Here is a 115,343-nt window from a genome sequence, read left to right as displayed (position 1 = left end):
GTTACTGGACCTCTTGCACTCCGGAAAACGCTATACTTTGTTGGTGCTAGCAGTAACAACAGCATCAATGGTGCCCAAACCCAATGTGGCATCACAGGCCAGAAGCTGGCAGACACAACTGTCGCAGCAAATGAAATCAAGAACCAAGTGTTAAACAAGAGAGTAGCTTCCTCCTATGCCAAGAAAGTTTATCAAACGATTTATGCCTGACCATGATCTAATCAAGCGTCAGAAAGCATTGAAAGTTTTTGGCAATGTTTTGTACAACCCCAACTTATGGTGCCTTAATCGTCGCTCTGCGGCTGGCGCGTTTGCTGTTGGGTTATTCATGGCGTTTGTCCCTCTACCAAGTCAAATGATTATGTCTGCAGGCCTTGCTGTCGCATGTGGCGTTAACCTGCCTTTAGCTGTCGCACTTGTTTGGATCAGTAACCCGGTTACCATGCCTGTTCTCTTCTACTTTGCTTATAAAGTCGGGGCGTTTGTTATGCATGTGCCACCGCAAGCCTTCCATTTCGAATTGTCTTGGGACTTCATATTGGCGCAAATGAGCACTATAGGGCCTCCGTTCTTATTGGGTTGTCTGATTTGTGGCGTGGTTTCAGCAATGATTGGCTACTTTGGTATTCGCGGTTTATGGCGCTACTCAGTAGTAAGAAGTTGGAAGAAGCGACAAGCAAGGCACTGAACGCCATTTCTTGTTATTCAATCTAACCTTGTATGCGCTTCACTTAAAACGTACACAAGTTAAAATCGGATGAGCTACTTACCTCTGCAAGATTGGCATGTAACGAAAGTCGTAAAGAACACGAATTGAATTCAATAAAAAAGGATCCCACTGGGATCCTTTTTTTGTATCGACTGAAAACTGACGGCCTGTTATTTAGGCGAATGCTATTTAGAACTCAGCACTGAGGCTGGATTCAACTTCGCCGCGCGTGATGCTGGGTACCATGTCGCCAGTAAACTCAGCACAATCGCAGTGCCGGAAACCACAACAACATCCGTCATATCAAGTTGTGATGGCAAGAAGTCGACAAAATAGATATCACCGGACAAGAACTGGTGATCGACCAACTTTTCAAGTCCTTTGATTAGTGTCGTGAGATTAAGAGCGACTAGCACACCTATTGCACTGCCCACTAAACTGCCTAACACGCCTGAGAATACGCCCTGCCAAACAAAGATGCGCTTCACAAGGCCGTCTGATGCACCCATGGTTCTTAAAATCGCGATCTCTGATGCTCTGTCTTTTACTGCCATCATTAGCGTCGAGACAATATTGAAACAAGCCACACCAATAACCAGTACCATCACCAGATACATGATGGTACGAACGAGTTGGATATCTCGATACAAGAAACCAAACTTCTGCTGCCAGCTTCGTAGATACACATACACATCAAGCTGATTGCCCACTTCACGCACAATAGAGTTCGCGTTCAGCACATCGGTCACTTTTAAAGAGACTCCAGTTACCGCCTCACCTAAGTTGGCGTAGACCTGAGCATCACCAATCGGAATCAGAGCCAAGCTGTGGTCAATCTGGCCATTAAGCGTCAGCAAGCCAACCACTTTCACTCGAACACGCTTTGGCGCCTGAACCTTCACAGAACCGTTTACCGCTGGAATCATCAAAGTCAGATAATCACCGACTTTCGCACCCAGCACATTCGCTACACCAGAACCTAAGATGATTTGTTGTTGCCCTGCTTTAAACTCACTCCAAGCTTGCTTATCGATAAAACTCGACAGGCTCGATACTTGTTGCTCAAGTTGTGGGTCAACGCCGCGAACTTCAATTGCTTTGAGTTCTTTGCCCTTTTCAGCAAGCGCTGTAATTTTTACATAAGGCGCAGCAGCAACGACTTTATCGTGCTTAACCGACTCCTCAATCACGTGCTCCCAACGAGTCACAGGCTCATTCACGCCTTCAAATTCACCATGAGGAATGACAGAAAGTACTCGTGATTGAAGCTCTCGCTCAAAGCCATTCATCGCAGATAAGCCGATAATGATCACCGCGACACCAACCGCAATACCAATGGTCGAAGACAATGAGATGAACGACACCATCTTGTCTCGTTGTTTCGCACGGCTAAATCGGCCGCCTATCAATAGAGATAAAGAGGAAAACACTTAGCTCTCCTCTTTTTCTACGTTGACCAGTAAACCATCTTGCATGTGAAGTTGGCGATCCATCTTACCGGCAAGTTCACCATCGTGAGTCACGACCAAAAAGGCAGTATCGTATTCACGGTTCAGTTCACGCATTAAGTCGTAAATAGACAGTGCGGTGTTATGGTCAAGGTTACCGGTTGGTTCATCCGCCAACACTAGCGCAGGCTTATTCACCAATGCACGAGCAATCGCCACACGTTGCCTCTCGCCACCAGAAAGCTCTGAAGGTCGGTGGTCCACGCGGTGACTCAATCCAACTTTGTCCAACAAACGTTGTGCTTCTTGCTTTGCTTTAGCGGGCTTTTCGCCGCCAATCAATAACGGCATCGCCACGTTTTCTAAAGCTGAAAAGTCAGATAGAAGATGATGGAACTGATACACAAAGCCAAGATGCTGGTTGCGAAGCTTCGCCTGCTTATTCGAACTCAAAGATGCTAAATCTTGACCAAGAAAACTCACACTGCCCGCAGAAGCATCGTCTAATGCGCCTAAGATATGCAGTAAGGTACTTTTGCCCGAGCCAGAGGTACCGATGATTGCTACTAGCTCACCCTTTTCGATGTCAAAGCTGACTCCCTTGAGCACCTCAGTATCTAACGAGCCTTCACGGTACGTTTTACGGATATCATTACATTGAAGAAAATTACTCATAACGAAGGGCCTCAGCAGGTTTCACAGACGATGCACGATAAGAAGGGAATACAGTGGCAATCAGGCTAAGTGCAATAGCCAGAACCACAACAACAGCGATTTGAATTGGGTTAATCAAAATTGGTAACTGTCCACCAAAGGAGAATAGAGCAACGCCCATCGCCTCTAAAATAGTATTAAGGTTCATCGCTAGAGCAACGCCTAACACACCACCAGAGAGCGCACCAATCACGCCACTACTTGCGCCTTGAACCATGAAGATCCCCATGACTTGACCATCAGTCATGCCTTGGGTCTTAAGAATCGCGACTTCAGACTGCTTCTCCATCACCACCATGATAAGTGCTGAGATAATATTGAAAGCAGCAACACCGATGATAAGCCCAAGCATTAAACCCATCATGTTTTTTTCCATACGAACGGCTTGGAATAGCTCACCTCGTTGGTCTCGCCAGTCGCTCCACAACCAACCTTCCGGTAATGGCTGAGTTGATAACTCTGCGACTTCAAACGGGTCTTCAAAAAATAGTCGCCAGCCTGAAATAGTGTCTGATTTATAACGCATCAAACGCCCAGCGTCTTGGATGTCTGTCACCATCAGTTGAGCGTCGATATCAGAACCTGTATTGAAAATACCGGCAACGGTGAAATTTCGTTGGCTTGGAATACGACCTAATGGGGTGTATTGGCTAGCGCTGGTCACCATCAAGCGAACTTTGTCACCCATAGATACCTTCAAATTTCTCGCCAAAGTATGACCGAGGAACAACTGATATTGACCCGCTTTAAGTGAAGACAATCTGCCCGCAATCAAGTGGTTCTGAAGAGGGTCATCTGAATTGGGTTCAATGCCAATTAACAAACCCGCAGATAATTGAGCCGGACTCTGAATCACTGCCTCACTGCGGACAATCGGTTCAACGTGACCATTAAGCGAGATTTGCTCTGCAAAATTAGGCGCTTGGGCAGAAAGAGAGGTAGTGCCACCTTGCTCATAAACCACCGCTTGAGGAAGAACACCAAGAATTCGGTCTTTTAACTGCGCTTCGAATCCATTCATTACCGATAAAACAGTAACCAAAGACAGCACACCAATGGTGATACCTGCCGTCGACATATAAGAAACAAAACGGCTAAAGCGATCACCTGAACGGCCTTTCAAATAGCGTAGGCCAACAAACAACGAAATAGGATGAAACATACTTTGAACCATCTAAAGGGGATGCGGGTTAATGTAACGGGTATTGCTGTTACTGTGTAGGGGTTAATTGAAAATATAGAGTGAATTAACTCAATTAGTTAGGCTTGAAAAACAGAACCTTGTCAAATAGCCAAATTTCAAACAACTATTTGAGACTTTCAATTAACTGACCTTGATTACTGCGGCCACATAGCGATAATCAATAGATCACTTCAAGGAACTAACGCATGACAGAACAAGAGTTTTTCACCGTTCACCATAGCCTTACCGCTAATATTGAACCAATGGACAGCGGCTTCACTTTACCTTCTCAAATTCAATTCGAATCTGAGATCCCAGCACCATTTGTGGTGGCAAGTGAATTTAGCCAATTGGATCTGTTAGCTGACAGCGCTCGAGCGGAACTGAAAAACAGCGACTTGAAGAATGTCACCAGTTTATTGGATGCACAAAACTCAAAATTAAACCTCTTGTTGAGCTTTATGTTATCGCAGCAAGATGATGAGAAATTTCGCACTCACACCTATTCATTTGGTGCGAGTCAGTTTTCCTGCTTTTCAAAAGCAGACATCGAACCGGGTCGCTTAGTAAAAGCCAAACTTTTTCTAGAGCACCCAGCTGCAGCCATATACTGCTACGCGGAAGTGTTTGCAAGCCAGCCTAAAGATTCCGGTTTCGAAATTAACTTCAAATACGCTCATCTTCGCGATACTGACCAAGACCTGCTGATCAAAGCGGCACTTCATCAACAACAGAAACTTTTGCGTCAACGCTCTCTAGACCGAGATAACAAGTAAATTAACATGACCAAACAATCTATTTTTACACTACCTACACTCAAAGGAGCCGGTGACAAAAAGCACATCGGTAACCTAGTCGGTTCGTCTCTCGCTCTGGCCATCGCTAAACTCGCAGAGCAGCACAACAGCCATACAGTACTAGCAGTGCCAGACCCACAAGTCGCTCTTAAGCTGCAATCTGAAATTGAACAGTTTACGGCACATGAAGTCGCATTATTCCCTGACTGGGAAACGCTGCCATACGATAGCTTCTCGCCGCACCAAGAGATCATCTCAGATCGTATCGCACGCCTTTACGCACTGCCAACACTAAAAGATGGCATCACGATCGTTCCGATCAGCACGTTATTGCAACGCCAGTCACCGCGTGACTTTTTGCTACAACACACGTTAATGGTGAAAACGGGCGATCTCTACTCTTTAGAGAAACTGCGTCTACAGCTTGAAAAGTCAGGCTATCGTTACGTTGACCAAGTGTTTGGCCCCGGTGAATACGCAAGCCGTGGCTCTATTCTCGATCTGTTCCCAATGGGCAGTAAAGACCCGTATCGAATCGATTTTTTCGATGACGAAATCGACACTATTCGTACTTTCGATCCTGAAAACCAGCGTTCTATTGAAGACATCTCTGAGATCCGCCTGTTACCAGCGCACGAATTCCCAACCTCGGAAACGGCGATTGAAGACTTCCGTATTCGCTGGCGCCAACAGTTTGATGCCCGCCGTGAACCAGAGTCAGTTTACATGCAGGTATCTAAAGGCACATGGCCTGCGGGTATTGAGTACTGGCAGCCTCTATTCTTCGATCACACAGAAACACTGTTTGACTATGTTGCCGATGAAGCGCAACTCTTGGTTCTGGGTGACGTAGAAACCGCGGTTGATTCGTTCCTTACTGATGTCGCTCACCGATACGAACAGCGCGGTGTTGACCCATTACGGCCACTTCTCACGCCTGAACAACTGTGGTTGAAGAAAGACGAGCTGTTCGCACACTTCAAACAGAAGCCACAAGTCAATCTGAGCTTAGATTCAATTGAAGAGAAAGCTGGACGTACCAACCTTCCGGTTGTGTCTCTTCCTGATCTCAGTGTTCAGCATCAGAATAAAGAGCCACTCGCAAACCTAAGAAAGTTCACTGAAGCCTTCGAAGGAAAAGTGGTCTTTTCAGTTGAGTCTGAAGGTCGTCGTGAAGCTCTGAGTGAATTACTGCGAGGCATTAAAGTTCGTCCAAGCGAAGTTGAAAACCTCGATGCGGCGATTAAAGGTATAGATAAGTTCAGCCTGATCTTAGGGTCAGCGGAACATGGCTTTATCCACGAAGAGCAAAACATCGCCCTTATCTGTGAAAGCGACCTGTTGGGTGATCGCGTTGTTCAGCGCCGTAAGAAAGACAAAAAAAGTGTTAACAGCGACACTGTCATTCGTCACTTAGCCGAACTTAAACCAGGTCAGCCTGTTGTACACATTGACCATGGTATAGGTCGCTACATCGGCCTACAGACTCTCGAAGCCGGTGGTATGAAAACCGAATACGTAACCCTTGAGTATCAAAACGATGCCAAGCTCTACGTACCTGTTGCTTCTCTGAACTTAATCGGACGTTACTCGGGTGGCGCTGAAGATTCAGCACCACTACATAAACTCGGTGGCGAAGCGTGGCAAAAAGCTCGTAAACGCGCCGCGGAGAAAGTCCGTGACGTTGCAGCAGAGCTACTTGATGTTTACGCCAAGCGAGAGCTAAAACCTGGCTACAAATTTGTGCTCGACCGTGGCCAATACGCGACTTTCAAATCTGGCTTCCCGTTTGAAGAAACCGATGACCAAGCGATGGCCATCAATGCTGTTATGTCTGATATGTGCCAAGCCAAAGCCATGGACCGTTTGGTGTGTGGTGATGTTGGCTTTGGTAAAACCGAAGTCGCGATGCGTGCAGCATTCGTTTGTACCGACAACAGCAAACAAGTAGCGGTTTTAGTTCCTACTACTCTACTTGCTCAGCAACACTTCGAAAACTTCCGTGACCGTTTCGCCAACTTGCCGATTCGTGTTGAGGTTCTATCCCGATTCAAATCAGCTAAAGAGCAAAAACTAATCATGCAAGATGTCGCCGACGGTAAAGTGGATATCCTAGTCGGGACTCACAAGCTGCTTTCGAGCGATATTAAGTTTAAAGACCTAGGCCTGCTGGTTGTCGATGAAGAACACAGATTTGGTGTACGTCAGAAAGAGAAAGTGAAAGCGATGCGTGCGGATGTCGATATTCTAACGCTTACTGCGACACCGATCCCGCGAACGCTGAACATGGCAATGAGTGGCATGCGTGACCTTTCGATCATCGCTACACCACCCGCACGACGCTTGGCAATTAAAACCTTCGTTCGCGAGAGTGATGATGCCATCGTCAGAGAAGCGGTGCTGCGTGAAATCATGCGTGGTGGCCAGGTTTACTTCCTACACAACCAAGTCGACACGATTGAGAAAACAGCAGAGTCATTGCAAAAGCTGATTCCAGAGGCGCGCGTGACTGTAGCTCATGGCCAGATGCGAGAGCGCGAACTGGAACGCATCATGAATGACTTCTACCACCAGCGCTTCAACTTACTGGTGTGTACAACCATCATTGAAACCGGTATCGACGTACCAACGGCAAATACCATCTTGATGGACAGAGCCGATAACCTTGGTTTAGCACAGCTGCACCAATTACGTGGTCGTGTAGGTCGTTCGCACCACCAAGCTTATGCTTACTTGTTAACGCCACACCCTAAAGCAATGACCAAAGATGCGATCAAGCGATTGGATGCGATTGCTTCGCTCGAAGACTTGGGCGCAGGCTTTACCTTAGCAACTCACGATTTAGAGATTCGTGGTGCGGGTGAGCTGTTAGGTGATGAACAGAGTGGTCAAATCCAGTCAGTTGGTTTCACCTTGTACATGGAGATGCTTGAACAAGCGGTTGAAGCATTGAAGGAAGGTCGAGAGCCATCGCTTGATGACCTACTGCGTGAACAAACTGAAATTGAGATGCGTTTGCCAGCACTATTACCAGATGACTACATCCCAGACATCAATACACGTTTGTCTACCTATAAGCGTATTGCGAGTGTGAGTGACTCCGACGAATTGGCAGAGTTGAAAGTCGAGCTGATTGATCGCTTCGGCCTTCTGCCTGATGCAACCAAGAACTTGTTATCAGTTTCTGAGCTAAAATTAGCCGCAGCGTCTATCAAAGCGAAGAAAATTGAAGCCCACGATAAGGGTGGATTCTTAGAATTCTACCCGGATGCTGACATAAACCCGACCTACCTTGTTAAACTGTTGCAATCTCAACCGCAAAAGTTTTCAATGGAAGGACCAACAAAGTTCAAGTTTACGATACCATTGGTCGACAGACGGAAACGAATTCAATTTGTTAGTGATTTATTGGGCGAATTCAGACAAAACTTGCTGCCTTCAGCATAAGACCCAATCCACTTGCACATATAAATTATCCAGCCGGTAGTTCGGCTGGAAGACGGAGTAAAAATGAAAAGACTGATCCCACTGCTACTATTGTTCGTCTCACTGCCAAGTTTGGCGCAGAGACAATTTGATATAGAAGTGATCATTTTTAAGCGCGCTGTTGATGCAGAGAAGGTGAACGAATCTTGGCCAAATACACAGCCTAAGATTTCACTTGAGCGTGTTGGTTCATTTCAAGATACCCAATACCGAGCAAAGAAAGGCGTTCAAATGCTTCCTTACTCGGAATATAAGTTAACGCCTCAAAAAGACAAGCTACGTAAACACGCTGGCTTTGAAGTTCTGATGCATACCGCTTGGCGTCAAGGCGACCAAGGTAAGAGCTCTGCACCTGTTTTCCACATTCAAGCAGGTAAAGATTTCTCTAAACAATTTAATGCTGATGGCTCTGAAAAAGGCGCAATCACTGCAGGCAGCGCTGATGGGTTCCAAGAAGAGACCATTGATAAGCCACTCTACGAATTAGACGGCAAGCTGCAAATCTACGTTCAGCACTACCTATACGCTGAAACGACATTAGATTTAAAAGCGCCAAGCGTTCGTGAAGTGACTCTACAAGAGCAACAAATCGAGCTAGATTCACCAGTAAGTGGCGCAGAAAGCAACGTCCAAGTGGGCAACCTAACTGAGATTTCTCCGACGGTTGAAGTCCAAGAGTTCCTTAAGAGCTACCGCATGGACCAAAAACGTCGTATGCGCAGTACAGAAACTCACTACCTTGACCACCCACTTCTTGGAATGGTGATTCAAGTTAGACGTGTAGCGCAGTAAATTACTTGCCGATTCGGCTATAATTATATAAATAATTCAATCCGCCCTCCTAGTGAGGGCGTTTTATTAAGTGCTATCTATCTTTATTCTGTACTGACTTTCTTTGCTCAGTACTTACACGTTACTTGGTACGCTCTATGAGCCCTGAATTTCAGATCAACACACAAAATCTTAGCCTTAAAATCATTGAGGCCTCAGATGCTCAAGAATTTTCTCAGCTGGTTAAGTCCTCCCCTAGCTTGCTGCCATGGGTCGACTGGTGTCATAAAGAGTTTTCTATCGTCGAGGCCGAGAAATTTATTCTGGCAACTCGCCTGAACTGGGTGAAAGCCGATGCGTTTGGCTTTGGCATCTTTGAACGAAAAAGCGATAAGTTAGTCGGTATGGTTGCCATTAATGAGCTTTACCACACCTTTAATATGGCGAGTTTAGGTTATTGGGTCGGTGATGACTTTCAAAGGAGAGGGATCGCCAAAGAAGCGATGTTCGCCCTATTTGAATTTTGTTTCGCGCAACTCAAGTTAACGCGTTTGGAGATTGTCTGCGATACCGAGAACCTACCCAGCCAAAAGTTGATCGAGAAGTGTGGCGCTGAGCGAGAAACCATTGCCCAGAATCGATTTCTGTTTAACGGTAAGCCGAAAGATGGCGTGGTTTATTCTGTGCTACCTCCAACGTCTTAACAGCAGAAATCAGTTCAACACCTGCGATAATCCATAATCGACACGATCAAAAAAGAGCTCCGAAGAGCTCTTTTTTATTATCAGCGTAATGCTCTGAGAAGGCTTACCTGATTAGTGAAGCTTTAGGTTTGGACGAAGTACACGGTTAATACGACCAACCAGCATCATCAGTGATGTTTTGATTAAGCCGTGAAGCGCCATCTGGTGCATGCGGTACAAAGAGATGTAAACCACACGCGCAATACGACCTTCGACCATCATCGAGCCTTTCGTCAGGTTACCCATCAAGCTACCTACCGTAGAGAAACGGCTAAGTGAAACTAGCGAGCCTTTGTCTTTGTAGATGTAGTCTTTCAGGTCACGACCGTTCAACTTAGCAATGATGTTGCTGAATGCACAGCTTGCCATTTGGTGAGCCGCTTGTGCACGTGGCGGAACGAATGAACCGTCTGCTTGTGTACATTGCGCCAAGTCACCGATTGCAAAGATGTTGTCATCCAGTGTTGTTTGCAGCGTGTTCTTCACAACCAACTGGTTGATACGGTTGGTTTCAAGACCACCGATATCTTTCATGAAATCTGGTGCTTTGATACCTGCTGCCCATACCATGATTTGAGCTGGGATCTTGTCACCATCTTTGGTTGTTAGGCCGTCAGAATCCGCCTGAGTCACCATCGTATTCGTACGAACGTTCACACCAAGCTTGGTTAGCTCAGAGTGTGCTGCACTTGAAATACGAGGAGGTAGAGCTGGAAGAATACGCTCACCCGCTTCAACTAGGTTTACGTTCAGCTTGCTTGAATCTAGGTCGCCGAAGCCGTAAGTACGAAGTTCTTTAACGGCGTTGTGTAGCTCTGCAGAAAGCTCTACACCAGTTGCACCAGCACCAACAATCGCGATGTCTACCGTGCCTTGACCGTTCTTAGCGTGAAGCTTTAAGAACTGATTGTTCATTTCTGTACGGAAACGGTGTGCTTGCTCTGGGCTATCAAGGAAAATACAGTTGTCACGAACGCCTGGAGTGTTGAAGTCGTTTGACGTTGAGCCTAGCGCCATCACTAGAATATCGTATTCAAGTTCACGGCTTGGCATCAGCAGTTCACCGTGCTCGTCTGTAAGCTCGCTTAGTGCAATCACTTTACGCTCACGATCGATGTCGTTCAGGCTGCCCATTTGGAAATCGAAGTAATGGTTTTTTGCGTGCGCACGGTAGCTTAATGCATCAACACCTTCATCCAGTGAGCCCGTTGCTACTTCATGAAGTAATGGTTTCCATAGGTGGCTTGCTTTACGGTCTACCAGAGTAATCTGGGCACGTTTCTTACGACCTAAAGTGCGGCCTAGCTTAGTGGCTAGTTCTAAACCACCAGCACCGCCGCCTACTACGATAATTTTTGTCACAATGACAATCCTCTACAAAATGAATAAATGGGGTTCGGCTCGATTACTCCAACCGATAAATTCTATGTATCTACTCGGCCTTGAATGCGAAGGCTGTTACAAATTGGGTTACCGCGAAAAAGAATAACGACAGCTCACCGAGTAGTTAGAGGGGTTACAAACAACAAATAATGGTTTGTTGCTTTGCTCACGTGGATATAAAAGGTGACTACCTGAGAGGCAGAACACAAATTATGGGCAAGTTTTTTCACTCGCTCTCAATTTTTTTTGATATTTGTCAAAATATTTTGCTTGGGAACATTATATATAGCAAAAAGATGACCGCAACAAAAAAATCCTTACCCTCAATGAGGATTCGCGACTAATTAGTTAACGTTTGCGCAAACTGATCTATAAATGCACAAACCGACCGATAAAACATATACAACTACTTTATCAATACCAATCTCTAAGATTCAGATGTGAAAAAGCAGCACTCATTGAGCACTGCTTTTATAAAACATCTGGATTGATTAAGCGTTTTTGAACGCTTTCATTGCTTGAAGATGTTGAGAGATCTTTTTGAATTTATGACTCTCTTTCTCATCCCAGATTACATCATAGTAATCTTCTAGCGCGGCAGCTGTTTTGGTATTGTCGTGAATTTCATCTTCACGAGAAAGCACCACTAAACAGCGTCCTTTGTTTTTCATACGGTACTGAGCAACACATTTAGTTGCGATGTCTTCGTACTCTTCTGGACGGTCAATTCGACCTACCATGTTGTTCTCAGGGTGCAGATTAGGGTTGAACACCACCTGCTTAATCCCACATAAGAAACCAATACGCTCAGACCAAAAACCACCTAAACCTACACCACAAATAATGGGATGCGGATCATCGGATTGCTCTATCACCTTATGCACTTCTTTTAGCAGATGCTGCATATCGTGTTTTGGATGCAAAGTACTGTAGTTGATGAAACGAACGTCATCATCAATGAATTGCAACTGCAGTATTTTTTCGTGATTGCCCGGGCTTGTTGAGTCGAAGCCATGTAGATAGATAATCATTGTACCTCCCCCGTTGAATATTGGTACGTTTTGATCAATCTAACACGAAAAACAAGGTTTTAAAGGTAACAGCTGAGAAATTATATTTTTCACTTCCTAAACGTGATCCTAGCTACATAAAGTGTGACTCAGAGCCTCCGCTTCACGCAGATAACTTTCATCGCCCCAAAGCTGATGAGCAAGTAAATACCATAGCATCGCCATCATCTGGCTTCTTGGTAACCATGCTTCTACACCATCAAGCCAAGGCTGAACATCATGGATTCCTCGCAGCTGACAGTACTTCTCAACCGCTTCTGTGACTGGCGCGCCAGCAACCGCAATGGTTAATGTTAAATCGAGCCTAGGGTCTGCGAGCGCAGCGTATTCCCAATCAATAATCTTAATGCAGTCACTGTTTCTCACTAGGTTATAACCACCTAAGTCAAAATGGCACAAAGACAGGTCAACATTGGTAATACTCGGAGCCACGCGCCACTCTTGATAAATCTTAGTGCAGGCTTCGGTCTTATGAATCGCATCAAGCTGCAGCCAGTAATGGTCGACTCGCGCCGTGAAACTGAATGGTTGCAGTGGTAATCGCGCAGTATTAACCAGATGAACAGAGATCAGCGTTTTCAACAGGTCATCGAGTTCTAGATCTTCGTAAAGTGTCTCACCCGCAATCCACTCAACCAGTAACCCCTGCTCATTCACTACCATTGGGCTTGGCCCGATACCGAGTCGCTCAATGGCAGACAGCACTTGGTACTCTTCATGGCGAGAAATGAAGAACGCTTTGGTGATAGGTGTGGTTGGCCGCCAAACATACGCAGTACCATCGGCATCGACCAACTTCCAACATCGATTGGTCAAACCGCCTGTTAATGTCTGTGCTCTAACTGGAGGCTCAGAAAAGTAACCGTCAAGCGAACTCAAACTGGTATCAAGAAGCTTAGCCTCAGGCCAAGAAAAAATTGCCATATTTACTCCCTATAAACGTCTTCATTCCCTACAAAAAAGACACTGACCAAAAGCCAGTGTCTCTTCATAAACAGCACATCATGCACTGCATTGGCGTGTGACCAAGCTATACGCTGTCAAGATTAAGCGCTGCCAATACTAGACATTGTCAAATCCGGCTGCGCATAGTTGGCAAGTAAGCGAAATTAAAGGCCTAGTAGGCTCTTAGATTGTTGCTTACGGATTTCAGTCTCGTCAGCCCATTCAATCAAGCCAGACTCAAGATCCATTAGACGCATCGTCATTTTGTAGTATACGTCTTCATCGCTACCCGCTTTCTTAACGATGCTTGATAGGTTGCCGTACAGCATGTACTGAGCACCAACCATTTTACCGAATTGAATCGCTGAACTTTGGTTTACAAGCTCATCGTTGTTTTGGAAGTTCAATTGGTCACGAACAGACTCTACACGGTCCATATCAACGAAACGGAACTTACCAGAGTTCAGCATCTTAGTACTGATAGTGTCAGTGATTGACTCAGTATCGATGTGCTCACTTGTTTTGTTCTTGATTCGCTCTACAAACACGATTGGACGCTGTTCACGAGTAATGTAAGACACAGAACCAGACGCCATCATGCTATCGACCATTTCACCCGCAATCGTTTGAAGGTCAGTTGAACCGAAATCGATTGTCGTGGTTTCTACTGCTTGTGCATCACCGTAGCTTACCTTGTTTGAACAACCGCCTAAAATAACCGCTAAACCTAGTAGCGCAATGACACTCTTTTTCATTTTGTTTCCTCAACTTATCACTGAGCGGGGTTACCCACACTCTTAAATTCTTGTATTTACGAATCATGAGACCCGTTTAATCTAACTTACTGCTCTCGGAACTGGACTCTGAACTGAGTCGCTTTCGGGTTTACCGACACTTCCGACAACGAAATACTTTCAAAACCACGAACAATCGCTTGCTTCCAAGGACCTTGTTTAAGGTTGACCTCAAGCCCGGCATCGTCGTACCAGTAAAAACGATAAAGAATATGTTGATCGCCTTTATAGTTACTGTTTAAACGAACGATTCCTCGCGTATGACCGTCGACCAGATCGGTGCGAATATCTTCAACCTGTAAACGGCTGCCCAATACCTTGTCACCAAAGAAAACGTTCTGAGTCAGACTATCGACCCTTACGCCAGCTGTATTATCAGCACAACCAGCCAGAGCCATAACCGCTGCTAAGCTCACTAACCACTTTTTCATTACAGCCTCCCTAGCTGTTTATGCCACATTGTTGCATTGTTTCCTTGTCGAGAAATCCACACCAAGGTGGTCTGCCCTTCTCGAATATCAAAGTCGTACGTTTTAGCGCCCGCTTCCAACGTATATTGACCGCTATTTGCTACAAACGTACTGCTCTTAATCTCTGCAGGTAATGATTGCCAACTGCGAGTGTCTGGTTGCTCTGTCAGTGTGTTCCACACGTTGAACAGAATATTACCGACATCATCGCCTTTGGTTGCTTCTTTTCGAATGCGATCTTTCGCGACTACACGTAGCGCTTGGCGAATAACAATGCTTGTCATACGTTCCGATAGATCGTTCTGCGCCATCGCGTTTACATCAGTGATCAAATGTTCTTGTAGCGGCTGTCCGCTGATTCGCAAGGCAGAAAAACGCTCTACGTTTTGACTTGGGTAATATGGCAGCGCAAGAGAGTATATTGCCCCCTGATCGCGACTGTCATAAACAGGCAAATCCAGTCGCCAACTGTCCATAGCTTGCACAGCGCTCTGCTCTTGAAGAACAATCACTCGCCCTTCACCTGCACTAAGTTTAGAAGATTGCTTATAGCGTTTTTCTAATGTTGCTAAATCTTGTCGCATCCCTAAACGAGCGGCTGTTGCCATGGTTCTATCGATGATTTCTTGGTTATCTGGCATCACAGCCAAAGCACGACGATAGTCAACGTAGGCGCTGTTTAAATCATTTGACGCTTCATAAAGCAGACCAGACAAGAACATCAGATACGCGTTCTGTACTGACTGCAGTTTCTTACCCGCATCAGGGTAATTGGCAAGGATGCTACCCACATTGGCAGACAAGCGTTGCTTCTTCGCATCGCTGGCTGCTTTGTCTAACTCAGCCTCGCGTTGCTTCTTCGCTTGTTCTTGAACTTGGTTGGCGCGACGCATTTCGATCACCGCACCTTCTAAATCGTTTTTCTTGAGGTAATTTAAACCGAGATACAGATGAAGAAAGCCCAACTCGTAATCGGCTGGCACATACTCGGTAATATTGTCATTCACAGCCAACGCACCCACACTGGTTGCACTGTCTGAGATTGAGATCACGGCTTTGCGTTGCTGCTCAGTAACCGCCTGATCAGCCACTTCAAACGAAGCCTTACTCTCAGGGTATTTTTGATCCAGCAGATTAATTCTGCCTCTTTCAAAGTTATCAAGGATGTCGCCTGCCGCGTAATCTGGTAGCTCTTGCTGAGCCTCTGAATAATCTCCAGATTTAACGGCTTGGTAGATCGCTTTGTTCTGTGCGCTGTAATGGCTGAACAGGCTTCCTGCAGACATACTCGCACAACCTACGGTCAACGCCGATAACAGGGCAATGGAAGCGAATCTAAACTGTTGCTTCACTTATCGTCTCCGTGCATGTTTAAAATGCCTACTTTATTAGGGTCTGCTGACCTTTAATGGTCTCATTATCAAAACGAAACGCGTTGTAAAAAGGATCTCAAGCCAGTTGAAACCCTACTGATTTAGCCTCTGCCTAGGCGATGCCGATGTTCAGACAACAGATAGAACTTAAAGTTGGCATACAAACTACAAATTTTCCAACTAACTACTTGTGTTAACCCACTAATGAGCGCGTTTAAACTAGCTCATTAATAGGGGGCCAAGTGGACGGCCGCCAACCAAGTGCATGTGAATATGATAAACCTCTTGGCCACCGTGAGAGTTACAGTTCACGATAAGACGATAGCCATCTTCTGCAATGCCCTCTTCTTTTGCTAACTTGCGAGCAACAGTAAACATGCGCCCCATCATCGCTTCATCTTGGACTTCAACATCGTTAGTTGTCGGAATCAGCTTGTTTGGGATGATTAGGATATGGCTTGGCGCGCGAGGGTTAATATCGCGAAATGCGGTTACTAAATCGTCTTGGTATAGTAGATCTGCTGGGATTTCTTTGTTGATGATCTTAGTAAAAATGGTTTCTTCAGCCATGTTTCTCTCCGATAAAACATTTATTTTTTAATGCTTTGAGTATGCGCTATGCCGCATCAAACCACAATAAATCTGCTTTAAAGCATAATAAAAAACACCGTTCAAATCAAAGAAAACGAGCCTTAGCTCTCAAGAATGGCATGTTGGTTATAACTGAGCGCTATTTTTGACGTGTGCGTCATAAAATGCGTAAGCCGAGCTCAATAGAATGCTGATAATTTTGTTAGTTTTACTTTGACCTGACATTAGGTCTGCATTTTTATTTAGGGAGAAAGCCATGAAGGGATCTGTGATCAAGCGTATGTACGCTGGTTTCGCACTGATCATCATCATGTTCGCAGTCACGATAACCATCATGATGAACAGCATGAATCAGATACACAGCAATTTTGAGAGTGTCTCAGAAACCTCATTACCACTTGTCGCGCTTTCAAATCAAACGAGTGTTCAATTGCTTTCTGCTGATAAGTCATTCAAAGATTTCTTAACCACACAAAACGCTGAACGCATGTCTGCAATGCGTACAGAATTTGCTGCATCACAAAACTCGTTTTCAGAAGTTCTCGGTAGTTTAGAAGCGGCAAGCCAAAACAATGCTTCACTTGTTGAACGTATCGCGCAATTAAGAGCAATGGAAGAACGCTACTTCGCCGAAGCTGACGAAGCGATGAACAACTACGTCGCGATGTTCGAAGCACAAGAACAAGTACAAAAAGCGTCTCGTGACTTCCAACGCTTACATTCAGAATTAACCGTTGGTATGAAAGAGTACGTTGCCGACCAAAAAAGCATCTCTGTAAAAGTGATGGCAAAGAGCTACTTCATCAAACTGCAAGACGCAGAAGTTATTACCTCTGATGCACTTGCTAGCTCTGATGTTGCCTTCGTTCAAAAAGCCCTTAACCAAAACAAAAAGGCCGTTACTCATCTTAACTACGCTTATCGAGGTCTATCAACACAACTACCAGCACTTAAAAATGTCTTCGATGAGTCGGTTCAGAAGTTCACCAAAGACGTTGGTCAGAAAGGTGGCGTACTAGACAAACACAACAACTACCTACAAGCCAAACAAGCGTTGTACGTGAACATCGCTAACCTAGCTCTAGAAGTTGACCAAGCGATGGCTGTTTTGGACTCATTCAACGTGACCGCTGAAGAGCAACTTAACTCATCACTCGCTGACGCAAGCAGCATCTACGACAAAGGCCTATTCAACGCGATTGCCATTGGCATTGTTGTGACTGTGTTCGCTGCTGCGATTGGTTACCACATTGCACACAGCGTACGAGAGCCATTAACTCGCATCCTCGGTACATTAGAAGGTCTAACTGAAGGTGATATGACTCAGCGTATCGATATTCGCTACGACAACGAATTCAGCCGCGTGAGCCGTCACATCAACACCTTGGCTGACAACCTGCACAATATCCTTGTGAAGTTGAATGATGCTTCAGATGACTTAACTAAGACTGCAAGCGTCAACCAGAAGACGTCATCTGAAACGCAGGCTCAATTGAACAGCCAACGTGAGCAAACCGCGACTGTTGCGACCGCAATGACAGAGATGTCTCATTCTGTACAAGAAGTGGCGAACAGCGCGCAAAGCTCACTCACCATGGTTCAACAAGTAGAATCGGCTTCTGAGTCTGGTCGTCAGATCATGAACACCAACATCAGCACCATTAATCAGCTTGAAGTTCGCCTTACTGAATCAGTGGGCGCTGTAGGCGAGCTACAACAGATGAGTAGCCAGATTGGTTCAATCCTTGACGTTATTCGTGGTATTGCTGAACAGACCAACCTACTTGCACTTAATGCGGCAATCGAAGCAGCGCGTGCAGGTGAACAAGGTCGTGGTTTTGCAGTCGTTGCCGATGAAGTACGAGTGCTAGCACAGAAGACCACTCAATCAACCTCTGAAATCGAGACTATGATCAGCAATCTGCAATCAAGCTCGAAAACTGCAAGTAACGTAATTGAAAGCTGTATGAGCGATATGGACATGTCGGTTCAACAAGCTTCAAGTGCAAACAGTGCGATGGAAGAGATCCAAGCCTTGATTCTAGAGATCAGCCACATGAGTACACACATCTCTCAAGCAGCCGCTGAGCAGAGTGAAACGTCTGGTGATATTGCACGCAACATCGAAGACATCAACCACATCGCAGATAAGAGTTACCAAGCGATGTCTTCAATTGCGGAGGCAAGCCAAAACCTAACAATTTTGGCGAATCAGCAAGGTGATTTAGTACATCAATTCAAACTATAGATAAATGAAGAATCGATAGATATTTAGTGAGATTGTTGAGACTTCTTACCCAATAGTGGTGACTAATTGAGCTAGGGCAACTTTTATCAAGGGTTGCCCTTGTTTTTTATGAGCTTTGTCATTATATGATTATTAAGGCTTGCTGCTTCCCGTTTTTTCTTTCACCTTTATGAGCGAGCCGCTATTAAGGAATTTATATGGCTGTTCATGTTGGCATTATCGATCAAGACCCCATTCGCTTGCTCACCCCATTACTTGATAACCGAACGGTCAGCACTCACATCGTGTTTATCGGTGACAAAAATCAAGTCAGTATGTACAAACGTTTAGACAGCGTTTTGCACAAGCGCGACATTACGAGTGAGTTTTTCGAAATTCCGACCATCGTAAATACATCTGTCATTAAAGAATCTATCCAAACCCTTGCCGAAGACCTCAAAGCACGCGGTCAAGAAGTGAAGCTCAACGCAAGTTGTGGCCTCCGTCACCGCCTACTTTCTGTGTACGAAGTATTCCGTACTTACCACTGGCCAATCTTCGTGGTTGAACCAAATAGCGACAAGCTTTGCTGGTTGTACCCTAATGGTAAAGAAGACGCACAAGTTCAAGACCGCATCACTATCGACGACTACCTAACTGTGTTCGGTGCTCGCGGTGAATTCAGCGATGTTCAGCTGTCTCCGCAACTGGATCAGAAACTTTATGAACTGGGTGAACGTTGGGCAAGTAACGCACTCGAACTAGGCCCTGGCCTTGCGACATTGAACTACCTAGCAACGACCTGCCGTAAAGAACAAAAACTTGATGTAGGCCTATCTGAGAAGCAACAAGGCTATCGCGAGCTCAACATGCTGTTGAGCGATTTGGTTGAAGCTAAAATTGCGACTTACGACAATGGTATTTTGACCTTTGCCAACGAAGACGCGCGCCGCTTCTCAAACGGTGAATGGCTTGAAACATTGGTTCACAGCACAGTTAAGCAGATCCAAGATGACATGCCGACCATTCAAGACCGTTCTTTGAATGTTCAGGTATACCGTCAACTGGGTGAACGTGAGGTTCGTAACGAGCTTGATGTTGCCTCTGTGGTGAACAATAAGCTGCACATCATCGAATGTAAGACCAAAGGCATGCGTGATGATGGTGATGACACCTTGTACAAACTGGAATCGCTTAGAGACCTGCTAGGTGGCCTACAAGCACGTGCAATGTTAGTGAGCTTCCGCCCTCTTCGCCATAACGACATCACACGAGCTGAAGATCTTGGCCTTGCATTGATTGGCCCTGACGAATTGAAAGATCTTAAAACACACCTAACGGCATGGTTTACAGCTGCGGGTGGCAGTGAAGATCTAGAGTGCTAAAAACCAATAAGCTCATGAGAGCTCAATGCTCTTAAGCAGATTGTTAAAAAGGCGAATGACGATTAAATCACTCGCCTTTTTTGTTGTCTGTTTTCTCTATTGATTACTTTCAGACGGCACAAAAAAATGGCCGCATCATACGATGCGGCCATTTTCAAAATTTAATGTCACTTGAAGACTTAATGCTCTCTAAAACTCAGAGCACTTTAAGACTTAAAGCATTTTACGAGCGGCTTCTACAACCACTTTGATTGAACGTGCTTCTGTTACTTTTAGAGTGTCGTGATCAGGCGTCTCTTTTTGAGTACGGTTGATGATTACACCAGCAACACAACCTGCTTTCAGACCAGAACTTGCACACATAGTTAGCAGTGTTGCAGATTCCATCTCGAAGTTTAGAACGCCCATGTCTTGCCATTCTTGCATAGAGCCTTGGAAGCGCTTAACAACGCGACCAGAGAACGTGTCGTAACGCTCTTGACCTGGGTAGAACGTATCGCTTGATGCCGTTACGCCCATGTGAACTGTTGCACCTGATTCATCAACTGCCGCTTTCATTGCTGTTGCAACTTCAAAGTCAGCCACTGCTGGGAACTCCATAGGAGCAAAGTGTAGGCTAGCGCCGTCTAGACGAACAGAACCTGTAGAAACAATCATGTCACCCACGTTTACGTGAGGTTGGATAGCACCAGTCGTACCAACACGTAGGAAAGTGCGAACACCAAGTTGAGCAAGCTCTTCAACTGCGATAGAAGTCGATGGACCACCAATACCTGTTGAACATACAACAACTGGTTTGCCGTCTAGCTCTGCGCGGTAAAGCGTGTATTCACGGTGACTAGCAAGGAATACTGGGTTCTCCATCTCTTCTGCAATTTTTTGCACACGAGCAGGATCACCAGGGATGATCGCAAGAGTAGCACCGTTAAGATCTGCTTCAGTAACACCTAAGTGGAAAACAGCTTGAGACATAGTTCGCTCCTTTTGGCTTATTGGGCTTTTTACCCTTATTTAAGCTCATAGTAAATTCGTGGGGTACGAACACACTCTAACCAAGCTCATTACAAAATGAAGTGACACATGTCACATGAATGATCGCAACAATAATTCAAGTTTCACAAAAAACCGATTGGCATCACAAAAATAAGCAATCCGCACGCCTATGTTGCATACTAATGAGACAAAAAGCGCCTTTAACGTATTACCGCTAAAGGCGCTTTTATATTAAGAATGCTCTATGTCGGTGAGCTCGATTTAGTCCGCTTTAGATTTAAATCGAAGCAGACGCAATGCGTTCAATGTCACCAATGCAGTTGCACCACTATCCGCTAAAACTGCCACCCACAAACCGGTAATACCTAACAAGCTTGTCACCAAGAATACGACCTTCAAACCAAGCGCAAGGGCTACGTTTTGACGGATGTTGTTCATGGTCGCTTGCGACAGTTCAATCATCGCTGGCAGCTCAGTTAAACGGTTATGAGTCAGTGCTGAATCCGCCGTTTCCAAAGCGACATCCGTACCACCACCCATTGCGATGCCGACATTCGCCGTTTTCATTGCTGGTGCATCATTAATGCCATCACCGACCATCGCCACGTGCGACTGTTGAGATAACTCCTCAACGTAAGATACCTTGTCGCTTGGCAATAGGCTTGCCTTGTACTGCATACCAATCTTGCTACTGATCGCTGCTGCACTGCGCGGATTATCGCCGGTCAACATGATAGATTGAATACCTAATTCATTAAGTCGTTCAATCGCAAGCTTAGCGTCACTGCGTAACGTATCTTGCCAAGCAATCAGACCAATCACCGTCGTAGCTTGCTCTGTTGATTCTTCTTGATCTTTAACCTCAAGAGCAACCACAACCGTCTTGCCCTCACCTTCTAATGCTTCTACCTGAGAAACCACATCGGCACCAAGTTCGAACGTGACTTTAGACGGTGACAGAACCTGATACTTAACACCATCAACATCCCCTTCAACACCACTACCAATCAACGCTTTCTTGTTGTGTGATTCAGGAATCTCAATATTCAGGTCTTTTACTTTAGCGACAAGTGACTGCGCCAACGGGTGAGTAGAGCCAACTTCAATCGCCCCAACCACACGCAGCATCGCGTCTTGTTGCCACCCCGATAGAGGTTGAATATCCGTAACCTGAGGCTTACCTTCGGTCAGTGTGCCTGTCTTATCGAAGGCGATGGTTTGGATTTTACCAAGCTGCTCTAGCGCTGCGCCGCCTTTAATGAGCGCGCCACGTTTCGCTGCTGCTGCTAAGCCAGAGGTAATCGCTGCAGGAGTCGAGATAACCAAGGCACACGGACAAGCAATCAACAATAGCGCTAGGCCACGGTAAACCCATGTTTCCCATGGCTGCGCAAACAACAATGGTGGTGTGATGATGACCAACAGAGCCACTACCATCATTAACGGTGTGTACCAACGGCTGAACTTATCGAGGAATCGCTCTAGTGGTGCTTTACGAGACTCTGCTTCTTCAATCAGATGAAGAATGCGATCGATCGCGTTCTCACCCTGTTTTGAAGTGATGGTGATACGAACCACTTTATCGACCACCACAGCGCCAGCCATGATGCTATTGCCTTCGATGTGTTCAACAGGAACAGATTCACCGGTTAACGCACTTTCATCAAAGCTTGCCGCGTCTGTAATCAATTGGCCGTCAGCAGGTAAACGAGAGCCCGCGGCCACTTCAATCACATCACCTGGAACCAGTTCACTGACTGCTACTTCTACACGCTCGCCGTTGATGATCTTAGTCGAGTTTTCTGGTACCAATGCCATTAGCGCTTGAACGCCACTTCTTGCTCTTGATGAAGCAAACGCTTCTAAGCGCTCACCAATCAAGAACAACAATAGAACCATCGCTGCTTCCGCAGTTTCGCCAAGGTACAAAGCACCCAGCGCGGCAACACTCATTAAGGTTTCAATAGCAAACGGTGTACCTGAACGCGCCAGCTGAACCGCTTTCTTCACCACCGGATATAAACCAAGCAGACAAGTTACCGTAAACAAGCCTTCACTTAATTGAGGTGAGGTGATTTTTACAAGCGCCGCAAACAGCATTGCCGCTGCAATCGTGATAATCTGTAAATTAGGTTGGATATAAGCTTGCCAAAAAGTCTCAGGTTGTTGTTTTTCTTTCTTTGAACCGACTTCCGTAAGAGGGAAACCCGTTTTGATAGAGACCTGTTCAATGGTGTCAGCAAGGCTTTCATTATCGAATTTCACAACCAGCTTTTCGGTAGCAAAGAGAACCTTCGCTTGAATAACACCGTCAATATTGCTGATCGCGTTTTCTATTTTTCTTGCACAAGCTGGGCAGTCCATTCCGGCAACCAGCCAACTTTTCGAAAATTTGGCATCGAGAGATAAAGTTGAGGACTGACTGTCTTCTTCTCCACTATCCGACGAACTACAACAATCATCTCCAGACGATGACGAAGCAGCAGAAGAGCTACAACAACCAGATGAAGTACCTGCTGCTGTGATGCTTGAAATTTTAGGGCTAGAGCAACTTGCTCCTGCCGCTTGAGGTTGAACGTCCACTTTTGCTGAGCGGCACGCTGCATGTTTTGCGCACATAATGTATATCCTTAATACTCAAAAGCCTTGAGGTTGTTGCTAACTTACGAGCAACAGAACCTTAAGTTCATCAAAAGTATAAACCTTGGAGGCTACTCCAAGGTCAAGAAGAAGTTTTCAAGAAAACAAAAATATTATGCCAGCGCCGATGGCTTACTGAGATTTAAGCTCCGCACACTCTTCACGGTTAGCGGATACATCATCAATAAGAACCGCATCGTGTGAACAGAATGGCTGAGTGTTCAAGCTGACAATCGACACATCATCTTCCACTGGATCAACTTGAGATCCTTGCATCAGTTCAGCGATATGATGTCGAAGCACCAAGATACCTAAAATTCCGAACAAAACATTACCCAAAGCTTGACCATAGAGAACACCCAAAGCGCCATACCATTGCGAACCTAGATATACGAACGGCAGAGTACCTAACGTCGCTTTACCCAAATTCAATGCTGTCGAGTAAAGCGGTTTACCTAGGTTATTAAAAGAGGTGTTGGCAACAAATAGTGCACCGTTAAAGGTGAAGGTTAACGCCACATAGGTACAGAAAGCCGCCACAATGATTGCTGCATCACCTTGTAAGCTAAAGCCTTGAATGACATAACCTTGAACGAAGTACAACAGAATACAAACAGCGATGGTGTATGCCGTAGTAACCAGCAATGAGTTATTGAGTGTTTCTTTTACTCGGTCCATGCGTTCAGCACCAAAGTTCTGACCAATGATTGGCCCCACAGCGCCAGACAAGGCAAAGATAACCGCAAAACAAACTGGCGTCAGACGACCTATCACGGCAAAGCCCGCGACAAAATCCTCACCATATTGTGCGATACCCGTTGTTACAATCGCATTACCGATAGGCGTTGCGGTATTGGTGATAATCGCAGGCAGCGCAATCGCCAATATTGGTCGAATATTAATGCGCCATTGCACAAAAGAAGGCGGAGCTACCAGCTGATGGCTGCGAATAAGAGGATAAAGCGAAAAGAATAGCACCGAGAAACGAGCGACAACCGAAGCGATAGCCGCCCCTTCGATGTTCCAACCAAAACCAAAAATAAACAGAGGATCGAGAATCGCGTTAACAATGCCGCCAGACAAAGTTGCCCACATCGAACGCTTAGCATCACCTGCCGCTCTTAAGCCCGCACCCGCTGCCATCGCTAACGCCAAAAATGGACCACTAGGTAGCAAAATCTGTAGGTAAGCTTGAGCGCGTTCGGCTGCAATGCCTTTGGCGCCTATCGCGGCTAGCAGCTCTGGAATATAAGCGAACATGATTGCAGTTATGGTTGAACTGATAACAAACGCAGTCAGCATGATACTGGTGCTTAGGTTTCGAGCGTGCTCTTGATTCTTAGAGCCGATGGCTTTGGACACTAATGCGCCCATGGCAATGGAAGTACCGATAGAAACGGAGGTAGAAAAGAAAGTCAGCGTACCTGCAAAGCCTACCGCAGCAGCCAATTCAACCTGTCCGAGCATACTGATAAACAGCATGTCGAGCAGATCGACCACAAATAACGCCATCAAACCGACAGAGCCAGCCCCCGACATCACCAATATGTGGCGCATCGTTGAACCTTCAACAAACTTTGCCGTTTGATTTGACATGAAACCTCCAAAAGTTGGAATACCCAAGAGCTAAAGCCTAATCAGCTGTTCAACTGGCTAGGGATCCAAAAAGAAAGGATCGACCAAGAAAAGCGCTATACAGAAAAAAGGCGCTAGTGCGCCTTTTTTCAATTGAGAGTATTGAGAAAAATAATCGTTCTTAACACGCTACTATACCTGATGTTTGAAGCATTCTTCCAAGTTCTTGCCAATTGCTCTCAAAACATCAGTTCTGGTGATAATACCCACCAGTTTTCGATTATCGATCACAGGGTATGCTTTAGGTTTTCCAACCTGCATCATGTCCGCCAATTCAATAATGGATAAGTCAGGTGACACCGACAGCACTTCTTGGTACATACAGTCACCCACAAGGTGTGTGTCTTGGCAGAAGTAACTGACCTTCACAAGTTTCTCGAGTAAATCCTGCTCTGAAAGGAAGCCAATCACTTGTTCGTTATCATCGATTACGGGCCCACCCATATGGTGGCTACGCATCACTTTGTCTAACGCTAGACTTAACGGCATATCAGGAGTAAATGTCACAACCTGCTGCGTCATGTAATCTTTCACTTTAATAGAATGCATTGCGTTCTCCCTAAATACTTTGCGTCATATATTTTCTATCTTGTTAAGTTAATTGTTGTCTAAAATCTTGATTTTACTAAATGGATTTCAACAATTTTATTGATAGGCAAAACCTAACAAGACAAAAAAGTGAGACAAACAAAGGGTTGAGCACGTTTTCGAACGCCAGAAAAAAGAAAAAAAAGAGCCCTTACAAAGCCTTACTTTCCCTTGCTTAACCTTACTTAGCCGAGCTAGCCTGCGTAAATAAACCCTGTAATCTTCACCTCACTAATAATTAGAAATCCCGTTTTAGGAAGTTTATGCAACACTACAACAACATGTACGCGTATATTTACGCAGGTAACGACGGCACAGAAAACACACTCATCGCCACTATCGATAATCAAGAAAAACCGCTGATATCAAGCTGCGTTGATGAGATAAAACGCATGTCATGCTTAGCCATTGATTTAGCAGCAAAACACGACCTAAAAGTGAAGCTAGTGAAGTATCAAAGAGAACAAGAGATCGACTTCGGCCTATTCGTTAAATAGTGAATCCGACACTGATTTGGTTAATCACGAACTGGCAGCCACATTAGCAATAGCAAAGCATTAGCGTGAATGGCTGCCGAATTCGACCTGACAAGCCTAACGGGTAAAGGCTATAATGATCAGACGGCGCCCTTGCCGATTTTCATTGTCCAAATACGGTTTACTATGTCTTCTCAAACCTCACCTAAAACGTATCTAACTAATTCCTTATCTAAGTTAAAAAGCTACTTTAGCGAGTTATTGGATTTCCAATCACGAATTTGGGTGGTTCATATCTTTGAAGACTCCATTACCGATCAGTCGTTTGTGATTAATGAAGATGGCTTTAAAGAACCGCTAGAGTGGATGAAAAAACGTGATTACCAAGCGAGAATGCTTGATCGTGTTGATAAGATGAAAATCTCACAGGTGATTGAGATTCAGTTCGAAGACAAAATGCATCGCTTGATGCGAGTGAAGTAGCTTTATTGTTTGGGCGTTCACGAAAAGCCCTTGCTAGAAATCAAGTATAAAAAGGCCAGCGCTCGCTGACCTTCTCTCATTGATTACAAACCACCATCTAACGCGCACAATACTCATGCCACAGGCGCACCGCTTTCTGGTATACCTCAGTTTTATCGTGCGTTTCTGCAAAGAGAATGGCTGTCATGCTGTCGACAACGGTATTCGCCATTAGCGCCATATCTTCAGCCGATGTGCCAAGTACACATTGACTAGGAAGTGGCAGCTCTAGGTTCATCATCTCTTCCCAGTAGAACGATTCGACTTTGTCAGGAGAGCTCATCCATACCGTTTGGCTAACTTTAGGATTATATTCCGACTCACCGTTCATCCCTTTGAATGAAATCACCGAGTGGGATTTATTTCCGATAACATGCTCAACTTCCGCATGAAGTTGTGGAAAGCCAGGATGGAAACTGCCACGCAGACCTAAACGGCCACCACCAGGATTCAATGCTCGAACTACCGTGTTAATTGGTGTTCTCAAACCGTAGCGGTGTTTCCAACCAATCATGGTTTGTGCTTCGGGCGCAAAGTTAGCTAGCGGTAAATAAGCAATGCCGTCTTGTTCAAGAATCGACTTAGCATGTTCAGGGCTCTCAGCACTTTGCACACCGACATCTTGCAAATGGCTTTCAACGTGCGTCCTACCGCTCGGCTTATCCATATAGCCATGCATTAACACTTTATAGCCATTGTCAGCTAAGATTTTTGCCGCCAACAAGTTCCAAGGCTTGCCACTGGCGTTATCGTTACGCTTACCTGCATAACACGGCCAATCAATATCAGCGCCTAAATCTGGCACTCGAGATTGAAACGCTTTTACAAAGCCAGCGATCTCTTCATTGGTTTCATTCTGCACACGAATCAACATCAGTAGCATAGCCATTTGGTCGTCACCGACTTCTCCGCTTAAATACTCATCCATGATGCGGTAGGCTTGTTCGAACGATAAAGGCTTACGCCCTCTTTCTCCTCGTCCAACTGTACGAATACACTCTAAAATACTACTCATTGATTGTTTATTCTCTTCCGTTGATATCAATAAAATTCGAATACACTTTCGATTCTATGATACCCACCGTGCATTGCAAAGCGATTCAGTTGCTCTCGACCGAATTACCAATACGCGGATTGGTGTTCTAAAAGTAAACTTACTGGTGTAAAATTAGCGTATGTAATGCTAACCGCGACATATTGAGTAGTATCCCGATGACTGTAAAAAAAACGCTGAGCCAAAGAAAACGTGAATCGATCGTTGCCGCTGCTATCGCAGAGTTTACTGAGCATGGCTACAAGGCCACCAGCATGGATAAAATATCGAGTCGCGCAGAAGTATCAAAGCGCACCGTATACAATCACTTTGCCAGCAAAGAACTGCTTTTAGATGAGATTCTAGACAGCATTTGGAGCAAAACTCTGGCCGCAACGCATTTCCCATATCAAGCAGAACTGCCACTTGAAGAACAGCTTTCCTCGATAGCCAATCAAGAGCTTGAGTTACTTGAGTCTGAAGGCTTCATCGACCTGTCACGCGTTTTGTTCTCAGAGTATTTCCATAACGCAGAACTGGCGCATCAAGCGATGGAAAAATATTCCCAAGCAGAAAGTGGACTTACAACCTGGATTAAAGCCGCGTTGGCAGACGGTCGTTTAGTAGAACTAGACCCACAATTCGCCTCCACGCAGTTCATTGGTCTGCTTAAGTCTTTTGCGTTTTGGCCGCAAATCATTGGTCATGTGCCGTCACCGGATGCTGCACACAAGCAAGTGCTCATTACTTCAAGTGTCGAGATGTTCCTTAAACAATATCAGGCGTGATTTTGGTGGTTGACGAGAATTCAACCACAATAAAACCATCACTGGTATCCGCTGTTATTTTCCCTATACTGCAACCCACTTTCGTCATTACGACTCAGTAAAACTTCAACTTTAGGTAGCCCTATGATTACTTTCACCACCAACTTTGGCGATATCGAGATTGAACTGAACCTTGAAAAAGCGCCAGTAACGTCGAAAAACTTCCTTAAATACTGCCAAGACGGTTTCTACGAAGGCACGACATTTCACCGTGTTATTGAAGGTTTCATGATTCAAGGTGGTGGTCACACTATCGACATGACAGAAAAACCAACTCGCGCCCCAATCGTCAACGAAGCAAACCGTGGTTTGAAGAATGTGATTGGTTCTGTGGCAATGGCTCGGACTGATGCACCACATTCTGCAACGGCGCAGTTCTTCATCAACCTTGATGACAACGATTTCCTAGATCACACCTCAACAACCAATGCTGGCTGGGGTTACGCGGTATTCGGTAAGGTTTCAGCAGGTATGGATGTGGTAAACAAAATTGCGAAAGCACCAACAACCATTCGCTGGGGACACGAAGATGTGCCTTGCGAAGATATTGTGATTACAAAAGTCACTATTCGCGACTAATTCATTCACGTCCTTTCCCGCCCCTAGTGCATTCGAATTGATGGCATAAAGAAAAGAAGGCTGTGCGATAGGACTATGGTGGTAAGGGTTCGACTTTACCACCTGTATTTAAAGCTCGTTGTTAGAATAGTTACCAGCGAGAACGATAAGTACGGTGACACCCTTTGCACGTCTTATTCGCAGAATTTAACCCTTGCTCTGCACTCGACAAGTCTTGTTCAACACTCGCCTGATAAGGCTCAGAAAAGCACTTGAAGAACAACTCGTTCCTATCCCCGTTCGTTTAAACAAAGAGTTGATGAACGAGTTAGATGCTGAAGAGCAACAACAAATGCTCAAGCTACTTCAGAAAGTAGTCGCGGCAATCTGATCTTACCGCGTTCACTGCTTAGCAAGCTTAGTGCTTAGAAATTATTACACTCTGAACGTGTATTGAAAAACAACCCACACTCGGCCTTGCGCCGAGTGTTTTATTTTCGTCTCGACCATTTGATATGGCAAAATAGTGAAGCAATGATCACCGCCCCACCGAGCAGCTTCTGCATCTCTACACTTTCGCCAAGCACACTCACACTTAACAGCAGCGTCCACACAGGCTCAAGAATCATGATCAATGCCGCCACTTCCATGTTCACGGAGTGCTGACCGACCGTTTGTAGCAAGTAACGAATAGACGTTGCGATCACCGCAGAGACAATAAACCAGAAGACTAAGGTTTTGGTGATTTCGAACTCCGGCTGAGCTGTCATAGAAGCAAAGGCTAAACCACTCACACCCACCACAAACAGTTGCACACAGATTGATGCGATAGGCTTGATATTGGTAATCACACGCTTGTTCATCACAAAGTGAACAGACAACAACATCGATGCTAACAAGAAGTAAATCTGACTCTGCTCAACATGCCAGCCGTTGCCCAAAGTCAGCAACAGCATGCCAATAATCGCGATCGGGAAAGACATCCAAAACGCACGATTAGGCTTAACTCGAAACAAAATCCAAGACACAAACGGTGCAATGATCATGGCTAAGCTCATGATGAATGCCCCTTCCGACAAGCTTTCTGTTACAGAAACCGCAAACACCCATACCTGCAATGAAGCAGACAACAACAAACCCACGCCGCAAAGAGATAGAATCTGCTTAAGCGAAAGCTTACGAATATGGTGAATACAAAATGGCAGAAGAATAAGACTCGCGACGAGGAATCGCACACCAATAAACACTGGCCCAGGCATTTCTAATACCACCAGCTTAGATGCAATCCATCCCACCCCAGCTAGCAGGGTGGCAAATAGAAGGTAAAGCTCTCCGCGCATCGCTTTCACGTTCATCATTTTACTTGGTCCAATAACAAAAAAAGCAACCCGACTCTGCAAGGTTGCTTTTTATAAACATTCAACAGGATCGAGATACTATCTCAATACTCTGCTTCAGGCAGCTGTTTTTAGCCTGCGTATTCAGGGTAATCCGTTAAACCTTTTTCAGCACCACCGAACAATGTGTTTGGATCGTGCACCGCAAGTGGGTAACCATTTTGAATACGAGCTGGTAAATCTGGGTTCGCAACGAATGGACGACCAAAGCCAACCATGTCAGTTACGCCTTCAGCAACGGCTTTTTCGCCACGCTCGCTATCGTATTTACCCGCATAAATAAGGACGCCATCGTAAGCTTCACGAACTGCCGCTTTAAATGCTTTTGGCGTTTCAGGTGCATCGTCCCAATCAACTTCTGCAATGTGCAGGTAAACAATTTTGTAAAGGTTAAGTAGTGCTGCCGCCGCTGTGTAAGTCTCGACTGGCGTAGCGTCAACGGTACCATTCAACGATGTGAATGGAGCAAGGCGTACACCAACACGGCCAGCACCAATCGCTTCAACCATAGCTTCAACCACTTCGCCTAGGAAACGTAAACGGTTTTCAATTGAACCACCGTATTCGTCAGTGCGGTTGTTTGCTTCAGAATCGATAAATTGGTTGATTAAGTAACCATTCGCGGCGTGAAGTTCAATACCGTCAAAGCCTGCTTCAACTGCATTCAAAGCCGCTTGGCGATACTGTTCAACCACTTCTTTGATGTCTTCTTTCGTCATTTCACGAGGTTCAACCACATCAACAAAGCCCGGTTCATCAGTGCCGTTATCGATGAATACTTTTACGTTTTCGGCTTTAAGTGCAGAAGACGAGATTGGCTGTTCACCGCCAATGTTGTCTGGGTGTGTTACACGGCCTACATGCCAAAGTTGAGCGAAGATAACGCCCTCTTTTTCATGTACGGCATCAGTCACTTTTTTCCAACCAGCAATCTGCTCGTCAGAATAGATACCTGGAGTCCAAGCATAGCCTTGACCCATAGGTGAGATTTGTGTGCCTTCCGCAATAATCAAACCTGCAGAAGCGCGTTGAGCGTAGTAAGCCGCCATCATGTCGTTTGCTGAATTACCAGGTTGCGTTGCGCGAGAACGCGTCATCGGTGGCATAACAATACGGTTTTTAAGCTCGATATTACCAAGTTGAATTGGTTGAAATAGTGCGTTTGTCATTGTTATATCCTCGATTAACCTAGTTGAATCAGTTCGATTTGGTAGCCGTCTGGGTCAGTAATAAAAGCGATATGAGTTGAGCCGCCTTTCACTGGACCCGCTTCGCGAGTGACGTTGCCACCTAGCGATTTGATCTTGTCGCATGCTGCGTAAATATCTTCTACACCCAATGCCAGATGACCAAACGCGCTGCCCATCTCGTACTCGTTAGTATCCCAGTTGTACGTTAGCTCGATAGTCGTGCCGCCTTGCTCGTAGCCAACAAAAACCAATGTGTAGCGGTAGTCTTTGTTTTCATGGCGTTCAAGTTCCTTCATTCCCAATACCTTGGTATAGAACTCGATAGACTTGTCTAAATCAGTAACTCGGATCATTGTGTGTAGGAATTTCATATTTCGCCCTTGATACTTTAATCTCAGCCTCGTTCAGAAGCTAAGTAATGTTCGTTTAGGTTGACCTTGAGGCCACCTACTTCTCTGTTGCTAGGTATATTACTGAACACACACAAATCAGTGAAATTATTAAATATTCTCATTTTAATAATTTTTTGTTATTAACATATTGTCTAGTACCAACTAAGCGACACAAAAAAGGGAAGCCAATACTCCCCTTAGATTTAGACTCTCAATTAAAATCGCAACCGCCTATCTTTAAGCGCCTTCGACATTGAATCTGATGTATTGATGACTTGTTCTCTGAACCATTTATGAGCGGGGTCGCTGTTCTGCTTCTTCAACCAAATCAGGTAATGAGATATCGGCTGATATTCAAAGGGCGGCTTGAACAGCTGCAAACTTAACTTTTCTTGGAACTGCACGGCCATAGATAAAGGCACGACAGTGATGTAATCGGATTGGCTACACAGCAAAATATTACTGAACAGCGAGCGCCCGTGAAACACGATTTTACGCTGGGACAGATCCAAAGAAGTGTAGTGATTCAAACTGCGAACTTTACGTCGTGTTCTGTCTAATACAGCATGCTTTTCACTTAGGAACTGAGCTTCGCTGATTTCACCTTGAATCCGTGGATGATCAGCTCGACACACGATCACAAACTCGCCTTCATAAAGTGTTTCACTGACGATACTTGGGTGTTCAGGCACCACAATATCGATCATCGCATCGAACTCTTGAGTCAAAAGATCTTCATAAATGCGCTCATCACTGTCTGGTTGATCAAAGACTTCCAGCGACAAGTTTTGATTAGGAAGCGCCGCGAAACTATTGAGAAGTACCCACTGTAAGTGCTCAGGTGCAGAAATAACAAACTTACGCTCAGAGGATTGCTCATCAAAATTAGCCATCGACTGAAACACGCCATTGAGTTCATTGATCGGCGCTTTAATTTGTTCATACAAGCTTTGCGCATAAGACGTAGGCGCAACACCTCTTCCTTTGCGAACAAAAAGCTCTTGGCCAATCTCTTTCTTTAGACGAGTTAACGCGGTGCTGATGGTCGATTGATTGGTACTGAGTTGATCCGCAGCTTTACTCAAACTGCCCTGCTCCATCACCGCTGAAAACACAGCCAATAAGTTAAAATTCGGAATGTCATTACTCATGATTCAGTGCTCATTTGGCGATAGATTTAATTATCTTATCGTAAAAGCGATAGAATGAAACAACGGATGCTCATTGAGAAAACAAAACTGAGAAGGAAGCATCATATGGTAAAGAGCAAAAATGTCAGAACAACTCACTCTTTCGAATAGCTGCCACATTCGCCAGATTGGAATCTAAATCTCTTCGCTGTGCCAGTAACGCTTAATCCACCCAAACTCACCCTAGACTGGTCGGAGTATTCAATATTTCCGTCCTGCCTTATTGATACTTTTATAGCCACTTCTATGATCCAGGCTAATTAAATAGACATATTTTATAAGCCGAGTTTGAGCCTGTTCAAATAAACCCACCTCACGTTTAAGCAACCACTCAATTCATCGTAATTACGATAATTCAATATCGCAATAATGCGTAGATAGCACCAGTTACACTTCCTATTATTTCGCCAACAAATCAATTCTTAACCTAAACAGAAAACCTAAAAATGTGTAGATGATGGTGTTGCACACATCACGGAAGACGGCCTTAAAACCCAATGCAGCAAACGAACCTATCAATGGTAGACGTTACTTAAGAATGATTTCGCCAGGTGTTTTTAACACTCTATTCGCGAGAATGCGTTGTCTACGTGGTCAAAGCGATTTTTAATTGTCATCTAGTACTTTTGACTCAGTAGGTCTATACGGTTACGTGAGTTCAACACCTCTTTCAGATGTCTTCTAAAAGTCTTGTACCAAGGCTGCACTTTCTCTCTCCTTATTTAGGTTGAGATATGAACTTTATAAAAATCGTTTTCCAGAAAATCTGGGCCGTTGTGATGGTCTTGATTAAATTCTGCCTGTTTATGGCAGTGATGTTTGCGGGAGCATGGGCTCTTGCACCATTAGGCACAATCCATTCTAAAGACATCGACATGTCTCAATTCAACAATCATCCCAATGAAATGATGATGAACTTCTTCCAGATGGAGTCCTTCTCTGGTTACTTGTTCTCAGTGACCATTGCTGTGGTATTAGCCGGTGTTTACGGCATGTGGCAGTTGCATGAACTGGGTGTGCATAAAGCAAAAGAGCACAAAAGCGCTCACGTTCAGATCGTGTTTGCACTGTCACTTTGCGGACTCTTCATCAGTAAAACATTCTGGGTTATCGCCTTGGTTATCGCATTGGCGAACTGGAAACATATTGGTCAATCACTGAGTGATGTGATTCGCCGTGGTGTTCAGCCTAAACAAGACGCGACCAATACAGAGACAGCCGCAGTCCACGTATCACCTGAACAACCGGTAACAGAGCCGTCTTCAGTAGAGCAATCTTCAAAAGAACAGGCTTCAGAAGAAAAGACTCCAACAACACCATCCGCTACAGAAAAAGAGGTCGCATAATGAAAGAGATGATGATTCCATACATCCTAATTGTATGGTCACTGTTTGCGACAGGCGCACTTAAGAAGAACTTCAAGAACTACACATGGGCTGCCATTGGTGGCGTAACGATTCTTGCGGTATTAGCGGTAATCTCTCGCTTGTGGGCACCCGTTGATCTAACCAACTCAACCACAGTGAAAGCACCACACGCGGTAATGTCACCGATCTTTGGCCAGCAGATCGACCAAGTGCTTGTTGAACACAACCAAATGGTTAAAGAAGGCGACGTAATTTACACACTCGTCGACATTGACTCAGCCGCAGACAAAGCAAAGATCGAATCTTCAATTGTTCAGAAAGAAGAAGAGATCAAGCAAATGAATCGCGACTTAGAGCGTGCTGAAACGTCACCTGAAATTTTCAATATGCGTGACGTAGAAAAGTACGACTCTGATCTTCGAGTGCTGCATGCTGAACTGGTGTCGTTAAAAGCCGATTTACAAAAAGTAAATTGGGCGCAAGAGAAAAAGACCATTAGAGCTGAGTTTGATGGTCAGGTATCGATAGTGAATATTGCTGAAGGTTCTGTCATGGGTAACATGCACCTCTACAACACCAGCAAAAAGTTTCTTGAGATGCGTATTTCAGACCAAACTTATGGCTATGTTCAAGTAGGAGACTTCGCTGAGTTCTTCGTTGATGCATACCCAGGCCACGTGTTCCGAGCAAAAGTACACAGCTTTAATGCCGGTACCGGTGAGTCGAGTATTTCTCCACTTCAGGGGCCACAAAGCGTCGGTCAACACGTGGTAAGAAACGGCAATGGTTTAGGTCGTACTATCGTACTTGAGATCATTGAACCAGAAGGTTACAACATCCCTATTGGTTCAACTGGCGCGGCTTGGATCTCAGCTGAGAAGCCACATCCGTTCTGGGGCTTCATCGATGTAATCGGTGCAGCAACGGTTCGCCTACAATCTTACAAGTCATACTTAGGTGCTTGGTAAACGATTAGCTCTTGATAAGCAATTAAATATTCAATGATTTGGCTGTTATTCACTCGTATCACAGCCACTCATGAACTAGCGACTAATTGTAAAACAAATGCCCTGAATTTCAGGGCATTTTTGTATCTGTTGCAAGCTCATTTACTAATTGATTTAGATCAAAATTAATCGCCAATACAATCGTTTATCAAACAAATCATCGAAAAAACGATAGATTGAAATATTATTAGCGCGTAGATAGCGACCTCCCCCACCTCTATCATTTGGCTCAAGAAATCCAATTCCTGTATCCAAATATAAGGTCACTACCATGACTAATACATTCAAAAAAATGGCGCTTCCTGTTGCTATTGCGAGCACTCTACTTGCTTCTGGTTTTGCATCTGCAACACCGATTGTCGAAGCGACATCGAAAATAGGCCAAGAACTTCAGACATCAAATGCTGCGCAATACCAAAACATTGATCTTGATGCTCGCTACAAGAGCGAGGTTCTATTCGAACACAAATCAAACATGTTCTGGGGAAAAGGCGAACGTATTCAAGTTGTTTCTAAAACAGGCGATTCTCTAGCTTACACTGCTGAGTCTGACCATGTTCACCCAATCCTCACCAAGCATGGTCGTAAAATGGACCAAGCAATCATCAAAGTAGATGACAACGTATATCTTGGTTACGGTTTCGGTCTAGATACACCCGTCATGATTGAAGGTACGGACGGCATCATCATTGTTGATCCAGGCGAGTCGGTAGAAATGGCTCAATCGGTTAAAGAGCAATTCCGTCAAATCACCGACAAGCCGGTTAAAGCAATCATTTATTCTCACAACCACATCGACCACATCTCTGGTGTGCGTGGGTGACTGACGAAGAAGTGGCATCAGGTGAAGTAAAAATCATCGCTGAAGAAGGCCTAACCGCTGCAGTGGCTAACTGGTCTTCAAACCTAGGTACTCTATTTGGTCACCGTACTTCTTACACAGGTGCTAAGCACGTAGAAGAAGGCGAGCACGGCACAGTAAACGACGGCCTTGGTCCACGCTTCATGCAAGGTGCTATCTCGTTCATCGAACCAAACCTGCTTGTACCAAGCCAAAGCCACATCGAAATCGAAATTTCTGGCGTGAAAATGCACATCGAGAACGTGCCATCTGAAACTAAAGATGAGTTAGTGGTTTACTTCCCAGACCAGAAAATCCTGCACGCGGCTGAAGTACTTCAAGGTGAGAACTTCCCTAACCTTCACACCATCCGTGGTACTAAATTCCGTGACCCATCAATGTGGTTCAAGGGCATCGACGTAATGCGTAAGTTCGACACTGAGATCATGATTAACTCTCACGGTCGTCCTGTTGAAGGTAAAGAAGCAGTAGCTGACGTACTAACGGCTTACCGTGATGCGATTCAATACACTCATGATCAAACTATCCGTTACATGAACAAAGGTATGACGCCAGACGAGCTAGTTGAAGTAGTTAAACTTCCTAAGCACCTTGCAGAACACCCTTGGTTAGGTGAACACTACGGTACTGTTGCACACGCCGTGCGTCAGATTTACGTAGGTTACAACGGTTTCTTCGAAGCGGATCCATGGCAGCTAGAGCCAATGGCTTACGAGCAACGCGCTAAAGCATTCGTAGAGATCATGGGCGGTCGTGACAACATCCTTACGACTGCACAAGCAGCAATTAAGGCTGAGAACTACACATTTGCAGCAGAAATTCTTTCTTACCCAATCACGGTAAACAAGCAAGATATGGAAGCTCGTGAGATGAAAGCACAAGCTTACAAAGCATGGGCTGCAGACCAAGTGAACATCAACTGGCGTAACTGGGCGCTCAACGCGGCGGCTGAACTAGAGAACAAACGTGACTTCTCTAACATGATCAGCTTCGCTTCTGTTGACGTTCTTACTGCACTACCAAGCAAGCAGATCTTCGACATGATGACTTCAACGCTTATCGCAGAAAACTCGTTAGACGTGAACATGATGCTAACGTACAACTTCTCTGATACGAACGAAGCATTCACTATCGAAATTCGCAACGGTATTGCTCAGTTACACGAAGAAGCAGTGAAAGGCGCAGACGTTCAAATCGACACCACTCGTGCCGTACTGAACCAAATCTTGATTGCAGGTCCAAACGCTCAACAAGTGATTGGTACCAACCTACAGTCTGGTGCATTCACGTTCTCGAATGGCGACATCAAAGGCTTCGGTCAATTCATGAGCTACTTCGATAAGGCAATGACTCCAGAAGAGATCATGCTCATCGTTCGCTAATAGCGAGCTCGAACGGTCGCTCTTTGGCGATAGATCTTCGACGATGGCTCTTTGACGAAAGCTACTTAGCAAACAATCTCGCTAAATAGCTATCAATCGATTCGCTGACCGTTACATGGACGACAAACAAATACAGGGACCCTTTGTGGTCCCTTTTTTATCGTCAGGTTCGGCTGCTGCCGTCAGATTCTTAATCCTTTTACAGGTCTCGATAACCATTATGTTAAAACGATTTGCTTTGATTCTTTCACTCACCTCTTCACTCACGTTTGCCTGTGGCCTTCACCAAGATACCGGGTTTAGTTTGGTGACAGAGCCCGGTTCACTAGAGGTGTTTGGCAACGTAATCACAGCCAGACAAGACAATGAATTCAACAACCTCAATAAGCCAGATCACTTTCGACTCTTTGCCATCAAGGCTGCGCTTGCGAAACCCCACCCAAGCAAAATTGAGTTCAATTTATTCGAAGCAATTAAAGGTCATTACAGCCAAGTGAAGTTTGAGAAAGGTGTCGATGTGTCAGGCAGAGATACTTTGCCTACCGAGGAAGATCTCTTACTGATTACGGAACTCGATGTGTTCGATGCGCTAGCAACTGGCACCATCTCTTGGGATCACGCGATACTAAACGGCTTAGTGATCATCAACGGCCCACAAGATAAACGAGAACAGCTTGAAGATTGGCTTGGTGATATTTTTGAAGGGTAATAGCTTAAAGCAGAACAGATAAAATAAAGCGGAACAGATAAAAGGTCGTCAAACCCTCGGACTTCAGAACATTGAGGGTTCAACGACAAACTTAAGTCAAAAAAGCGTAGGCAACGGAATCAACTCCAGCCCCAGCACACCACTGATGCTCATTACCACCAGCAGAGAGACCTTGAAGACGGTCTTTGACCACTGGAGGTAGTTGAGGCAATCAACCTTACGAAACGTCACTTTGGTCCACATAAAACAGACTGCTGCCGACACCGCTAGGTATTCATAACCTGCTTCCCCGAGTAGGAACAGCGCCAACGAGACTGCGCCAAACGCTACCACATAGGCTTTCATGTGCTGATGCGCTTTGTCGACGCCCTCTTTCACCGGTAACACAGGAATGCCTGCATCTCGATAATCTTGAAGGCGGAACATCGCGATCGCGTACGAGTGTGGCATTTGCCATAAACAGAACATCGCGAACAACAAAACCGCTTCCAAACTAATGTAATTCGTCACCGCCAAGTAACCCACCAATGGTGGAACTGCGCCCGAAATACTGCCGACTAAAGTGCCGTAAACCGATGTACGCTTGTACCACATGGTGTAGAAAAAGACGTAAAACACATAGCCAAGCAACACCATGACCGCAGAGATCGGATTAGCGAACTGAAACAGCAGCGCTGTGCCTGCTAGCAGTAAAACCAAGGCATAGACGAAAGCGACGTCTGTATTGATGTTGCCCTGAACCAATTCTCGATTTTGTGTGCGCTTCATCTTCTGGTCGATGTCTCGATCAAAGATGTTGTTCACAACACAACCTGATGCAATCACAAGTCCCACACCCGCTAATGTTGTCAGTAACAACATCGCACTGGCTGGTTCTGTTTTTGCGGCGAGGAAGAACCCCGCCGCAACAGAAATCAGGTTGCCGAAAATGATGCCCGGTTTAGTGATAGACAGATATCTTTTCAGCATACCCTAGCCTACAACTTCATGTTGACGTTCATGTTGTAGATGATCCATACCGAGCCAGCGATAAGAATCAATACAACAATGGCGGTAAACATCAGTGACACCAAGTTCCAACGCCCATCGGAAGATTTCGCTTCCATATGCAAGAAGTACTTAAAGTGCACAAAGATTTGCACCAGCGCACAACCGAACAAGATCACGTAAGTTTCCGTGCTTGGTAGCGCATGTGACCACACAATGTAGAACGGAATAATGGTCAGAATTAGTGACGCAATAAAACCTTTCACATAATCCGTTGCACCGCTGTCTAGATGCTGTTCCATTACATCACCCCCATTAAGTACACGATGGTAAATACGCAAATCCAAACGATATCAAGGAAATGCCAGAACAGGCTTAAGCACTGGAAACGCATCGACATGTTGTCGTTCAAGCCTTTGGTTGAAAGCTGGTGATACGCCACCGCCATCCAAATCAGACCGAACGTTACGTGCAATCCGTGTGTGCCAACCAAGGTAAAGAACGCAGAAAGAAACGCACTCTCTTGAGGACCATAGCCTTCTTCAATCAAGTGATGAAACTCGTACACTTCCATACAGATAAAGGCTAAGCCCAATACGAAAGTGACTTTTATCCATCGCTTCAGTCCGGTAACGTCTTTGCGCTTCATTGCAATCATGCCAAAGCCAAAGGTGATACTACTGAACAGCAGCATCATGGTTTCGACAAACACGAACGGCAGTTCAAAGATGTCCTTGCCTGTCGGCCCTGCGATTGATCCACTCTCAAGCACGGCATAAGTCGCGAAAAGCGTGGCAAACAGGACACAGTCACTCATCAAGTAAACCCAGAAGCCAAACAACTTGTTGCCCGCCGCTTCGTGGTGATGATCATGCGAGTGTGCAAGATCATAAGTGTGTGACGGAGTATTAGCTTGCATACGTCGTCTCCAAATCATCTTTATTTTCGTTGTTGTCACCGTCGTCAGCGCTGTTACCACGACCAGAGTTGTCGCCTTTCACTGACTGTTTCTTTGCTTCTTCAAGTTGTGCACGTCGAGCCGCTTCAATCGCTTTGATCTCTTCAACTTCCACGTAGTAGTCCACATCGTCGTTGTAACTGTGTTGAATACACGTCACCACGATGCCCACTAGGCTTGCAGCTGCTAGCCACCAGATGTACCAGATCATTGCGAAGCCAAATGCCAACGCCCATGCAGACACATAAATGCCTGTCGGTGTGTTCTTCGGCATGTGAATACGTTCGTATTCTTCTTCCTGAGTTGGATCAAACTCACCACTTTGCTTTTGATACCAGAACGAATCGATCTCATCGCCCTTAGGCAATTTTGCAAAGTTATAGAACGGTGGTGGTGACGATGTCGCCCATTCGAATGTACGTCCGCCCCAAGGGTCACCCGTTAGATCTCGGTTTTGGTCGCGGTCACGAACACTCACGTAAATCTGAACGAACTGACACACCACACCCATCGCAATCACGCCCGTACCTGCAGCCGCAACCGCCAATAGTGGGAAGAACTCAGGGTTAATGTCTTGGCTCAAACGACGCGTCATGCCCATAAAACCTAGAGCGTAAAGCGGCAAGAACGCCATCAAGAAGCCGATGATCCAGCAGTAGAATGCGCGTTTGCCCCAAAGCTCGTTCAGAGTGAAGCCGGTCGCTTTCGGGAACCAGTAACCAATCGCAGCGAAACAACCGAACACTACGCCACCGATGATTACGTTGTGGAAATGCGCAATCAGGAATACTGAGTTATGCAGAATGAAGTCTGCACCCGGTACTGCCATTAACACGCCCGTCATACCACCAACGGTGAAGGTGATAAGGAAGCCAACTGTCCACAACATAGGTGTTGTGAAACGGATACGACCTTTGTACATGGTGAACAGCCAGTTGAAGATCTTAACCCCGGTCGGGATAGAGATAATCATGGTTGCGATGCCAAAGAAGGCATTCACATTGGCGCCTGAACCCATGGTAAAGAAGTGATGCAGCCAAACCACAAACGCTAAAATAGTGATAGCCACCGTCGCCCATACCAGTGAGGTATAACCAAACAGTTTTTTGCGAGAGAAGGTTGCAGTCACTTCAGAGAACACACCGAAGATAGGCAAGATTAGGATGTACACCTCAGGGTGTCCCCATGCCCAAATCAGATTCACATACATCATCACGTTGCCACCAAGGTCGTTGGTGAAGAAGTGCGTGCCGATGTATCTATCCAACGTCAGAAGCGCGATGGTTACCGTTAGGATTGGGAAAGAGATGATGATCAGGATGTTGGCACACAGAGATGCCCAAGTGAATACTGGCATCTTCATCATTGGCATAGAGGGAGTACGCATGCGCAAAATGGTCGCAAAGAAGTTCACACCCGTTAGCGTAGTACCCACACCGGATATTTGCAGCGCCCATATCCAATAATCGACACCCACACCCGGGCTTGCCTCAATGCCGGAAAGCGGCGGATACGCCAACCAACCCGTACGGCCAAACTCACCTAAGCCCAGTGACATATTGGTTAGGATAATACCCACCACAAACAGCCAGAAGCTCAGGTTATTCAAGTAAGGGAATGCAACATCACGAGCACCGATTTGCAACGGCACGATGATGTTCATCAAACCGATAACCAGAGGCATCGCTACGAAGAAAATCATGATCACGCCGTGAGCCGTGAAGATTTGGTCGTAGTGATGTGGCGGCAAATAGCCCGTTTCACCGGCTGCAGAAAGCAATTGCTGGCTACGCATCATGACCGCATCAGCAAAGCCACGAACTAACATCACCATCGCAACAGCAATGTACATGAAGCCCAATTTTTTGTGGTCTACCGACGTAAACCATTCATTCCAAAGATATTGCCACTTACCGGCTTTGGTTACCGCGTACACCACTAAACTGCCCACTAGAGCGATCATGGTTAACGTGACCAAAATAATGGGTTCGTGGTAGGGAATTGAGTCTAGAGTTAATCTTCCAAACATGACGATTATCCTTGGGTTTCCGGCAAACAGTTCATTGAACCAGGGTGCTGGGTCACAACATCAGTGAATAAAAATGGTGGGATACTGGAGAACAGAGTCACAGGTTCAGCCACACTTGGCGCTGCCAATGAACGGAACTGCTCCCAATCTTCAATGCGATCAGGGCTTGCTTTCACTTTTTCCACCCAGTTTAGAAATGCCACTTGATCAGGCAGAGCTGATGCGGTGAATTTCATCTGTGAGAACCCTTTGCCACTGTAGTTCGATGCAAAGCCTTTGAAGTCACCTTCGTGGTTTGCAATCAAATTCAACTTGGTCACCATTCCCGGCATCGCGTAGATCTGCGAACCAAGACGCGGGATAAAGAATGCGTTCATGATGTTGTCTGAAGTCAGCTTAAACGTCACCGGAACATCTTTCGGGAACGCAACATAGTTAACCGTCGCAATGTTTTGCTCCGGATAGATGAACAGCCATTTCCAGTCCAGAGAGACCACTTCGATCACCATAGGCTTAACGTCACTCACCAGAGGCTTTGATGGCTCTAATTCGTGTGTTGTTCGCCAAGTGATGGTGGCTAGAATCGCGATGATGATGATTGGAATCGTCCATACCACCACTTCAATCTTGGTTGAGTGTGCCCAGTCAGGTGCATACTCTTCCGTGGTATTGCTCTCGCGGTATCGGTAAGCAAAGTAGATGGTCATCAGAATCACTGGGATGACGACAATCAACATCAGCAACAGAGCCGTGATAATCAGCTCTTTTTCCTGAACGCCAACGCTACCTTTTGGGTCGAGCAATGCGGAGTTACATCCTTCGAGCATCAGAACGGTTCCCAGCAAACCAATCTTCGACAAATTTGTCCTCGATAAAATGCGTTTATATCTTGAAGCTTCCATTAACTTTCTCGATGGTTATCCAGCCTCAGAACGAACGTCTGAGTACTGGTTGTCATGATCATTAGAATATTTATGTGTTGAGCATGTGAAACGCCGCATCTCAAAAAGCAATGCAATAAGGTTCGTTACTGCTGGGTTAAAACCACACAGAAAACATGACTTAATTGTTACACTTTGAAATACATTGTTACATTCGGCGCATTATGAAGAGTTGAAATTGAAAGCTCACCAAACAAACTTGGAAACTAACCTTCCATTTATGAAGACGAAAACTAAGAAGCAGTAAGCGATTAAGACACACATCAATAGCGTGCTACACAGATGGAGCCAGTACTGACAAGGGATTTAGAAAAAGTAGATAAACACTCGCGCGTCACCACTGCTCAGGGCAAGTTCAAGGTACATTAGAAAGAGCGAATAAATAGAAGTGTGACGCCCATCAAAATTGTGAATTCACATATCATTTACAAGGTATTCACTGGTTAGATTATTCAAAACACCCACTCATTCACCAACAAGATAATCAAGCATTCATCTATGCACTAATGTGACGAATTGAAAGAATATAATGACTAACAGAAAGGATAATTTGACTAATTGAGGGCGTAATAGCGGTGAAAAGCACAACAAAAAGGTAGGAATTGGGATGAATTTATCGAGAATAACCACACCATAATCGAGCCAGATACGGCTCGATTATGGGCAATTAAAGAGTAGCCAAATTGAAGAGACGTTAAATTGAAAAACAGTTATGCCGCTTGAGTAGTCATGGATTTTCGCTGATTTCGAGTCATCAAATGATAAACCACAGGTACAAAGTAGAACGAGATAAGGGTGGTTAATACGGTACCGCCCACAATCGCGACCGCAAATGGAGGCCAGAAGCCACCACCAGCAATGATCAGTGGCATAAAGCCGCCCACGGTTGTAATCGTGGTTGAGCTGATATGACGAGTACACGACATAACAGCCTCAACGACTGCATCAACATTCCCAGAGGAAGCCTCCTTGTCTAACTTCAATTCGGTCAGAATGACAATGGCAGCGTTAATCGCTAAGCCCGCAATCCCGAGCATCGCGATGATCACCGTAAAACCAAATGGGTAACCGAAAATCCACACCGACAACAACCCTAACCCACCAGCCAATCCTGCTACCATGAAGATGATGCTACTCATTCGGAACGAGTTGAATGACATCACCACCACCAGCACCATCAATACCACCACGACTGCGACATTCGAGATGAGGCTGTTGACTGAATTGTCTCGCTCCGCTGATTCGCCACCAAAACCAATGGTGTAACCCGATGGCATCTCATAGCTTGCTAAGCGTTTTTGGAATTCATTAAGTACGGTTTGAGGTAAGACACCCGCTTCAATGTAACCCTCGATGGTATTCACACGCTGCCCGTTACGACGAGTAATCGCACCGCGACTGGTCGTCAATTCCAGTTCTGCCAGCGTCGAAACATTGATCCCTGTTGAGTAGACATCAGAACTGATTGGCAGACGAATATTGCTTAAGTGAACCAAGTTTTCACGCGCCTCATCTGCCACACGAACACGGATTGGTACCGACTCACTGCCTTCAATCACAGAGCCACTTTCACGACCTGTCAGAGTAGTTTGCAGCATACCTGCGAACTGGTTCAATGAAATACCATTCAGCTTTGCGGTGTCTTCATCAACCTTCAACCACACCTTCGGAGTACCTGGTTGCAGGGTTTCCCTTGTGTGCGTCACATGAGGAACACCCGCCAAAATCAATCGCACATCCTCACCAATCGCTTTCAACGTATCGAGGTTTTCACCATACACTCGCAGTTCAACGGGCGCGGTAAATGGAGGCCCTTGGTTAAGCTTACGTACCAAGATTTGTGCTTCCGGCACCTCTTCATCCAACACCTTTTGCAACTGTGGAATTAGCGTATTGGCTTGGTCAAAGTTCTCTGTTTTCACCATGGCTTGCGAGAAGTATGGCGCATTATTTTGCCTTGCTTGCAGGTTGTAATAGAAGGATGGGAAGTTTGCACCCACGAGCCAATCGATACGCTCCACTTCAGGGTAACGATGAATGATATCGTCGATTTTTTCAGAGGTGTTTTTAGTGGCATAAATGCTCGCTTGCGGCGGCATGTACACCTGGATCTCAAACATGTCTCGGTCTGATGGCGGGAAGAATTGCTCAGTCAGCTGAGACATACTCCAGTAACCGGTAAACGGAACCAACAACACCAAAGCAATCGTGATAATTGGATGCGTGACACCAAAGCGGACAGAAGACGAGAACCAGCGCGTCAAAGCCGGGATTCTTAAGCCGGTCATGTACCAATGGTACTGTCCTTTCTTGTCGACATCACTGAGTTGTTTCGGCAGTAGCTTAGTCGCTAAGCCTGCGATTAAGGTGTGCGAGATGATGTAAGAGCCGATCAATGAGAAAGAAACGGTAATCGCAATACCACCGACGAACTCACCCGATGCACCCGGCATCAAGATAATCGGGGCAAACGCCAACACGGTAGTTAAAGTTGAGCCTAATAACGGCACCCATAAATGCTTCAATGCATTCATGGTCGCTTCTGCTCGTTGTTGCCCTTTCAAACGATAAGCTTGAATGGTATCGACCATCACCACCGCGTTATCAACCATGATCCCGAGCGCCACAATTAGGCCTGTCACCGACATTTGGTTAATCGGTACACCGGTCATTTTCATGATCGACAAGGTCAATAATGAGGTTAACGGCAGAGAAATGGCGACTAAGATCGCGGCACGCACGCCTAAAGTGACAAACAGCACAATCAAAATCAGACCGAAACCGATCATCAAGCTTTTGCCTAAATCGTCTAAGCGAGTTTCGGTATAACCTTGCTGATTAAAGAGCACGGTCACCTTAACGTTACTTGGTAACTCTTGCTCAAATTTACCAATCAGAGCATTAGCTCGCGACGTCCAATTATCAACTCGCAGATCAGGATGCATTCTTGCCGCGACAATCACACCCGGCTCACCATCAATAATGGCAATCTGGTCTTGTGGGGTTTTCTCACCACGTTTCACAGAAGCAATGTCTTCCATGCGGATGATGTGACCGTTGCTGTCGGTGGCTATTAGCACCTGTTTAATACGTTCAATGGAATCAAGCTCAGACTTAATCTCTAAGCCAAAGCGAGAATAAGCACTGACCAATTCACCGGCAGAGTTTTTGGCGTCCGCCCCTTCTAGCGACTCAGCAATATTGGCACTTGAGCGCCCTAGAGCAGCGGCATCGGCCGTACGCAAACTGATTTGAATCTCTTCTTGTGGCATCCCATATTCATCAACGAACTCGGTACCCGACAAAGTTCTTAGTCGCTTAGCGAGTTCTTTGGCATAACGCCCGAGTGTTAATCGGTCAGGCTCGCCTGAACCAGACCAGGTTAGAGATGCGATGGTTGTGAAAGCATAGGTGTGGTCACTGTCGAGATCGGGAGAATGAGAGCCCGCAGGCAAAATGGATTCGATGTCAGATAGCTTGTCGCGAGCTTGAGACCAAACCGGCTCAGGCTCGGTGATGGTGTCATTCAATTCTAAGGTGACAATAGACACGCCCGGCCTTGAGGTTGAGCTCACTAACTTAACTTCACTCAGCTCTCGCAGCTTGTTCTCGATAACTTCTGTTACCAAGGTTTCAACACGCTCGGCACTGGCGCCGGGGAAACTGGTAGTAATGTTCGCGTAACGGTTGATGATCACCGGATCTTCTGCACGTGGCAACGTCATGAACGCAGAAATACCACTCACCATCAGCAGTGCGGTCATTAAGATAAGCAGCCGAGTGTTGGAAATAGTCTCTATGATTTTCATGCTATTCCCTATTCAGCAGTAACGCTTGCTGGCTTCACGGTTTGTCCGGGAACTAAACGATGTAAACCACTGGCAATCACTTGTTCACCGTCTTCAATCGCCCCACTTACGTACGCTTGTTGATTGTTAGCAAACAACACTTGAACACTTCGGCGCTCAACTTTGTTGTCTTCACCAATCACAAAGATGTTCCACACACCGCGTAGGCCGTCAATCAAACCCGTTAATGGCACCCAGTAGCCTTGGTCGTCAATCTGCTCATCAAATTTAAGGTAGGCAAGTTGCCCTTCCAATACCGATGATTGTTCAGGGAATAGGTAACGCAAACCAACACTGCGAGATTGGGTGTCGACCATTGCGCCGGGATTCAATAGCTCCACGGCATAATCTGTTCTCCCAACTCGGATGTTAGGCGAAGAAAGTGAAGTAACCTTTTTCATTTGGTGAGCAGGAATACCGATGAAGGCCTCTTTGCCCTCAGAAGCGAGCAGTGTAAGAGTTGGATTACCCACATTCACCACATCTCCGAGCGAAACAAAGCGCGTCGCGATGGTTCCAGAATAAGGCGCAAGCACTGTCGACTTCACCAATTTCAGTTCATTGCCTTTTACCGATGCATCGATGCGCAACAAGTTCGCCTGCAATACGCGTTGCTCACTGGTGAGAGAATCAATCTCCGCTTCGGCACTGAAGCCTTTCGCTTTCAATGAACGTTGACGTTTAAGGTTCGCTGCCACCAAACTCAATTGAGCTTTGACTTCTTCAGCCTGCGCTTTCAGTTGGCTAGACTCGGTTTCCAAAAGTTGAGTATCCAATCGGATCAATGGCTGACCCGTTGTGACTGTGTCACCGACATCCACCAGAATCTCATTGACCTTACCCGCCAATTCAAAACCCAAATTCGCCTGCTGCCCGGCCTTTACCACACCGACATATTCACGCTGTACCGCATACGATGGAGAGCGTTCCAAAGCGACAGTTTCTACTGTTAAGACTGTCGACGCTGCACTACTCGATTCCACTGCAGCATTATCTGCATCGGATGCTGTCTCGGCTTGTGTATTTTCACCACACCCGACAAGAAGAGTCGACAACGCCACTGCTACTGCGCTTCCCTTCATCAATTTATACATACTTCCTGTTCCTATGCGGTACTCAATTATGTTCTTTTTTTAGACTAACCAAACCAAACTAGACTGTCTAGTTTGATTATGTTAAAAATAAGTTTCATGGTTAGTGTTTGATAAAACCATCACAAAAAGCATAATGCTTAGCGCCAAATGAGACACCTATAGCGGAGTATCAATAGGCACTAAGCAAAGAGACAAGCTAGGTAACGACCCAACACCAAGTAACGAGAAGCAAGCACGTGACAAAAATCATCAAGAGTGAACAGAAGAGATCGCAGATCTTAACCGCAGCCAGCCAACTTTTCTCTGAACATGGCTTCAAGATCAATATGGACCAGATAGCCAAAGCAGCGAACGTTTCTAAGCAAACGGTCTACTCTCACTTTAAAAACAAAGACGAACTTTTCGAAACCTGCATGCAAACCAAGTGTGCGGAGCGAGAACTCAGTCCTGCTGCCTTTGATATGGATGCTGCGGTGGGTGATGAGTTGGTGAAATTTGGTGTGAAGTTTCAGGATTTATTACTTGATGAACAATCTAGACAAACCTTTCAAAATGCCATTAGCCAAGCGAATACGCATCCAGAGATCGCCTCTATCTATTTAGAAACTGGGCCTCAGAAAACCACCAAGTTACTTGCTGATTATTTGCAGTCGAAAATAGACTCTGGTGATCTCACACTGTCGACATCAAGCTCGCCAGTCATTGCAGCACGCCAACTGTTGCTGATGTTTCACGGCAAATCGGCGTATTGGGGATTCTTCGGACACGATAGCGGAGAATCTGAAGAAGAAAGACTTCACTACACTCGCGAATGTGTCGCGCTATTCTTGAACGGCAACCAGCCTCGTTAATTGTAGCTCTATCTTTGAATAAAAAAGGCACAGAGAAATTCATCCTCTGTGCCTTATCAATCATCAGTCACTCTCAGCAATAACAGCGATCGGTTTATTGGGTATGTTCCACAACGATCAGCTCATCGGTATTGAAGCCACGCTCTTTCGACATGGCTTTAAACTTCTCCATCACTTCTGGTGCGACTTCAGGCGTTCTTGCGAGTAGCCATAAGTAATCAGTGTCGGGCCCAGAAACAAACGCGTATTGGTAGCCCTCTTTGTCTAATTCAAACACGACATAAGCGCCGTAGAAAGGGCCAAAGAAAGACACTTTCAAATAGCCTTGTTCAGAGCCCTCAACGAAGTACGCTTTTCCTTCCGCTTCGTTCCACTCACCTTCTTCCGCCGAATAACCACGGTTAATCACCTTCACGCCGCCATCATCACGAAGGCTGTATTCAGCGCTGATGTTGTCTAAGCCACGCTCAAACGAGTGATCCAAACGAGCCACTTCGTACCATTTCCCTAGGTATCGTTCCAACTCAAACTGTTGAACAGGCTTTACCGTTTCGGGCATGCCAACACAACCACCCAATAAGATCACGCTAAGCAGCAATAATATTTTTTTCATCCTAACCTCGACTTGTTTTTATTAGTAATGCGAGTAAGTCTCTTGAAAACATAAACTTACATCCTTGGTAATACGTTAAATCCATTTTTATAGCTCACTTAACTGTAATTTATTCAGAACCTTATGTGAATTGTTTAGTCTGCGAATGGATTCGCAATCCTTTATTGACGAGCTGTATTCCCACAACCACCTCAAAAGGCACTGGAATTACATTCAAACAAGAGAGCAACCAAGGACACTTTATTATTAAAAATTCACGATATGATTCTCGCCACTCGCTTTCTATACTTACTAAACCGTGGAACATGGAAGACATAATAATGAATAACAAGCTCACTCTGCCACGTACTGCATGGATAGCATTACTCACAAGCTTATCGGCCGTAGCGCCGGTGCTTGCACAAGCCAACACTATTGTTCAAACACAAACACCAGTTCAAGCGCAAACATCTGTTCATAACCAAAGTGCTGACCAGATCTTTATCAATGCTGATATATACGGGCATCGTGAGTCGGACTCGATCGTTACCCACAAAGGCAAGATCATCTTCATTGGTAACCAATCACAGGCGCAAACTTTTCAAGGGCAAAGCACTGATGTCATTGATTTAGACAATGCCTTTGTCCTTCCGGGATTTATTGATAACCATAACCATGTGTTTGAAGCCGCCTCAGAGCTGGGTGGCAATTGTGAACTCGACTCTGAAGCAACGTTAGAAGAGCAAATCCCCTACTTAGAAGCGTGTAAGATCAATGCTGATACCGATGGCAGAGGTTGGCTTATAGGCTATGGTTTTTCTTTGGAAGCGACGCTCGATAGCGACTCTGACTACACGCCACTAGAGATCATCGACAGTGTCTTCCCTAATCGCCCCGTGGTGCTTATGGAGCAGACTTCACACTCGATGTGGGTCAACTCAAAAGCACTAAAAATCGCTCGAATCAGCCAACAATCTCCAGACCCACAAGGCGGTGTTTATTTAAAAGACCAAGACAGCAGCAAGCTCAATGGCATCTTGCTAGACAATGCTGGCGATCAAGTGATGGAGATGGCTTGGAATAGCCAAAGTGAACTGTTTGAGCAAAGCTACCAAGGCTTAATGTTCGGGCTTGAGGAAGCGGCAACCCACGGCATCACCACCATTGGCGACGGTCGCATGTATTGGAAACGAGGTTGGTATGACGTTTGGCTAGAGGCCGAGCAAAATCAAGACTTAACGGCGCGAGTATCGCTACGCCCTTGGGTGTACCCATCGATGGTGATGTCTTCTCAATTAGAAGTCTTTGAGAAAATGCATTCCGACGATAAAAGCCATCTGTTACTTGTCGATCAGGTGAAAATGTACAGTGATGGCATCTTTATCAATGGCACCGCCAAAACACTCGCGCCCTACTTAGATACTTATCTACCCCAGTCTCCTAATGGCTTGAACTATATTCCGCCAGAACAAATGAAAGAATGGTTAACTGCGCTCGAGAAAATCGGCTTTAGCGCCCACATTCATGCGATTGGTGATGGAGCGGTTCGTGAATCTCTTGATGCGATAGAAAGTATTCGCAAACAAGGTTCATCCAAACCCTACACCCTAACCCATGTCGAATTAATCAATGATGAAGATGTGCCACGCTTTCGCCAGTTAGATGTAACTGCAGATTTCCAAGTTGGCTCTGATTACGTTGCAAGGCATCAACACCAATGGGCCGAAGCTTTCCTTGGTGCTCGCCGTGCCAAAGCCATGATGAACTTAGACGCGATACTTAAGACTGATGCCAATATCACCTTAAGCAGTGACTGGAACGTACACGACATCAACCCATTGGTTGGCATCGCGAACAGCTTAATCATGGGTAAAACAGGCCTAACTGATATCTACACGGCTATCGACGCTTACACGATTAATGCCGCTTCTAGCTTGGGCATCGACGACATCACTGGATCTATTGAGGTAGGAAAATCAGCGGACTTCGCCATTCTCGACCGAGACATCACGACCATATCGGCAAGACAAATAGCCAAGACTCAGGTGTTGATAACGGTGTTGCGCGGGGATGTGGTTTACGAAAAATAGAACCAACAAGCGCATCGAATTGGTTATCGCAACTCAAACGAAAACGAAAACGAAAACGAAAACGAGCCAGCTTAATCAGCTGGCTCGTCTGTTATTCACATCTGTATTTTATGTTGTGTTACGCGTTGGTGTCTTTAAGCGCGTTCACATTTGAATCTTGCTTTTCATCCAGAGCAAAGTAGATCTTCGATACAATCACTTCAGCAACCAGAATCGTAAATACCACAGCGAAGAACGCTACCACACCGCCCCAAGGGCCTGTGAAGCTCACCTTGTCACCGAACATAAGGTTTATCGCTTCTAGCATGACGAATTTTGAGCCAACAAGAATAATGTATGTCGACAGCGCTCGATACACCTTAGGTGCTGTGCCTGGCTTGCTTTTGAAGTGCTCAGCAATTTTATGTTCTAAACCAATAGAGAGCTTCAGTAATAGCTGCAACAACAACGCTGCAATCAAAGAGATCGTGAAAGACTCAATGTTCACAAAGTCCCAGTACTCATCGAAGAAGTTAAGTACGACCAAGTCCACCAGCACGGCTAATGTGTAACCTACGAATAGACGTTGTGGTGTGTTGAATCCGTAAACTTTGTCTGATTTAGTCATTCTGTCTCTCTCTAATCTAATTTGATAAGTCGCCTTGATTTGAAATACATCTTAGCGTTCGAATCAAAGCAAAACTTACCATTTCATGACATCGCCAACATTCATTCCTCAAATTAATAATTCGACAGAAATCCCCCTTGCCTTTCTTATAGCAATCGCAAAAACACACCCAATTCATCACTGTCACCAAATGGCCATTCATTAAATGCTGCGCCCCATAAGATGACTCCATCAGCAACACACACTCATTTCCAAAAGGTGCAGACTATGAAAAAGCTAATCACTAACGCGAACGTATTTAACGGTGTTGAGAGCAACTTAATCGAGAACGTATCGATCCTCATCGAAGATAACTTGATCACTCAGATTGGAGAGATTGACCCAACGATTGCCGATGAAACGATTGATGCTCAAGGTGGCACGGTCATGTCAGGCCTGATTGATGCGCACGTTCATATCACTTTATCTGCACCATTCAATGTCATTGATACCATGACGCGTGAAGAAGTGGCGATTCGCTCAGCAAAGATTTCTGAAGAGATGTTAATGCGTGGCTTTACCACCATTCGTGATGTAGCAGGTAACACGCTTGGCCTTAAAAACCAGTATCGACAACGGCTATGCCACTGGCCCACGTATTCTGCCTTCAATGGCAGCTATCTCACAAACCTGTGGTCACTCCGATTACCGTCAAAACCAAGCACAAGAGCGTTTAGCAAACGGCCATGAAGACTCACCTATGAGGAAGCTTGGCGCAATGAAAGTGGCAGATGGTCGTTCAGAAGTCTTAAAAGCGGTTCGCGAACAGCTATTTATGGGCGCATCCCAAATCAAGATCATGGCGGGTGGTGGCGCATCTTCAACGTTTGATCCGCTAGACACATTGCAGTTCACATCTGAAGAGATGAAAGCTGCGGTTGATGCCGCTTCAGATTACGGCACTTATGTCGCTGCGCCGAGCCGCTGAAGCGGGCGTGATGTCTTTCGAACACGCCACCATCATGGACGACGACATTGCCGAGATAATTAAAGAGAAAGGCATTTGGGTGATTCCTTCTTACTTTACCTCTTCATTGATTGCAGAGCGTAAGATCCCGCTGCCGAATGAGGAGACATACCGCAAGACAGAACGTGTAGGTAAAGCCATGTTCAAATCGGCAGAACTGATTAAGAAATACGACATTCAGAACATTGCTTTTGGTACTGACTGTGTGGGCGAAACCAACGTTCATGCGACACAATTAAATGAACTTGGTGCGATTGAGCAAGTATTCGATACCATCACCGCGCTTCGCATGGCGACATCAAACTGTGGACGTTTGTTCGAGATGTCGACTTATCAACACCCGTACCAAGAAGGCAAACTTGGTCAAGTGGTTGAAGGCGCGTATGCCGACCTATTGATCATCGATGGCAACCCACTGGACAGTGTTGCTTGTGTGGCAAACACAGAGACACAAAAACTGATCATGAAAGACGGCAAGGTATATAAAAACACGCTTTAGTGTTCAATATACTCACTAAGTAATGAAACCTCTCAGGCAAGCAAGCGAACTTTATAGTCGTTTGCTTGCCTTTTTATTAAGCGCTGTTTTATTGCTACTATTAAACTCAGGTTATTGATTTATGGATAAATCGGGGTGGGATAAGGATGAAATTAGAATGAAGCTATTACTTGCTGCACGCTTAATCAGCACAGTGCTATTACTCAGTTCACTGCTGTCAGGGTGCGGTAACTTTAGAAATCTATCTAATGAGATACAAGCCATCGACTCCATAACCAATCAATACATGGTTACCTTGAATCAACATGCCTCCGGTTCTGCCGTGGTGATTGAACAAATCAAAGACATTAACAAAGGCGAGGTTGATGGCTACGATGGCATCATAGACAGTGACAGTATTCACTTACATGTATCGAATAACAACCACTACCTACTTATCTTTGAAGATAAGAATCAAGACCTTACCCTACAAGCCGATGAAGCTTTCAGTGTAATCAACCTACGTGATCACCAAGACAGATCAACAATAGAAGTCTCACTAACGGTTAATGAGAGTGAAGCCCCAAGAGCGTTTGTTGATCGTTCACTATCTTCACTGTTAAAAATCGAATTGGATTTGATCGACATAGGCACAGTCGTGAGCTTGGAAGCTCCACCTTTTGACAGAAAAAATGGCAAACTCGGCATGTGGCAGCCGCTGACCTTTTTGCTCGAAGATAACGCTGGGCTCTACTTTCTGTCAGAGTTCGACCCAAACAAAATCCCGATCTTGTTTGTGCATGGCATCAACGCCACTGCGTTAGATTTTGCCCCACTGATTGAAAAAGTCGACCAATCTAAATATCAGATCTGGGTCTTTAACTATCCTTCAGGCTTGTCTCTGGCTTTGAACTCCAAAGGCCTGAATAACCTCATGCACACGGTGTTAACGGAATACAAAATCCAACAATTACATGTTGTGGCACATAGTATGGGCGGGCTTGTCGCCACCAACAGTCTTCGCCAGTGCCGTATTGGGCAGCTATGCGATTTTGTAAGCAGCGTAGCCACCATATCTTCGCCGTTTGGTGGTGTCGAGTCTGCTAAGTACTCTCCCGTAGTAATGCCGGCATGGGTTGATTTAAATCCAGACGGGAAATTTATCGCTGACTTATTAATTGACAGCAGTAAGATTCACATTCCCCACTTTTTAGCCTTTGGTTATAACTCGGGCGACCTATTTAATACCAACAGCAACGATGGTGTGATCAATTTATCAAGCCAATTGTCGCGCCCAGCCCAACTCCACGCGTCACAAATCCTCGGCTACAACGAAACCCATTTGAGCATCTTAGATAACGATGACCTTTTTGAAGACCTGTCCGAGTTTTGGTTAAGAGCTGAAGAAGCACATTGATTTATGATTCGGTGCACTAGGCGGCGTAGGTCAATCAGATATTAAAATTGGAACGCTTAGGCATTCCAATCTTTTGGGTGAAGCGTAATGTTTTTCTGAATTGAGAGCATTGATATCCTGTGCGTTCGGGCTGATTTCGAACACCCACCCCCTCTAACTCCCCCTCCAATTAAGTTTATCCCCCCTCTAGATTGACGACCGAGGGGGAGAACCTTCTTTAGCGCTGAATGTGTAACTGCACATGTAACGATCTGTATTCAGTTCCTCCCCTTTCTACGAACCACAATGGATTGTAGATACTGATTAAGGGGAGGCTAGGAGGGGATTTTTAGTAGGACTAACACGGATTTGCCCCATTCTCACTTAGAGTAATTGCTCTTCGTTAAGCGAGTCTGCTGAGATTATCCAAAATTTTCTAATGTTAGAAACGGATAAACACTCTGGGTATTGAACCTAAACATGTTGGCAGAAATAGTAAGATTATCTCCCAACAGCATTAACTGTTGGGGAGGATATAAAGGTGAATGTTGTCTTTCGGATGTTAGTTAACAGAATTCGAAACTATGTTCTTCGAGGTCCTAAAATGCCGAATTAGCTACTTTTGTTAGGTAAGCTATAAATATCATTAATGGCAAAGTACCTCCCCAACGATGAAGAGTGTAAGTGGCTTGTTTGTTACTCGATGATTGTGATTTAAGCAAGGGAACAGCAAGCATTACACCTAATACCCCTGTTAAAATAATCATGTAAGGAATATCTCGGCTTACGACTTGCTCTGGAATGATCAACTCTTGACCTACTATCGAAGGTATAGCGATTACTCCCAATAAATTGAAAATATTCGAGCCTATTACAGTGGCAAATACAATGTCGTACATTCCTCTGCGCACTCCAGCAATCGCAGCCGCCAGTTCGGGTAAGCTTGTCCCAAATGCAATTATAGTCAATCCAATGGTAAGCTCGCTCAAACCAGCTAGTTGAGCCAAGTTAACCGCTCCCCAGACCATTAACCGCGATGAGGTTAACAGCAGTAACAACATCACTAAACTTTCCCACCCGGCTCGTTTTTTAGTTAATGGCAAGAACTCGAGATCATCTTCAGAAACCTCACCTTGTCTTACGGACTTAGCTAAATAGAAACAGTATACGGCTAGAAAAATCACCAATAATAGACCGTCTGTAATATTTAGCTTTCCTGTGGACATCAGTGCGCTACAGATCAGCATTGATCCTGCCAATATCGGAAACTCTTTTTTGATAAAGCGCTTGTTAGCTTGGATGGGAGCCATTAACACAGCAATGGAAAGCACAAGACCAATATTAATAATATTAGAACCAATACCATTGCCTACAGCCAACTCTCCTGCATTATTTAAAGCAGCAACGGCGGATACGAGTAATTCGGGGGCCGATGTTCCAAACGCAACAACAGTCATACCTATAAAAATCAATGATATGTTGCAATGCTTGGCATAGGTTGCAGATGCAGAAATAAGCCGATCTGCACTGAATGCCACTAAAACTAAGCCGATTGATAACGCTAACGATGGGAGTAAAAAAACAGTCATAGAATAAGTATTCAGAGGGCTTATAACAAACACGAACAACCCCACACTTAGCCCTCGCATAAAGTGTGTAAGTTGTTCGAGTCTCGCTGGGTAGGTACTAAAAACTACTGGTTGCACCATGACGTCTGGTCAAATATGTTGACACAACCTTTTGCAATGCTAGCAAAGCAAAATAGCTACTCCCTCAAACTGGTGAAGACTATAAACGCATAGAGCTAGAAAAGCAATTTGCAGTACGTAGACTAATCCGTAATTTGCTAATTTAGCAAAACCGTTGACACACTTTTGTCCAAAAGCTTCTCAGGTAGATTTTTTATCCGTGGCACTTCCTAGCTCGAAAATGCCCCAAACTCAGCTAGACCAAATACTCTACAAGATCTGTGTCGTTCATTTTACTCTACAAAAAGTTATCCAATATAATGCAACTCAAAACGATTTGGCCTTCATTATGATTATTTGACCTGTCAGGTTGCCTATTTAATTGGTTAAATCATAAGATCCTCTTGTTGAGGATAATAAACCACTGAAAATATTGTTATTATCCTTTTTATTTATCAGTGAAGTCGACTCCCATGAGATATGAATCCGCTCCTGTAGCTCTAGAAGAAAGACAAGAAACCACAACAGAACGTGCAGTACGTCAACATCGAGAACGTCAGGAAGAGCTGAGATATACCGCGAGCGATGAGAAACGATGGGCTGAAAATAGAGAGCGTGTTCTTGCTGAACGCGAAGCTGCCCAACAAGCTTATGACCCAGCAGATGGTTGGAACAAAAATAAAACTATTGATGGTCGTAGCCGAGAAAAACAGGAAACCAATGCCACGGAAGCCACGACAGAACAGGAAAACCATATTCACGTGGGCGAAGATCGTGAGTTTCCTGATGCAATTCTTTCACCGATGCCAGCATCAAGAAAGGAACTGATCGAGGCGACCGGAACACGTATGTTGCCGTCAGACCTGCTAGGTTCTAGCTTTAATAACCAATGTGTCAGCGCAGAGATCGTTGCTCATCAGATGATATCTCTCAGCCCTGCGACTAAGAGAGAAGTAGAAGAAAGTGGTGAGCTTGTTTTCAGTGGCATGCAATACAAACACGCTCATGGAACAGTAGGCACTATTGAAGTCATTGATACATTCGCGGGTCAACAACCCGATAAAAAAACATCACAGATGGCCTACTGGGTCGCGCAAGGCAAATATCTCGATATACCTAAACACCCTGATCCTCATCGCGATCATTTGTATGTTTTCACACCAAACTTCAGCGGTTGCTCTTTCGTTGTTGATGATTGGAGTGATGATCTAATCAGGGTGTATCACGTGGAAGGCAGCAAAGAAGATCAGCAATACAATGACGTGAAAGACCATCGCAACGGATTAATCAATTACATGAGTTTTCGCGACTACGGCTTCTACCAAAAAGGGAACACCACCATCAAGAGTGTGAATGGCTTTGCGTTTATGCGCTACAACATTCAAGCCCGTCATTGGGAAATTCATTATCAAAAGCAAGAGCATGCACCTGCACTTGGGCGACCAAATACTTCGGCTAAAACACTATTCTCTTCAGAAAGACATTCTGTAAAAGTCATGGTTTCGAAGGAATCTTGCGTGATTGAAACTGGAACCATCGCAATAAAACGCTGAGGCTGAAGTAATAGAACATAAGTGGTTGCTGCAGAAAAACCGAATGAATACCTAAAAACTGGTTTGGGTTGCTGTAGTCGGCCTTATAGATCTACTTTTCATCACAATGTCCCCACCCTTTCTTTAATCATTGAGGTGTTAAAAATTAAGCCAATGTGTAGTCGATTTAACGTAAGTTCACTTAGTCTGCACCCAGCCAATACTTTTTCTGGTGCGATGTTACTCATCGCACTAGCTCTTCAAAAGTAAACTTGCTATACCTGTAGTTATTGATGGCTTACTAATTTAGCAAAGTCGCTGACAAGCTTTTGTCCAAATCCCATTTAGACGCCCAATAATTAAAAAAGGGATTGGTATTTCTACCAATCCCCTCCAAACTCTCTTTCTACTTACAAGCTCTCAATTGCCTTTTGAACCGCAGGGCCAATCTGGCGCTTACGTGAAGTGACACCTTCCAAAGTCAGCATGTCACTTGTTGGTTCAGCGTTGAAAGCCGATTTGATGACTTGATAGTCGCTTTCATCCACCCACAATAAGTTCGCTTCTTTGTTCTTGGTATCTGTGATTGAAAAGAACAGATGGTCTAGCCCGTTCTCTTTTTTGTAAGTCTTCATTGCTGCTAGAAGATCGTCTTTACGGTCAATCAGTTGTTGAGCCATTAGTGTTTCAGCAACACCGATACCCACCTGTTTGCCACCGTACTTAAAGTTTTTGTAATCCAGCGTCAGAATGGTTTCAGATGAAAGGTGGCTAAGATCTGACTTAGCAACCAACATCTGTTGACCGAAGTCTTCGATATCTGAAATGCCTGCAACCTTCGCCAGCTTCTCTGCGTATTCACGATCATGATCTGTTGTAGTTGTTGATTGGAATACCACTGTGTCAGAAAGAATCGCACCCAAGCCAACACAAGCGAGGTGTTTAGGTAATGTCACATCGAGCTTTTCAGCATTGTCAGCCAGTATAGTTGCAGCTGAACCCCAACCTCGGATATCCATCTCGACAATCTGCGGGGTGTTAATTGGAGAGCCACCAATCGCATGATGATCGACCACTGCCACAATGGATGCTTGATCAATAGTTGGTGCTAATTGAGTCACTTGGTTGAAGTCAACCAGCCCCACTCGGTATGAAGAGTAATCTGTCTCTACACGTGGAGATTCTGCATTACAGTAGTTCAAGATAAACGTCGATTCAGGATTAATCGGCTCAGGCACTGTCGCCGTACCACCATAAATATGAGCCGCGAGCATCGCAGACATTACCGTGTCGCTGTCTGGGCTTAGGTGCCCTGTCCATACGAGATCTTCACTGTTTTCATTGGCAGATTGTTGCAAGCTAAAAGCAAAACTTGCTGAACTGAAAGACATAATTACGGCTGCAACGACAGGGGTTAGCTTCACGGGTATTTCCTTATTTAAATGCGATATAGAAGCCCATAAGCTAAACACCAAAAATTTCAGAACCGTGTAACTAATATTTCAGTTTTACTTCAGTAAGTAACTAAATGTAATTGCCCTTAGGCTTTCACTGTTAATCACACCAAAGCTCAACTTGGATTAGGTTAGCTTTTCATTATTTCACAATGAATTTCAATGAACCCTAATGATAAGAAAGCTAAGACACTGATTTATTGACCACATAACATCATCAACCCACATACTGAAAATAAGATAATCTTATTAAAAATGGATTATCGAAAGGCACAAAAAAGGCTGCAAAAGCAGCCTTATCGAGTAAGCATAAATATGCTATTCAATCATCGAGATCGAGGTTTTTTTCCTCCCCTTCCCGTTGCTGGTAAGGGATCGTAGATGTCAACCAAGGGAAGGTTATGAGGGGATTCTAGTGCTTGTATCGAAAGGTGTTACTGTCATCAATGATCTCAATTTTGACTTTTACTACGCCTTTCTTAACGTCACCAATTTGAGAAAATGCTTTGTGGGAAAGGTCAATCACTCGGCCTTTTACATAAGGGCCTCGATCATTAATTTTCACATCAACAGACTTGTTATTAGTTGTATTGGTCACCCTCACGATAGTGCCGAATGGCAAGGTTTTATGAGCCGCAGTATTCGCATTCATACTATACGTCTCACCGCTTGCTGTGAGCCTTCCATGGAACTTATCGCCATACCAAGAAGCCACTCCCACAAGCGCATGTGAATTGGCATAGCCCTTTGTTTTTGAAGTATCGACGGCCGCATGTGACGAGCATCCGGCAAGCAAAGTAATAAGAAAAGCGGCAAAGATAAGGTTTAGTTTTTTCATGCTATTTCAGTAGATCTTCTTCATGTAATGTTTATCTATTTTCATTGTAGTGCGGTTCGGCAGTATTGAACTGAGTATTGTGAGTTCTCAGCGAGGGCTATCACCAGTGTGATTGCGCAATGTTTTCATGAAGCACGCTCGCTTCAGTCATATTCATGAAAGGTTTTATCTTCAAAACGTCAACTTTAACAATGTCTTAAAGCTGTTGCTTTATTAACCGCACCATATGATGGAGCACTTAAAAAGCACACAAACAAAAAAAGGATTGGTATCTCTACCAATCCTCTTTAGGGGATGTTTCGGTTTTTCTACCTTATGACAAGTAGATAACGCGATTACTCGTAGTCAGTCGCGTACGTGTCTTCGTATGTGTGCGAGTAGAATTCGAACAGGTTGCCAAACGGGTCTTCTAGGTAAACCATTTGTGCTTGTTTTAGTTCGTCTTCTGGGTGGTAACGCATGATGTCCATACGAACCTTACCGCCAAACTCTTCAACACGCTTAATCGCTGAATGAAACTGCTCTTTTGGAAGTTGCAGACAGAAGTGGAAGATACCTAAGCGAGAGAAATCAACTTCGTGACGCTCTTGACGCTCTTTCATTTCGAACAGCTCAACACCGATGCCATCAGATGTTACTAGGTGAGCAATGTTGAAACCTTTAAAGCCTTCACCAAATACTGCAATACACATGCGGCCGATTGCTGATTCGCGCTCTTCCATCACTTTAGTGTTGTTCATTACGACTCTTAGACCTAGCGCTTTTGTGTAAAACTCGACTGCTTTGTCCATGTCGCCAACCATGATGCCTACGTGATTCATTTTCATAACTTTCTCCAAATTCTCTTTAATTCTGTATTTTTCGAAGACTCGCTTCGGTGTTTCGTTTCGATGGAGAGAGTATATGGAGATACGACGATTAACTGAAATTATCATAATTTATATTAATGATAATTTTATGTTATTTACCAAGTTAAGTGAGATGCCAACACGTCACACAATAAGTTAAAGTTCAGAGCCACATATGTCATGTGGCTCTAGTTAAACATCCTTAGTTCAGCACGAAGAAGCCCGTTACGCTTTACTGGTCTGTACGACGTTCGAAATCTGCTTGGCTTTTGTTTCAGGCACCAAAGACATCAACCCGGTAATCACAAGCGCGGCAATACCAGACATGGTTACAGGTGAGCCAAATATGCTTTGCACTAGCTTGGGCGCTTCTTTCAATAAATCCGGCACTAGCATCACCCCAAGCCCTAAGCCTAGTGAGATGGCAGTCGTCATAATTCTGCGGCGATCCAGTTTTTCATTGGCGATGATTTTGATGCCCGCCGCAGCAACCGTACCGAACATCACTAATGTCGCCCCGCCCAATACTGGCTTTGGAATCGTCATTAAAACCGCACCTAAGATGGGAAATAACCCTAACAGAAAAAGAATCGCGGCAATGAAGTAGCCAATGTAGCGGCTCGCGACTCCGGTAAAATGAATCACACCATTGTTCTGGCTGAAGGTCGTATTTGGAAAAGTGTTAAATACTGCTGCGATAAGCGAGTTCACGCCATCACCTAGCACGCCAGCTTTGAGTCGATTGATGTATTTTGGCCCCTTAACTGGCTGCCCTGAGAACATACTGTTGGCGGTAAGGTCACCCGTGGTTTCAATAACGGTAATCAAGTAAATAAAAGCGATAGGCAGGAAGGCTTGCCAATCAAAAGCGAAGCCATATTTAAATGGGACAGGAATACTCAATAGCGGTTGAGAAGCAAAAGAAACCATAGACGCTTTGCCCATCAAAATGGCAACGCCCCAGCCAACTACCAACCCAACTAAAATCGACGACAACCTAACCATATTATTGTTGCTCAGGTTAAGCGCGACTATGGTTCCGAGGACGATGGCACCCAACATCAGATTGCTTCCAGAGCCAAAATCTTCTGCGCCAACGCCACCAGCAATATCTGTGACGCCAACTTTAATCAAAGAGATACCAATCGTGGTGATAACGATTCCGGTTACAACTGGGGTGATCACCACTTTCAACTTTTCGATAAAACGCGATAGGACAATTTCGACAAACGCACCGAAGAAACAAACGCCAAAAATGGTCGCCAGCATTTCATCTGGCCCACCTCCATTCGCTTTAACCAGAAAACCTGCACCTAATACAGATCCCAAGAACGCAAAGCTGGTTCCTTGGACACAGATCATCCCTGCGCCAACTGGCCCTATTTTTCTCGCTTGAATGAAGGTACCGACCCCAGACACCATGAGTGCCATGCTGATCAGATAAGGAATGTGCTCACCCAACCCAAGCACACCGCCAATAATGAGTGTGGGCGTGATAATACCAACGAAACTGGCTAATACATGCTGCAACGCTGCGTAACTGGCAGCTCTGACTGATGGTCGATCGTCTAATCCGTAGATCAATTCACTGTTCTGTTCCATGTGACTTCCTTTATGTATTTTTTATTGTATACAATTTACATAAAGACAATAGAGCAACATATATGCCAATGGTTTAACATCATACTTATCAATCAGTTAAGTTTCATCTTTAGCCAGTGCTGCACTATAGAGCAACACTGTCGGCTTGTTTTAGTGCAACGAAGAGCACAAAGCACTCCTTTGACCAGGTTTATCCGTAACCTTCCACTCAATATCGCAGACACAAAAAAAGGATTGGTATCTCTACCAATCCTCTTTAGGGGGTGTTTCGGTTTTCTACCTTATGACAGGTAGATAACACTATTACTCGTAGTCAGTCGCGTAAGTGTCTTCGTATGTGTGCGAGTAGAATTCGAACAGGTTGCCAAACGGGTCTTCTAGGTAAACCATTTGTGCTTGTTTTAGTTCGTCTTCTGGGTGGTAACGCATGATGTCCATACGGACCTTACCGCCAAACTCTTCAACACGTTTAATCGCTGAATGAAACTGCTCTTTTGGAAGCTGTAGACAGAAGTGGAAAATACCTAGACGTGAGAAATCAACTTCGTGACGCTCTTGGCGCTCTTTCATTTCGAACAGCTCAACACCGATACCATCAGATGTTACTAGGTGTGCAATGTTGAAGCCTTTAAAGCCTTCACCGAACACAGCGATACACATGCGGCCGATTGCTGATTCGCGCTCTTCCATCACTTTGGTGTTGTTCATTACGATTCTTAGACCTAGAGCTTTCGTGTAAAACTCGACTGCTTGGTCCATGTCACCCACCATGATGCCTACGTGATTCATTTTCATAACTTGCTCCAAATTCGTTTTAAATTCTGTGCTTTTCGAAGTCTAGCTTCGGTGTTTCGTTTCGATGGAGAGAGTATAGGTACATGCGTTAATTAACTGAAATTATCATAATTTATATTAATGATAATTTTTTGTTATTTACAGTTTGATATAACAACTCAACTCACGCAAAGAAACCATACCGAACCCTACCTACATAGACACATAGATACACACACCAATAGAGATAAGCCCAATGTAGAGAACAACCTAAAGAGCATAGCTACTTAAATTGGGAGTTGTTGATGTTTGATGGCTTTTGTTAATTGTTTTTGTTGATAGCTTTTACCGATAGCCTTTTCCTTTCGAAGATAGGATTCGCCTATTGAATCTATAGAAATGTCCGATTTCACTAATTTTCGGTGCCAATGCAATATATCTACATCGACGCGGGATAGCGTTAAACACTACAAATTAGAAAGAGAGTCAAATCATGATCAACACAGAAATCAAACCATTCAACGCAACAGCATTCAAAAACGGCGAATTCGTAGAAATCACTGAGCAAGACGTTAAAGGCAAGTGGGCTGTATTCTTCTTCTACCCAGCAGACTTCACATTTGTATGTCCAACTGAGCTAGTTGACCTACAAGACAAATACGCAGAGCTTCAATCTCGCGGCGTAGAAGTTTACTCAGTATCAACTGACACTCACTTCTCTCACAAAGCATGGCACGATACTTCTGACAAAATCGGCACTATCGAATACTTCATGGTAGGTGACCAAACGGGCAACATCACAAATAACTTCAACGTTATGCGTGAAGGTCAAGGCCTTGCAGACCGTGCAACGTTCCTAATCGACCCTGAAGGCGTTATCCAAGCAATGGAAATCACAGCTGAAGGCATCGGCCGTGACGCAGAAGACCTACTACGCAAGGTTAAAGCAGCACAATACGTAGCCGCTAACCCAGGTGAAGTTTGCCCAGCTAAATGGAAAGAAGGCGAAGAGACTCTAACTCCATCTCTAGACCTAGTAGGCAAGATTTAATCTAAGCCTAGCTAACAAGAATAGCTAAACGGTTCTACAGGCGCGCTTCGGCCCCCCTCCTAAAGGGCAGTCGCGCGCCACCCTTTCAAAACATCAACACCACAATATTTGCCGACTTGCGCCCCTTTTTATTTTCCTTTTTCAGCAAGAAGGTATTGGTCAATACCAAGACACAGAATTTAAGAGCAGGCACGATTATGTTAGATCAAGCAATGAAGCAGCAGCTAAAAGCATACCTAGAAAACCTAAAAACCAATGTTCAGTTAGTGCTTAGCCTGGATGGCAGCGACACCGCGAACAAACTTCAAGATCTGGCGAATGACATCTCGTCTTTAACCGATAAAATTGAAGTGACTCGCGATGACAGCGCAAGCACTCGCAGCCCTATCATGCAGGTCGTGAACCAAGAGAAAGGCACCGCGATCGGTTTTGCCGGTTTGCCAATGGGTCACGAATTTACGTCACTGGTTCTAGCACTGCTTCATAGTGGTGGTCACCCTATCAAGCTTGAAGCGGACGTAATCGAGCAAATTAAAGAACTCGATCAAGAGCTTAATGTAGAGATTTTTATCTCGCTCTCATGCCAAAACTGTCCAGAAGTGGTTCAAGCCTTCAATATGATGTCGGCGATTAATCCTCTGGTTAAGACAACGATGATCGACGGCGCAGCATTCCAAGATGAAGTGAAGTCTCGCGACATCATGGCAGTACCAAGTGTATTCGTTAATGGTGAGCTATTTGGTCAAGGCCGTATGTCACTGGCTGAAATCCTTAACAAGGTTGATTCAGGCGCAGCGGAAAAGAAAGCAGCAAACCTAAACCAACAAGCACCGTTTGATGTATTGGTTGTCGGCGGCGGCCCTGCAGGTTCTTCAGCGGCAATTTATGCTGCACGTAAAGGCATTCGTACTGGTGTGGTTGCTGACCGATTCGGCGGCCAAGTGATGGACACCATGGCGATTGAGAACTTTATCTCAGTAAAAGCGACAACTGGCCCTAAATTAGTGGCAAGCCTTGAAGAGCACGTAAAAGAGTACGGTGTTGAAGTGATGACTGAGCAGCGCGCTGCAAACATCATTGCAGCAGAAGACACTGAAGACGGCTACATCCACGTTGAGCTAGAGAGCGGCGCAACACTACGAGCTCGCACGGTTATCACAAGTACCGGTGCTCGCTGGCGTGAAATGAACGTTCCGGGTGAGCAAGAGTACCGCAATAAAGGCGTCGCTTACTGCCCACACTGTGACGGTCCTTTATTCAAAGGTAAGAAAACAGCGGTTATTGGTGGTGGTAACTCAGGCATCGAAGCGGCAATTGATTTAGCGGGTATCGTTGAACACGTAACCGTACTTGAATTTGCAGACACATTGCGTGCCGACCAAGTGCTTATCGACAAAGCGAACGCAACACCAAACATCGAAATCATCAAGATGGCACAAACAACGCAAGTGATTGGTGATGGCAACCGTGTAACCGGTCTGGAATACAAAGACCGCAACACCGATGAACTTAAACAGATTGAACTCGCAGGTATCTTTGTTCAAATCGGCCTGATGCCAAACAGCGAATGGTTGAAGGGTTCGAAAGTTGAGCTCTCACCACGCGGTGAAATTGAAATTAACGCTCATGGCGCAACATCAATGAAAGGTGTGTTCGCAGCGGGTGACGTAACAACCGTACCTTACAAACAGATCATCATTGCGATGGGTGAAGGTGCGAAAGCAAGCTTAGGTGCATTTGACCACCTAATCCGTAACTCAGCTCCAGTTAAAGAGGCTGAAACCGCTTAACCTTTACACTGAAAAGCTTAAAGCTTTTAACTCAAGTTCCTTAAATATTTGTTAACTTAATTTCTTACTGTTAACGACTTAGTCGACATTTAGACGCCACTCCTATGGATTTAGGAGTGGTTTTTTTCTTTGTGATTTATGCAGGTTGATAAAGCATGAAGGCAACCACCATCGCTAAGCTTCCACCCAAGCAACGGTTCACAAACATCATCTGTTTTGGTGATTGCAGCAACTTTTTAAGCATGGTGCCGCAATACGCCCACACCAACATGCACGGCACACCGGTAATCACAATACCCGCGATAATGGTCACGACTTGAATCAAGTAATCTGCATTCGGAGTGATGAACTGCGAAAACACGGTTAATGACGCTATCCAACCTTTAGGATTTAACACCTGCACCAACACACCCGACACAAAGCCTGAACGATTGTCGGTGGTGCTTTCTTCGATTTGCATATTCGCAATCGACCACGCCATGAACAGCAAATAAGCCGCACCCGCGTATTTCAAAATGCTGTATAGCTCTGGGTAAAGGGTAAATAGGCTCACCAAACCGACACTAGAACCCGCCAGTACGATGATGATGCCAACAGCGTTCCCAGAGATAAAAGGTAAAGTCGCAGCAAATCCATAACGACTTGAAATCCCAAGTAATGCGATATTGCCTGCCCCAGGGGTAATTGCAATTGATGTTGAAAATAGCAAGAACGCCAGCATTAATTGAGAGCTCATTTCCTCTCACTCCTAATAAGTAAAGTATTTATAGGGAGAGAGTTTACAGATTCGACTAGGAATTAAATTGCTATATAGGCTAATATTAATCCAAATTTGAGCAAGAATTTTCCAAAATAGCCATGAAACAGAAAGAATCCACCAAAGAAGTATTGGATGACACAGATATCGCCATCTTAGAGCATATCCAGCAAGACGGACGCATGAGCAACAGCAAGCTCGCAGAGAAGGTCAACCTCAGCGAAACCCCATGCTGGCGTCGTTGGAAACGCATGGAGGAAACTGGCTATATCGATGGTTACGCCGCTAAGCTGAATCGTAAGAAATTAGGCTTTCATGTGGCTGGTTTTACTCTTGTGACCTTGGGTAACCATGAAGTTGAAAACACAGAACCATTCGAAGAATTTGTCGCGGTAACCGATTGGATTCCAATGTGTCACTGCATTGCAGGCGGCGCCGATTACATGGTGCAAGTGTTGGCGAAAGATTTAGAAGAGTACTTTGAGCGTATTAGCTCGATCAGACGAGTCAAAGGCGTGAGTGCGATTCAGTCGAACATCTCAGTAAAAGAGTTGAAAAACAGCTATCGATTACCGCTTTCAGATTAGCTCCCTAAAACACATAAAACAAAAAGCCCAGCCGCGATAGATTTCTAAAGTCTAAGGCTCTGGGCTTAACGTTATTATTTACTGGGTTAACTGGCTTAGCTATTCACAAGGATGAGCTAGATGGATCAAGGCTAAACCACCGAGTGATGTTTCACGATATTTCTTGTTCATGTCTTTACCGGTTTGGTACATGGTTGCGATGACCTTATCGAGTGAGATCAAAGACTTGCTGTTTCGCTTCAATGCCATGCGAGATGCATTAATTGCCTTCATCGCACCCATCGCATTTCGCTCGATACACGGCACTTGAACCAAGCCGCCAATTGGGTCACAAGTCATACCCAATGAGTGTTCCATCGCGATTTCCGCCGCAATACAGATCTGCTCATTGCTGCCACCGCGTAGTGCCGTTAATCCCGCAGCCGCCATAGAGGATGATACGCCTACCTCACCTTGGCATCCTACTTCCGCACCAGAGATCGAAGCGTTAGTTTTGTACAGAATACCAATCGCGCCCGATACCGCTAAGAAATCTTTTAACTGCTTAGTATCCAACTCTTTAATGAAGCGATGGTAGTACATCAACACAGCAGGAATAACGCCCGCCGCACCATTGGTTGGTGATGTTACCACTTGGCCACCAGCCGCATTTTCTTCGCTAACCGCAAACGCAAACAAGTTAATCCAATCCATGATTTCCATTGGGTCGTTTTCAACCGCCGCATTCGCTTCTAACTTTTTCAGTAGGTTAGGCGCACGACGAGTTACGTTCAAACCACCATCAAGAATGCCTTCGTTTTCAAAGCCACGCTCCATACAACGACTCATCACTCGCCAGATTTGATCCGCTTTCTCTGAAATAATGTCAGCGCCTTCGAACTCCGCTTCATTTTTTAGAATCATACCACCGAGGCTCATCCCACTATTGTCAGCTTGTTGAAGCATTTCATCGGCGTTTTTGAACGGGAAAGGAACTTCTACCGCTTGGGTTTGAGTACCATTTTGCAGTTCATCAGCAGTTGCGATAAAACCGCCGCCAATCGAATAATAAGTTTCATCGACAATCACGTTGCCACTCTGGTCAAACGCAGTAATCATCATGCCATTTTCATGCAGAGGCAGATTGTCTTTGTGGAACAACATGTCGGTTTCGTAGTTGAAGGCAATGTGCTTGGTGCCCGCTAAATCCATCTCACCACTGTCTACGGCATGACGCATTGCTTGGTTTGCGCTGGTGATTTTGATGGTGTCTGGTTTATTGCCGAGTAGCCCCAATATTGTAGCTCTGTCGGTGTGGTGACCTATGCCAGTCAATGACAAAGAACCGTATAAATCCACCTGAATACGCGTCACTTCTGCGATTTTATCAGCGATTAATTGTGTGAAATGGAAACCCGCAATCATTGGGCCGTTGGTGTGAGAGCTCGATGGCCCAACACCAATTTTGTAGATATCAAAGATCGATAACATAGATATACCAGTAAAAAATCGGTCAATTAAGAAAGAGCGGCATAAAGCCAATCAGGGATAACAGTACAAGCAGCAATCGTCACAACAGCGAACACCAACAAGCCATAATGACTCGCGGTAGGCTTTGCAAACAAATGCTTTTGCTTTTCTATAAATTCATTTTGTTGCTCGGTTACCTCTCCCCTGAAGCGGCTCACAACAACACCTAACACTAAGAAAACCACAGTGCCAATCAAGGCAAACCAAGGCCAAGCTATTCCGCTGTATTTGGCGATGAATACGACGGCCACACTGCCAATACTGCCCGCAATTACGCCTTTCTCGTTTGCTTGTTTGAAGAACAAACCCAAGATGAAAGAGCCAAGGCGAATACCAACAAAAATAGAGGTTAAGCTCGCAATCGTTTTAAGCACTGATTCATTAGAAACAGCCAGTAACGCAGGCACAACAACCGACGCTGCAGCAACCAGGCTCATTTTTCTAGCCACTGATTCATAGTGCGCGTCAGAGGCTTGCTTACGGAAGAAGCGCTTATAGAAATCGAACGTTGCGACCGTCGCCATTGAGTTATAGGTGGAATCCAATGTCGACATTGCCGCAGCCGAAAGTGCTGAGATCACCAAACCAACAATGATTGGGTTGGTATGGTTAAACACAAAATCGAGAATCACTTCGTTGCTGTTTTCAAAACTGCTGTCTTGATAAAAGACACTTAACAGCACCCCCATCACAGCAAAGAACAGATAAACAAAAAATGCGCCGTAGCCACAAAGCAACATCGATTTTTGCGCTGTTTTAACACACTTAGTCGCCAATGTTCTTTGAATAATCAGTTGGTTAGTGCCATACACACTCAGGTGCAAGAAGCTCACAGCCACTACGCCGGCCCACAATGTGGTATCGACGCCTAAGTCAAAATCGAGATTGATGATATTCAAATGTTCAGGAGACAACATCTCGCCCGCATCGATTTTCATCAGCAATAAAACAAAGATCGCAATGCTGCCGATAATCAACACTGCTGACTGAAGCATGTCAGTCCAGATTACAGTCGAGATACCACCCGCATAGGTATACAACGCAGTAAATACGCTGATGTAGATGATCGCCTCAGAGATACTCACTGGCAGCACTTGCACTAAGATCAGGGCTACCGCATACAGAATAACCCCTGCCGAAATACACTGAACCACAATGAACACGATGGAATTGATCGTGCGAGCAACAACGCCAAAGCGGTGCTCTAGGTATTCGTAAATCGAGGTTAGGCCGAGCTTGTAAAACACCGGAACAAAGAAAAGCACAGTGAAAAAGATCACTATTGGATAGTTCAAATGTACGCTCATCGCTTCCATGCCTGAGCTATAAACCCAGCCCGGCATGCCAACGAACGTCATTGCGCTGATGTAGGTTGCAAGAATCGACACACCTGCCGTAAACCAACCAAACTGTTTTCCACCAGTCGAAAAGTCGCCACCGACGCTATAGCGCCTATTAACTAAGTAGCTGATAAACAAAGTAGTTAGCACATAAAGAGCAATAACCACAAAACTTGAGTACGTAACCATTTTTAGATTCCGTTTATTGTATGTCGCAATTAATTCGCTGCCAATAGTACTCAAAAATGGATGTTTTCCCTCAAAAACCCACAATAAGTGTGACTATTATCACTAAGATAGACGATTAAACACTCAAACCACCCCACAAAGCACAAAAACCCAGTTAAATGAGATCAAGATCACTAAAATGCACAAAATGGGTACGCACTCATTTTAAAATTGACTTTGATCACGGATCTAATAACCACAAAAATTCTATTATCTCTCCCGAAATGAAGACGGTGTGATGAAGATAAAGAATCAACACACAATAATTAAAACCAAAACCACCCTATATAAAATAAAGGTTTATCGGTCATGACCATTAAAAAACACATGAGCGAAGTTCCTATGATTCAAAGGGTAGCCGCATATCTAGCAATTCTAGTAGGTTACTTTTTTTATTGTTATAACTTTGTAATTATTGACTACGTACGCCCATACATTGTGGAAGAATATGCTGGTATTAGCCTTTCTGATACCGCTCAGTTCTACACTTGGCAGTCGGTTGGTGCTCTGATTGGTGCTCTGAGCTGTGCATGGTTCGCAACCAAGTTCGGCAAGAAGTCCACACTAATAGCAATTACGGCATTAAACGGTGGTGCAACCATCATCAACATGATGTTTACCGACTACGCCACTTGGGCTGCAATGCGTTTCATCATTGGACTATCTTTAGGTGGTTACTTCACTGTAGCTGTATCTTTGATGATTGGCCTATTTACACCAACGGTTCGCGGTAAGTTGACTGCTTTTGCTTCTTCAATGTTCTCTGTTGCTTTAGTGGCAATGGGCGCTTACGCAGCCTTCATTACAAGTGTTGATGCACCTTGGCAGAGCCTAATGTGGGTAGGTGGTATTCCACCGCTTGTAGCAGCAGCGTTAATGATCTTTGTATTACCAAGCGACAAAACTGTGATCGCCTACGGTGAAGAAGATCAACAAACAACAACCAATACAGCTGGGGAAGTAACCGAAGCTAAAAAAGGTTCTTGGGGTGAGATGTTAAGCAAGCCTTACCGCAAAATTACGATTACTTGTTTACTTCTTTCTGGTCTTAACTTCTACGGATTCCAATTCTTCGGTGGCTTTGTAACTACCTACCTGAAAGATGTTCGTATGTTTGATGGTGCAACCATCGGTTTGATCTTCTCTATCTCAGCATTTGGTTCACTCTTCGGTGCTTGGTTCTGGGGATGGGCAGCAGATAAGTACGGTCGTAAGATCAACGCGTTCGGCTTCATCCTCGCAGGTATCATGGTTTCTATCTTCTTTGTCGCACCTGGCGACATGATGATTGGCGGCCTAAACATGCTGGCTCTTCTGGGTCTTATCTACAACTTCGGCCTGTCTGCTTCTGCAGTATGGGGCGGTTACTTCTCTGAATTGTTCCCAGCACGCTTGCGTAGCTATGGTGCAGCTTTATTCCATGGCGGTCGTATTATCGGCATGTGGGCACCAATGGTTCTTATCTTCATCCAAGAGCGTACCGACCTACAAACAGCAATGTGGGGCTCACCAATCGTATGGATTATCGCCGGCCTACTATGGCTAACACTGCCTGAAACTCTAAAAGGTGGCGTCTTCGATAAGAGCAAAAAAGCTGAAGCAGCAAAAGCTTAATTCGACACTCATACGCTGAAGTTCAAATACGAAAAGTTTAAAGCCGGCTGATAAATCAGCCGGTAACAAAATCCAAATCGAGTCCTGTTCCGAATGTTGACTCGACAACACAAAGAGAAATTATTATGTCTAAATATCAAGAAGCGAAACGCATTGTTCGTGAATACTTCGATGCAATGGAAAACGCAACTCACGAGAACGTTGCTGAAGTTTTAAAAGCACACACTTCTGAAGATTACTTGTGGCGCGGTGTTTACCCATTCCGTGAGCAAGAAGGCGCACAAGCAGCAGCTGACGTATTCTGGGCACCAATGATGAAGTCAATGACTCGCATGCAGCGTCGTCAAGACATCTTCATCGGTGGTAACAACGAAGTTAACCCAGATGAGATTTGGGTAATGAGCATGGGTCACTTCATGGGTCTATTCGACGCTGAATACCTAGGTATGCGCCCAACTGGCAAGATCATGAACGTTCGCTACGCAGAATTTAACTGTGTTGTTGATGGCAAAATCACTAAGACAGGCCTGTTTCTAGACCTACTAGGCATGATGGATCAAGCGGGTTGCTACCCACTTCCACCATCAACTGGTAAGCACTTCGTATACCCTGGCCCACGTAACCACGACGGTCTGCTATTCGAAGACGCGGCTCCAGAAGAAGGTGTTGCGACACTTGCTCTAGTAAACAAAATGGTTGATGACCTGTCTGCTCTTAACGACAGCGGCGCGATGGGTTGCCCACCAGAAGTACTAGCGAAGAGCTGGTCAAAAGACATGATTTGGTACGGCCCATGTGGTATCGGCGCGTCTTACACAATTCCTCGCTACCAACAACAGCACCAACTTCCTTTCCGTAACAACCTGAAAGACAAGAAGTTCAACGGCCACGTTTGTCGTTTCGCTGAAGGTAACTTCTCTTGTTTCTTCGGTTGGCCAAACCTATCAAACACACCAACAGGTGGCTTCCTAGGTATGACTGGCGGTGAAGTACGTGCAAACATGCAAGTAGTTGACGTTTACTACCGTGACGGTGACAAACTGTCTGAGAACTGGGTTCTTATCGACCTTCCTTACTGGCTACAACAGCAAGGTCTAGATGTGTTCGAACGCACTTCAAGCATCATGAACCCAACGCTGTAATCGATACGCTTTAATCCAAAAGATTGAAACGAAATAGTGGCAACCTAAATAGACATCTGATTTAGGTTGCCACGCTTACTGGGGGACCCTTCTCGCTCCTAGTAAGTGCTCCAACCAATTCATTATTGCTCCACTAATAACTGAATCTACTCGTGCCTCATGGATGGGGTACACCCTGCCAAACCATTACCAATATAACGGGCTTGAAAGCACGGTGGCTTTCTACGGCCTGAATAAAGAGAATTACAATGAAAAAGTCGATTCTTTCAGCAGTAATCCTGACAGCACTTACCTCAGGTTCTGCTTTTGCTGCACACACTTTTACCAATGACGCGGGCGATAGCCTTACTTTAGACGGTCGTTTCGACGTTCGTTACCAAGATAAGGGCGGCGACCACAACGGTGAGTGGAACAGCGGTAGCTCTCGTTTCGGCCTTAAAGGTCAAATGGGACTCGATAACGGCTGGACTGGCTTTGGCCATGCTGAATGGGGTTACAACTCAGGTGCTAACGGCGACAATATTTACGACCGACTTCTATACGCAGGCGTAGAGCACGACAAATACGGAAAGATCGCAGCAGGTACTAAGCAGTGGTCTACTTTTTATGACGTCGCATGGTACACCGACTTAGGTCGTGTCTTCGGTACTCGCGGCTCAGGTGTTTACAACCTTTCTGACTGGGGTATTGCATCTGGTACAGGTCGAGCAGAAAACTCCATTACTTACCGTAACTCAATCAACGACCAAGTAAGCTACGGCTTCACTTACCAAACGACACGTGAAGAAGTGGCACTAGCGAGTAATGCGACAGCTTCATTGAAAAACGGAATGGGTGCGTCAATCACTTACAAACCGGTTGATGGCGTAACACTAGGTGCAGCTTACCACCAAAATGAAATTGCAGACCTAGACTCAGGTGTGGTTGGCGTAGAAAATGGCGACAACATGCGCATCATGCTATTGGGTGCGAACTACAGCAACGGCGGCTTCTACGCAGGTGCCACTTTCCATGTTGGCGAAAACTGGGAAGCTGTAAGCCAAGGCGGTACGGATGTAATGTTCGATACCCTAGGTGGTGAAATCTACACGTACTACCACTTCGACAATGGCCTACGCCCTACGTTGAACTACAACTACATGGAAGATCGTGATGACCAAACAGATGGCTATGAGCGTAACCTGCTTATCCCTGGTGTTGAATACCACTTCCAGAAGAACAAATTCCTAGTTTGGACTGAATACCAATTCGACCTAGGTAAAGATCAGCTCGTTGGCAATAAATTCGAAAACAGAGATGACCAATTCGCTGCAGGTATTCGTTACTACTTCTAACGCCCAGTTAGTCGATTCATAAATTCTTTAAACAAAGCTCTGCTCTTACGCAGAGCTTTTTTGGGTCATACCCAGAATAATATTCAACACTCTCTATTAACCCTTATTTTTCATCCAATCATGGCATATTGTATTTTTGAGTACGTACCTAATTATGTTACTCTATGCACAATCAATTTGGTTCAAAAGTATGGTCTATGAGCTCTCCAAAACACTCCACGGCGTCAAAGCCAACCGTCACCTCTAAAGATGTCGCTAAACTTGCTGGCGTTTCTCAATCAACTGTATCTCGTGTATTTGTCCCGGGCAGTTCAGTGTCTGAAAAGACCAAGCAAAAAGTGTTCGATGCAGCAAAATCGTTGAACTATCGTCCCAATGCCTTTGCCCGCAGTCTGACGACAAATGAGTCCAAATTGATTGGCTTAGTTTTCCCAGATGCCGACTACCCTATCCACATGAAAACTCTGCAGCTTATCTCTACTGAGCTACAAAAGCAGGGTTACTCTGCGGTATTGATTCCTTGGCAAGTGGATGGAAACGACAACCACTCGATTCCTAATATCTTCCAATACCGAGTTGATGGCGTAATTGCTGCTTCGGCGACCTTTAATAAGTCGCTTTATGAAGAGTGTGAAGAGTTCAACATCCCCATTGTTCAGTATGCTCGTGTAGTTGAGGGGACTAAGAGTAGCCATGTAATAAGTGACAACTACGCCGCAGGCCAAGTCGCCGCTCAACATTTACATAGCGTAGGAACAAAGTCAGCGGTTTACCTGACAGGTAACGTGCCAACCTACACCAACGGCGAGCGTGAATCGGGCTTTTGCTCAGAATTCGAAGATCTAACAGGCAAGCAAGCTCGTGTTATTGAAGCTGACTATGACTACCTTGATGCTCTAGATACCATTCGGACTCTGTTTTCAGAACCCACACATCCTCAAGCGATTTTCTGTGCGACAGATAACCTCGCGATGGCAGTAATGGATGTGGCACGCTTAGAATTTAACCTGCGTATTCCAGAAGATCTTCAAGTGATTGGTTTTGACGATATCCCACAGACTCAATGGTTGAACTACCAACTCACTACCTTCAAGCAAGATTTCAGACGCCTTGCACGTGAATCAGTGAAAATTGTCGTTAGCCAGATTCAAGAGCAAGACACAAGCTTGGTTAAGCTGATGGTGCCAGTGAAGTTCATTGAACGAAACACGACGCTAAAACAGAACCAACGTTAAGACGCTTTCAAACAAAAATCCCGCTCAGTGTGAGCGGGATTTTTTATGATATTTAACTAGTTACCTACACCACCGGTCTTCTCTGCCGGAGAGTCAGGCGTCACTGGAGGCCACTCTTCGAAGGTTGCTAAGTGTTGTTGAATAGCAGCTTGAGCAGGGCCAAATGCCCACATTTTTTGTCCCATCCATTTTAGGTACATGCCCGACTCTTCCGCCGCTCGCTCGTATGGGTCACGACGTAAGTTAAACAGCAATGGTGCGTTTAGCTCTTCTTTAGGGCCACTCCAACCGTGGTTTTGCACGATGAAATGCGCCTTCCAATCACCAACACGAACCGCTTGCAGCTTGTCTCGTTCGTAGTAGTAGATCTCTTTACGGTTTGACTCGCCTTTCTCGGTCAGCATATCCACTTGGTTGTAACCATCAAGGTGCGCTTTAAAGCCATCGTGACCTTTCAGCAGTTTTTCTTTTAGATCCGTTGGACCACCAGCCGCAGCGACAAGAGTGGGTAACCAATCCATACCATCAAAGATGCCATTGCCTACAGTACCCGCTGAGATTTTACCCGGCCAGCTAACCAATGCAGGGGCTCTTACGCCACCTTCCCAAGTTGTGCCTTTCTCACCGTGATAAGGTGTCATACCGCCATCTGGCCAAGTCATGATCTCTGGGCCGTTATCGGCAGTGAAAATGATGATGGTGTTGTCAGCAATACCGAGTTCTTCCATCTTCGCCATCATCTCACCGACGTGATCATCAAGATCTTTCATGACCACTTCTTGGAGTCCCCAACCGTTTTGACCGAGCATCGCTTCGTATTCAGGTGACAGGTGCGTCCAAACGTGACCGCGTGATGGACAGTACCAAATAGGTGTGAGATGGATAACGCAGATCAATAAGGATTGGAAGTTTCACGCAACCATTGATGCAGGGCTTGGTAGTGACACCAACTTTACCTCATCTCTGTTAACTGGCGTGCGATACCAGATAAACAGTTGGTCTGACTTAAATGTTGCCTACAAATCGACCTGGGTTGATTACGAAAACAAGGGGACCTTTGAATACGATACCGCATCGCAAGGGTTCCTGATTGGTTGGGCTGCTCATTTCTAGTCAAACAATAAGAGGTAAGCCTGATATCGTTAGGCTTACCTGACAATGTCAATCTTTCAAGAGTTAATGCCGGTTTTAACTAACGAACAAGCAAAACTACCCATCAACGACCTAGTTATTCACAGTGTTTGGAACTACGCACTCTTTCTTCATGATAGTTAAGCCGGCCTCGAGAGTTTCTGTCCAAGCTTGTTCGACGCTTTCATCGTAGTGAGGGTCATATTTTTTAACTGTATTGAGTAACGAATTGAACCACTCGTTGAGCTCAATCTCGGAAATATCCAGCCCTAGGTCTTTATGCCTTTTACCCAATTTCTTTACTGAGTTACGCACGCTTGGTAGACCCGCAGAGTTATAGATAAGAATGATCGAGGCTTTAAGCATCTTGGTTTGTTGCTCTAACCCTATATTTTCAAAACGTTCTGAAAACCTTGGGTTATGCTCGCAAAAATCCGCCAAAAACGTTTCGAGAAATTCTTGGTCAATCCGGCAGCGCTCAAAACTTTCATAAAACAGTTCGTTCGGTTTCATCTAGCCAGTCCTTTGCAAAATTTTGAGTTATCGGGAAGCTAACAAGTCCAGAGCCGCAACTTAGCCAACTCCGAACCATCAATATGATCTAAGTATACGCCACTGTGGCATAAAATGAACGATGGCATAACGTAAACTACGGCATAAAGTGCGTTGCACAAATCTTGTTTCCATCAGGATCTCGCAAATAAGCCATGTACAAGCGACGCTCGTCAGAACCTCTCGCTCCGGGGCCATTTTCAATGCTGGTACCGCCATTTTCGACGCCAACTCGATGCCACTCATCTACAACTTCAGGAGAAGGCGCAAGAAAACCCACCGTCATGCCGTTGCCGTGAGTCGCAGGCTGACCATCAATCGGCTTCGTTAAGCCCAACACACCCGTTTGGCTAACGTAAACACAGCGCCCTTTGGGATCAACAGAGCCTTCGCTATAACCAAGCACTTTCATGATTGGGTCATAAAAAGCCTTCGCGCGTTCAATATCATCGGTACCGAGAAAAACATGGCTGAACATAACTAACCTCTTCTTTTATTGAAAGAACCATCTAAACTAGACCTATAATTCGTGTTTGTCTAGGCACGCTATTCGGTCACAACTGTTGCTTAACCCATTGAGCAAACACCTGAAACTTAGTTCGCTGTTCCATGCCTTTCGGGAACTCAGTTAGTCTGTTCAACAATTCGTTGTGCGCCCTGCCCTTGGTCATGCAAGATATCATCAGGATTTAGCAAGTTGCACTTTTGCATACTCAAGCATCCGCAACCGATACAGCCGGTTAAGTTCTCTTGTAGCGATTTAATCTGCGCCATTTTACTGTCGAGTTGCCCCTGCCACTTCTTAGCAACGCGCTCCCAATCTCGCTTAGTCGCGGTATGGTTCATCGGCAGTGTCGATAATTCTTCGGTGATCTCTTCCAGCGTGAAGCCTATCGACTGCGCGACTTGGATCAACGCAATTCGTCTCAACATCGCCGACTGATAACGGCGCTGATTTCCGTTAGTACGAATCGAAGCAATCAACCCCTTGGTTTCGTAAAAACGTAACGCCGAAGGAGCCACGCCACTGCGCTCAGCCAACTGGCCTATGGTGAGGTATACGATGTTTCTCATTACGACACTATCCTTGAGATCATAAATATTTAAAGCTTACTTTAACTTTAGAGTAGCGACCTATTGTTACCTTAACCAATTAATGTCCTTAAACTTTGACAACGGGCGCAATGAAAAGCAATCGTGAACATGGCTGCTTTGTTTTATTGTGGTGTTCTCGCTCTCTAAATCTGACTCATGATCGATTTCAGGCTCTCGGCCATTTCGGCATTGATGATCTCACCCGTTTCTACATTAAAGTTGTCGTAGAAACTTGGCACCGACATCGACCCCTTCACATCTGCATCAAAGTAAGGTGCCGAATTTACCGCAGACGACAACACAGAGTTTGCGCCGCCTGGGCCTGGTGATGTGGAGAGCATCACAACAGGTTTGCCTTGGTACACTTTCATGTCGATTCGTGATGTCCAATCAAACACATTCTTAAAGGCTACGGTGTATGAGCCGTTATACTCTGCAAAAGAGATGACCACAGCATCTGCTTCGCCAATCTTGCTAAAAAAGCGTTGAGCGTGTTGATGAACACCTGAATCTTGCTCTCTTTTCTCGCTGTAAATTGGCATCTCGAAATCATTAAGGTCGAGCACCTCGACTTGCGCGCCTTCGACTAAACCTGCGGTGTACGCTGCAAGTTGTTGATTAATTGATGTTGTACTGTTGGTCGCGCCAATCGCTAATACTTTCATTGTTGATCCTTGTTCATTTTTCTCACCTTTTTGCACTCATGACTTCAATTACGGAGCTCAAAATTCATAACTGAAGATTCGTAACGTCTGTTTGATAACATCAAAACCTGCACTAGGCGACAAGGTGATAGATTGTGTTTTTAGATTGGGGATGATGATAAAACCTCAAGTTAACTTGAGGTAAAGCGATATTTTCAAAATATAGGAAATAGTTTAAAAACACTTATAAAGCAGTTGATTATGAAAGGTTTAACATAGGTTGGCATTACACAGGAAAAAGTCAGCACACCCAAAATACATTGAGTGTGCTTTATCGAAGTATTATTTACTTAAAGTGATTTAATGGACAGACACCAGAGTAAGCGACACCGGATAGCTCGGCCATTTCGCGATTCCATGTTGCCAAATCATGAGGGTTAAATTGATTCAAATGATCATGCCCACATGCCCTCGCCATCACTTGCATTAATTCTGTCGAGGCTTCAAAGAAGTTCTTAAGCTGGTTCGATGCTTTCTCGACATTCAAACGCTGACGTAAATCGGCTTTTTGAGTTGCAATACCAGCAGGGCAATTATTGGTGTTACACATTCTCGCCGCCACACAACCTATCGACTGCATGGCACTGTTTGAGATAGCGACACCATCTGCACCAAGCGCCATCGCTTTTACGAAGTCCATTGGAACACGAAGCCCACCAGTAATGATTAAGGTGACTCTGTCACTTACGCCTTGCTTGTCTAGATAGGCTCTGGCACGAGCAAGCGCTGGAATGGTCGGCACACTAATATGGTCACGGAACATTTCTGGCGCCGCCCCTGTACCGCCACCACGCCCATCTAAGATGATGTAATCGGCACTGGCATCAAGCGCGAACTGAATGTCTTCTTCGATGTGATTGGCACTTAACTTAAAGCCAATCGGGATACCGCCTGTCACCTCTCGAACACGGTCGGCGAACTTTTTAAAATCCTCGACCGTGTTAAGGTCGACAAAGGTGGGTGGAGAAATCGCTGCCGTGCCCGCTTCAATGCCACGCACCTCCGCGATCTTGCCTATGTTCTTCGCGCCCGGTAAGTGCCCGCCCGTTCCGGTTTTGGCACCCTGCCCGCCTTTAAAGTGGAAGGCTTGAACGTTTTTGAGCTTAGCTTCATCGTAACCAAACTGAGCACTGGCTAATTCATAAAAGTAGCGAGAGTTCGCCGCTTGCTCTTCGGGTAACATACCGCCCTCACCGGAGCAGATACCCGTCCCTGCGAGTTCGGCACCTTTCGCCAATGAGACTTTTGCTTCTTCAGATAGCGAGCCAAAACTCATATCAGACACAAACAAAGAGATGTCCAATTTGAGTGGCTTCTTCGCTTTGGGGCCAATAATCAGTTCAGTTCCAACGGGCACATTCTCCAGCAAAGGCTTGGTGGCCATTTGCGCGACCATCACTTGAATATCGTCCCAGTGAGGCAATAGATGTCTTGGAACGCCCATGGAGGTCATTGGCCCATGATGTCCAACCTTGGATAAACCATCACGCGCCAGTTGATGAATAAACTCGACGGTAGGTTCTTCTTTGGTTGCGCTCGCAGCTGGCGACAAATCTGGCGCAGCCGCTTGAATGTGAACCTCCGGGCCTTCTTGCCCAACTTGTTCCGCTGTGAACTGTTTATGTGTACCATCGCAAAAAGGGAGGTTGTTCGAATACTTACAGCGGCACAGGTAAGCGTCGCCGGTTTCCTCGGCCACGAAACTCTTTGGTTTGAAGCCCGTTCCTGCATGAGAACCATCACAAAACGGTTGGTTTTTCGATTTGCCACAGGTACAGAAGTAATACTCCTCGCCTTCGGTTAGCTCGACCTTAACGGGTTTGTTATCCGCTATTACTGGATTCTTCATAGTTCGCTCACCTTTTCTTTTTTATGATTTGATGACTGAAGCGATGACTTGCTCACAAGAGTAAAGTAAAGGTGAGATACGCGGCGAATTCAATAAATGAACCATAGAAAACAAGCTTAATGGACAGCCTCAAAACAGAAATCTTGCTGATTCAACACGAACAAAAATGGCCACCAAATCGGCAGCCATTGTGTTTTAAATCTGAGTGTCAGCTAAACGGGAAGGGTTAATCAAATAACTCGATGACTAACTTGTTGTCTTTAATCACTAGATTAGGTTCCGATGACTTGATCAATGACTCTTGAACCTTGTTGCTGTCCAATTTGTAAACCGGTGACTGAGACAAAGCAAAGCCAATCATAGAAACGGCAGGCTTAAGTAACTTCTCTATCTCAGGAGAAAGCTGCTTTCCCTTTTCCTCAAAGCGTTCTAGACGCAGAGACTTTAAGTAGACCTCACCACTCTCTTTGTCGTATTCGGGAATCGCGCTGAATTCGATATCCAGATCTAGCCCCATGTTTGGCATGTTAAACACTTGAATCTTTGCATTGGTATTCGCCAGAACAGACACACGCTCGGCATCAGCTCGACCAATTTGCACCGCTAAGTCATCAACCGCCACTTGCGCATACATAACGTTTTGCACACCGACTTCTTGTTCTAACATCACCGAATCTTGCAGGTAGTTCGTCATTTCTTGTTCAGTAACGCTGTAGCTGACACAACCACCTAGAACTAGCGCAGACGCTGCTAAAATGAACTTTTTTGCTACGTTAATTATCATCAATATCAGCTCTTTATCGTTAGTGATTAGCGCGGAGTTTACTGTGTGCTCATCAATAAATAAAACAGTAAAAACACGATATTCGTGAATACCTTTAATTAATAAGCACAAATATCAGTAAGTAAAGCACCTGATTGGCCTTCCTGCTTAAGACAACGCCATTTGTTAGTTCAAATTCGTCAAATTTGTGTAGTCGAATTAATTAAACTCTTCTAAGCTTATGGGATATTTAGGGGGCTTACTGTAGGTTTCATCATGGAGTCGAAACATGAAGAGTGAGCACAATGCCATCAGCGAGAGTATCACCTGAACCTAAAATTCGTTCTGTGGTTCTGCTATGTAACTCAACATGCCTGCACCATAATCAGTGGGCGGGAGAACTGCGCCTCCATAACTGGAAAGCTCAAATTGCAGAAACGACCGAACAAGCCATTCACTTGCTCAATTCCCACAGCCACTGCTGCGCACCAATTGTCGTTTCCTGTCTAACATCATCCTCGATCGACAAGCAATGTGAGCAAATATCAACGTTGAAGGCACGCTTTCCAAGTTTAAAAGCAATCGCTATCTTCAAACAACCACCAAGCCGAAACTTATCGCTCATTAAGCAAACCTATTGGGATTATTACCACCTACCAATTGATACAGAGTGGCTTTGTCGAAATTTAGGGCATGCGTATGGCATGGTAGACACCAAACAGAACAAACCTAAGCCTGCTTCATGCCATGAATATCAATTGGTGGGGAAATCCAGCACCATCCAACAACTTAAAAAGAAAATAACTAAGATCGCTAACAACGATTTCCCAGTACTGATTCAAGGGGAAACAGGTACAGGAAAAAGCCTCTGTGCACGTTTAATACATGAGGCCTCAGCCCGCTGTCAGAAACCGTTTATCGCTGTAAATTGTGGCGCAATACCACAGTCACTGGTTCACTCCGAGTTGTTTGGCTTTGAAAAGGGCTCGTTCACGGGAGCAAACAAGCGCTACGTCGGACATGTAGAAAGAGCGAATGGTGGCACACTATTTCTCGATGAGATCGGCGACCTGGAACTGTCGCTGCAAACTTACCTGCTCCACTTTCTAGAAAATAACTTGATAGAGCGATTAGGCAGTAACAACCAACTAACTGTAGATTGCCGTGTAATTTTCGCCACCAACGTCAACATAGAACAAGCCGTCGCGGCGGGTAAATTTCGAAAGGATCTCTTTCATCGGATCAATGTACTTCCATTGGATCTAGTGCCACTCAATGATCATAAAGAAGACATTGAAGATTTGATTCGATTTGAACTAAAACACAATTACGCATCCAAAATCAAACTGCCTAGTGACACCCTTGAGCAAATGAAACAGTACCATTGGCCGGGCAATGTCAGGGAGTTATTCAACTGCATAAAAAGAGCGATTGTTCTTTCTAACTCAAGCGCCCTTTCTACTCATCACATGGGGATTCAATTGAAAGGTGCATCGCTCGCCACTGAGAGTGACACTCGACTTTCTTCAAAAAATGTCCGTCGAGTGATTCAGCAACACCATTACAATATTTCCCAATCTGCTAAAGCGTTGTCTATTTCTCGGACAACCTTGTACAAGCTGATCAAAAAACATCAGATAGTAATTTAAGTCGCCTAGTTAGTTAATTACCTAACTAAAAAAAGCAGCCTAACGAACTAGGCTGCTTTAGAGTTTAGTTGTACTCAGTTAATGAAAGTACTTATGGCTCAGGAACAGTAAATGGACAAACATCACAGGTTGCAATGTTCGATGTTTCCATAAATGCTTCTTGCAAGAACAGCGAGTCAAACGTTGCTGTCACTTGATTCGATAGCATTCCGTCTACTCCAGTTGGTAACACATTTGGCGCATAAGTTTTGCTTACTTGTGTACACACTTGACCAATCGCATCACCAAAGTTCGGTATCCACTCTCCTTCACCCGTTTTACAAGCAAACAACTCAGGATCGGCACTTAATACGCTACATATATTACCAGCACCACACGTGGTCACATCCTCAAGATCATCACAAGGTAAAGCGAAGTCGAGGTAATAACTGCTGTTGACGACTTCGGTAGGTAAGTCAGAACGGCTCAAAGAGTCATCCTTAGAATCCACCAGCGATTCAATGGCCAATGGGATATCACCGGTATTACATATTTCAACATCATAGGTTTTCTTAAGCACAACTTGACCACTATCAACCTCTAAGAAGCTATTACATACCTTAGAAATCTCAACCATTGGACTCAAGTCGATTGGCGGACAATTGTAAGCCACAGGAGCTTGAGCATTCACGATAAGGCCATCAAGATCTACTGAACCATCGATCACACCAACGGCACCATTATTTACAGACAAGTAATTACCAATGAATGAGAATGACTCACCGACACTCCACACTTCATCACCGTTACCCACGACAGGAAGCGCACCTAATATTGGTGACTCAGATAAAAAGGCCACTTGGTAATCACCATTGGTGCCTAACGAACCAGGACCGGTGTTGGTGACCGTCACGGTGTAATCGATGTTAAACATGCCATCAACCGTAAAGCTGGTTGTGTTACAAGTCGCCGCTATACTGATGCTACATAAACTGAATGAACCGACAACGAAGTCAGCCAAAGATGCATCAATCGAACGTGAAGCTCGTGACTCGACTAAGAAGCTACTGAAGCAAGGAATATCCTCAATACCAAACTCATCATTCAACAGAGCTGACAAGTTTAATCGACCTTCCACAAAGCTCTCTGTCGGAATTGACGCTGTTTCACCAGTTTTAGCTAGGTAGTCCCAACCTTGCACGTTCGGTAGCGGTATTGCCCCGATAGAATCATCATTTGAAATCGCACATATCTTATCGACACCAACAGCGCCACTGCCACATCTTGCACCCACGAAATCATTCGATTTAGGGTCACCGTCTGTTTGGAAAATTCTCGTCATATTGTCGGTGACATCGCCATTATTTAAATCCCACTGAAACACTTCTATATAGGGATTACCGCCACTCGCCTGAGGAAATGAAATCAAGACAAGAATGTCTCCATTGACATGCTGCCCAACAAAGTCGCCCTTAGTTTGTCCATCTGGTAATCCTACTTGGTCTTGTAAGAACCAGAAACCAATATACATATCACCATTGTTGGCATATCGGTCTGCACCAAAGTAAATCAGCAAATCGCCTTCGCTTTCAAAGGCAGCAGCATACGCATTGGTAAAGTCATCTTTTGGTTGTGGTGACGCTGTACGGAACGCCCAATCCGTAATGTCGGAATCGTCTTTTGATCCCCCCTTCCAAAAAATTTGGTCGATACCATTACGGTCTTTTTGGAAAAATTCTGCAATCCCAACCATGCTGTTGGGATCATTTACATCGTCCCAATCAATACCACTATTATCACTGGTCGCATTACCATCAAGTTCCATCACATCAACCGTAGCCCACGCCAACTGGGGGCTACTAAACAACAAAAGCACACTGAGTAAATAATTTATAACCTTCATGTTCTCTCTCCATTTGTTCATACTTATGCTTTCAGGATGTTCTGCCCGCCCAAATTGGAGAAATCCTTTAGCAATTCGTAGGTTCGATAGAGCATATTCCAAGCCAACTTCAACTATCTGATTTGGTTGATGTTTATATATTTAAGGCACACCTCTATTGGACGTTTTGTTATCATTTGTCCATAAACAAGGGATTTGACCAAATAATCAAGGACTTGAAAGGGTGAACAAAGTGTCAAAGTAAGACATCTTTAGAGCTTTGATTCGAGGAGAGTGATCTTTAAAAGGTACAATAGCGTAGCCATTTTAACATTCTAAAATAATACGCGATTGAACTTAAGGGTGCCGACTTAACGGTCAACTGAAGGTTCTTTTAAGCAAGCCACAGGCGAACAAACAATGACACAACTGAAGATATTTTATGATGGCACTTGTCCATTATGTGCAAAAGAGATGGCAGCACTGACTAAGTCTGATTCCAAAGATCAGATCCAGACCGTCGATATCTACAGTGAAGCGTTTTCAAACTACCCGCAAATAGATGCCGAGGCAGCCAATACAATCTTGCATGCACTGGACGAAAACGGAAAGCTGCTGCTCGGTTTAGACGTGACTTACCAAGCGTGGAAGCTAGTAGGAAAGGGTTGGCTGTATGCCCCGTTACGTTGGGCGATTTTTAAGCCAATGGCAGATTGGTGTTATCTACGGTTTGCCAAAAATCGATATAAGATTTCGTTTTGGCTAACCGGAAAATCACGTTGCAACGGTAACAGCTGCACAAAATAGTGTTGAGTTAAGACATGCCGCTGGCGACTTTGTAGTAAACGATGCCAAATAGGGCTGCGAACACCAATACCGTAACGGCCACTTTCAACCAAATAAATTTCATGCTTTGTCCTTTTAATTCTGTTTACTGTTCCACGCGACAAGTTAGCACAACAAAACATACGGTTGTGTAATGATTGATAGAACTTTGTAGTCATACCAATCACAGTAGGTAAGTGTCAAGAAATAGCGCAGGAAAAAAGCTTGAGAACAAGGCGGATTTTTTAGATAAGTAGTTATTCTACAATCAAAAAATCTAACGACTTTATCGAGATTTTTAACAAGCTAGGGTGAACAGTTATTTACTACGATTGGTATCAACCCTGATTCCCAGAGAGAACCTTTATGTCGGCAAAAGAGAGAAACCTTCCCACACATCGAATTTCTAGATTCAGTAAGTTCGCTTCGTTGGCGACAAGAGTCGCGGGTAACGTGCTAACGGAAGGCACCAAACAAATTGCACAAGGCAACAGGCCCAAAGCAAAAGACTTACTGTTAACGCCACAAAACATTGCTCGCCTGACCGATCAACTCGCACACCTGCGCGGTGCGGCTATGAAGTTAGGACAGATGCTATCAATGGATGCGGGTGATGTCTTAGAACCAGAGTTAGCCGACATTCTCTCTCGCCTGCGCTCCGATGCCGATCCACTGCCAACAAAACAGCTCAATCAAGTGTTAGAAAGCTCGCTCGGGAACCATTGGAAAACCGAATTCCTGTCCTTCAATTTTAAACCGATCGCCAGTGCATCTATCGGACAAGTTCACCAAGCCTATAGTGATGCTGGGAACAAACTCGCAGTCAAAGTCCAATACCCCGGCATTAGAAAAAGTATCGACAGTGATGTAGATAACGTGGGCACGCTGCTCAATATTGTTGGCTTGATACCAAAGTCGGTCGACTACAAAGGCTTGTTAGAAGAGGCAAAAAAACAGCTCCATGATGAAGCGGACTACGCTCGAGAGGCTGGCTATGCAACTCGTTATCACAATGCATTAAAAGAGCACTCTCACTTCGTCGTACCTAAGATTCATCCGCAAGTCTCTTCAGAATCCGTGCTCGCCATGGACTTCATCGAAGGCGTCTCTATAGAACAGATAGAAAGTTACGACCAAGACACCCGTGACTTTGTGATGCACAGCTTGCTTGAGCTTCTATTCAGAGAGTTGTTCGACTTTAAGATGGTGCAAACCGATCCCAATTTCGCCAACTACCTTTACGTTGAAAACACCCGACAAATTGGCTTGTTAGATTTCGGAGCAACACGTGAATACAGTGACCGCTTCAGCGAGGGTTATCGCTTGGCCTTTTCCTCTGTCATTAACAACGATGAGCAAGTGCTCAACCGAGCTTTAGAGCAAATAGGATTCTTTAGCGAGACAATTCTTCCCGAACAACGCCAAGCGATTCTAAATCTAGTGAAGATGGCCTGTGAGCCGATGTTAGTTGACGAAGAGTACGACTTCAAAGCCAGTGGATTGGCACAAAGGCTTCGTGAAGCAGGCACCATTTTGAGCATGGAACAAGAGTATTGGCATACGCCGCCCGCCGATGCGCTGTTCCTGCACCGAAAAATTGGTGGCATGTATCTATTAGCGGCTCGCCTTGGTGCAAAAGTGAATATCAGTCGCTTGGTCGCTCCATATCTTATCTCAGAGAGCAAAAGCACAACTATAAGCGCGAGTTAATGAGACAGTAAATAATACGCAAAGTGATCATTTCATCGTGCTCAAGAGTAATAACCATTACGCCAACTAAAATGAGCCAACCCTATGAAATGTTCACTACTTTGCTCAACCGCACTGATTACAAGCCTCACGAGTTCCATCGCCTTTGCAGCGAGCTGTCCCGAAATACTTAATGGCAAACAGCGCTTGTTAAACTCAACCGAAGAAATCGCCTTGTGCGATGAGTTTCAAGGCAAAACTCTATTGGTGGTAAATACAGCGAGCCAATGTGGCTTCACTCCGCAGTTTGAGCAACTCGAGCACCTTCATCAAACCTACAAAGACCAAGGCTTCACGGTTATCGGTTTCCCAAGTAATGATTTTCGCCAAGACAAGGGAAGCGAAGAGAAGACGGCAAAGGTTTGTTACCTAGACTACGGCGTGACCTTCCCTATGATGGCGCGAGCTTCACTGTCTGGTAGCAACGCCAATCCCGTATTTGCGGAGATACAACAGCAAGCGGGCGTAACGCCTAAATGGAACTTTTACAAATTCTTGATCAGTAAAGAAGGCAAAGTCGTCGCCACCTTCCCTAGCTCCACATCACCAGTGAGCGCTACGCTCAAAAACGCGATTGAGCAACAGTTATGAAGGCAGATTACATGGCAACAACTCAAACCCGTAACACCATGGCCAAACTGGGGTACATGGGGTTAATCCCGTTTCTATTCGGTCTACTCCTCTCGCTCACCGACATCCAACTAATGGGGGTAAGTGGAGAAACGCTGTTCATCACTTACAGCGTGGCAATTTTGAGTTTTCTTTCAGGGATCTTGTGGGCAAATGGCATCGAAAACTTTGAAAGCCAATCAAGTAACAAAGCACTGCTAATAAGCAACGCGATTGTGCTCATCGCTTGGCTGGCAGTATTGCTTGGCGAACAAAAAGAGCTAGTGACAACTCTGATTCTCATCTTTGGTTATATTGCGGTTTGGCGAGCTGAAAGGACGATGAGAGAAGAGAACCAGAGCCAAGGTCCTGATGGCTACTTTGATATGAGGACTCGGCTGACCTCTAGTGTCGTGTTAATGCACGGTATCGTGATGCTAACCTAGAGCTACGAGATTGTCTTTGAAGTGTGAGCCTTTGATTTAGTTAAGCGCCTTTGTTAAAAACCGTTAGCAACAATCTAGATGATGAGCTTCATCACTAACCTCGGCTCATCATCACCAAAGTAGTTGTCTTCTTGCTTGATGGTAACGAACCCCATCGATGCATAAAGCGCACGAGCCGATGTGTTATTTGGGTCTACAGTGAGCAAAAGCCTAGCATCTCGAGGCAACTGCTCAACCGCCTGTTGCATCAGTTTCCGGCCAACTCCCATGCCACGATAATTCTGGTCTACAGCCAATGATAGGACCCAAAACTCATTCTGCTTGTCTGTGGTTGTCGTTAAGGCATAGCCAGCAATCTTTGAGTCTTGCTTAGCAACCAATAAACCTTTTCCCCAGCAATCAAAGGCCTGACGAAAGAAAAACAGCGGATAGGCGTGAGCGCCAAACAAAGCATGTTCAAGCTGGTAGATATCAGCCAGTTCTTGTTTTTCCGCACAAACAACATTCATAGATAGACCTCATTTAAACCGAACCTCAAGTTTAAACATGCAAACTCAAAGGTGCTATTAATAATATATCAACAGCCTAAAGGCTTACGAACTACCTTAACGAAGATGCCACTTAACTAACGCCTGAGGAGTAGATTAGGTTACTTATGTTTTACTGTCGAATAACCAACAAATTTGCGCCAGATAACGCAAGAAAAACCGAGCACGCTTTGTTGAAACGTTTTGCCATTTGTGGCTTAGAGAACCAGTTTCTGAGGTATAAGCCAAATGCCGCGTAGATCGATATCGCGAGCATTTCTAACACTAGAAAGGTGCTACCTAAAACAAAGAATTGAGTATTTACGTTCGCTGAAACATCGACAAATTGAGGAAGGAATGCAGTGAAAATGAGTATCGCTTTTGGATTGCCAGCAGCGAGTGCAAATTCTTGTTTAAACAGACCAAACCAATTCTTATTTCGTTCGATATCCACGACCGGACTGGCGTGTGAGCGCCATAGGTTGAACGCGATCCACAACAGATACATCGCGCCAAATAGTTTGATCAGGAAAAACAGCGTTTCAGAAGTATAAAGCACAACCGCTAAGCCAGATGCAGCCAAAGCAATCATGCCAGAAAAAGCGAGGATTCTTCCTAGGCCTGCGACAAAGGCGGCCTGAAATCCGTAACAACGGGCGTTGTTCATTGATAACAAATTGTTTGGGCCCGGAGTCATGTTGAGCGCAAAACAAGCGGGGATAAACAGCAGTAACTTCCAGATTTCCATTGGTGCTTCCTAATTGCCAAATGCCGTGATTATAAAATCCTTAAACAAGGTCTTATCGTTTATAACAGCATTTCATATCTTTTGTAACTGCATAAAAAATAAGCACCAAATCTATACAGTAAATTTTCAATCAGTTCTCAAAAAACTGTTCGTACTCGGGTGTCGCTAGATTTTCGGCGACACCAATCTCACCGACGAAATAGATAGCGCTCGCAATTGTATCTATCGTTGGGTTTGATTCTCGCTCTGGGAAGTCGCCAACAGCAGGAACAGATTTTGGCGCAGACACCGAACTACAAACAAGGCTATTACATACCCTGTTTTGATTTTCTAAGGAGATAGCTTCAGGAACGTCAAAGTGCTGAGTGAGTACGTCGTGGTTAGACAATTCAGACGAAGCGTACGATAAGGTTGAGAATAGAGCTGAGAGCACAATCCACTTGTTCATGTATCTTTCCATTGATGGCATTCATTGAATTTATAAATACTATCGGATCTCACACATTATGAACAGTGTTTTATTTTAATTTGCGTGAGACTGCTTACCCAGCATCAACTTGTCGAGCAGAGCTTGCGGGACAACGATCACTGAGTATTTAACAAAGGCCACCAGCGCGATTACACCAACAGCCGATCCAAGAATAAAGTCATGGACATCAACCAACACCAATCCCAGAAGTTGATCACTCGCTATCGCTACTAATGCGATGCTAACTGCGGTTACCCACTTGCTGTGTTCATAAGGTAATTGTTCCATCGCTTGGCTTACAACATACAGAAGCATGAGCCGCACAACATAAGTTGCACAAAGAACCGCGACAACACCCCACACGCCATAAATAGGCGTCACAGTGAAATAACCAATGGCCGCCAAGACCGCACATCCACCTTGAATCCACATTTGAGATTGACTCGAATCGCCACTGAAACAACCAAGGTTAAGATAATCACCTGCATTTTTGATAACGCTAATCGCAAGCAGCGCAACAACAATGGCCCCCGCGTAATGATAACTGCTCGGTAAAATGAGAGAAATAAATCCGGGTACCGTTAGAATCATCAACGAACCTAAAACAATGGCGAGGTTCACTCCGACTAACGCCCTATCGGCACACATCTTACTGCCACCCGGCTGTTGAAGCATCGCCACACGGTTTGGAAACCACCAAAGCGCGTAAGGCTGCAACAACAGACCAAGAATCAACGCGAACTTTCCGCTAACCGCATAAATCGCGAGTTCTTCGACACCGACGAAGCTTGCCATTACCCAGCGGTCGAGCCCCATGATCATATACATTGATGCACCGCCAACCAGAACGGGCAGTCCGAATTTTAAGATCTTCGCCGAGTATTTGAAGCAACCAAAAGATCCCATCTCTTGCCATTGATAACGCACTAAACAAACCATTAGCAACACACTGGATACCGCAGCTGAAATCAACACGCCATCTATACCGTATCCAGCCTCAAGCAAAACAAAAGTCATGATGGCTTGAACACCGGCTTTCAACACATTGAGCATGCAAAAACGTTTCGCCATCGCGTTCATACGCATCAGCGTTAGCGGGATAGAAATCGCCCCATCGAGCATGGTAGGAATAAGCAGAAGCAGTATCTGGTAAGGCTGGAATTCAACTGGCAACATTAAGATTAACAACGGCATACTGAGGGCAATCAAGGCGCCCCCAAGCACGCACACCAGCACGCTCAATGTGAAGCAGTTCGAGACGAGCTTTTGCTTTTCATCACCTTCGGCGACACCCACATAACGATACATGGCATCGACAATACCGAAGCTGAACAATATCGTCCCAATGTCTGCCAGCAAGACAATGGCTTCTAAGGAACCATACTCTGCCAACGTCATATTGTGCGTAATGTACGGGATCATCACCAATGAAATCCCTTTCATCATTAATATACCGATGGCGTAGTAAGCCGACTGCTTTAAAGAACCCATAGTCGTCACCTTTTCCTTACCAAGCTGGCTTTAGGAAACTTTTACAGTCTCCAATTAGGTGTCGCAATGTGCGTTTTTGAGGTGACATGACCAAAGAACGGAAACTGTAGGCAATAGCCTGTCTATTCTGTTGTAAACCTCGATAATAGTCAGCATAACCTTCCAGTATTCTCGCCTTTGCGATTTTGAAGCTAGAAGTGGGTAGATTCCATCGTTGACTGTCATTTTGGTAATGTTGAAGAATAGTCTCTATAGACTGCAAATTTCTCAATTTAAGACTTTCAGTTTGGGTAACAGAGCTCGCTCTCATCAAGTAGCCAACCTGCACCGAGTTCAACACACCGATCTGATGGTTTTCACTCATTCGAAGCCACAGTTCCCAATCTTCCCCATACTTGATGTCAGCATTGAAACTGTCTGTTTGAGAAAACACATCCGCTTTCACCATGACCGTTGATGTTCCAATCACGTTATTTTCTATGATGAACTCCAACGGGTTCTCGATATTGATGAACAGCTCATCTTGATCTTGAAACTGCGACCAGTAACTAAAGCAGTCGACTATTACTTGGTAATCTTCAGTAAGATGCTCGTAGTTAGTAAAGCTCATCGCGAGATCAGGGTAACGTTGATGAAATTCGAGTTGGCGCTCAATTTTTTCAGGAAACCAGAAATCGTCTGCGTCTAAAAAAGCGATGTATTCACCGGTCGCCTTTTCAATCCCTAGGTTTCTCGCTTGAGGCGCACCAACACCCAATGTGGACAACGTAATAATGCGTTCATCGTCTATAGAAGCAAGATACGTCGACGTTCCATCGTTACTGTTATCGTCAATGACAATCAGCTCAACATCTTGATGAGTCTGCTTTAGTACACTGCCAATCGCTTTCGGCAGGTAATCCAAACAATTGTAGGTAGGAATAACAACACTTACTTTAGCCATAATGACGCCCTCAGATTTATACGTTATATGGCTGACGTTGCATGTTCTATGCCGAGAGTGTCTTGCTATGAAATCACATCTAGATCAGCCACCTACGCGTCCATTCTCAAAATGACGACCAAACACAGATGTTCAAAAAAACTGCAACTCCAATTTGATTATCAATTTGAGAAAACGAGCTACCTCTTAAGGGGTAACCTTCGAAAAGCAATCAGAAAGCCCTCCAAAGCTACGATTCGATCTTGGTTCGTATCTTGCTTTATTGGTTATTACCTTGGCTTGATAGCTTTAGTCATATGGATTTGAGGAGTAAGGAATGAAGAAAGTAGCATTTGTGGCGCCAACCTACCCAGTACTCAGTGAGACCTTCATTCAAACAGAAGTCGACTCTGTGAAAGCGTGTGGGCACGATGTTTGTGTAATGACGTTCAAAATTGAAAACAGTGAAAAACAGTTCGACTACGACATTGTCGAAATAGGTAAAAATGTTCGGAAGGGTAAAGTCGCCAGCATTAACTGGATAGGTTTCATCAAGGCTGTCTCATTTATTTCTAAGCAAACCAGCATGCCGAAAAAGTCACTGTTCGCTTATGGGTTTAAATTAGCGCTGCAACTCGCGGAAAACGACGTCGAACACGTACATGCGCATTTCTGTCAGCACACCACAGCTCACGCCATCGTCGCGGCAAAGCTGCTGAATATCACCTGTTCGTTCGTTGCTCATGGTCATGATGTTTACGAGTTCGCTTATGACATTGAACATAAAATCTCATCGAGTGATTTTGTGGTTGCAGTGTGTAAAGACATGCTTGCTGACTTCAATACCATGGCGAAAGGAAACATTAAACTCTTGCACTGCGGAGTTAATACCAAACAATTCCAACTCAACCCAAAAACCGAAACGAAGCAACTTCGCTTTGTTTTCCTTGGCCGATTAGTGGAGCAAAAAGGCATCCACCATCTTATTGATGCATTGGCGCCGATTGCCGAACCTCTCGATATTCATCTCGATATCGTCGGTACTGGCGATTTAGAGCAACAGTTAAAGTTACAGGTCAAAGAGCAAGGGCTCACTCGAAACGTGACCTTTCTTGGCGCTAAGCCTCATGAATGGGTGAAAGAGAAACTATCGAATTATGACAGCCTAATCGCGCCCTTCTGTTTTTCCGAAACCGGATGTGTGGATACAGGGCCTCTGGTTTTAAAAGAAGCGATGGCTGTGGGAACGCCAGTCATTACCACCAACATCATGGGATGCAAAGAGATCGTCTCACCAGAGACAGGTTTTGTGGTTAGCGAAAAAAACGTGGAAGAATTAAGAGAAGCGATTGAGCGTTTCGCGCAGCTGAGCAGTAACGATAAAGCATCGATGGGTTTAAAGGCGCGTGAGAGAGTGAAAGACAGTTTTAACTCGATCAAACAAGCTCAGCAATTATCTCGTTGGATAGAGAACCCAGCTCCATAAGAAAACGGAGCACCACAAAAACAAAAGAGCGCTACATCCATTTGAAATGTAACGCTCGTCTAGCACTGCCTAATGATGGCGACTTATGCTTTCAGTGACTTTCAGTAGCTTTTCATTAAGAAGCCTAACTAGCCTGCTCGCAGTGCCAAAATAGACTCAATATCTTCGATGTCACGATATTGAGCGAGTTGTTGCTCTTTCGATGAAATAGCCACAATCGACATTCTATCGGCCAGTTCGTTACCTTCAATACCAACGTGACCGTTCACATGGTAGATGGTAATTTTTGAAGCCAGTTCTTGGTAGAGCGCATACGCAGGCTTAATAATATCGAGGTTTTTGATCTCACCGCCAGACTTGGTCCAGCCCTTTTTCTCCCAACCCGTTGCCCACTTAGTAATACAATCTATCGAGTACTTAGAATCACAATAGATCGCAACAGACAGACCCGCGTTTAGCTTCTCTTTTGCGAGCAAAAACGCCTGTTTAAGGCCATGCAACTCAGCGGTATTATTGGTACCAACAGGTTGATACAAGCCATACCACAATTCGGTTAATTGGTTGTTTTGGTATACCGCTAACCCCGTCCCTGCTTCACCAGGGTTTGGTTCACACGCACCATCGGTAAAGATCTTGATATCAAAAGGCATATCTGTGATTTGCTGCTCCGAAAGAGGCGGCACCTTAGCTTTCGTCGACTTACCCGCAGAGCTTGGCTTTGTCGCAGTAGAACCTGACGCAGACGACGTTTTACCACCGAAAGCAGACTCAGCCTCGTCTAGTGTTGGAAACGATTTATATCTCGCACCAGCGAAACCATCGACTTGGGATTTACACTCGTTCCAAGTGGTAAAAATACCCGGTGTGCGACCTTTCCAAACCACATAATATTTCTTAGCCAAACTAACTCCTTACCAAAACCTAAACACACAAACAGTGAATCAGTACATTAGATGCCACCACACTATACGTTGCAAGGTCTATCACTCTAAAACAGATCTAAAAAAGCTGCGTTCATAACTCACGATGCAATCAACTTCGTCTGCAAATTCAAACGCTTTAATACACTCAGCATCGTTCAACGATTTAATCCGATACTCTTCATAGGCAGCCAAACTTTCAAAGGTAAACAGCGCCAAGGCAATATTGTTCGCCCCTTCCGACGGTAAGAAATAACCATTGTGTTGGCCCCCGAATTTAGCGACCAGAGGAATCCACATTTTTGCGTATGCCTCAAACTCATTTACCTTTTTAGGATCAATCACATATCGAACATAACAAGTAATCATATTTATACAGCCCTTAAATAATAGGAGAAACACAAAGCCTAAGTTGACATTGAAGTTGAAGCTCACGAGAAAAGGTAATCAACCGCGACAAGGTTATAGAACAAAAACACCGCCATGCTAACGCCGATCGTTAGTAGCACATTGCCTGTTTTCCAAATCAACAGACCTGTGACCACCGCGCCTATCAAGTATGGGTTTTCGAGGCTTGGCCAAAATGTTTGTTCAGGAGCAAATACAATTGGCCCCCAAATCGCAGTCAGCACCGCGGGGCTTGAATAGCGTAATAGGCGCCTTGCGGTTTGATTGAGTCGAAGCGGGATTGCAGGCTCAAGAAACAGATACCGACTAAAGAAAACAATCGCAGTCATGAGTAATATCGTTAACCAAATCATCTCTATTTCCCCTCCACGATTGTCTTGTTACCGTTGTTTCGCTCTTGGAACGATTCACTGAAAAAGCCCGCTAACATACCGGCGATCGCTGCAATCATTAGCCCGCCCTCAATATTGTTAACCGACATGGCAACCGAAGTGACCAGTGAAACCATCACACACACCACGACGGGTAGAGTTCGGATTAATGGGAAAACCAAAGCGATAAAGGTTGCTGCGACCGCGAAGTCGAGCCCAATCTCGTTAAGTGATGGAATTTGGCTTCCCGCGACAATGCCAACAAAGCTCGCGATATTCCAAACAAGATAAAAACCGCCGCCTACACCCGCAGCATACCAGCGATTAAATTCATTCTGAGACTGCCCACTACAAATCGCGAACAGCTCGTCGGTGAGCCAAAAACCGAGTAATAGACGCCAACGCGCAGGAAGATGGCTGATTTTGTCACGCATCGATACGCTATACAGAAAGTGCCTTGAGGTGATGAACAGTGTGGTCAACAACATAGTGCCTAAACCAATACCCGCTTTAAACATACCTGCAGCAACAAGTTGTGCTGAGCCAGCAAACAAAATAGCCGACATCGCTTGCGCTTGAAGTTGATTCAATCCGGCATCTATCGCATATGAACCGGCTAGAATTCCCCAAGGGATTACCGCAATACTCAAAGGCATTCCCGCTAAAACGCCTTTCCATAACTGTGTTCGTCTATCCATTGTTTCACTGTCCATATCATTCTTTTCTCTCTTTACATTCGCTATTCAATGTAAGAAGAGTGGAGTCGGTTCGATTGCACAAACTTGCTCGATTTCGCGAACGAATTAAGGTGTCCGATTTAGAGCATTTTAATGTATTGCCCCGGCGTGTAGCCATTGGCCTTTTTGAAGTGTCGATGAAAATGGCTTTGGTCGTGAAAGCCACACTCTTGCGCGGTATCTGAAATGGTATGCCCTTGCTTCAATAGCTTACGAGAAAGCCTTAGCCGAGATTGGATCTGATACGCATGTGGCGGAAGACCAAACTCTTTTTGAAAAGAACGTACTAAGTGAAACGGACTCAATGCCGCTAACTTAGATAGCTCTTCCAGGGACACATCGGCTTGTGGAAAGTCATCTAAGAACTCTTTCACTAAGACAAGTTGGCGCTGAGTTTTCCCATCGAGTTGGGGGTTAAGCGGCGATTTTCCATGTCGGCTAATCAGCTTAACCAACATCCCATACATCAAGGTCTCTCTTAACAGGCGATTGTCGGATTCATCTATCGTGTTAAAGACCAACCTCAATTGATTAGCGAGTTCAGGATCTTCAACAACCGCTCTTGGGAAGTAAGGCGCGCCGTAATTGGGTAAGTTTAGCTCTTGAGTGATATTGGCAAGTTGCTCTGGAAGTGGATACATGGCTCGATACGCCCAACCGCCTTCAGTGGCAGAGTGACCGCTATGAACTTCGTCGGCATTGACCAGAATAATCGCATTTTGTGGCGCAATATGATGCCCGCCCGTTCGATAGAAACGCTGAGCGCCCTGCTCGATGACTCCCAGCGTGTAGCCCTCGTGGCTGTGGCGCGAGAAGTTCTGCTTTTCGTATTCAGCATTAAGAATTTCAAGGCCGCCGAGCTCTTCGGTTATCTTATATTCGGCCTTCTCTTTAGAGCGTTTCTTGTTCTCCATAACAATTCCCAAGCCTGTTGATTATCGAGCGACTTATCAGTCTACTCTATAGTCTCTTTCAGCTTTTGTACAAAATTGCGCATTTGGCGGTTAATACATTTTTTGACCTAGGAATTAAACGGCTCAATAACGTGCTCTAATTGCGAGCAAGTTCGTGGTCTTTAAGCAGTTAGCGAAGAATTGACAAATCAACGACTTAATCATGCTCATAATCCCCGCCAATTATTAGTAACTGTTCAGAGATATGATGAAGAAAGCCTTAGCATTGATCTTTTTCTTAAGCCTTACAGGCTGCACGCACAATCAATCCAAAGCACTAAGCATGAACTCCTCGTCGGTTAACACATACCCACAATCGATGTCGAACCTGCAACTGTGCGACACCTTGTATTACGGGCGCTCAAGTAACCAGACACTCGCAGCAATTGGCAGTGAATTCAATCGAAGAGGGTTATCCAAGAGTTGGTGTGACACCGAAACCAACAAGCTTTATCTAACAAAGACAATTGATTGGGTTGCTGACCAAGTAGAAGACAAAGAAGATTCAGAGGAAGATGCGTCGGCAGTGGTGTTGCCTGCGAATTAGAACGGGTTAGCAATGTTGTTTGCTTATTAGCCGAGCTACCTAGTCAGGACTAGCCGAACTTACTTTATTGTTCAGGCACATCATTGATATGTTGTGACACACGAACTAGCTTACTGGTTTTAAAACCCATGCTCTGCGCCCGTTCAATCAGCGAGTCTAAGTCTTGTTTGGTGAACTCTGCAGTGCGATACAAGATCTGTAAGGTATTTTTGGTAGGACCCACCAACAAAGCCTGAGTGTAATCTTCATTCAAGAAAATTACCTTTCTCTGCTTCTCATAAGGGCTATTCGCTTCGACTGAAAACCACGCTTCGGTTTGAGAGCCCTTAAATGTTGCGGCTTGTTCTTTGGTCTTCCACTCATTCTTTTTCGCGTTGTAGCCTCGAGTTGTCAGCTTAAGATTACCGTCAGATTCAAATAAAAAGCTAAACGACAAAGAACCGAGCTTTGATTGCAATGGATGCGGGATAAAACAAGCGGAATACCATGTACCAGCGAAGCGTTCGGCATCAAAGTCAGAGGCGGGGATTTTAGACGTAGGTTTACTGCCACGAAACGTAAACAACAGCTTAATCATTAGCATCGCTAATATTTTGTATGTCATGTCACTTACTCTTTATTCGATTGTTATTAGACCCACACCTTCGATCGCATAATCAGTCGACGAATTGGTCTGTTTTTACAAGCTTAGCCAACAAGGTCTGTAACTGCTTGGATTCGTCTTCACTCAACGCACTCTGAAACTGCTCGCTGATACTATCGACCATAGGCTCACAATATTCGGCAAGCTTCTTGCCCTCTTCCGTTAAAGAAAGAAGTTTTACCTTTTTGTTCGTTTCACTCTTGCTGGCCTCAATAAGGTTCAGCTTAATCGCGTTATCAACCAAACGCTTGGTCACAGAGCGATTTCGAAGCAAGTAATTGGTTAACTCTTGCTGAGTGATTTTGCCATGCTTATCTAACACTCGAAGCGCACCAAACATCTCTAGAGAAATGCCCGAAGTGGTGCCCATCTCAGCGGTGACTTGAGCTCGAAACTGTTTGTAAGCAAAGCCCATTAAGAACATAGGATTGCTGTCGAGTGCATCAATTCCGGTGATGGATAATGCTGGTTGATTTTCCATATATAATTCCTTGGCAGACCACTAATAATACCAACACGATGGACATTAACTCTGCACGAAAGTAGGTATCTTGCAAACCAAGATCGGTTGCTGAAACATAGAGTTGCAATGGTAGCATAGTTCCTAACATCGCTTCAGTATGCATACCTCGCACGCCACCACGACTGCCGCTGATCCAAATTGCTATCATGGTCACCAAGCTTGTTAGTCCAATGATATACACCCAATTATAGGAGTGTTGCCCCGCTAACAAGGTTACGAAGACCAACGCCAATGCACAACCACCAACGTGGGCTTGTAAACAGTTTTTCACCACCATTTGATAGTTCATGCGTTCACTTTGCGCAGCCGCAATAATCACAGGCATCATACAGAACGTCGCGGCAATCAAATCGACCATCATCAAAAATGCTAAACCAACTCCAAGCATGACCACATATATCACTCGCTGCTGGTACGTCACAGGAACACTTTGCATTGGCAGCGGCGACATCGCTTTGGGCGGCTTTAAGAACAGCATCACAAATCTCACCACAACCATGGTCGTCACCATGCTCACTGCTATATCGCGAACCCAGTCCGTCATCGGCATTGGGCCATGTTGTGCAAACACAATCACCAAAAACCAATTGAGCAATGGGATGTAGATTTTCCCAAGTTTGGCAGGCGTGTCGGCCCACCTTCTTGCTAAATCAAATACCCATAAACTGATCCCCCAAACCACTGCCGGGTGTGAGGCAAATAACTGATCGACAAGCAGAGCCACACAAGCGACACCCAAGATAGGGAGAAACGCTTTGAGCATACCTCTCACTGAGTAGTCGTTAATCTTGGTCGCCGCCATTACCGGATAAAGAGCGAGGTACGCCGCAACACCTAGCTGTAGCCAAAGTTGAGCCAACATACCCAAAGACACGATAGCGCTGATCCAAGCTACTTCAGACCAGTTAATCGGGCCTCGAACTTCGTTATTCATAATCTGCCTCTTAGGTCGTAAATCGTTATTTCGTCAGTGGGTAGTCAGTTAGTCGATGATTGAAGAGCACAGTTAAACTAGGTAACGAATGCGAGCTAGCACTTCCATCCATGCACTTCCGATCACATCCCAAAACGTCGCTTCAGGCACCACCATCACGCTCACTTTAGAGCCTGAGAACAATGAGTGATCAAGTGACGGCAACGTTACTTGTGTACGCACTTTTTGTTGGTCTCGAATCCAGCGATCATCATTCACGACTTTCGCGAGGCCGCTGTTGTCGCTGCTCGCATCATAGATAGCCAGTTCACGACCTTGAATATTTCCCTCAAACACCTCACCAGGCATTGCATCAAACACCAAACGAACGGTTGTTCCCGCAGTCAGATTTGCACTGCCCTTTTCGTTGAAGTCTGCGTTAATCCAAGCATGCTGGCGATCAACCAAAAACAAAACGGGGCTGCCAGCGCCAACATAGGTTCCTGAGTTAAGGTTGAGATTGCTGATTACGCCATCAACAGGCGCGACGATTGTCGTTTTGTCCAAATCCAATTGCGCCAGTTCAACGCGAGTTCGAGCAACAGCCAAAGCACCGTTGTCGCTGCTTTTCTCAAGCTCAGCTTTTATCTGCTCAATATCGGCTTGCGCAGCTTCGACGGCTTGCTGTCTTACAATCGTGTCCGATCGGCTATCGTCTAGCGTTTCTTGGCTAACAAGTTTTCTCGAAATCAATTGCTGGTTACGCTTCAATTTTCTCTCGGCATTCAGAGCTTCGTGTTGGCGCTGACGTAACGTCGCTTCCGCGCCATGCAAGTGCTGCTTGTTTGCTTCATAGCTTTGCTCTGCTTCAACCAAAGCCGCTTCAGCCTGAGTTAACGCCAATTCAAAACGAGTTGGATCTAAGCGAACTAGCAGTTCCCCTTTTTTTACATCCTGACCATTCTTAACAGCCAACTCCACCACTGGCGCCGACACTTCTGCAGCAATACGGCTGGTTGGAATGTGCAATTGAGCTTGAGTTGTGAACGGCGCAAGGTTGTCACTTGCCACCAAGAAAAGAGCAAACAAGGCACTGGTGCCAAGTGTTAGATAGAGCATCCATTGATACGCTTTATTAGCCATAATGTTTCACCTACAACAAAATAATGCGCTCATTGTATTGATTTTTGTTTCAGATGCAACATAAATCAAAGGTGAGTATCTTAAAGATCTTGCGAGAAGTACAGCAAGCTACTGTTTATGAAAGATATAAATAGAAATTTAGATAAGAAAAAGTCGTGTAGTTAGTTTGGGAAGCAAGAGTTCCAGAAGTTATCTAATGCCTTTGCTCACAATGATATGCATTAACATTGATATTATTTAACATTTGATTAACCAACTTATCCATTAAAACTATAAGGAAATAAAAATGAAGTGGATATTTGTTGTATTCGTCAGTGTTTTCTCAGTATTTACTTACGCAAAAGATTGGAAGCAAATCCGATTTACGGTGGAAGGAGCATACCCACCATTCAGCTGGACAACGCAAGATGGTGAATTAGAGGGGTTTGAAGTCGATTTAGCCAACGCCTTGTGTGTCGAATTAGAAGTAAAATGTATCATCTCAAAAACTGACTGGGACGGGATTATCCCTTCGCTTTTAAGCCGTAAAAACGATGCAATTATAGCGGCTATGACAATTACCGAAGAACGTGAAAAGAAAGTTAACTTCACGATGCCTTACGCTAAAGTTCCCACTCGTTTTGTCATGGAAAAAGGGCGTGAAATCAATATGGATGACGGCAGCTTAAATGAACTAACAATTGGAGTTCAGCGCGCTACCATTGGTGACAAATACCTTTCCGAGATCTACCCAAATGTAGATATCAAGCGTTATGGATCATTCGACGAAGCCTTTACCGATTTACTCAACGGACGCCTAGATAGCGTGTTTGGTGGTTCTATGGGACTCAATACGGGCTTTCTTGAAACGGAGCAAGGTAAGGACTACCACTTTACGGGTCCTAAATTTACAGAAGAAAAATGGTTCGGGCGTGGTATTGGTGTCGCGGTACGAAAACAAGATAATGAACTCAAAGATCTTATTGATGACGGTATCCAGCGCTTGATCGACAATGGTCAGCATCAAAAAATCGCAAGTAAGTATTTTTCATACAGCATTTACGAATAGTTTGGTATGCAGTGTGGACTAAACTAATTGCGAACTGTGTTCACTTTAGAAAGCATCAGATAGCAAAAAGCCGCTCATAAAGAGCGGCTTTTTTAAGGGGTGGGAACCCAGCCACATCCCGGCACACAAGTCACTCGCTGCGGCTGCTCCCTTCCAGGCCTGACCGAGTTCACGAGCTATTGTTGCGGGAGGACCAGGCCCCCATAGATTCGTTTTCTAAGAGGCTTGCCTCAAAGAGTGATTGGATTATTAAGCATCACAGCAACCATTGCAAGCCCTTCCACCCTATTTTTGAACAATTGCGGTCTAAGTGCTTATCCTTTATTCAAACCATTAGAAAATCGCAGGTAAATTCACCATTTACCTGCATTTGGAAGGTTTGGATTGCTGGAGTACTAGATATCGATGTCTTCGTTATCTTCTGTGCGAATGATGTAGTCTGTCATCCACGCGGTACCTAATAGACACAACCACACCACAAAGACTGGGCTCGGTACTTCGATGCTTGGAGTAATCACCAGAGCCGCAAAACCGACCGTTGGCAGTGTCCAACACAGTAGTTTATTCCAGCGGAAGGTTTTCAAGCGCGTCAGCGTTTCCATCGATGCCATGATGCCCGTTACACACAAGGCAACCAAAGCGGCATAAGGTAAATCGGCTATCCATAATGGAAGTATTAAGCCTAATGACCACCAGCTGTGTCGGCTGGCAGGCTTAAGATGATTTGCCGCCCACCAAATCACGATGATTGATAAGGTTTGAAGTGTGGTAACCCACGGGACACCTTCAAGCTTGCCTGCTGATTGTGTCACCATGATCCCGACCTGCAAAGTAGTCACAATCAAGCCGGAAATAATCACGACCGACAAACTACTGCGTCTTGAGAAGACCACCATCAATAACGGGAATAGTACCCACGCACTGACAGACAGCGTGATAGGCTGCAAAGGAAGGGTTAGACCATAAGTGGTCATGGAAACAAGCAAAGCTAATCCTGCTATGCCCCCCTGCGGTAAAATCCATAAAGCAGGAATTACCATTGCAAGCACCGGGATATCTCCCTCACTTAAACTGATTGCTCTCGCGCAAACAACCGCTAATAATGTGGTGATCAAGAACTGAAACGTTGTAAATACCATAGCCCTCTCCTTCTACCGATCCGTGGTACCATACCAATCGTAGTAATTAACTGGTCACCCTAGCTTGTTAAAAAACTCGATAACCTCGTTAGATTTTTTGATTGTAGAATAACTACTTATCAAAACTTCTTATCAAAAAGAGCGGCCTTGCTCTCAAGCTTTTTCCCTGCGCTATTTTTGAACACTTACTTACTGTGATTGGTATTTATGAACTAGGAACATTTAGTATGGACCAATTTTTAAGCCAAATCTTTGCTGTGATTCACCAAATTCCATATGGGAAAGTAACAACTTATGGAGACATAGCACGTTTTTCAGGATTTCCGGGCTATGCGCGCCATGTTGGTAAAGCGCTGGGTAACCTGCCAGAAGGTAGCAAACTGCCTTGGTATCGAGTGATAAACAGCAAGGGTGAAATATCTTTAAAGGCTGATTCGTTCGACAGACAAAAGCAGCATTTGGTTAAAGAAGGGGTTGAGGTGAGTGATGCAGGAAAAGTTAAACTCAGAATATACAAATGGCAGCCCTAGAGCTGCCACTAATCGTCAATTCAACTGGCTAAGTTAAGCCAATCAAGATGCCTTAACAGTGGCATCGATTTCTGATTAACGAACACCAACCAAACGTAGGTCTGCTTGCTGTGTATTTTCTACATCAGTAATTACTGACTTAATCGTGTCCGTTATGAAACGCAGTTTACCGTCAACATGAATCGATGCGCGCATGTTGTAACGGTGGTTAGCTTTAATTTTGTCGTTGTCGTAGCTCAGCTCGAATGCGAACGGTACTTGCTTACCGTCTGTGGTGAACTCTTGAGTTGCGATAACCGTCGATGGTGCATCAGCCAGTGAGATATCTTCTAGCGTAACGGTAACCACTGCATTCTCTGGCAATGCAATTCTTTCACGGTAGCTTACTGTTCCTGAAATCACTTGAGTGTTCTCTGCAACCACTTCTTGAGAAGCGCTCGTTTCTGATGTTGCTTGGCAACCAACAAGTAGGCCAAACGATACTAAAGACGTAATAAGAATTAGAGCCTTTTTCATATTCAATTTCTCTCAACATGTTTGCCGGACTCGGCAAATCTACTCACCAATTATAAGAGAGCTTTCATATTCTGTCTTGAAACCCTATGATTTATTGACAGATATCTGACTAAGCTAAATGATTAACACCATAATCTGACACCCATTTTACGAAGAGGAATGCTGGCGATGAGTCAACCTTTACAAGAATTACTAAGTTTACTTCAGCTAGAAAAACTGGAAGAAGGTTTATTCCGTGGGCAAAGTGAGAACCTAGGCCTACCACAGGTATACGGCGGTCAGGTATTGGGACAAGCGCTTTCTGCTGCTCGTTATACCGTTCAAGACGACCGTAGTGTTCACTCGTTCCACAGTTATTTTCTGTTTCCCGGCGATCCTGAAAAGCCAATCATTTACGATGTTGAGAACCTACGAGATGGACGCAGCTTTAGCACACGCCGTGTAAAAGCGATTCAAAATGGCCGCCCTATTTTCTATCTCACTGCTTCTTATCATGGCGATGCGCCAGGGTTTGAGCACCAGATTTCAATGCCTGATATTCCGGGACCAGAGAACTTTGCCTCAGAAACTGAATTAGCGAGCCACATTGCGGAATTCTTACCAGAGAAACTGCGCAAAACCTTCTGTGGCGAAAAGCCGATTGAGATGCGTCCGGTGACGGTGGTAAACCCACTGAAACCTAAGAAGACGGAAGCGAAACAATACCTTTGGGTAAGAGCGAATGGCGCGATGCCAGACAACCACTTGATCCACCAATACCTGCTTGCCTACGCATCGGATTGGGGATTCTTAGTGACGGCGCTTCACCCACATGAAGTCTCTATCATGACGCCAAATTTTCAAGTGGCGACGATTGACCACTCAATCTGGTTCCACCGCCCATTCAAAATGGACGAATGGCTGCTTTATGCGATTGAAAGCCCAACGGCAGCGAACACTCGCGGCCTAGTGCGCGGCGAGATCTTCAACCAGAAAGGTGAGCTGGTAGCGACAGCAGTACAAGAAGGTGTGATGCGTTTTACTAAATAGCACTCAAATAAATAGCGGATAAACGCTTCTTACAAGCCCCAAATACGCACAAACAAAAAGAGGCTAGGTTTAATACCTAGCCTCTTTCTTTAATGACGCTTAAGAAAACTCGTCACGCAAAAATCAATAAAACCTACTCAACTTCTAACGTTGGCTCAAACTCGCCTTGAACTCGCGTTTTAATGCCATCACCTGCGTCTCGTAGAAGGTTAAATGGCGATAACACTACGCCTTTCACCGCGCCCTCAGCGGCTCCCTGAGCGAGTTCCTTACTCTTATCAGCTAACAAATTAGCTTGTGCCAAAATACCTGGGACTTCCGCTCGTAGCATTTCAGATTCCGTGACGATGACAGGAATAGTCTGTTCGCGGTAAGACTTACTTTCAGCGAGCATTGGTGGCATTACGTCTACGCGGTATCTCTTTAATTCAGTTAATGTTGGTGGAATAACATCGGTTCTTACCTGCTCGACTTCCGTTCGAACATTTTTCACTTCATCTAATATCGCAGGGATTTTGTTGTCGACCGAGGCTACGGTTTGATTCACATCATCGATCGTCTTTCTAACTTCTTCGACAGTGTTTAACACCTGAGGAGCAAGATCGCTGACATGTTCTGCAAGCGCTAATAGCTCTTCTACTTTGAGCCCTTTGGTGAGGCCCGATATGTCTTCGATAACTTGCGGGTAAGTATCAACGATTTCACCGACTTTATTAGTCAATGAGTAGATGGTGTAACCCAAGTAAAAAATGGCGACCGCCAGTACCAGCTGGATAGCGGTAGATACTTTTGCAAACATGAATAATCCTTTTCTTTATCGCAGAGACGAGATCTAAACTGAGAAGATAGTTAAACTAAAGCGATAGTTAATCTATTACTAGGCGCAGCTTAAAGCGGCAATGCTGTCGTGTACTTCAATGGTTCCATCGCAAACGTCGAGGTCACATTAGAGATACCATCAATGCTATTCACCAAGCGCTTATAGAAATCATCAAAGCACTTCATGTCTTTAACCTGAACCTTCATCATATAATCATATTCGCCAGCCATGCGATAGAACTCCATCACTTCTGGAAATTCCGACACAGTATTCACAAAACGACCATACCACTCATGAGAATGATCACTGGTTTTCACCAATACGAACGCAGTAAAGGAAAGATCCAGTTTTTCCGGGTTCAGCAGTGCAACTCTTTTCTCAATAATGCCGTTCTCTTCGAGGCGCTTAAGCCTTTTCCAACAAGGCGTTGTAGTGAGATTGACCGCTTCAGAAATATCGTTCAATGACAGGGTGCTGTCTTCTTGCAGTAATCCTAATATTTTTTTATCTACGGCATCTATCACACTTTCACCAAATCGCATTTAAAGAGAATTATTTTCTACAAGTTAAGCAAAACAAAGCAAATATGGCAAAGTTTTTCTCTCTGATTGTAGCTAAATTAGAACCATACCAATTACAAAGAATTCCTACACTCGATCAGGAGAACGCTTATGTGCACTGACCATCAATGGATTAACAACGCGATTCGTAAAATTGAAGCCGACTACCAACGCTCAGCGGATACGCACCTTATCAAGCTCGAACTACCAAGTATCGAAGGCATTGATGTTTACCTTAAAGATGAAAGCACACACCCTACGGGCTCTTTGAAGCACCGCTTAGCGCGTTCTCTGTTCTTATACGCTATCTGTAATGGTTGGGTTGGCCCAGAAACAACGATCATTGAATCTTCATCGGGCAGCACAGCCGTGTCTGAGGCGTACTTTGCTCGCCTACTAGGTCTTCCGTTTATTGCAGTAATGCCAAAATGCACAGCGAAGAAGAAGATTGAGCAGATAGAATTCTACGGCGGCCAAGCACATCTTGTGGATCGCTCAGATGAAATTTACGATGAGTCTCGTCGTTTAGCAGAAGAGCTGAATGGTCATTACATGGACCAATTTACTTACGCTGAGCGCGCAACCGACTGGCGTGGTAACAACAACATCGCGAACTCGATTTTCAATCAAATGCAGATGGAAGATCACCCAGTTCCGGCTTGGGTAGTAATGAGCCCAGGTACTGGCGGTACTTCAGCGACGATTGGCCGCTTCATTCGCTACCAACAACATGAAACTAAGCTTTGTGTTGTCGACCCTGAGAACTCTGTATTCCACGAATACTTCCAAACAGGCAATGCGAACGTGAAAGGCAGTACATTCAGCAAGATTGAAGGGATTGGTCGCCCACGAGCAGAGCCAAGCTTCATTCCTGGAGTGGTTGACGAAATGCGTAAAATTCCAGATGCCGCAAGTATCGCAACGACACATTGGTTATCTGACATTCTTGGACGCAAGGTTGGCGCATCAACCGGTACTAACATGTACGGTGTGCTTCAGCTAGCCAGTGAAATGAAAGCACGTGGCGAAACAGGTTCTATTGTGACTTTGCTATGTGATAGCGGTGAACGTTACCTAGACACTTACTTCAATGACGAGTGGGCAAATCTAAATATCGGCGACCTACAACCGTACGCGGCGAAGTTAGAAGCTTTCTCGCAAACAGGTGAGCTGGCTTAAATACAGAGCAAGCACCGACTCCAAACTAAAAAGAGCCTTGATGGGCTCTTTTTGTTTATTCATTCTATTAATCAACCACCAACGAGAACAAATTACTCTGGCTTCTGCTTCGCTTCAAATGCCGCTAGTTGTTCAGGCGTCGCTTTTGGCTGATGGTTTTGTTTCCACTCATCGTAAGTCATGCCATATACGCGCTCACGAGCGTCATCGATATCCAAGTCTAAGCCTTGTTGCTCAGCTTCCGCTTTGTACCATTTGCTGAAACAGTTACGGCAGAAGCCCGCCAAGATCATCAGATCGATGTTCTGCACATCTTTATTGTTATCTAGGTGCGCTAACAGGCGACGAAAGGTTGCTGCATCCAGCTTATCCTGTTCTTCTTGAGAAAGATCTTTGTATTTAAATTCAGCCACTTTACTTTCCTTTATTCGATTTATTGTATTAATTCGTTGAGCTCTGTTTGTTATACAAAAAAAGCCTGCAATTCGCTAGGAGCAAACGCAGGCTTTTCAATATTGTTACACTATTCCGTGTTCATTAATCGTGCGTGTTCATTAACCGTGACTGGTTCTTCCCACGTTGTCATGGCTAAGCTCTTTATTAAGTTCCGCTTCCACGTGACCCGGAGAGCGTGTTGATCCTGAAATCAGTCGGTACATCGCAGGGATTACGAACAGAGTAACCAATGTCGCGAAACCCATACCGAAGAAAATAACTGTACCCACTGCCACTCGGCTTTCATAGCCTGCGCCCGTTGAAGTAATCAATGGAATTGCACCAGCCAGCGTCGTGAATGCCGTCATCATGATTGGACGTAAGCGTCGAGCAGAAGCATCAATGATCGCCTTTTCAAACTCAATACCACGGTCACGAAGTTGGTTAGCAAACTCTACGATCAAGATACCGTTTTTGGTTACCATACCGATCAACATGATCATACCAATCTGGCTGTAGACGTTGAGCCCTTGACTCATCAGCACCAAGCCTAAGAAGCCACCGAAGATACCCATAGGTACGGTGAACATCACCACCAGCGGGTTAATGAAGCTTTCAAACTGCGCGGCCAGTACCAAGTATGCGACCAGCATCGCTAGCGCAAACACCACTAGGATACTTGATTGGTTCTCTTTAAAGTCTTTTGACTCGCCAGAGTAGCTCACTGAAATATCACCCGGTAGCTGTTCAATCGCTTGTTCATCAAGGAAATCGAGCGCGTCACCCAGCGTGTAACCTTCCATTAGGTTCGCTTTAATGGTCACCGATTTCTGCTTGTTGTAGTGCGACAAACGAATCGATGAAGCCACTTCTTCAATGTGCGTCAGCGTATCAAGTGTAACCAGCTCACCAGACTGAGTTCGCATGTAGATTTGGCTTAGATCGTTCGCGTTGTTGAAGCTGTTTTCATCACCACGCAGATACACGTCGTACTCTTCACCACGGTCAACGAAGGTCGTTTCACTGCGGCCGCCAAGCATGATTTCTAACGTATCTGAAATGTCTGAAACGCTAACACCTAGCTCTGCTGCACGCTGCTTATCTACGGTTACCAATAGCTCTGGTGTTTTCTCAGAGTAATCGATGTCCGCGCCTTCCATCATTGGAGAATCTTCAGCCGCTTGTTTTAAGAGCTCTGCCCACTTCTGAAGTTCAGAGTAATCAGAACCGCCAAGTACGAATTGAACAGGCTCACTTGAACCACCTTTGAAGCCCGGCATGAACGGGAATACACGCACATCTGGAATGCCGTTCAACGATTTACGAACTTCGTTCAACGCTTCTTGTGCGGTAACGTCACGCTCATCCCAGTCTTCTAGTATCATGATTACGAAGCCCGTTTGGTCACCCGCATTACCACCAAACGCTGGTGATTGAATACTGAATGACTTCAAGAAGCCCTGACCAAGCAATGGCATTAAGCGTTCTTCAACGATGTCCATGTTGGCAGACATACGGTTGTAACTGGTTGCATCGGCACCACGAACAAACGCAAATATAACACCACGGTCTTCTTGTGGCGTCAGTTGCGACGGCACTTGTTGCATCAAGCCATAACTACCGCCCATACACGCGATAATGATGATTGGAGCGGCCCAACGCCAGTTAAGAGCACGGCGCAATACCGCGCGGTATCCAGACTCAAGCTTGCCAAATACGCGCTCGACAAACAAATTGAAACGGTTTGGTTTAACGTTCGCTTTAAGGATCTTACTGCCTAGCACTGGCGTTAGCGTTAATGCGACTAGCGACGAGAAGATCACCGACATCGCAAGCAATACAGAAAACTCGGTAAACAATAGGCCAACCATGCCGTCCATGAACGAGATTGGTAGGAATACCATTACCAATACAAGCGTTGTTGCGATTACCGCGAAGCCTACTTCACGAGTACCTTTATAGGCAGCAAGCAGCGGTGACTCACCACGTTCGATATGGTGGAAAATGTTCTCAACCACCACGATCGCATCATCGACCACCAAACCAATCGACAGGATAAGTGCCATCAGGGTAATCAGGTTGATGGAGAAACCGAAGTAGTACGCGGCAATAAACGACGAGATCAGAGATACAGGTACGGTTACCGCTGGAATAAGTGTTGCACGTGCTTGACCAATAAAGATGTAAAGCACAAGGATAACCAAGCCACCCGTGATAAAGAGTGTGCTGTATACCTCTGAGATTGAACGGTCAATAAAGACTGTTGAGTCATAATCGACAGCTAAACGAGTACCGTCTGGCAAGAACTTTTGAATTGCTTCGACTTCTTTATGGACTAAGTCAGCCACCTCAAGTGGGTTCGCATCTGACTGAGGCACGATACCCATACTTACGTTAACAACGCCGTCACTCTTAAAGGTCGAGTTCTCGTTTTCTGCGCCAATGTAAACATCCGCTACGTCTTTCAAGTAGATAGGTGTGTTATCAGAGGCACGTTTAACGACTAGGTATTCGAAATCTTCAGCTTCAGTGTAAGAACGAGCAGTACGAACCGACATCACAATCGCATCGTTACGTACTTCACCACCCGGGCTTTCAATGTTCTCACTGTTCAACGCAGATGTGATGTCGGAGGTAGTAACACCACGACCCGCCATCTGCGCAGGTTTCAGCTTGACGTACATTACTTTGTACAAGCCACCTGAGATATCCACCGAGCTCACGCCAGAAATCAAACTAAAGCGGTCAATCAACACACGTTCGGTGTAGTCGGTTAACTGCGTTCGGTCCATCTCTGTCGAACTTAAGTTGATGTAGACCGAAGCTTCACCACTACCATTGTTCTTATAAACAATTGGGTCGTCGGCTTCATCGGGCAATGAACGCTGCGCACGAGCTACAGCATCACGAACATCACTCACACCGGTATTGAGGTCGTAACCAAGCTCAAAAGTAATCGTGATACGCGACATACCGTTACGCGTTGTGGATTCGATCTCATCGATACCACTGATGCCGGATAACTGGTCTTCAAGGTTGGAGGTTATTTGGCTTTCAATGATGGTGGCAGACGCACCCTCATAACGAGTACTGATAGATACTACCGGGCTTTCAATATCTGGCATCTCACGAACCGCGAGCTTATTGAAAGAGACAATACCAAACACAACCAATAGTAGGCTCAATACGACGGCCGCTACTGGTCTCTTTACAGAAACATCAGATAACAACATTAGTTAGCGCCTTCTTGTGCTTTTTTATCACTTGCTGCATCAGCTGGGCGATTAACGGCAAGCTCTTGAACCAAGACGCCGTCACGCATGTTCACGATACCTTGCACCACGATCTTCTGGCCAATTTCGATGCCTTTGTCGATCACGACTTCGTTATCGATACGTGCCCCAAGGAAAACTTCTGTACGAGTTGCTTTATTATCTTCGTCGATAACATAAACGAAACGCTTCGTACCTGAATACTCAAGCGCTTGAACTGGAATGATTGGCGCTTCCACTGGTGGGAAGTCCATATCCGCCGCCACTAACATACCTGGCTTTAGATAATCATTATTGTTGTCGAAGTGGATTCGAACTCGAAGGTTCAAGGTTTCAGCGTTAATACGAGAATCAATGCCTACTACAGTACCAGTGAACTGAGTGTCGCCCCATGCGCTAGTGCGAGCCGTTACTTTCATACCTTTAGACAGTTTAGAAAGGTAGCGCTCCGGGATCTGCAGATCTAATTGCATTACCGATAGGTCATCTAGAGTTACGAGTTCAGTACCGGCTGTCACCATTTTACCGCGGCTAAAGTCGATAAAACCAACAGTGCCCGAGAATGGCGCGCTGATGTGAAGATCTTTCAGATTGGCATTTGCAGCAGCTAAACGAGCATTGGCGATCTCTACGTTCGTTTTCTGAGCGTCAATTTCAGTTTGCGTGATCGCGTTACGTTTCACTAGGCGTTGAAATTCCGCTAGCTTACGTTGCTCGTCTTTTAGATAAGCTTGCGCTTCTGCAACTGCCGCTTTTGCTTTGTCATCGTCGAGTTGAACCAACATCTGCCCTTTAGTGACATCTTGATTGGCTTTAATGTTGATAGAGTCCACTCTGCCAGCCACTTCAGAAGTGATCATTACTGATTGCTCGGCTTCTAACTTACCGACCAACGAAAGAGATTGGCTAACTTGGTGAATATCAACCTGCTCAGTAACAACAGTGACAGTGCTAGGGCCCATACGTTTAGCAAGTACGGCTGGAGACGCCATAAGAATAGACAAGCTAAGCAGGGTTAAAACAGATTTATGCTTCATAATAATGGTCTGCAAGTAAGTTTGTACCAATCACAGTGAGTAAGTGGTCAGAAATAGCTTAGGTAAAAGCTTGAGAACAAGGCAGCTCTTTTCAACAGATAGTTTCGATAAGTAGTTATTCTACAATCAAAATATCTGACGCTGTTCTCGAGCATTTTAGCAAGCTAAGATGACACGTTATTTACTACGATTGGTATTATTATCTATAAATGAAATTAACCGTATTCTATCAACTGATGAATGCTGTAACGTCAAGAAGTGTAAATCTAGATTAAATTCCATTTACGTTTCATCATGTTTTAGACACATTGAACACAATACAGAAAGCCAGTCACCTCAAGGTGTTACCTATCAGTACGTAAACCTTAGTATAGATGTTCACTTCACGAGCAATATGCGTACTTTTCGCCATCTTTGCCCAAAAAGGCAGCATTTAACACAAAACCATAAGAAAAACCCTTTACAGGTTTAGCGTGTTTGCTATGATGCGCTCCGCACTTGAGAGATGCGTTGGGAAAAACATCTCTTTAGCCTATCCATTATGAGTTAGGAAAAAACACCCTGGAGGGGTTCCCGAGTGGCCAAAGGGAGCAGACTGTAAATCTGCCGGCACTGCCTTCGATGGTTCGAATCCGTCTCCCTCCACCATATTCTTCTTACCTCTTTTAAGAGTTAAGAGAACAACCT

Annotated in this window: 102 protein-coding genes, 1 tRNA gene, 1 other RNA gene and 6 pseudogenes (1 of these 110 running past the window's edge); 41 read left to right on the top strand and 69 right to left on the bottom strand. The window is 45.0% G+C overall.

Going from position 1 to position 115,343, the window contains the following annotated elements; genetic code table 11:
* On the bottom strand, positions 1-158 hold the beginning of the coding sequence (locus AB4154_RS01685) for a DNA internalization-related competence protein ComEC/Rec2 (RefSeq protein WP_017060233.1). The gene continues 2,173 nt to the left of window position 1, outside the view; the window shows 158 of its 2,331 coding nt (coding positions 1-158); its start codon is at positions 156-158; its stop codon lies off the left edge, out of view.
* Positions 159-175: 17 nt separating this feature from the next.
* Between AB4154_RS01685 and AB4154_RS01680 the strand changes: the two genes are divergently transcribed.
* A complete protein-coding gene (locus tag AB4154_RS01680) occupies positions 176-688 on the top strand; it encodes a DUF2062 domain-containing protein (RefSeq protein ID WP_017060232.1) in 513 nt (170 codons plus the stop codon).
* Between the two features lie 206 nt (positions 689-894).
* Here the strand turns inward: AB4154_RS01680 and lolE are convergent, their stop codons facing one another.
* From lolE to lolC, 3 genes are read right to left on the bottom strand one after another with little or no spacing between them, the layout of a single operon-like run.
* Positions 895-2,139: a lipoprotein-releasing ABC transporter permease subunit LolE gene (lolE, locus tag AB4154_RS01675; protein WP_017060231.1), complete on the bottom strand. Its 1,245-nt coding sequence runs from the start codon at positions 2,137-2,139 to the stop codon at positions 895-897.
* A complete protein-coding gene (lolD, locus tag AB4154_RS01670) occupies positions 2,140-2,832 on the bottom strand; it encodes a lipoprotein-releasing ABC transporter ATP-binding protein LolD (protein ID WP_017060230.1) in 693 nt (230 codons plus the stop codon). It abuts the gene before it with no gap.
* Complete coding sequence (gene lolC / locus AB4154_RS01665; protein WP_102429154.1) at positions 2,825-4,033, bottom strand: lipoprotein-releasing ABC transporter permease subunit LolC; 1,209 nt, start codon at positions 4,031-4,033, stop codon at positions 2,825-2,827. The genes lolD and lolC overlap by 8 nt, the downstream gene beginning before the upstream one ends.
* Positions 4,034-4,260: 227 nt before the next feature.
* On the opposite strand from lolC, the gene AB4154_RS01660 reads away from it, so the two are divergent.
* The 4 genes from AB4154_RS01660 to AB4154_RS01645 all read left to right on the top strand — a co-directional run bounded on the left by AB4154_RS01660 (position 4,261) and on the right by AB4154_RS01645 (position 9,812).
* Entirely contained in the window at positions 4,261-4,830 is a 570-nt protein-coding gene (locus AB4154_RS01660) for a PilZ domain-containing protein (protein ID WP_372122069.1), read from the top strand.
* A gap of 6 nt (positions 4,831-4,836) precedes the next feature.
* A complete protein-coding gene (mfd, locus tag AB4154_RS01655; protein WP_372122067.1) occupies positions 4,837-8,298 on the top strand; it encodes a transcription-repair coupling factor in 3,462 nt (1,153 codons plus the stop codon).
* A 63-nt stretch (positions 8,299-8,361) separates the two neighbouring features.
* Positions 8,362-9,129, top strand: a complete 768-nt coding sequence (locus tag AB4154_RS01650; RefSeq protein ID WP_017065298.1) for a peptidoglycan binding protein CsiV — start codon at positions 8,362-8,364, stop codon at positions 9,127-9,129.
* Positions 9,130-9,266: 137 nt separating this feature from the next.
* Complete coding sequence (locus AB4154_RS01645; RefSeq protein WP_017060225.1) at positions 9,267-9,812, top strand: GNAT family N-acetyltransferase; 546 nt, start codon at positions 9,267-9,269, stop codon at positions 9,810-9,812.
* Positions 9,813-9,923: 111 nt separating this feature from the next.
* Here the strand turns inward: AB4154_RS01645 and AB4154_RS01640 are convergent, their stop codons facing one another.
* From AB4154_RS01640 to hinT, 7 genes are all read right to left on the bottom strand, one after another.
* Positions 9,924-11,213, bottom strand: a complete 1,290-nt coding sequence (locus AB4154_RS01640; protein WP_009847154.1) for an NAD(P)/FAD-dependent oxidoreductase — start codon at positions 11,211-11,213, stop codon at positions 9,924-9,926.
* A gap of 512 nt (positions 11,214-11,725) precedes the next feature.
* Positions 11,726-12,265 carry an alpha/beta hydrolase YcfP gene (gene ycfP / locus AB4154_RS01635; protein ID WP_009847155.1) on the bottom strand — a complete coding sequence of 180 codons (540 nt, stop codon included), beginning with the start codon at positions 12,263-12,265 and terminating at the stop codon, positions 11,726-11,728.
* A 108-nt stretch (positions 12,266-12,373) separates the two neighbouring features.
* Complete coding sequence (locus tag AB4154_RS01630) at positions 12,374-13,228, bottom strand: phosphotransferase (protein ID WP_372122065.1); 855 nt, start codon at positions 13,226-13,228, stop codon at positions 12,374-12,376.
* Positions 13,229-13,413: 185 nt separating this feature from the next.
* Positions 13,414-14,004 carry a penicillin-binding protein activator LpoB gene (gene lpoB / locus AB4154_RS01625; protein ID WP_017060223.1) on the bottom strand — a complete coding sequence of 197 codons (591 nt, stop codon included), beginning with the start codon at positions 14,002-14,004 and terminating at the stop codon, positions 13,414-13,416.
* Positions 14,005-14,090: 86 nt separating this feature from the next.
* Positions 14,091-14,474 (bottom strand): YcfL family protein, encoded by a 384-nt coding sequence (locus AB4154_RS01620; RefSeq protein ID WP_017060222.1) that lies wholly within the window; start codon positions 14,472-14,474, stop codon positions 14,091-14,093.
* A complete protein-coding gene (locus AB4154_RS01615; RefSeq protein ID WP_372122064.1) occupies positions 14,474-15,865 on the bottom strand; it encodes a COG3014 family protein in 1,392 nt (463 codons plus the stop codon). The genes AB4154_RS01620 and AB4154_RS01615 overlap by 1 nt, the downstream gene beginning before the upstream one ends.
* 240 nt (positions 15,866-16,105) lie before the next feature.
* On the bottom strand, positions 16,106-16,456 hold the full coding sequence (hinT, locus tag AB4154_RS01610; RefSeq protein WP_017060220.1) for a purine nucleoside phosphoramidase: 351 nt from the start codon (positions 16,454-16,456) through the stop codon (positions 16,106-16,108).
* Positions 16,457-16,733: 277 nt separating this feature from the next.
* On the opposite strand from hinT, the gene AB4154_RS01605 reads away from it, so the two are divergent.
* Positions 16,734-18,725, top strand: coding sequence for a methyl-accepting chemotaxis protein (locus tag AB4154_RS01605; protein ID WP_017068093.1), 1,992 nt, complete (start codon positions 16,734-16,736; stop codon positions 18,723-18,725).
* Between the two features lie 197 nt (positions 18,726-18,922).
* The gene (locus tag AB4154_RS01600) at positions 18,923-20,089 is read left to right on the top strand and encodes a DUF1887 family protein (protein ID WP_017060218.1); all 1,167 of its coding nucleotides are present in this window, start codon (positions 18,923-18,925) and stop codon (positions 20,087-20,089) included.
* Between the two features lie 213 nt (positions 20,090-20,302).
* Here the strand turns inward: AB4154_RS01600 and udp are convergent, their stop codons facing one another.
* The 4 genes from udp to AB4154_RS01580 form a co-directional block, all read right to left on the bottom strand.
* Positions 20,303-21,061 (bottom strand): uridine phosphorylase, encoded by a 759-nt coding sequence (gene udp / locus AB4154_RS01595; protein ID WP_017065292.1) that lies wholly within the window; start codon positions 21,059-21,061, stop codon positions 20,303-20,305.
* A 282-nt stretch (positions 21,062-21,343) separates the two neighbouring features.
* The gene (locus AB4154_RS01590; RefSeq protein WP_372122062.1) at positions 21,344-23,701 is read right to left on the bottom strand and encodes a zinc/cadmium/mercury/lead-transporting ATPase; all 2,358 of its coding nucleotides are present in this window, start codon (positions 23,699-23,701) and stop codon (positions 21,344-21,346) included.
* A gap of 153 nt (positions 23,702-23,854) precedes the next feature.
* Complete coding sequence (locus AB4154_RS01585) at positions 23,855-25,318, bottom strand: MATE family efflux transporter (protein WP_017065289.1); 1,464 nt, start codon at positions 25,316-25,318, stop codon at positions 23,855-23,857.
* 171 nt (positions 25,319-25,489) lie between these two features.
* A complete protein-coding gene (locus tag AB4154_RS01580) occupies positions 25,490-25,906 on the bottom strand; it encodes a CBS domain-containing protein (RefSeq protein ID WP_017060213.1) in 417 nt (138 codons plus the stop codon).
* A 302-nt stretch (positions 25,907-26,208) separates the two neighbouring features.
* Between AB4154_RS01580 and AB4154_RS01575 the strand changes: the two genes are divergently transcribed.
* Together AB4154_RS01575 and AB4154_RS01570 are read left to right on the top strand one after the other, a co-directional pair.
* Positions 26,209-26,442: a hypothetical protein gene (locus tag AB4154_RS01575; protein WP_372122060.1), complete on the top strand. Its 234-nt coding sequence runs from the start codon at positions 26,209-26,211 to the stop codon at positions 26,440-26,442.
* 165 nt (positions 26,443-26,607) lie between these two features.
* On the top strand, positions 26,608-26,904 hold the full coding sequence (locus AB4154_RS01570; RefSeq protein ID WP_050622140.1) for a hypothetical protein: 297 nt from the start codon (positions 26,608-26,610) through the stop codon (positions 26,902-26,904).
* Between the two features lie 97 nt (positions 26,905-27,001).
* On the opposite strand, the gene AB4154_RS01565 is transcribed toward AB4154_RS01570, so the two are convergent.
* The gene (locus AB4154_RS01565) at positions 27,002-27,988 is read right to left on the bottom strand and encodes a glycosyl transferase family protein (RefSeq protein WP_372122058.1); all 987 of its coding nucleotides are present in this window, start codon (positions 27,986-27,988) and stop codon (positions 27,002-27,004) included.
* A gap of 167 nt (positions 27,989-28,155) precedes the next feature.
* Here AB4154_RS01565 and AB4154_RS01560 point away from each other — a divergent pair, with 167 nt between their 5' ends.
* Together AB4154_RS01560 and AB4154_RS01555 are read left to right on the top strand one after the other, a co-directional pair.
* Positions 28,156-28,764: a TetR/AcrR family transcriptional regulator gene (locus AB4154_RS01560; RefSeq protein WP_017066785.1), complete on the top strand. Its 609-nt coding sequence runs from the start codon at positions 28,156-28,158 to the stop codon at positions 28,762-28,764.
* A gap of 123 nt (positions 28,765-28,887) precedes the next feature.
* The gene (locus AB4154_RS01555) at positions 28,888-29,382 is read left to right on the top strand and encodes a peptidylprolyl isomerase (protein ID WP_017060208.1); all 495 of its coding nucleotides are present in this window, start codon (positions 28,888-28,890) and stop codon (positions 29,380-29,382) included.
* Between the two features lie 130 nt (positions 29,383-29,512).
* Here the strand turns inward: AB4154_RS01555 and AB4154_RS01550 are convergent.
* Positions 29,513-29,629, bottom strand: a pseudogene (locus AB4154_RS01550) (cytochrome c); the annotation flags it as partial.
* On the opposite strand from AB4154_RS01550, the pseudogene AB4154_RS01545 reads away from it, so the two are divergent.
* Positions 29,627-29,752: pseudogene (locus AB4154_RS01545) on the top strand (MarR family transcriptional regulator); the annotation flags it as partial. The pseudogenes AB4154_RS01550 and AB4154_RS01545 overlap by 3 nt on opposite strands.
* 100 nt (positions 29,753-29,852) lie before the next feature.
* On the opposite strand, the gene AB4154_RS01540 reads toward AB4154_RS01545, so the two are convergent.
* From AB4154_RS01540 to AB4154_RS01525, 4 genes are all read right to left on the bottom strand, one after another.
* A complete protein-coding gene (locus AB4154_RS01540; protein ID WP_372122056.1) occupies positions 29,853-30,719 on the bottom strand; it encodes a DMT family transporter in 867 nt (288 codons plus the stop codon).
* A 110-nt stretch (positions 30,720-30,829) separates the two neighbouring features.
* Positions 30,830-31,927 carry an alkene reductase gene (locus AB4154_RS01535; RefSeq protein ID WP_372122055.1) on the bottom strand — a complete coding sequence of 366 codons (1,098 nt, stop codon included), beginning with the start codon at positions 31,925-31,927 and terminating at the stop codon, positions 30,830-30,832.
* A gap of 14 nt (positions 31,928-31,941) precedes the next feature.
* Complete coding sequence (gloA, locus tag AB4154_RS01530) at positions 31,942-32,319, bottom strand: lactoylglutathione lyase (RefSeq protein ID WP_017084654.1); 378 nt, start codon at positions 32,317-32,319, stop codon at positions 31,942-31,944.
* 236 nt (positions 32,320-32,555) lie between these two features.
* Entirely contained in the window at positions 32,556-33,491 is a 936-nt protein-coding gene (locus AB4154_RS01525) for a LysR family transcriptional regulator (RefSeq protein ID WP_017070445.1), read from the bottom strand.
* 773 nt (positions 33,492-34,264) lie between these two features.
* On the opposite strand from AB4154_RS01525, the gene AB4154_RS01520 reads away from it, so the two are divergent.
* The 4 genes and pseudogenes from AB4154_RS01520 (at position 34,265) to AB4154_RS01505 (ending at position 38,857) form a co-directional block, all read left to right on the top strand.
* Complete coding sequence (locus tag AB4154_RS01520) at positions 34,265-34,876, top strand: hypothetical protein (protein WP_017065282.1); 612 nt, start codon at positions 34,265-34,267, stop codon at positions 34,874-34,876.
* The gene (locus AB4154_RS01515; protein WP_012604427.1) at positions 34,876-35,865 is read left to right on the top strand and encodes an efflux RND transporter periplasmic adaptor subunit; all 990 of its coding nucleotides are present in this window, start codon (positions 34,876-34,878) and stop codon (positions 35,863-35,865) included. Before AB4154_RS01520 ends, AB4154_RS01515 begins: the two co-directional genes overlap by 1 nt.
* Before the next feature lie 310 nt (positions 35,866-36,175).
* Positions 36,176-38,148: pseudogene (locus AB4154_RS01510) on the top strand (alkyl sulfatase dimerization domain-containing protein).
* 220 nt (positions 38,149-38,368) lie between these two features.
* A complete protein-coding gene (locus AB4154_RS01505) occupies positions 38,369-38,857 on the top strand; it encodes a hypothetical protein (RefSeq protein WP_372122054.1) in 489 nt (162 codons plus the stop codon).
* Positions 38,858-38,953: 96 nt separating this feature from the next.
* Here AB4154_RS01505 and cyoE read toward each other — a convergent pair whose 3' ends face one another.
* The 7 genes from cyoE to AB4154_RS01470 form a co-directional block, all read right to left on the bottom strand.
* Entirely contained in the window at positions 38,954-39,826 is an 873-nt protein-coding gene (gene cyoE / locus AB4154_RS01500) for a heme o synthase (RefSeq protein ID WP_372122052.1), read from the bottom strand.
* A gap of 8 nt (positions 39,827-39,834) precedes the next feature.
* Positions 39,835-40,146 (bottom strand): cytochrome o ubiquinol oxidase subunit IV, encoded by a 312-nt coding sequence (cyoD, locus tag AB4154_RS01495; RefSeq protein WP_010439794.1) that lies wholly within the window; start codon positions 40,144-40,146, stop codon positions 39,835-39,837.
* Complete coding sequence (gene cyoC, locus AB4154_RS01490) at positions 40,146-40,763, bottom strand: cytochrome o ubiquinol oxidase subunit III (RefSeq protein ID WP_016792947.1); 618 nt, start codon at positions 40,761-40,763, stop codon at positions 40,146-40,148. Before cyoC ends, cyoD begins: the two co-directional genes overlap by 1 nt.
* Complete coding sequence (gene cyoB / locus AB4154_RS01485) at positions 40,753-42,831, bottom strand: cytochrome o ubiquinol oxidase subunit I (protein ID WP_372122050.1); 2,079 nt, start codon at positions 42,829-42,831, stop codon at positions 40,753-40,755. Before cyoB ends, cyoC begins: the two co-directional genes overlap by 11 nt.
* Positions 42,832-42,836: 5 nt before the next feature.
* Positions 42,837-43,733 (bottom strand): ubiquinol oxidase subunit II, encoded by an 897-nt coding sequence (gene cyoA / locus AB4154_RS01480; protein ID WP_102393155.1) that lies wholly within the window; start codon positions 43,731-43,733, stop codon positions 42,837-42,839.
* 749 nt (positions 43,734-44,482) lie between these two features.
* Positions 44,483-47,581 carry an efflux RND transporter permease subunit gene (locus AB4154_RS01475; protein ID WP_372122049.1) on the bottom strand — a complete coding sequence of 1,033 codons (3,099 nt, stop codon included), beginning with the start codon at positions 47,579-47,581 and terminating at the stop codon, positions 44,483-44,485.
* Between the two features lie 8 nt (positions 47,582-47,589).
* A complete protein-coding gene (locus tag AB4154_RS01470) occupies positions 47,590-48,714 on the bottom strand; it encodes an efflux RND transporter periplasmic adaptor subunit (RefSeq protein WP_372122048.1) in 1,125 nt (374 codons plus the stop codon).
* A gap of 236 nt (positions 48,715-48,950) precedes the next feature.
* On the opposite strand from AB4154_RS01470, the gene AB4154_RS01465 reads away from it, so the two are divergent.
* Positions 48,951-49,565 carry a TetR/AcrR family transcriptional regulator gene (locus AB4154_RS01465; protein ID WP_004736309.1) on the top strand — a complete coding sequence of 205 codons (615 nt, stop codon included), beginning with the start codon at positions 48,951-48,953 and terminating at the stop codon, positions 49,563-49,565.
* Between the two features lie 94 nt (positions 49,566-49,659).
* Here the strand turns inward: AB4154_RS01465 and AB4154_RS01460 are convergent, their stop codons facing one another.
* Positions 49,660-50,178, bottom strand: coding sequence for a lipocalin family protein (locus AB4154_RS01460; RefSeq protein ID WP_017060193.1), 519 nt, complete (start codon positions 50,176-50,178; stop codon positions 49,660-49,662).
* A 320-nt stretch (positions 50,179-50,498) separates the two neighbouring features.
* On the opposite strand from AB4154_RS01460, the gene AB4154_RS01455 reads away from it, so the two are divergent.
* A complete protein-coding gene (locus AB4154_RS01455) occupies positions 50,499-52,247 on the top strand; it encodes an amidohydrolase (RefSeq protein ID WP_372122046.1) in 1,749 nt (582 codons plus the stop codon).
* 118 nt (positions 52,248-52,365) lie between these two features.
* Here AB4154_RS01455 and AB4154_RS01450 read toward each other — a convergent pair whose 3' ends face one another.
* Positions 52,366-52,854: a hypothetical protein gene (locus tag AB4154_RS01450; RefSeq protein WP_136974195.1), complete on the bottom strand. Its 489-nt coding sequence runs from the start codon at positions 52,852-52,854 to the stop codon at positions 52,366-52,368.
* Between the two features lie 267 nt (positions 52,855-53,121).
* Here AB4154_RS01450 and AB4154_RS01445 point away from each other — a divergent pair.
* Both AB4154_RS01445 and AB4154_RS01440 read left to right on the top strand, forming a co-directional pair.
* A pseudogene (locus AB4154_RS01445) lies at positions 53,122-54,359 on the top strand (amidohydrolase family protein).
* 157 nt (positions 54,360-54,516) lie between these two features.
* Positions 54,517-55,755, top strand: coding sequence for a lipase family alpha/beta hydrolase (locus tag AB4154_RS01440; protein WP_372122044.1), 1,239 nt, complete (start codon positions 54,517-54,519; stop codon positions 55,753-55,755).
* A gap of 578 nt (positions 55,756-56,333) precedes the next feature.
* Here AB4154_RS01440 and AB4154_RS01435 read toward each other — a convergent pair.
* A complete protein-coding gene (locus tag AB4154_RS01435; RefSeq protein ID WP_241901269.1) occupies positions 56,334-57,356 on the bottom strand; it encodes a calcium/sodium antiporter in 1,023 nt (340 codons plus the stop codon).
* Positions 57,357-57,895: 539 nt separating this feature from the next.
* Here AB4154_RS01435 and AB4154_RS01430 point away from each other — a divergent pair.
* A complete protein-coding gene (locus AB4154_RS01430; RefSeq protein ID WP_372122042.1) occupies positions 57,896-58,975 on the top strand; it encodes a cytotoxin in 1,080 nt (359 codons plus the stop codon).
* A gap of 389 nt (positions 58,976-59,364) precedes the next feature.
* Here the strand turns inward: AB4154_RS01430 and AB4154_RS01425 are convergent, their stop codons facing one another.
* The 5 genes from AB4154_RS01425 to AB4154_RS01405 form a co-directional block, all read right to left on the bottom strand.
* Positions 59,365-60,378: a manganese-dependent inorganic pyrophosphatase gene (locus tag AB4154_RS01425; protein WP_017062680.1), complete on the bottom strand. Its 1,014-nt coding sequence runs from the start codon at positions 60,376-60,378 to the stop codon at positions 59,365-59,367.
* 442 nt (positions 60,379-60,820) lie between these two features.
* Positions 60,821-61,246, bottom strand: a complete 426-nt coding sequence (locus tag AB4154_RS01420; RefSeq protein ID WP_372122040.1) for a septal ring lytic transglycosylase RlpA family protein — start codon at positions 61,244-61,246, stop codon at positions 60,821-60,823.
* Positions 61,247-61,581: 335 nt separating this feature from the next.
* Positions 61,582-62,073: a VOC family protein gene (locus AB4154_RS01415; protein WP_048609315.1), complete on the bottom strand. Its 492-nt coding sequence runs from the start codon at positions 62,071-62,073 to the stop codon at positions 61,582-61,584.
* A gap of 246 nt (positions 62,074-62,319) precedes the next feature.
* Positions 62,320-63,696 (bottom strand): uracil-xanthine permease family protein, encoded by a 1,377-nt coding sequence (locus AB4154_RS01410; protein WP_372122038.1) that lies wholly within the window; start codon positions 63,694-63,696, stop codon positions 62,320-62,322.
* A gap of 303 nt (positions 63,697-63,999) precedes the next feature.
* Positions 64,000-64,491 carry a VOC family protein gene (locus AB4154_RS01405; protein WP_017065261.1) on the bottom strand — a complete coding sequence of 164 codons (492 nt, stop codon included), beginning with the start codon at positions 64,489-64,491 and terminating at the stop codon, positions 64,000-64,002.
* Positions 64,492-64,963: 472 nt separating this feature from the next.
* On the opposite strand from AB4154_RS01405, the gene ahpC reads away from it, so the two are divergent.
* Complete coding sequence (gene ahpC / locus AB4154_RS01400) at positions 64,964-65,521, top strand: alkyl hydroperoxide reductase subunit C (RefSeq protein WP_372122036.1); 558 nt, start codon at positions 64,964-64,966, stop codon at positions 65,519-65,521.
* 197 nt (positions 65,522-65,718) lie between these two features.
* Entirely contained in the window at positions 65,719-67,311 is a 1,593-nt protein-coding gene (ahpF, locus tag AB4154_RS01395) for an alkyl hydroperoxide reductase subunit F (RefSeq protein ID WP_017065983.1), read from the top strand.
* Between the two features lie 136 nt (positions 67,312-67,447).
* Here the strand turns inward: ahpF and AB4154_RS01390 are convergent, their stop codons facing one another.
* Positions 67,448-68,047 carry a LysE family translocator gene (locus AB4154_RS01390; RefSeq protein WP_372122034.1) on the bottom strand — a complete coding sequence of 200 codons (600 nt, stop codon included), beginning with the start codon at positions 68,045-68,047 and terminating at the stop codon, positions 67,448-67,450.
* Positions 68,048-68,169: 122 nt separating this feature from the next.
* Between AB4154_RS01390 and AB4154_RS01385 the strand changes: the two genes are divergently transcribed.
* Positions 68,170-68,655, top strand: coding sequence for an Lrp/AsnC family transcriptional regulator (locus AB4154_RS01385; protein WP_017065258.1), 486 nt, complete (start codon positions 68,170-68,172; stop codon positions 68,653-68,655).
* A 99-nt stretch (positions 68,656-68,754) separates the two neighbouring features.
* On the opposite strand, the gene AB4154_RS01380 is transcribed toward AB4154_RS01385, so the two are convergent.
* Both AB4154_RS01380 and AB4154_RS01375 read right to left on the bottom strand, forming a co-directional pair.
* A complete protein-coding gene (locus AB4154_RS01380; RefSeq protein ID WP_372122032.1) occupies positions 68,755-70,125 on the bottom strand; it encodes an L-serine ammonia-lyase in 1,371 nt (456 codons plus the stop codon).
* Between the two features lie 26 nt (positions 70,126-70,151).
* Positions 70,152-71,693: a sodium:solute symporter gene (locus tag AB4154_RS01375; protein ID WP_372122031.1), complete on the bottom strand. Its 1,542-nt coding sequence runs from the start codon at positions 71,691-71,693 to the stop codon at positions 70,152-70,154.
* A gap of 348 nt (positions 71,694-72,041) precedes the next feature.
* On the opposite strand from AB4154_RS01375, the gene AB4154_RS01370 reads away from it, so the two are divergent.
* The 4 genes from AB4154_RS01370 (at position 72,042) to AB4154_RS01355 (ending at position 77,057) form a co-directional block, all read left to right on the top strand.
* The gene (locus AB4154_RS01370; protein WP_017065255.1) at positions 72,042-73,346 is read left to right on the top strand and encodes an MFS transporter; all 1,305 of its coding nucleotides are present in this window, start codon (positions 72,042-72,044) and stop codon (positions 73,344-73,346) included.
* A 125-nt stretch (positions 73,347-73,471) separates the two neighbouring features.
* Positions 73,472-74,488, top strand: a complete 1,017-nt coding sequence (locus AB4154_RS01365; RefSeq protein WP_017065254.1) for a nuclear transport factor 2 family protein — start codon at positions 73,472-73,474, stop codon at positions 74,486-74,488.
* 248 nt (positions 74,489-74,736) lie between these two features.
* Positions 74,737-75,822: a porin gene (locus AB4154_RS01360; RefSeq protein ID WP_017065839.1), complete on the top strand. Its 1,086-nt coding sequence runs from the start codon at positions 74,737-74,739 to the stop codon at positions 75,820-75,822.
* A 197-nt stretch (positions 75,823-76,019) separates the two neighbouring features.
* Positions 76,020-77,057 carry a LacI family DNA-binding transcriptional regulator gene (locus AB4154_RS01355; RefSeq protein ID WP_017065252.1) on the top strand — a complete coding sequence of 346 codons (1,038 nt, stop codon included), beginning with the start codon at positions 76,020-76,022 and terminating at the stop codon, positions 77,055-77,057.
* Positions 77,058-77,113: 56 nt separating this feature from the next.
* Here AB4154_RS01355 and AB4154_RS01350 read toward each other — a convergent pair.
* Positions 77,114-77,923, bottom strand: a pseudogene (locus tag AB4154_RS01350) (sulfatase-like hydrolase/transferase); the annotation flags it as partial.
* On the opposite strand from AB4154_RS01350, the pseudogene AB4154_RS01345 reads away from it, so the two are divergent.
* Positions 77,919-78,170, top strand: a pseudogene (locus AB4154_RS01345) (DUF481 domain-containing protein); the annotation flags it as partial. The pseudogenes AB4154_RS01350 and AB4154_RS01345 sit on opposite strands and share 5 nt — an antisense overlap.
* A 111-nt stretch (positions 78,171-78,281) precedes the next feature.
* Here the strand turns inward: AB4154_RS01345 and AB4154_RS01340 are convergent.
* The 6 genes from AB4154_RS01340 to AB4154_RS01315 form a co-directional block, all read right to left on the bottom strand.
* Positions 78,282-78,701, bottom strand: coding sequence for a globin (locus AB4154_RS01340; protein WP_017071826.1), 420 nt, complete (start codon positions 78,699-78,701; stop codon positions 78,282-78,284).
* Between the two features lie 136 nt (positions 78,702-78,837).
* Entirely contained in the window at positions 78,838-79,218 is a 381-nt protein-coding gene (locus AB4154_RS01335) for a VOC family protein (RefSeq protein ID WP_372122029.1), read from the bottom strand.
* Positions 79,219-79,364: 146 nt separating this feature from the next.
* A complete protein-coding gene (gene soxR / locus AB4154_RS01330; protein ID WP_017062186.1) occupies positions 79,365-79,814 on the bottom strand; it encodes a redox-sensitive transcriptional activator SoxR in 450 nt (149 codons plus the stop codon).
* A gap of 164 nt (positions 79,815-79,978) precedes the next feature.
* Positions 79,979-80,500, bottom strand: coding sequence for an NADPH-dependent FMN reductase (locus AB4154_RS01325; protein WP_229648047.1), 522 nt, complete (start codon positions 80,498-80,500; stop codon positions 79,979-79,981).
* Between the two features lie 325 nt (positions 80,501-80,825).
* A complete protein-coding gene (locus tag AB4154_RS01320; RefSeq protein WP_017062188.1) occupies positions 80,826-82,388 on the bottom strand; it encodes a glutamate synthase-related protein in 1,563 nt (520 codons plus the stop codon).
* A gap of 226 nt (positions 82,389-82,614) precedes the next feature.
* A complete protein-coding gene (locus tag AB4154_RS01315; protein WP_372122026.1) occupies positions 82,615-83,172 on the bottom strand; it encodes a DUF1439 domain-containing protein in 558 nt (185 codons plus the stop codon).
* A gap of 284 nt (positions 83,173-83,456) precedes the next feature.
* Here AB4154_RS01315 and AB4154_RS01310 point away from each other — a divergent pair, with 284 nt between their 5' ends.
* On the top strand, positions 83,457-84,800 hold the full coding sequence (locus tag AB4154_RS01310; RefSeq protein ID WP_136974205.1) for a sigma-54-dependent Fis family transcriptional regulator: 1,344 nt from the start codon (positions 83,457-83,459) through the stop codon (positions 84,798-84,800).
* Positions 84,801-84,891: 91 nt separating this feature from the next.
* Here AB4154_RS01310 and AB4154_RS01305 read toward each other — a convergent pair whose 3' ends face one another.
* Positions 84,892-86,682 (bottom strand): hypothetical protein, encoded by a 1,791-nt coding sequence (locus tag AB4154_RS01305; protein ID WP_372122024.1) that lies wholly within the window; start codon positions 86,680-86,682, stop codon positions 84,892-84,894.
* A 399-nt stretch (positions 86,683-87,081) separates the two neighbouring features.
* On the opposite strand from AB4154_RS01305, the gene AB4154_RS01300 reads away from it, so the two are divergent.
* The 4 genes from AB4154_RS01300 (at position 87,082) to AB4154_RS01285 (ending at position 90,290) form a co-directional block, all read left to right on the top strand.
* Positions 87,082-87,468, top strand: coding sequence for a thiol-disulfide oxidoreductase DCC family protein (locus AB4154_RS01300; RefSeq protein ID WP_136974207.1), 387 nt, complete (start codon positions 87,082-87,084; stop codon positions 87,466-87,468).
* A 384-nt stretch (positions 87,469-87,852) separates the two neighbouring features.
* Positions 87,853-89,196 (top strand): ABC1 kinase family protein, encoded by a 1,344-nt coding sequence (locus tag AB4154_RS01295; protein WP_372122022.1) that lies wholly within the window; start codon positions 87,853-87,855, stop codon positions 89,194-89,196.
* 84 nt (positions 89,197-89,280) lie between these two features.
* Positions 89,281-89,826, top strand: coding sequence for a glutathione peroxidase (locus AB4154_RS01290; RefSeq protein ID WP_372122020.1), 546 nt, complete (start codon positions 89,281-89,283; stop codon positions 89,824-89,826).
* Positions 89,823-90,290, top strand: coding sequence for a DUF3429 domain-containing protein (locus AB4154_RS01285; protein WP_372122018.1), 468 nt, complete (start codon positions 89,823-89,825; stop codon positions 90,288-90,290). The genes AB4154_RS01290 and AB4154_RS01285 overlap by 4 nt, the downstream gene beginning before the upstream one ends.
* A 74-nt stretch (positions 90,291-90,364) precedes the next feature.
* Here AB4154_RS01285 and AB4154_RS01280 read toward each other — a convergent pair whose 3' ends face one another.
* The 5 genes from AB4154_RS01280 to AB4154_RS01260 form a co-directional block, all read right to left on the bottom strand.
* Positions 90,365-90,799 (bottom strand): N-acetyltransferase, encoded by a 435-nt coding sequence (locus AB4154_RS01280; RefSeq protein WP_017062214.1) that lies wholly within the window; start codon positions 90,797-90,799, stop codon positions 90,365-90,367.
* A 151-nt stretch (positions 90,800-90,950) separates the two neighbouring features.
* Positions 90,951-91,565, bottom strand: a complete 615-nt coding sequence (locus AB4154_RS01275) for a LysE family translocator (RefSeq protein ID WP_102320553.1) — start codon at positions 91,563-91,565, stop codon at positions 90,951-90,953.
* 130 nt (positions 91,566-91,695) lie between these two features.
* Positions 91,696-92,013, bottom strand: a complete 318-nt coding sequence (locus AB4154_RS01270; RefSeq protein WP_017070274.1) for a hypothetical protein — start codon at positions 92,011-92,013, stop codon at positions 91,696-91,698.
* Between the two features lie 75 nt (positions 92,014-92,088).
* A complete protein-coding gene (locus tag AB4154_RS01265; RefSeq protein WP_017067059.1) occupies positions 92,089-93,525 on the bottom strand; it encodes a lipopolysaccharide biosynthesis protein in 1,437 nt (478 codons plus the stop codon).
* A 16-nt stretch (positions 93,526-93,541) separates the two neighbouring features.
* Entirely contained in the window at positions 93,542-94,468 is a 927-nt protein-coding gene (locus AB4154_RS01260) for a glycosyltransferase (protein WP_017062218.1), read from the bottom strand.
* A gap of 316 nt (positions 94,469-94,784) precedes the next feature.
* On the opposite strand from AB4154_RS01260, the gene AB4154_RS01255 reads away from it, so the two are divergent.
* Complete coding sequence (locus AB4154_RS01255) at positions 94,785-95,933, top strand: glycosyltransferase family 4 protein (protein WP_372122016.1); 1,149 nt, start codon at positions 94,785-94,787, stop codon at positions 95,931-95,933.
* 128 nt (positions 95,934-96,061) lie between these two features.
* Here the strand turns inward: AB4154_RS01255 and AB4154_RS01250 are convergent, their stop codons facing one another.
* The 5 genes from AB4154_RS01250 to AB4154_RS01230 all read right to left on the bottom strand — a co-directional run bounded on the left by AB4154_RS01250 (position 96,062) and on the right by AB4154_RS01230 (position 99,283).
* Complete coding sequence (locus AB4154_RS01250) at positions 96,062-96,835, bottom strand: viroplasmin family protein (protein ID WP_050652361.1); 774 nt, start codon at positions 96,833-96,835, stop codon at positions 96,062-96,064.
* A gap of 81 nt (positions 96,836-96,916) precedes the next feature.
* Positions 96,917-97,222: an NIPSNAP family protein gene (locus tag AB4154_RS01245; RefSeq protein WP_372122013.1), complete on the bottom strand. Its 306-nt coding sequence runs from the start codon at positions 97,220-97,222 to the stop codon at positions 96,917-96,919.
* A gap of 62 nt (positions 97,223-97,284) precedes the next feature.
* On the bottom strand, positions 97,285-97,614 hold the full coding sequence (locus AB4154_RS01240; protein ID WP_050644634.1) for an AzlD domain-containing protein: 330 nt from the start codon (positions 97,612-97,614) through the stop codon (positions 97,285-97,287).
* Positions 97,615-97,616: 2 nt separating this feature from the next.
* Positions 97,617-98,345: an AzlC family ABC transporter permease gene (locus AB4154_RS01235; RefSeq protein ID WP_372122011.1), complete on the bottom strand. Its 729-nt coding sequence runs from the start codon at positions 98,343-98,345 to the stop codon at positions 97,617-97,619.
* Between the two features lie 104 nt (positions 98,346-98,449).
* A complete protein-coding gene (locus tag AB4154_RS01230; protein WP_017067054.1) occupies positions 98,450-99,283 on the bottom strand; it encodes an AraC family transcriptional regulator in 834 nt (277 codons plus the stop codon).
* Positions 99,284-99,530: 247 nt separating this feature from the next.
* On the opposite strand from AB4154_RS01230, the gene AB4154_RS01225 reads away from it, so the two are divergent.
* Positions 99,531-99,869, top strand: coding sequence for a hypothetical protein (locus AB4154_RS01225; RefSeq protein ID WP_017062225.1), 339 nt, complete (start codon positions 99,531-99,533; stop codon positions 99,867-99,869).
* A gap of 64 nt (positions 99,870-99,933) precedes the next feature.
* Here the strand turns inward: AB4154_RS01225 and AB4154_RS01220 are convergent, their stop codons facing one another.
* From AB4154_RS01220 to AB4154_RS01205, 4 genes are all read right to left on the bottom strand, one after another.
* On the bottom strand, positions 99,934-100,473 hold the full coding sequence (locus AB4154_RS01220; RefSeq protein WP_017062226.1) for a lipocalin family protein: 540 nt from the start codon (positions 100,471-100,473) through the stop codon (positions 99,934-99,936).
* 52 nt (positions 100,474-100,525) lie between these two features.
* Entirely contained in the window at positions 100,526-100,993 is a 468-nt protein-coding gene (locus tag AB4154_RS01215) for a MarR family winged helix-turn-helix transcriptional regulator (RefSeq protein ID WP_017062227.1), read from the bottom strand.
* Positions 100,956-101,969, bottom strand: coding sequence for a DUF2955 domain-containing protein (locus AB4154_RS01210; protein WP_017070267.1), 1,014 nt, complete (start codon positions 101,967-101,969; stop codon positions 100,956-100,958). The genes AB4154_RS01215 and AB4154_RS01210 overlap by 38 nt, the downstream gene beginning before the upstream one ends.
* 72 nt (positions 101,970-102,041) lie before the next feature.
* Positions 102,042-103,091 carry an HlyD family secretion protein gene (locus tag AB4154_RS01205; RefSeq protein ID WP_017062229.1) on the bottom strand — a complete coding sequence of 350 codons (1,050 nt, stop codon included), beginning with the start codon at positions 103,089-103,091 and terminating at the stop codon, positions 102,042-102,044.
* A 286-nt stretch (positions 103,092-103,377) separates the two neighbouring features.
* On the opposite strand from AB4154_RS01205, the gene AB4154_RS01200 reads away from it, so the two are divergent.
* A complete protein-coding gene (locus AB4154_RS01200) occupies positions 103,378-104,139 on the top strand; it encodes a transporter substrate-binding domain-containing protein (RefSeq protein WP_017070266.1) in 762 nt (253 codons plus the stop codon).
* A gap of 102 nt (positions 104,140-104,241) precedes the next feature.
* Here the strand turns inward: AB4154_RS01200 and ffs are convergent.
* Both ffs and AB4154_RS01190 read right to left on the bottom strand, forming a co-directional pair.
* Positions 104,242-104,338: signal recognition particle sRNA small type (ffs, locus tag AB4154_RS01195), an RNA gene on the bottom strand.
* Positions 104,339-104,534: 196 nt separating this feature from the next.
* Complete coding sequence (locus AB4154_RS01190; protein WP_017064066.1) at positions 104,535-105,278, bottom strand: hypothetical protein; 744 nt, start codon at positions 105,276-105,278, stop codon at positions 104,535-104,537.
* Between the two features lie 227 nt (positions 105,279-105,505).
* On the opposite strand from AB4154_RS01190, the gene AB4154_RS01185 reads away from it, so the two are divergent.
* Positions 105,506-105,808 carry an MGMT family protein gene (locus tag AB4154_RS01185; protein ID WP_017058952.1) on the top strand — a complete coding sequence of 101 codons (303 nt, stop codon included), beginning with the start codon at positions 105,506-105,508 and terminating at the stop codon, positions 105,806-105,808.
* Positions 105,809-105,883: 75 nt separating this feature from the next.
* On the opposite strand, the gene AB4154_RS01180 is transcribed toward AB4154_RS01185, so the two are convergent.
* The gene (locus AB4154_RS01180) at positions 105,884-106,324 is read right to left on the bottom strand and encodes a YbaY family lipoprotein (protein WP_017058951.1); all 441 of its coding nucleotides are present in this window, start codon (positions 106,322-106,324) and stop codon (positions 105,884-105,886) included.
* Positions 106,325-106,492: 168 nt separating this feature from the next.
* On the opposite strand from AB4154_RS01180, the gene tesB reads away from it, so the two are divergent.
* A complete protein-coding gene (gene tesB / locus AB4154_RS01175) occupies positions 106,493-107,353 on the top strand; it encodes an acyl-CoA thioesterase II (RefSeq protein WP_029235187.1) in 861 nt (286 codons plus the stop codon).
* A 133-nt stretch (positions 107,354-107,486) separates the two neighbouring features.
* On the opposite strand, the gene AB4154_RS01170 is transcribed toward tesB, so the two are convergent.
* Positions 107,487-108,152: a hypothetical protein gene (locus tag AB4154_RS01170; protein ID WP_017070264.1), complete on the bottom strand. Its 666-nt coding sequence runs from the start codon at positions 108,150-108,152 to the stop codon at positions 107,487-107,489.
* Positions 108,153-108,241: 89 nt separating this feature from the next.
* The gene (locus AB4154_RS01165; protein ID WP_017062025.1) at positions 108,242-108,715 is read right to left on the bottom strand and encodes an Lrp/AsnC family transcriptional regulator; all 474 of its coding nucleotides are present in this window, start codon (positions 108,713-108,715) and stop codon (positions 108,242-108,244) included.
* Between the two features lie 129 nt (positions 108,716-108,844).
* Between AB4154_RS01165 and AB4154_RS01160 the strand changes: the two genes are divergently transcribed.
* Positions 108,845-109,912, top strand: a complete 1,068-nt coding sequence (locus AB4154_RS01160; protein WP_372122009.1) for a PLP-dependent cysteine synthase family protein — start codon at positions 108,845-108,847, stop codon at positions 109,910-109,912.
* Between the two features lie 92 nt (positions 109,913-110,004).
* Here the strand turns inward: AB4154_RS01160 and AB4154_RS01155 are convergent, their stop codons facing one another.
* From AB4154_RS01155 to AB4154_RS01145, 3 genes are all read right to left on the bottom strand, one after another.
* Positions 110,005-110,325: a DUF1244 domain-containing protein gene (locus AB4154_RS01155; protein WP_004736423.1), complete on the bottom strand. Its 321-nt coding sequence runs from the start codon at positions 110,323-110,325 to the stop codon at positions 110,005-110,007.
* A gap of 141 nt (positions 110,326-110,466) precedes the next feature.
* Complete coding sequence (vexH, locus tag AB4154_RS01150) at positions 110,467-113,580, bottom strand: vibriobactin export RND transporter permease subunit VexH (RefSeq protein ID WP_017062023.1); 3,114 nt, start codon at positions 113,578-113,580, stop codon at positions 110,467-110,469.
* On the bottom strand, positions 113,580-114,656 hold the full coding sequence (locus AB4154_RS01145; RefSeq protein ID WP_050644646.1) for an efflux RND transporter periplasmic adaptor subunit: 1,077 nt from the start codon (positions 114,654-114,656) through the stop codon (positions 113,580-113,582). The genes vexH and AB4154_RS01145 overlap by 1 nt, the downstream gene beginning before the upstream one ends.
* Positions 114,657-115,219: 563 nt before the next feature.
* Here AB4154_RS01145 and AB4154_RS01140 point away from each other — a divergent pair.
* A tRNA-Tyr gene (locus tag AB4154_RS01140) sits at positions 115,220-115,304 on the top strand.
* Positions 115,305-115,343 lie beyond the last annotated feature (39 nt).

It is taken from the genome of Vibrio sp. 10N.286.51.B11 (genome assembly GCF_041469245.1).
Taxonomy (GTDB): domain Bacteria; phylum Pseudomonadota; class Gammaproteobacteria; order Enterobacterales; family Vibrionaceae; genus Vibrio; species Vibrio crassostreae_C.
This window is presented reverse-complemented; position numbering and strand designations above follow the sequence as displayed.

Bases quoted from the DNA above. Each gene is read 5' to 3' on its own strand.
- AB4154_RS01680 (WP_017060232.1), top strand. From the start codon at position 176: ATGCCAAGAAAGTTTATCAAACGATTTATGCCTGACCATGATCTAATC.
- lolD (WP_017060230.1), bottom strand. From the start codon at position 2,832: ATGAGTAATTTTCTTCAATGTAATGATATCCGTAAAACGTACCGTGAA.
- lolC (WP_102429154.1), bottom strand. From the start codon at position 4,033: ATGTTTCATCCTATTTCGTTGTTTGTTGGCCTACGCTATTTGAAAGGC.
- AB4154_RS01660 (WP_372122069.1), top strand. From the start codon at position 4,261: ATGACAGAACAAGAGTTTTTCACCGTTCACCATAGCCTTACCGCTAAT.
- mfd (WP_372122067.1), top strand. From the start codon at position 4,837: ATGACCAAACAATCTATTTTTACACTACCTACACTCAAAGGAGCCGGT.
- AB4154_RS01650 (WP_017065298.1), top strand. From the start codon at position 8,362: ATGAAAAGACTGATCCCACTGCTACTATTGTTCGTCTCACTGCCAAGT.
- AB4154_RS01645 (WP_017060225.1), top strand. From the start codon at position 9,267: ATGAGCCCTGAATTTCAGATCAACACACAAAATCTTAGCCTTAAAATC.
- ycfP (WP_009847155.1), bottom strand. From the start codon at position 12,265: ATGATTATCTATCTACATGGCTTCGACTCAACAAGCCCGGGCAATCAC.
- AB4154_RS01630 (WP_372122065.1), bottom strand. From the start codon at position 13,228: ATGGCAATTTTTTCTTGGCCTGAGGCTAAGCTTCTTGATACCAGTTTG.
- lpoB (WP_017060223.1), bottom strand. From the start codon at position 14,004: ATGAAAAAGAGTGTCATTGCGCTACTAGGTTTAGCGGTTATTTTAGGC.
- AB4154_RS01620 (WP_017060222.1), bottom strand. From the start codon at position 14,474: ATGAAAAAGTGGTTAGTGAGCTTAGCAGCGGTTATGGCTCTGGCTGGT.
- hinT (WP_017060220.1), bottom strand. From the start codon at position 16,456: ATGGCTGAAGAAACCATTTTTACTAAGATCATCAACAAAGAAATCCCA.
- AB4154_RS01605 (WP_017068093.1), top strand. From the start codon at position 16,734: ATGAAGGGATCTGTGATCAAGCGTATGTACGCTGGTTTCGCACTGATC.
- AB4154_RS01600 (WP_017060218.1), top strand. From the start codon at position 18,923: ATGGCTGTTCATGTTGGCATTATCGATCAAGACCCCATTCGCTTGCTC.
- udp (WP_017065292.1), bottom strand. From the start codon at position 21,061: ATGTCTCAAGCTGTTTTCCACTTAGGTGTTACTGAAGCAGATCTTAAC.
- AB4154_RS01590 (WP_372122062.1), bottom strand. From the start codon at position 23,701: ATGTGCGCAAAACATGCAGCGTGCCGCTCAGCAAAAGTGGACGTTCAA.
- AB4154_RS01585 (WP_017065289.1), bottom strand. From the start codon at position 25,318: ATGTCAAATCAAACGGCAAAGTTTGTTGAAGGTTCAACGATGCGCCAC.
- AB4154_RS01580 (WP_017060213.1), bottom strand. From the start codon at position 25,906: ATGCATTCTATTAAAGTGAAAGATTACATGACGCAGCAGGTTGTGACA.
- AB4154_RS01575 (WP_372122060.1), top strand. From the start codon at position 26,209: ATGCAACACTACAACAACATGTACGCGTATATTTACGCAGGTAACGAC.
- AB4154_RS01570 (WP_050622140.1), top strand. From the start codon at position 26,608: ATGTCTTCTCAAACCTCACCTAAAACGTATCTAACTAATTCCTTATCT.
- AB4154_RS01560 (WP_017066785.1), top strand. From the start codon at position 28,156: ATGACTGTAAAAAAAACGCTGAGCCAAAGAAAACGTGAATCGATCGTT.
- AB4154_RS01555 (WP_017060208.1), top strand. From the start codon at position 28,888: ATGATTACTTTCACCACCAACTTTGGCGATATCGAGATTGAACTGAAC.
- AB4154_RS01540 (WP_372122056.1), bottom strand. From the start codon at position 30,719: ATGATGAACGTGAAAGCGATGCGCGGAGAGCTTTACCTTCTATTTGCC.
- AB4154_RS01535 (WP_372122055.1), bottom strand. From the start codon at position 31,927: ATGACAAACGCACTATTTCAACCAATTCAACTTGGTAATATCGAGCTT.
- gloA (WP_017084654.1), bottom strand. From the start codon at position 32,319: ATGAAATTCCTACACACAATGATCCGAGTTACTGATTTAGACAAGTCT.
- AB4154_RS01525 (WP_017070445.1), bottom strand. From the start codon at position 33,491: ATGAGTAATGACATTCCGAATTTTAACTTATTGGCTGTGTTTTCAGCG.
- AB4154_RS01520 (WP_017065282.1), top strand. From the start codon at position 34,265: ATGAACTTTATAAAAATCGTTTTCCAGAAAATCTGGGCCGTTGTGATG.
- AB4154_RS01515 (WP_012604427.1), top strand. From the start codon at position 34,876: ATGAAAGAGATGATGATTCCATACATCCTAATTGTATGGTCACTGTTT.
- AB4154_RS01505 (WP_372122054.1), top strand. From the start codon at position 38,369: ATGTTAAAACGATTTGCTTTGATTCTTTCACTCACCTCTTCACTCACG.
- cyoE (WP_372122052.1), bottom strand. From the start codon at position 39,826: ATGCTGAAAAGATATCTGTCTATCACTAAACCGGGCATCATTTTCGGC.
- cyoD (WP_010439794.1), bottom strand. From the start codon at position 40,146: ATGGAACAGCATCTAGACAGCGGTGCAACGGATTATGTGAAAGGTTTT.
- cyoC (WP_016792947.1), bottom strand. From the start codon at position 40,763: ATGCAAGCTAATACTCCGTCACACACTTATGATCTTGCACACTCGCAT.
- cyoB (WP_372122050.1), bottom strand. From the start codon at position 42,831: ATGTTTGGAAGATTAACTCTAGACTCAATTCCCTACCACGAACCCATT.
- cyoA (WP_102393155.1), bottom strand. From the start codon at position 43,733: ATGGAAGCTTCAAGATATAAACGCATTTTATCGAGGACAAATTTGTCG.
- AB4154_RS01475 (WP_372122049.1), bottom strand. From the start codon at position 47,581: ATGAAAATCATAGAGACTATTTCCAACACTCGGCTGCTTATCTTAATG.
- AB4154_RS01470 (WP_372122048.1), bottom strand. From the start codon at position 48,714: ATGTATAAATTGATGAAGGGAAGCGCAGTAGCAGTGGCGTTGTCGACT.
- AB4154_RS01460 (WP_017060193.1), bottom strand. From the start codon at position 50,178: ATGAAAAAAATATTATTGCTGCTTAGCGTGATCTTATTGGGTGGTTGT.
- AB4154_RS01455 (WP_372122046.1), top strand. From the start codon at position 50,499: ATGAATAACAAGCTCACTCTGCCACGTACTGCATGGATAGCATTACTC.
- AB4154_RS01450 (WP_136974195.1), bottom strand. From the start codon at position 52,854: ATGACTAAATCAGACAAAGTTTACGGATTCAACACACCACAACGTCTA.
- AB4154_RS01440 (WP_372122044.1), top strand. From the start codon at position 54,517: ATGAAGCTATTACTTGCTGCACGCTTAATCAGCACAGTGCTATTACTC.
- AB4154_RS01430 (WP_372122042.1), top strand. From the start codon at position 57,896: ATGAGATATGAATCCGCTCCTGTAGCTCTAGAAGAAAGACAAGAAACC.
- AB4154_RS01420 (WP_372122040.1), bottom strand. From the start codon at position 61,246: ATGAAAAAACTAAACCTTATCTTTGCCGCTTTTCTTATTACTTTGCTT.
- AB4154_RS01415 (WP_048609315.1), bottom strand. From the start codon at position 62,073: ATGAAAATGAATCACGTAGGCATCATGGTTGGCGACATGGACAAAGCA.
- AB4154_RS01410 (WP_372122038.1), bottom strand. From the start codon at position 63,696: ATGGAACAGAACAGTGAATTGATCTACGGATTAGACGATCGACCATCA.
- AB4154_RS01405 (WP_017065261.1), bottom strand. From the start codon at position 64,491: ATGAAAATGAATCACGTAGGCATCATGGTGGGTGACATGGACCAAGCA.
- ahpC (WP_372122036.1), top strand. From the start codon at position 64,964: ATGATCAACACAGAAATCAAACCATTCAACGCAACAGCATTCAAAAAC.
- ahpF (WP_017065983.1), top strand. From the start codon at position 65,719: ATGTTAGATCAAGCAATGAAGCAGCAGCTAAAAGCATACCTAGAAAAC.
- AB4154_RS01390 (WP_372122034.1), bottom strand. From the start codon at position 68,047: ATGAGCTCTCAATTAATGCTGGCGTTCTTGCTATTTTCAACATCAATT.
- AB4154_RS01385 (WP_017065258.1), top strand. From the start codon at position 68,170: ATGAAACAGAAAGAATCCACCAAAGAAGTATTGGATGACACAGATATC.
- AB4154_RS01380 (WP_372122032.1), bottom strand. From the start codon at position 70,125: ATGTTATCGATCTTTGATATCTACAAAATTGGTGTTGGGCCATCGAGC.
- AB4154_RS01375 (WP_372122031.1), bottom strand. From the start codon at position 71,693: ATGGTTACGTACTCAAGTTTTGTGGTTATTGCTCTTTATGTGCTAACT.
- AB4154_RS01370 (WP_017065255.1), top strand. From the start codon at position 72,042: ATGACCATTAAAAAACACATGAGCGAAGTTCCTATGATTCAAAGGGTA.
- AB4154_RS01365 (WP_017065254.1), top strand. From the start codon at position 73,472: ATGTCTAAATATCAAGAAGCGAAACGCATTGTTCGTGAATACTTCGAT.
- AB4154_RS01360 (WP_017065839.1), top strand. From the start codon at position 74,737: ATGAAAAAGTCGATTCTTTCAGCAGTAATCCTGACAGCACTTACCTCA.
- AB4154_RS01355 (WP_017065252.1), top strand. From the start codon at position 76,020: ATGAGCTCTCCAAAACACTCCACGGCGTCAAAGCCAACCGTCACCTCT.
- AB4154_RS01340 (WP_017071826.1), bottom strand. From the start codon at position 78,701: ATGAAACCGAACGAACTGTTTTATGAAAGTTTTGAGCGCTGCCGGATT.
- AB4154_RS01335 (WP_372122029.1), bottom strand. From the start codon at position 79,218: ATGTTCAGCCATGTTTTTCTCGGTACCGATGATATTGAACGCGCGAAG.
- soxR (WP_017062186.1), bottom strand. From the start codon at position 79,814: ATGAGAAACATCGTATACCTCACCATAGGCCAGTTGGCTGAGCGCAGT.
- AB4154_RS01325 (WP_229648047.1), bottom strand. From the start codon at position 80,500: ATGAAAGTATTAGCGATTGGCGCGACCAACAGTACAACATCAATTAAT.
- AB4154_RS01320 (WP_017062188.1), bottom strand. From the start codon at position 82,388: ATGAAGAATCCAGTAATAGCGGATAACAAACCCGTTAAGGTCGAGCTA.
- AB4154_RS01315 (WP_372122026.1), bottom strand. From the start codon at position 83,172: ATGATAATTAACGTAGCAAAAAAGTTCATTTTAGCAGCGTCTGCGCTA.
- AB4154_RS01310 (WP_136974205.1), top strand. From the start codon at position 83,457: ATGCCATCAGCGAGAGTATCACCTGAACCTAAAATTCGTTCTGTGGTT.
- AB4154_RS01305 (WP_372122024.1), bottom strand. From the start codon at position 86,682: ATGAAGGTTATAAATTATTTACTCAGTGTGCTTTTGTTGTTTAGTAGC.
- AB4154_RS01300 (WP_136974207.1), top strand. From the start codon at position 87,082: ATGACACAACTGAAGATATTTTATGATGGCACTTGTCCATTATGTGCA.
- AB4154_RS01295 (WP_372122022.1), top strand. From the start codon at position 87,853: ATGTCGGCAAAAGAGAGAAACCTTCCCACACATCGAATTTCTAGATTC.
- AB4154_RS01290 (WP_372122020.1), top strand. From the start codon at position 89,281: ATGAAATGTTCACTACTTTGCTCAACCGCACTGATTACAAGCCTCACG.
- AB4154_RS01285 (WP_372122018.1), top strand. From the start codon at position 89,823: ATGAAGGCAGATTACATGGCAACAACTCAAACCCGTAACACCATGGCC.
- AB4154_RS01280 (WP_017062214.1), bottom strand. From the start codon at position 90,799: ATGAATGTTGTTTGTGCGGAAAAACAAGAACTGGCTGATATCTACCAG.
- AB4154_RS01275 (WP_102320553.1), bottom strand. From the start codon at position 91,565: ATGGAAATCTGGAAGTTACTGCTGTTTATCCCCGCTTGTTTTGCGCTC.
- AB4154_RS01270 (WP_017070274.1), bottom strand. From the start codon at position 92,013: ATGAACAAGTGGATTGTGCTCTCAGCTCTATTCTCAACCTTATCGTAC.
- AB4154_RS01265 (WP_017067059.1), bottom strand. From the start codon at position 93,525: ATGGGTTCTTTAAAGCAGTCGGCTTACTACGCCATCGGTATATTAATG.
- AB4154_RS01260 (WP_017062218.1), bottom strand. From the start codon at position 94,468: ATGGCTAAAGTAAGTGTTGTTATTCCTACCTACAATTGTTTGGATTAC.
- AB4154_RS01255 (WP_372122016.1), top strand. From the start codon at position 94,785: ATGAAGAAAGTAGCATTTGTGGCGCCAACCTACCCAGTACTCAGTGAG.
- AB4154_RS01245 (WP_372122013.1), bottom strand. From the start codon at position 97,222: ATGATTACTTGTTATGTTCGATATGTGATTGATCCTAAAAAGGTAAAT.
- AB4154_RS01240 (WP_050644634.1), bottom strand. From the start codon at position 97,614: ATGATTTGGTTAACGATATTACTCATGACTGCGATTGTTTTCTTTAGT.
- AB4154_RS01235 (WP_372122011.1), bottom strand. From the start codon at position 98,345: ATGGACAGTGAAACAATGGATAGACGAACACAGTTATGGAAAGGCGTT.
- AB4154_RS01230 (WP_017067054.1), bottom strand. From the start codon at position 99,283: ATGGAGAACAAGAAACGCTCTAAAGAGAAGGCCGAATATAAGATAACC.
- AB4154_RS01225 (WP_017062225.1), top strand. From the start codon at position 99,531: ATGAAGAAAGCCTTAGCATTGATCTTTTTCTTAAGCCTTACAGGCTGC.
- AB4154_RS01220 (WP_017062226.1), bottom strand. From the start codon at position 100,473: ATGACATACAAAATATTAGCGATGCTAATGATTAAGCTGTTGTTTACG.
- AB4154_RS01215 (WP_017062227.1), bottom strand. From the start codon at position 100,993: ATGGAAAATCAACCAGCATTATCCATCACCGGAATTGATGCACTCGAC.
- AB4154_RS01210 (WP_017070267.1), bottom strand. From the start codon at position 101,969: ATGAATAACGAAGTTCGAGGCCCGATTAACTGGTCTGAAGTAGCTTGG.
- AB4154_RS01205 (WP_017062229.1), bottom strand. From the start codon at position 103,091: ATGGCTAATAAAGCGTATCAATGGATGCTCTATCTAACACTTGGCACC.
- AB4154_RS01200 (WP_017070266.1), top strand. From the start codon at position 103,378: ATGAAGTGGATATTTGTTGTATTCGTCAGTGTTTTCTCAGTATTTACT.
- AB4154_RS01190 (WP_017064066.1), bottom strand. From the start codon at position 105,278: ATGGTATTTACAACGTTTCAGTTCTTGATCACCACATTATTAGCGGTT.
- AB4154_RS01185 (WP_017058952.1), top strand. From the start codon at position 105,506: ATGGACCAATTTTTAAGCCAAATCTTTGCTGTGATTCACCAAATTCCA.
- AB4154_RS01180 (WP_017058951.1), bottom strand. From the start codon at position 106,324: ATGAAAAAGGCTCTAATTCTTATTACGTCTTTAGTATCGTTTGGCCTA.
- tesB (WP_029235187.1), top strand. From the start codon at position 106,493: ATGAGTCAACCTTTACAAGAATTACTAAGTTTACTTCAGCTAGAAAAA.
- AB4154_RS01170 (WP_017070264.1), bottom strand. From the start codon at position 108,152: ATGTTTGCAAAAGTATCTACCGCTATCCAGCTGGTACTGGCGGTCGCC.
- AB4154_RS01165 (WP_017062025.1), bottom strand. From the start codon at position 108,715: ATGCGATTTGGTGAAAGTGTGATAGATGCCGTAGATAAAAAAATATTA.
- AB4154_RS01160 (WP_372122009.1), top strand. From the start codon at position 108,845: ATGTGCACTGACCATCAATGGATTAACAACGCGATTCGTAAAATTGAA.
- vexH (WP_017062023.1), bottom strand. From the start codon at position 113,580: ATGTTGTTATCTGATGTTTCTGTAAAGAGACCAGTAGCGGCCGTCGTA.
- AB4154_RS01145 (WP_050644646.1), bottom strand. From the start codon at position 114,656: ATGAAGCATAAATCTGTTTTAACCCTGCTTAGCTTGTCTATTCTTATG.